81 protein-coding genes, 1 tRNA gene, 1 other RNA gene and 3 pseudogenes are annotated in these 86,387 nt (G+C 46.2%); 51 read left to right on the forward strand and 35 right to left on the reverse strand.

The window, feature by feature from the left end; genetic code table 11:
• Window positions 1-215: 215 nt before the first annotated feature.
• The gene (locus U868_RS0110680; RefSeq protein WP_029991022.1) at window positions 216-827 is read left to right on the forward strand and encodes a TfoX/Sxy family DNA transformation protein; all 612 of its coding nucleotides are present in this window, start codon (window positions 216-218) and stop codon (window positions 825-827) included.
• A 47-nt stretch (window positions 828-874) separates the two neighbouring features.
• Here the strand turns inward: U868_RS0110680 and yccS are convergent, their stop codons facing one another.
• Entirely contained in the window at window positions 875-3,091 is a 2,217-nt protein-coding gene (gene yccS / locus U868_RS0110685; RefSeq protein ID WP_025153284.1) for a YccS family putative transporter, read from the reverse strand.
• A gap of 156 nt (window positions 3,092-3,247) precedes the next feature.
• Between yccS and helD the strand changes: the two genes are divergently transcribed.
• On the forward strand, window positions 3,248-5,302 hold the full coding sequence (gene helD, locus U868_RS0110690; RefSeq protein WP_025153285.1) for a DNA helicase IV: 2,055 nt from the start codon (window positions 3,248-3,250) through the stop codon (window positions 5,300-5,302).
• Between the two features lie 44 nt (window positions 5,303-5,346).
• Here the strand turns inward: helD and U868_RS0110695 are convergent, their stop codons facing one another.
• Window positions 5,347-5,805 (reverse strand): methylglyoxal synthase, encoded by a 459-nt coding sequence (locus U868_RS0110695; RefSeq protein WP_025153286.1) that lies wholly within the window; start codon window positions 5,803-5,805, stop codon window positions 5,347-5,349.
• A gap of 130 nt (window positions 5,806-5,935) precedes the next feature.
• On the opposite strand from U868_RS0110695, the gene U868_RS0110700 reads away from it, so the two are divergent.
• Complete coding sequence (locus U868_RS0110700; protein ID WP_025153287.1) at window positions 5,936-6,349, forward strand: CoA-binding protein; 414 nt, start codon at window positions 5,936-5,938, stop codon at window positions 6,347-6,349.
• A gap of 45 nt (window positions 6,350-6,394) precedes the next feature.
• Here U868_RS0110700 and hspQ read toward each other — a convergent pair whose 3' ends face one another.
• Window positions 6,395-6,715 (reverse strand): heat shock protein HspQ, encoded by a 321-nt coding sequence (gene hspQ, locus U868_RS0110705; protein ID WP_025153288.1) that lies wholly within the window; start codon window positions 6,713-6,715, stop codon window positions 6,395-6,397.
• Between the two features lie 202 nt (window positions 6,716-6,917).
• Between hspQ and U868_RS0110710 the strand changes: the two genes are divergently transcribed.
• Window positions 6,918-7,196: an acylphosphatase gene (locus U868_RS0110710; RefSeq protein ID WP_025153289.1), complete on the forward strand. Its 279-nt coding sequence runs from the start codon at window positions 6,918-6,920 to the stop codon at window positions 7,194-7,196.
• A 7-nt stretch (window positions 7,197-7,203) separates the two neighbouring features.
• Here the strand turns inward: U868_RS0110710 and tusE are convergent, their stop codons facing one another.
• Window positions 7,204-7,533 carry a sulfurtransferase TusE gene (gene tusE / locus U868_RS0110715; protein ID WP_004241806.1) on the reverse strand — a complete coding sequence of 110 codons (330 nt, stop codon included), beginning with the start codon at window positions 7,531-7,533 and terminating at the stop codon, window positions 7,204-7,206.
• Window positions 7,534-7,724: 191 nt separating this feature from the next.
• Here tusE and U868_RS0110720 point away from each other — a divergent pair.
• Window positions 7,725-7,812, forward strand: a tRNA-Ser gene (locus U868_RS0110720).
• An 808-nt stretch (window positions 7,813-8,620) separates the two neighbouring features.
• Window positions 8,621-8,914, forward strand: coding sequence for a helix-turn-helix domain-containing protein (locus U868_RS24090; RefSeq protein WP_051583045.1), 294 nt, complete (start codon window positions 8,621-8,623; stop codon window positions 8,912-8,914).
• A 352-nt stretch (window positions 8,915-9,266) separates the two neighbouring features.
• On the opposite strand, the gene U868_RS0110730 is transcribed toward U868_RS24090, so the two are convergent.
• Together U868_RS0110730 and U868_RS0110735 are read right to left on the reverse strand one after the other, a co-directional pair.
• Window positions 9,267-10,409 (reverse strand): glycosyltransferase, encoded by a 1,143-nt coding sequence (locus U868_RS0110730; protein ID WP_025153291.1) that lies wholly within the window; start codon window positions 10,407-10,409, stop codon window positions 9,267-9,269.
• 176 nt (window positions 10,410-10,585) lie between these two features.
• On the reverse strand, window positions 10,586-10,984 hold the full coding sequence (locus tag U868_RS0110735) for a DUF805 domain-containing protein (RefSeq protein WP_025153292.1): 399 nt from the start codon (window positions 10,982-10,984) through the stop codon (window positions 10,586-10,588).
• A gap of 910 nt (window positions 10,985-11,894) precedes the next feature.
• Here U868_RS0110735 and U868_RS23600 point away from each other — a divergent pair.
• From U868_RS23600 to U868_RS0110785, 7 genes and pseudogenes are all read left to right on the forward strand, one after another.
• Window positions 11,895-13,917: pseudogene (locus tag U868_RS23600) on the forward strand (type VI secretion system Vgr family protein).
• Window positions 13,918-15,138 (forward strand): DUF4123 domain-containing protein, encoded by a 1,221-nt coding sequence (locus tag U868_RS0110755; protein ID WP_025153294.1) that lies wholly within the window; start codon window positions 13,918-13,920, stop codon window positions 15,136-15,138.
• Entirely contained in the window at window positions 15,120-18,308 is a 3,189-nt protein-coding gene (locus tag U868_RS0110760; RefSeq protein ID WP_162817226.1) for a toxin VasX, read from the forward strand. Before U868_RS0110755 ends, U868_RS0110760 begins: the two co-directional genes overlap by 19 nt.
• Window positions 18,299-19,240 (forward strand): hypothetical protein, encoded by a 942-nt coding sequence (locus U868_RS0110765; RefSeq protein WP_025153296.1) that lies wholly within the window; start codon window positions 18,299-18,301, stop codon window positions 19,238-19,240. Before U868_RS0110760 ends, U868_RS0110765 begins: the two co-directional genes overlap by 10 nt.
• A 46-nt stretch (window positions 19,241-19,286) precedes the next feature.
• Window positions 19,287-19,556, forward strand: a complete 270-nt coding sequence (locus U868_RS0110770) for a PAAR domain-containing protein (protein WP_025153297.1) — start codon at window positions 19,287-19,289, stop codon at window positions 19,554-19,556.
• 114 nt (window positions 19,557-19,670) lie between these two features.
• Window positions 19,671-20,597 carry a hypothetical protein gene (locus tag U868_RS0110780; RefSeq protein WP_025153298.1) on the forward strand — a complete coding sequence of 309 codons (927 nt, stop codon included), beginning with the start codon at window positions 19,671-19,673 and terminating at the stop codon, window positions 20,595-20,597.
• Between the two features lie 8 nt (window positions 20,598-20,605).
• Window positions 20,606-21,667: a hypothetical protein gene (locus U868_RS0110785; RefSeq protein WP_025153299.1), complete on the forward strand. Its 1,062-nt coding sequence runs from the start codon at window positions 20,606-20,608 to the stop codon at window positions 21,665-21,667.
• A gap of 53 nt (window positions 21,668-21,720) precedes the next feature.
• On the opposite strand, the gene U868_RS0110790 is transcribed toward U868_RS0110785, so the two are convergent.
• A complete protein-coding gene (locus U868_RS0110790; protein WP_025153300.1) occupies window positions 21,721-23,655 on the reverse strand; it encodes a methyl-accepting chemotaxis protein in 1,935 nt (644 codons plus the stop codon).
• Between the two features lie 568 nt (window positions 23,656-24,223).
• On the opposite strand from U868_RS0110790, the gene U868_RS0110800 reads away from it, so the two are divergent.
• Both U868_RS0110800 and U868_RS0110805 read left to right on the forward strand, forming a co-directional pair.
• Window positions 24,224-24,919, forward strand: a complete 696-nt coding sequence (locus U868_RS0110800) for a DUF554 domain-containing protein (RefSeq protein ID WP_025153301.1) — start codon at window positions 24,224-24,226, stop codon at window positions 24,917-24,919.
• A 226-nt stretch (window positions 24,920-25,145) separates the two neighbouring features.
• Window positions 25,146-26,078, forward strand: a complete 933-nt coding sequence (locus U868_RS0110805) for a nucleoside recognition domain-containing protein (protein WP_025153302.1) — start codon at window positions 25,146-25,148, stop codon at window positions 26,076-26,078.
• Between the two features lie 45 nt (window positions 26,079-26,123).
• On the opposite strand, the gene U868_RS0110810 is transcribed toward U868_RS0110805, so the two are convergent.
• From U868_RS0110810 to U868_RS0110850, 9 genes are all read right to left on the reverse strand, one after another.
• Window positions 26,124-26,465: a DUF1869 domain-containing protein gene (locus U868_RS0110810; protein WP_025153303.1), complete on the reverse strand. Its 342-nt coding sequence runs from the start codon at window positions 26,463-26,465 to the stop codon at window positions 26,124-26,126.
• Between the two features lie 7 nt (window positions 26,466-26,472).
• Entirely contained in the window at window positions 26,473-26,805 is a 333-nt protein-coding gene (locus tag U868_RS0110815; protein ID WP_025153304.1) for a DUF1971 domain-containing protein, read from the reverse strand.
• Window positions 26,806-26,966: 161 nt separating this feature from the next.
• Window positions 26,967-27,500 carry a fimbria assembly protein gene (gene sfmF / locus U868_RS0110820; protein ID WP_025153305.1) on the reverse strand — a complete coding sequence of 178 codons (534 nt, stop codon included), beginning with the start codon at window positions 27,498-27,500 and terminating at the stop codon, window positions 26,967-26,969.
• Window positions 27,501-27,511: 11 nt separating this feature from the next.
• A complete protein-coding gene (locus U868_RS0110825; protein ID WP_025153306.1) occupies window positions 27,512-28,516 on the reverse strand; it encodes a fimbrial protein in 1,005 nt (334 codons plus the stop codon).
• Window positions 28,517-28,523: 7 nt separating this feature from the next.
• Window positions 28,524-31,112: an outer membrane usher protein FimD gene (gene fimD, locus U868_RS0110830; RefSeq protein WP_025153307.1), complete on the reverse strand. Its 2,589-nt coding sequence runs from the start codon at window positions 31,110-31,112 to the stop codon at window positions 28,524-28,526.
• A 43-nt stretch (window positions 31,113-31,155) separates the two neighbouring features.
• Complete coding sequence (locus U868_RS0110835) at window positions 31,156-31,851, reverse strand: fimbria/pilus periplasmic chaperone (protein ID WP_205275505.1); 696 nt, start codon at window positions 31,849-31,851, stop codon at window positions 31,156-31,158.
• A 206-nt stretch (window positions 31,852-32,057) separates the two neighbouring features.
• Window positions 32,058-32,606, reverse strand: coding sequence for a type 1 fimbrial major subunit FimA (gene fimA, locus U868_RS0110840; RefSeq protein WP_025153309.1), 549 nt, complete (start codon window positions 32,604-32,606; stop codon window positions 32,058-32,060).
• A 144-nt stretch (window positions 32,607-32,750) separates the two neighbouring features.
• A complete protein-coding gene (locus tag U868_RS23605) occupies window positions 32,751-32,987 on the reverse strand; it encodes a helix-turn-helix domain-containing protein (protein ID WP_051583046.1) in 237 nt (78 codons plus the stop codon).
• A gap of 1,106 nt (window positions 32,988-34,093) precedes the next feature.
• A complete protein-coding gene (locus tag U868_RS0110850) occupies window positions 34,094-35,008 on the reverse strand; it encodes an effector binding domain-containing protein (RefSeq protein ID WP_025153311.1) in 915 nt (304 codons plus the stop codon).
• 346 nt (window positions 35,009-35,354) lie between these two features.
• On the opposite strand from U868_RS0110850, the gene U868_RS0110855 reads away from it, so the two are divergent.
• Window positions 35,355-36,914 carry a methyl-accepting chemotaxis protein gene (locus U868_RS0110855; protein ID WP_025153312.1) on the forward strand — a complete coding sequence of 520 codons (1,560 nt, stop codon included), beginning with the start codon at window positions 35,355-35,357 and terminating at the stop codon, window positions 36,912-36,914.
• Window positions 36,915-36,920: 6 nt separating this feature from the next.
• On the opposite strand, the gene U868_RS0110860 is transcribed toward U868_RS0110855, so the two are convergent.
• Window positions 36,921-37,289 (reverse strand): MerR family transcriptional regulator, encoded by a 369-nt coding sequence (locus tag U868_RS0110860; protein WP_025153313.1) that lies wholly within the window; start codon window positions 37,287-37,289, stop codon window positions 36,921-36,923.
• 70 nt (window positions 37,290-37,359) lie between these two features.
• On the opposite strand from U868_RS0110860, the gene U868_RS0110865 reads away from it, so the two are divergent.
• The 3 genes from U868_RS0110865 to U868_RS0110875 all read left to right on the forward strand — a co-directional run bounded on the left by U868_RS0110865 (window position 37,360) and on the right by U868_RS0110875 (window position 40,016).
• On the forward strand, window positions 37,360-38,148 hold the full coding sequence (locus U868_RS0110865) for an SDR family NAD(P)-dependent oxidoreductase (RefSeq protein WP_025153314.1): 789 nt from the start codon (window positions 37,360-37,362) through the stop codon (window positions 38,146-38,148).
• A gap of 86 nt (window positions 38,149-38,234) precedes the next feature.
• Window positions 38,235-38,768, forward strand: coding sequence for a GNAT family N-acetyltransferase (locus U868_RS0110870; protein WP_025153315.1), 534 nt, complete (start codon window positions 38,235-38,237; stop codon window positions 38,766-38,768).
• A gap of 237 nt (window positions 38,769-39,005) precedes the next feature.
• Window positions 39,006-40,016: an ElaD/SseL family deubiquitinase gene (locus U868_RS0110875; RefSeq protein ID WP_025153316.1), complete on the forward strand. Its 1,011-nt coding sequence runs from the start codon at window positions 39,006-39,008 to the stop codon at window positions 40,014-40,016.
• Between the two features lie 37 nt (window positions 40,017-40,053).
• Here the strand turns inward: U868_RS0110875 and U868_RS0110880 are convergent, their stop codons facing one another.
• The gene (locus U868_RS0110880; protein WP_025153317.1) at window positions 40,054-40,956 is read right to left on the reverse strand and encodes a LysR substrate-binding domain-containing protein; all 903 of its coding nucleotides are present in this window, start codon (window positions 40,954-40,956) and stop codon (window positions 40,054-40,056) included.
• A gap of 98 nt (window positions 40,957-41,054) precedes the next feature.
• On the opposite strand from U868_RS0110880, the gene U868_RS0110885 reads away from it, so the two are divergent.
• Window positions 41,055-41,969 carry a DMT family transporter gene (locus U868_RS0110885; protein ID WP_025153318.1) on the forward strand — a complete coding sequence of 305 codons (915 nt, stop codon included), beginning with the start codon at window positions 41,055-41,057 and terminating at the stop codon, window positions 41,967-41,969.
• Between the two features lie 18 nt (window positions 41,970-41,987).
• Here the strand turns inward: U868_RS0110885 and U868_RS0110890 are convergent, their stop codons facing one another.
• Window positions 41,988-42,524 (reverse strand): DMT family transporter, encoded by a 537-nt coding sequence (locus tag U868_RS0110890; protein ID WP_025153319.1) that lies wholly within the window; start codon window positions 42,522-42,524, stop codon window positions 41,988-41,990.
• Between the two features lie 94 nt (window positions 42,525-42,618).
• Here U868_RS0110890 and U868_RS0110895 point away from each other — a divergent pair, with 94 nt between their 5' ends.
• Window positions 42,619-43,512 carry a LysR family transcriptional regulator gene (locus tag U868_RS0110895; protein WP_025153320.1) on the forward strand — a complete coding sequence of 298 codons (894 nt, stop codon included), beginning with the start codon at window positions 42,619-42,621 and terminating at the stop codon, window positions 43,510-43,512.
• Between the two features lie 3 nt (window positions 43,513-43,515).
• Here U868_RS0110895 and U868_RS0110900 read toward each other — a convergent pair whose 3' ends face one another.
• Window positions 43,516-43,956, reverse strand: coding sequence for a hypothetical protein (locus U868_RS0110900; protein ID WP_025153321.1), 441 nt, complete (start codon window positions 43,954-43,956; stop codon window positions 43,516-43,518).
• A gap of 244 nt (window positions 43,957-44,200) precedes the next feature.
• Between U868_RS0110900 and U868_RS0110905 the strand changes: the two genes are divergently transcribed.
• A complete protein-coding gene (locus U868_RS0110905) occupies window positions 44,201-44,545 on the forward strand; it encodes a DMT family protein (protein WP_025153322.1) in 345 nt (114 codons plus the stop codon).
• A 143-nt stretch (window positions 44,546-44,688) separates the two neighbouring features.
• Complete coding sequence (locus U868_RS0110910) at window positions 44,689-45,120, forward strand: carboxymuconolactone decarboxylase family protein (RefSeq protein ID WP_025153323.1); 432 nt, start codon at window positions 44,689-44,691, stop codon at window positions 45,118-45,120.
• Between the two features lie 27 nt (window positions 45,121-45,147).
• On the opposite strand, the gene U868_RS0110915 is transcribed toward U868_RS0110910, so the two are convergent.
• Window positions 45,148-45,573 (reverse strand): VOC family protein, encoded by a 426-nt coding sequence (locus tag U868_RS0110915; protein WP_025153324.1) that lies wholly within the window; start codon window positions 45,571-45,573, stop codon window positions 45,148-45,150.
• Between the two features lie 247 nt (window positions 45,574-45,820).
• Here U868_RS0110915 and U868_RS0110920 point away from each other — a divergent pair, with 247 nt between their 5' ends.
• The 6 genes from U868_RS0110920 to U868_RS0110945 all read left to right on the forward strand — a co-directional run bounded on the left by U868_RS0110920 (window position 45,821) and on the right by U868_RS0110945 (window position 52,601).
• Window positions 45,821-46,978: a double-cubane-cluster-containing anaerobic reductase gene (locus U868_RS0110920; protein WP_025153325.1), complete on the forward strand. Its 1,158-nt coding sequence runs from the start codon at window positions 45,821-45,823 to the stop codon at window positions 46,976-46,978.
• Window positions 46,979-46,987: 9 nt separating this feature from the next.
• The gene (locus U868_RS0110925; RefSeq protein WP_025153326.1) at window positions 46,988-47,791 is read left to right on the forward strand and encodes an acyl-CoA dehydratase activase; all 804 of its coding nucleotides are present in this window, start codon (window positions 46,988-46,990) and stop codon (window positions 47,789-47,791) included.
• Window positions 47,788-48,030, forward strand: coding sequence for a putative Se/S carrier-like protein (locus U868_RS0110930; RefSeq protein WP_025153327.1), 243 nt, complete (start codon window positions 47,788-47,790; stop codon window positions 48,028-48,030). The genes U868_RS0110925 and U868_RS0110930 overlap by 4 nt, the downstream gene beginning before the upstream one ends.
• Window positions 48,031-48,147: 117 nt before the next feature.
• The gene (gene nifJ, locus U868_RS0110935) at window positions 48,148-51,702 is read left to right on the forward strand and encodes a pyruvate:ferredoxin (flavodoxin) oxidoreductase (RefSeq protein WP_025153328.1); all 3,555 of its coding nucleotides are present in this window, start codon (window positions 48,148-48,150) and stop codon (window positions 51,700-51,702) included.
• A gap of 5 nt (window positions 51,703-51,707) precedes the next feature.
• Complete coding sequence (locus U868_RS0110940; protein ID WP_240182711.1) at window positions 51,708-52,163, forward strand: GNAT family N-acetyltransferase; 456 nt, start codon at window positions 51,708-51,710, stop codon at window positions 52,161-52,163.
• A 147-nt stretch (window positions 52,164-52,310) separates the two neighbouring features.
• The gene (locus tag U868_RS0110945; RefSeq protein WP_025153330.1) at window positions 52,311-52,601 is read left to right on the forward strand and encodes a DUF5339 domain-containing protein; all 291 of its coding nucleotides are present in this window, start codon (window positions 52,311-52,313) and stop codon (window positions 52,599-52,601) included.
• Window positions 52,602-52,650: 49 nt separating this feature from the next.
• Here U868_RS0110945 and U868_RS0110950 read toward each other — a convergent pair whose 3' ends face one another.
• A complete protein-coding gene (locus U868_RS0110950; protein ID WP_025153331.1) occupies window positions 52,651-53,313 on the reverse strand; it encodes an HAD family hydrolase in 663 nt (220 codons plus the stop codon).
• Window positions 53,314-53,570: 257 nt separating this feature from the next.
• Between U868_RS0110950 and U868_RS0110955 the strand changes: the two genes are divergently transcribed.
• Window positions 53,571-54,308, forward strand: a complete 738-nt coding sequence (locus U868_RS0110955; RefSeq protein WP_025153332.1) for a phosphatase — start codon at window positions 53,571-53,573, stop codon at window positions 54,306-54,308.
• A gap of 32 nt (window positions 54,309-54,340) precedes the next feature.
• On the opposite strand, the gene U868_RS0110960 is transcribed toward U868_RS0110955, so the two are convergent.
• The 6 genes from U868_RS0110960 to U868_RS0110990 all read right to left on the reverse strand — a co-directional run bounded on the left by U868_RS0110960 (window position 54,341) and on the right by U868_RS0110990 (window position 59,096).
• Window positions 54,341-55,120 (reverse strand): creatininase family protein, encoded by a 780-nt coding sequence (locus tag U868_RS0110960; RefSeq protein ID WP_025153333.1) that lies wholly within the window; start codon window positions 55,118-55,120, stop codon window positions 54,341-54,343.
• Entirely contained in the window at window positions 55,120-56,526 is a 1,407-nt protein-coding gene (locus U868_RS0110965) for a purine-cytosine permease family protein (protein WP_025153334.1), read from the reverse strand. The genes U868_RS0110960 and U868_RS0110965 overlap by 1 nt, the downstream gene beginning before the upstream one ends.
• A gap of 249 nt (window positions 56,527-56,775) precedes the next feature.
• Complete coding sequence (locus tag U868_RS0110975; protein ID WP_025153335.1) at window positions 56,776-57,588, reverse strand: DUF2145 domain-containing protein; 813 nt, start codon at window positions 57,586-57,588, stop codon at window positions 56,776-56,778.
• A 1-nt stretch (window position 57,589) separates the two neighbouring features.
• Window positions 57,590-58,030, reverse strand: a complete 441-nt coding sequence (locus U868_RS0110980; protein ID WP_025153336.1) for an STM0539 family protein — start codon at window positions 58,028-58,030, stop codon at window positions 57,590-57,592.
• 15 nt (window positions 58,031-58,045) lie between these two features.
• On the reverse strand, window positions 58,046-58,555 hold the full coding sequence (locus U868_RS0110985; protein WP_025153337.1) for a DUF2569 domain-containing protein: 510 nt from the start codon (window positions 58,553-58,555) through the stop codon (window positions 58,046-58,048).
• Between the two features lie 37 nt (window positions 58,556-58,592).
• On the reverse strand, window positions 58,593-59,096 hold the full coding sequence (locus U868_RS0110990) for a GNAT family N-acetyltransferase (protein WP_025153338.1): 504 nt from the start codon (window positions 59,094-59,096) through the stop codon (window positions 58,593-58,595).
• Window positions 59,097-59,452: 356 nt separating this feature from the next.
• On the opposite strand from U868_RS0110990, the gene U868_RS0111000 reads away from it, so the two are divergent.
• From U868_RS0111000 to U868_RS0111020, 5 genes are all read left to right on the forward strand, one after another.
• The gene (locus U868_RS0111000; RefSeq protein WP_240182712.1) at window positions 59,453-59,980 is read left to right on the forward strand and encodes a histidine phosphatase family protein; all 528 of its coding nucleotides are present in this window, start codon (window positions 59,453-59,455) and stop codon (window positions 59,978-59,980) included.
• Window positions 59,981-60,741: 761 nt separating this feature from the next.
• Complete coding sequence (locus U868_RS24095; RefSeq protein ID WP_025153340.1) at window positions 60,742-61,266, forward strand: fimbrial protein; 525 nt, start codon at window positions 60,742-60,744, stop codon at window positions 61,264-61,266.
• Window positions 61,267-61,324: 58 nt separating this feature from the next.
• Complete coding sequence (locus U868_RS0111010; protein ID WP_025153341.1) at window positions 61,325-61,999, forward strand: fimbrial biogenesis chaperone; 675 nt, start codon at window positions 61,325-61,327, stop codon at window positions 61,997-61,999.
• Window positions 62,000-62,051: 52 nt separating this feature from the next.
• Window positions 62,052-64,604 carry a fimbria/pilus outer membrane usher protein gene (locus U868_RS0111015; protein ID WP_025153342.1) on the forward strand — a complete coding sequence of 851 codons (2,553 nt, stop codon included), beginning with the start codon at window positions 62,052-62,054 and terminating at the stop codon, window positions 64,602-64,604.
• A gap of 57 nt (window positions 64,605-64,661) precedes the next feature.
• Window positions 64,662-65,606 carry a fimbrial protein gene (locus U868_RS0111020; RefSeq protein ID WP_080694349.1) on the forward strand — a complete coding sequence of 315 codons (945 nt, stop codon included), beginning with the start codon at window positions 64,662-64,664 and terminating at the stop codon, window positions 65,604-65,606.
• Between the two features lie 59 nt (window positions 65,607-65,665).
• Here the strand turns inward: U868_RS0111020 and U868_RS0111025 are convergent, their stop codons facing one another.
• Window positions 65,666-65,965, reverse strand: coding sequence for an RnfH family protein (locus tag U868_RS0111025; RefSeq protein ID WP_025153344.1), 300 nt, complete (start codon window positions 65,963-65,965; stop codon window positions 65,666-65,668).
• A complete protein-coding gene (locus U868_RS0111030; RefSeq protein ID WP_025153345.1) occupies window positions 65,958-66,392 on the reverse strand; it encodes a type II toxin-antitoxin system RatA family toxin in 435 nt (144 codons plus the stop codon). The genes U868_RS0111025 and U868_RS0111030 overlap by 8 nt, the downstream gene beginning before the upstream one ends.
• Before the next feature lie 300 nt (window positions 66,393-66,692).
• Between U868_RS0111030 and smpB the strand changes: the two genes are divergently transcribed.
• From smpB to U868_RS0111060, 6 genes are all read left to right on the forward strand, one after another.
• A complete protein-coding gene (gene smpB, locus U868_RS0111040; protein ID WP_025153347.1) occupies window positions 66,693-67,175 on the forward strand; it encodes an SsrA-binding protein SmpB in 483 nt (160 codons plus the stop codon).
• A gap of 48 nt (window positions 67,176-67,223) precedes the next feature.
• Window positions 67,224-67,587, forward strand: a transfer-messenger RNA (tmRNA) gene (ssrA, locus tag U868_RS24540).
• A gap of 181 nt (window positions 67,588-67,768) precedes the next feature.
• A complete protein-coding gene (locus tag U868_RS0111045; RefSeq protein WP_025153348.1) occupies window positions 67,769-69,010 on the forward strand; it encodes an integrase in 1,242 nt (413 codons plus the stop codon).
• A gap of 319 nt (window positions 69,011-69,329) precedes the next feature.
• On the forward strand, window positions 69,330-70,610 hold the full coding sequence (locus U868_RS0111050; protein WP_025153349.1) for a DUF4062 domain-containing protein: 1,281 nt from the start codon (window positions 69,330-69,332) through the stop codon (window positions 70,608-70,610).
• A gap of 100 nt (window positions 70,611-70,710) precedes the next feature.
• Window positions 70,711-71,502, forward strand: coding sequence for a DUF4393 domain-containing protein (locus U868_RS0111055; protein ID WP_025153350.1), 792 nt, complete (start codon window positions 70,711-70,713; stop codon window positions 71,500-71,502).
• A gap of 219 nt (window positions 71,503-71,721) precedes the next feature.
• Entirely contained in the window at window positions 71,722-72,540 is an 819-nt protein-coding gene (locus tag U868_RS0111060; protein ID WP_025153351.1) for an abortive infection family protein, read from the forward strand.
• A 158-nt stretch (window positions 72,541-72,698) separates the two neighbouring features.
• On the opposite strand, the gene U868_RS0111065 is transcribed toward U868_RS0111060, so the two are convergent.
• From U868_RS0111065 to U868_RS24545, 3 genes are all read right to left on the reverse strand, one after another.
• On the reverse strand, window positions 72,699-73,373 hold the full coding sequence (locus U868_RS0111065; RefSeq protein ID WP_025153352.1) for an inovirus Gp2 family protein: 675 nt from the start codon (window positions 73,371-73,373) through the stop codon (window positions 72,699-72,701).
• A 249-nt stretch (window positions 73,374-73,622) separates the two neighbouring features.
• Window positions 73,623-75,122, reverse strand: coding sequence for a YfjI family protein (locus tag U868_RS0111070; protein WP_025153353.1), 1,500 nt, complete (start codon window positions 75,120-75,122; stop codon window positions 73,623-73,625).
• A 23-nt stretch (window positions 75,123-75,145) separates the two neighbouring features.
• Entirely contained in the window at window positions 75,146-75,376 is a 231-nt protein-coding gene (locus tag U868_RS24545; protein ID WP_071997708.1) for an AlpA family phage regulatory protein, read from the reverse strand.
• Window positions 75,377-75,474: 98 nt separating this feature from the next.
• Between U868_RS24545 and U868_RS0111075 the strand changes: the two genes are divergently transcribed.
• The gene (locus U868_RS0111075) at window positions 75,475-77,466 is read left to right on the forward strand and encodes a hypothetical protein (protein WP_029991039.1); all 1,992 of its coding nucleotides are present in this window, start codon (window positions 75,475-75,477) and stop codon (window positions 77,464-77,466) included.
• A gap of 197 nt (window positions 77,467-77,663) precedes the next feature.
• Here U868_RS0111075 and U868_RS0111080 read toward each other — a convergent pair whose 3' ends face one another.
• Together U868_RS0111080 and U868_RS0111085 are read right to left on the reverse strand one after the other, a co-directional pair.
• Window positions 77,664-78,233, reverse strand: a complete 570-nt coding sequence (locus U868_RS0111080; RefSeq protein ID WP_025153355.1) for a hypothetical protein — start codon at window positions 78,231-78,233, stop codon at window positions 77,664-77,666.
• 137 nt (window positions 78,234-78,370) lie between these two features.
• Window positions 78,371-79,021: a hypothetical protein gene (locus U868_RS0111085; protein ID WP_025153356.1), complete on the reverse strand. Its 651-nt coding sequence runs from the start codon at window positions 79,019-79,021 to the stop codon at window positions 78,371-78,373.
• Between the two features lie 174 nt (window positions 79,022-79,195).
• On the opposite strand from U868_RS0111085, the gene U868_RS0111090 reads away from it, so the two are divergent.
• From U868_RS0111090 to U868_RS0111130, 9 genes and pseudogenes are all read left to right on the forward strand, one after another.
• A complete protein-coding gene (locus U868_RS0111090; protein ID WP_025153357.1) occupies window positions 79,196-80,068 on the forward strand; it encodes a GTPase family protein in 873 nt (290 codons plus the stop codon).
• Window positions 80,069-80,159: 91 nt separating this feature from the next.
• Window positions 80,160-80,585, forward strand: coding sequence for an antirestriction protein (locus U868_RS0111095; protein WP_025153358.1), 426 nt, complete (start codon window positions 80,160-80,162; stop codon window positions 80,583-80,585).
• A 13-nt stretch (window positions 80,586-80,598) separates the two neighbouring features.
• A pseudogene (locus U868_RS24550) lies at window positions 80,599-80,979 on the forward strand (DUF932 domain-containing protein); the annotation flags it as partial.
• Between the two features lie 511 nt (window positions 80,980-81,490).
• Window positions 81,491-83,266 (forward strand): reverse transcriptase/maturase family protein, encoded by a 1,776-nt coding sequence (locus U868_RS0111105; RefSeq protein WP_025153359.1) that lies wholly within the window; start codon window positions 81,491-81,493, stop codon window positions 83,264-83,266.
• Window positions 83,267-83,384: 118 nt separating this feature from the next.
• A pseudogene (locus U868_RS0111110) lies at window positions 83,385-83,840 on the forward strand (DUF932 domain-containing protein); the annotation flags it as partial.
• 212 nt (window positions 83,841-84,052) lie between these two features.
• Window positions 84,053-84,760, forward strand: coding sequence for a helix-turn-helix transcriptional regulator (locus U868_RS0111115; RefSeq protein WP_025153361.1), 708 nt, complete (start codon window positions 84,053-84,055; stop codon window positions 84,758-84,760).
• A 177-nt stretch (window positions 84,761-84,937) separates the two neighbouring features.
• A complete protein-coding gene (locus U868_RS0111120) occupies window positions 84,938-85,399 on the forward strand; it encodes a hypothetical protein (RefSeq protein WP_025153362.1) in 462 nt (153 codons plus the stop codon).
• Window positions 85,400-85,554: 155 nt separating this feature from the next.
• Window positions 85,555-86,049: a hypothetical protein gene (locus U868_RS0111125; protein WP_025153363.1), complete on the forward strand. Its 495-nt coding sequence runs from the start codon at window positions 85,555-85,557 to the stop codon at window positions 86,047-86,049.
• A 64-nt stretch (window positions 86,050-86,113) separates the two neighbouring features.
• On the forward strand, window positions 86,114-86,374 hold the full coding sequence (locus U868_RS0111130; protein WP_025153364.1) for a hypothetical protein: 261 nt from the start codon (window positions 86,114-86,116) through the stop codon (window positions 86,372-86,374).
• Window positions 86,375-86,387: the final 13 nt, after the last annotated feature.

Genomic DNA, 86,387 nt, shown 5'->3' on the forward strand with positions numbered 1-86,387 from the left:
TGATCGGGGAAGACCCATATGTATACAGTATAATCCAATTCTACTCAGATCAAGTAAATTTTTTCCATACAACTCGCAAAATTCAGGTTTGCCGGATACAAATACGAATTTATCGTTGGCAATCGGAGAAACATTCCTTATTTTGTGGCGACAGCTGAGCTCAGTCAGGGAATGACACAACGATACGTTTAACCTGCTTTCAAAGGACTGATAATATGAAGGATTATTTGAAATTGTCAGATGTTCAGTTTGATCGTCTTCAACACAGCACACAGCCGTTCGGCCGGATCCGCCTGAAATCACAGTTCGGGTGTATGGGATTATCCATTGACCGCGTCACGTTCGCACTGATAGCCAACAGCCAGCTCTGGCTGAAAAGCACAGAAGCCACCCGCGAATTATTCTGCCGGCTGGAACTGAGTGACCGGTTCACGTATCCCAAACGGATCCTGCCGATGCGGATTAACTACTACCGCGTACCGGACGCGGTATGGCAGTGCCCTCAGCAGTGTGAGTTTCTTTTTTACCAGACCTACCTGCATGCGCGGGAACATGCACAGTCACGTCAGCAGCTGCCGTCGCGGATTAAAGATCTGCCGAATGTGGACAGGGCACTGGAACGTCGTTTATGGCAGGCAGGGATCCGCAGGGTGGATGATCTCTATTTACTGGGCGCCAAAGCGAGTTTTCTGAAGGTCAAAGCGCGGCCGCAGAATGAGCTGAAATTACTGTTTGCCATCGCGGGAGCCATTGAGGGGTGCCACAGTGCAGTATTACCGAAAGCACTGCGGGAGGATCTTATTCACTGGCACGGCAGGCTGAACTAAACAGCACGGCCATCCCGGGGAAATGAATTTTTCCCCGGGAGCAGAAGTCAGCTGTGCGGTGTTTCTTCCGCCGCAGTCTGTTTTTTGCGGCGGAACCGTCCGGCGGAAGGCTGCCGGCTGTGCTCTTTATCATTGATCTGCCGGATAAGCCCGGTAATGTCCGGTGTCAGGCTGAGTAACAGACGGATTTGCTCCAGTACCAGCTGCTCGGTGCTGTTATTGTCACAGGCACATTTATCCAGGCGCTGTGCGAGTGCATCCGCAATAGCCTGAATCTGCAAATCTTCCCGGTGTCCTTTTTGCAGGGCGGTCTCAATATAGCGGATAGCATCATTCAGCAGACGCAGAATAGTGTCATCCGTGAGTTTGGTGCGGTGGGCCCCGAGCGCGGAAATATAACTGAGCAGCGTGTGATTGAGACAAAGCAGGCGGAACGCCTCATCCTGCGATGTGCGGTAACTGCTCGGCTCTGAGGATATATTCGCCACCACCGAGGCAAATTCCCCGTCGCTGATATGGGCATCACGGCGGGCAACCCGGTACTCCAGGCTGTCAGTTTTACCGTTGTAATACTGCTGCAGGATTTGTTCCAGATAACGGCCGTTTGCCTGCATCGTGCGGTCAATCACCAGCGGCAGCTGGCGGTATTTCCAGTCCGGCCAGATATAACTGACGGCAAACCAGGCAAGTCCGCAGCCGATAAGGGTATCAATAATGCGGTGAATGGCGATATCAAACCCTTCACCCAGCAGGTTAAAACTGAACAGCACCAGCAGAGTGATAAAAATGGTGGCCTGGGCATACTGACTGGTACGGAACACAAAGAACATCAGCCCGGACAGCACCATCAGAATAAGCTGTCCTTCATAAGACGGCACAAAATACATGATCGGCAGGCCGATAAGGATCCCTGCCAGTGTCCCCGTGATACGCAGCATCAGGCGGCGCCGTGTGGCACTGTAGTTCGGCTGACAAACAAACAGGCTGGTCAGCATAATCCAGTAACCGCGGGTTAAATCAAAGGTCAGGATGATGGCATAACCGGCACACAGTAACAGCGACATCCGGATAGCATGGCGGAACAGGGCGGATCGCGGCGTCAGGTTCTGCCGGACCCGTGCCCAGATATCACGCAGTCCCTGTAAGTTTTCGTTGGACAGGCGCGCATCTTCCTGCATTTTTTCTGCCGGAAGTTGCGTCTGCTCTGCGGTCAGCCCTTTCAGCTGGGCATCAACCCCGCGCAGGTTGGTCAGCAGATGGCGCAGTGCCATGACACTGCTGTTGCCGGGTTTTTGCTGCTCCAGCAGGTTGAGGGAGTTTTCCAGATACGAAAACGTCCGCTCAAAACGCGGGTTATGGTGATATTTGCGGCGCTGCAAAATGGCCTGTGCAACAGCGGCGCAGGCGTGTCCCTGCATGGTCATCAGCCGCTGAAAGCGGAACATAATGTCGCTGTAACGCAGTTCATTACTTAAATTCTGATACTGAATATGGGATGAGCTTGCCCGCTCATGAATATCCTGGGCGACAAAGTAATAATGAAGGGCATGGCGGGTACTGCGTTGTCCGCGATCGCCTTTCAGGCGGGAAAACAGGGTCATTTTTGCCTGATGCATCGCTTCCGTCAGCGCGCTGTTCGCCATCGCCAGTTCAAAGACGGATTGCTGATAATCTTCTTCTATGTCCGGATCAAACAGGTTCGCTTTTGCCTCCAGATAATTGGAGAGCTGCATATAATAGCGGGCGAGATTATCCTGAAGAGGACGGACAGGGAAAAACAGGTGCCCGGTCAGGGTCAGCAGGTTGTACCAGACCGCCCCGGTCAGCAGTAACAGCGGCTGCTGATACCAGTCATCAAACAGGTTTTTTCCCAGCATGGTGTAAATCGCGATCAGCAGTGCCCCGAAGGCAATCGTGGCGTAACGCTGCCCGAGCGCACCCAGCAGAATAAACCCGCTGGTTGATACGGCAAGACCTGCCATAAACAGGAGGTGGTGGTCATACAGCAGTTCAATTGACGCAGACGCGACAAAAAAAGAGATCAGCGTGATAAACAGATTACGCAGACGCCCGGCGAGCCGATCATCCAGATCTGTCAGTGCGGCGGCCACCATCCCGAGCGTCAGGGCAATGGTTACCTTCGGCGGCATGTGCAGCAGCCACGGCACCAGTGTGGTCCCTGTCAGCGCAATCAGAATGCGGAAATAATAAAGAAAATGGCTGTTATAAATATACCGGCTGAAGCCGAGAAACGCTGCAAGCACAATAACCTCAGTGAGTCAGAAATACCCTTAACGGGAATTTGGCAGTAAACTAATTGTGTCTTTCCTGTAATATGGCAATGGTATGGCGCTGGCATACGTTTTACCACATCTGGTTTTATCACATATTGATTTCAATCTTGTAACGGTGCGGAACACATGGAATTAAAATCAACACAAATGGGGCAGACACTGGCCCGGCATCCTTACAACCGCGTGCGGTTACTCAACGCAGGTATCGAAGTCAGCGGGGCAAAACACCGGTATGTTATTCCTTTCAATGAGTTAATCAATATTCAATGTAAACGCGGTATCGTCTGGGGCGAACTGGAGTTTGAACTGCCGGATGAGCAGGTTGTGCGTCTGCACGGTACCCAGTGGCAGGAAACTCAGGCGTTTTATCAGTATGTTACTGATATCTGGTCACGCTGGAGTGATGAAATGAGCGTGGTCAGCGCGGGGGTGCTGGATAAACAGGTCAGTGACATTAAGGCGATGATTCAGGCCGATCGCTGGCTGACACAGCCGGAAAGTCAGAAACTCCGTGACAACATTCTGCATGCTTTTGCGGCACTGCCGCTGCCCCGTGCGCGTCTGGTCAATTTTGATAACTGCGCGCAGTCATATCAGTTTTGTCTGGACTGGCTTAGTCACACCGGGGAAAAACGCCGTCAGCGCAACCGTGAATGGACAGAACAATGCCTTGAAACCTATGCGGATTTCTTTGCCAATGTGGAATCCTCCCCGCTGAATACGTCGCAGAGTGAGGCGGTGGTCAATGGTGAGCCTTCTGTGCTGGTACTGGCGGGAGCCGGAAGCGGTAAAACCTCGGTACTGGTGGCGCGGGCAGGCTGGCTGCTGCGCCGTCAGCAGGCGCTGCCGGATCAGATCCTGATGCTGGCCTTCGGGCGGCAGGCGGCGGACGAAATGAATGAACGGATCCGCACCTGTCTGCACACAGAAGAGATCCGCAGTAAAACCTTTCATGCCCTCGCACTGCATATTATCCGCGAGGCATCCGCCAAATCGCCGGTTATCAGTACGCTGGAAAGCGACACAGCCGCCCGTCATGAACTGATTAAATCGGTCTGGCAGACGCAGTGCCGTGAGAAAAAAGCGCAGGCAAAAGGCTGGCGCGAACTTATCAGCGGCAGTATGAACTGGCTGGTGGATGAAGGGGAATACTGGGAAGATGAAACTCTGTGCCGCCGGATGGTGCCGAGGATTGACCGCTGGCTCAGCCTGATGCGCATGAACGGCGGCAGCCAGAAAGTGATGATCGAATCCGCCCCGGCGGATATCGCACCGGAATTCACAAAACAAATCAAACTGATGGCCCCGTTTTTAAAAGCCTGGAAAAGTGCTCTGAAAGACGAGGGGGCGACAGATTTTTCCGGGCTCATTCATCAGGCGGTGAACCTGATTGAAAAAGGGCGCTTTATCTCGCCGTGGAAAGCGGTGCTGGTGGATGAATTCCAGGATATCTCACCGCTGCGGGCAAAACTGATCCATGCTTTACGGGCTCAGAATCCGCAGACCACACTGTTTGCTGTCGGTGATGACTGGCAGGCCATTTACCGTTTCAGCGGAGCGGAGCTGACGCTGACCACGGATTTCAGCGCGGTCTTCGGTGAGGGCGGGCAGTGTGCGCTGGATACCACATACCGTTTTAACAGCCGTATCGGGGAAATTGCCAACGGCTTTATTCAGCGTAACCCGCAGCAGCTGACCAAACCGCTGAACAGCCTGATGAAAGGGGATAAAAAAGCGGTTCTGTTACTGCCGGACAACCAGCTGGAAGCATTACTGAATAAAATGAGCGGTTATGTGACCGAAGCAGAGACGATTCTGATCCTGGCACGTTATCACCACCTTAAACCGGAGATTCTGTCGGTGGCGGCCACCCGCTGGCCGCATCTCAATATCCGTTTTATGACCATGCATGCCTCAAAAGGTCAGCAGGCGGATTACGTGATTATTACCGGACTGACCGATGAACGGGACGGTTTCCCGGCGGCGGCGCGGGAATCGGTTATTGAGCAGGGATTACTGCCGCGGGAAGAGGAATTTATGCATGCGGAAGAGCGCCGCCTGATGTATGTGGCGCTGACCCGGGCAAAAAAGCAGGTCTGGCTGTTGTATGACAAAAATTCTCCGTCCTGCTTCGCGGAAGAACTGGCGGATATGGGCGTCAGCCGGGTGAAAAAGCCCTGAACAGGAAAGCGGCGGCGGTCAGTCACCACCGCCGCAAAACGCCGTTACTGAGTGCGCTCACTTAAATAGCGGTGGTAATCCGGAATAACAATATCCACATCATTGTCGAAATCCGGCGAGTGAATAATAAAATCGGCGGTGGACATATTGGTCGCCACCGGAATATTCCAGACGGTCGCCAGACGCAGCAGGGCTTTCACATCCGGATCATGAGGAACGGCATTGAGCGGATCCCAGAAGAAAATCAGCACATCAATTTTCCCTTCCGCAATCATTGCCCCGATCTGCTGATCCCCGCCCATCGGGCCGCTCAGCATACCGGTGATCTCCAGCCCTGTTTCACGGCTGATAAGCTTACCGGTGGTACCGGTGGCGAACAGTTCGTGGCTTTCTAATTTGGCCAGATTGCGCTGAACCCAGCCCAGTAATTTGGTTTTATAGTGATCGTGAGCCACAAGGGCGATTTTTTTATGCCTGGTCAGTACTCGGGTGGTCGATTCCATAACGCTCTCTTTTCCGGCGAATAAATGTTATTCAATAACATAAGCGAAAAAAAGCGTTCCGCCAACAGGTGATTTTCAATTCAGTATGCTATAACTCAGATTGTCGCGCAGGATCATAAAAGAGGCTTCTATGAATGACACATTTCTGACCGGTATTCTTCAGCAGGTAAAAACAATTGCTGTCGCCGGTGCGAGCGATAAACCGGATCGCCCTGTTTATCATGTGATGGAATATTTGCTGGGACAGGGATACCGGGTGATTCCGGTGAACCCGAAACTGGCGGGAAAAACCCTGATCGGGCAGCTGGTGTATGGTTCGCTGGCTGATATTCCTGAGCCGGTGGATATGGTGGATGTTTTCCGGAATGCGGATGCCGCGCCGGGTATTGCACAGGAGGCGATAGCCATAAAAGCGAAAGTGTTGTGGCTGCAGCAGGGAATTATCAGCAGCGGGGCGAAAGCACTGGCGGAAAACGCCGGGATGCTGTTTGTTGAGGATCGCTGTCCGAAAATTGAAATCCCGCGTCTGGGGCTGGAAAAGTAAGCAAAAATAAAGCCCCGGCATGTGAGTGGCGGGGCTCTTCGTGTATTAATTGCGCAACCGGGGAGACAGTAACTGGTTACGGATGGACTCAGCCAGCTCATCCATTGTGATGTTATCGGGGTGGTCTTCATCCATCTCATAGGTGATCTGGGCTTCTGCCAGATAGCTATGGATAGGTTCACCGTTATCGTCTTCCATCACGACGTGGTACCAGGGCGAAGAGCGCAGGTTCATATTGGATGCGATATCGTCCTCTTCCGGCTGATCCAGTGAGTATTCAGCATCAATATCGACAATCACGCCCAGGTAGCCAAGCAGCTTATGGCGGACTTGTTGTCCGATACCGAACTTACTTGAAATCATCATAATCACCTCCGAAGAAACTTTGCTCTGTTACTAATATGGGGGGTACTGATGACAGATTCAATCCCTTAACAGATAGTTGTTTCCTATCACTGCAATCAGCAACAGCTGACAATTTCAGGTTATCGGGGAGTGGATAAAATTACAACCTGCGGACAGTGATACAGATAAAAATAGTGATATTTTCAGAAAAAGGAGCGACATAATGAAGAACGGACGACATTTTACCGTATACGGACGTGTTCAGGGCGTCGGTTTCCGTTATCAAACATTTTATTGGGCAAAACGCCACAATGTGACCGGTTTTGTCCGCAATCGTCATGACGGCAGCGTGGAAATTGAGGCGTATGGTGATGAAAGTGTGCTGGACGCCATGACCGCATGGCTGGAAGCGGGCGGGCCGCCGGGGGCGAAAGTGACTGAGGTTATCGCAACGCCCTGCGATTACAGGGACGTTACCGTATTCCGTGTCCGTCACGAATAAACGGCGGTCAGATACACTTCACCGGTTTCGGCAGCCCAGCCAGTTTTGTTGCCTGTTTGGCGGGGCCTTTCGGAAACAGGCGATACAGATAACGGCTGTTCCCGCGCTCTTCGCCATACTTCTGAGTGATGGCTTTCACCAGCATACGGATAGCCGGTGAGGTGTTAAATTCCAGATAAAAATCCCGTACAAAGCGGATAACTTCCCAGTGCTGTTCTGTCAGGGTAATCTCTTCCTGTTCAGCCAGCAGCGGCACCATGGCCTCCTGCCAGTCCTGCACATTGAGTAAATAACCGTGGGGATCTGTGGCGATTTCACGCCCTTCAAACACAAACATAATCGGAACCTGCTGAAAATGAGAATGAAAATGTAGCAAAGATTTGCCGTTATCCCAAGCATCAGAAGAAAGAAAGCGGTGATTGTGATGATAAAATCAGCTAACACATTGAGAAATGGCTAAATTTCCGGCATTCAGACAATCCGGGACTTTACAAGGGACGGGGAGGGGACTATAGTGCTCGTCATTGCGGAGGGGTGGCCGAGCGGCTTAAGGCAGCGGTCTTGAAAACCGCCGACGGGAAACCGTCCGAGAGTTCGAATCTCTCCTCCTCCGCCATCTTCACTTCTATCAACGTCTTCTGAAGTCTCCCAAACCCCGATAAATCAGGCTTTAATCCGAAAAAATCCGAAGGTACGATGCGGGTTCTCCGGAATACCCGGCAGCAGAAAGTTTTTGTACTTTTGCACGCTGCTATATCGCTATTTCCCTCAGTAACACGTATTCCCGTCAAATTCAGAATTAATTTTATATAACGCCATATCACCCTGCACATCAGTCCGCAGTGACAGTGCTCCGTCAGGTATGGTGCAGCAACGTGATGTATATCGGGACAGGTAAGCGCCGGGTTCTGGTGCGGAAACGAAAGCGGAACGGTTTGAACAAACTAAGACGGGGATAACTCAGCTCTCCGGGATGTCCGGATAGCTCATATGTTTGGTTCTTCTGAACAACAGAAACCACAGACATAAAAAAGCCGGTTAAACGCAACCGGCATGAAAACATAAGCTTTTAAGTAAAATGGTCGCACTAAATAATGCAATTACAAATATACAGAGTATTTACGCTAAAATCTAACATAAAATGCGTGTTCTGAATTTAAAAATAGCCATATGCGTTTTTCCCTGCCGTGTTTTCATCATGGTGACGCACGGTACCATTTCGCGGTAAATGGTTCATCTGAACGGGCGGTGCTGACATCAGAAGCAGGCGGCAGGTAAAGCATGCAGGATGAAACAGTAAGAAAATGTAACCTTAAATTAAATAAAAGCTAAACAAAAACGATATTTTGATCAATTTCTGGTCGTTTTGTTTGTTGTCAATCACGGCATGGATTACTCTTAATATGTGTTGATTAGGAGACATTGTGAAAGATATAAATTTTATTGTAGGTCAGAATATCCGCAGCTTAAGACACCGTAACGGTATGACAACGAAAGCATTAGCAAATCAGCTGGGAATATCCCCGCAACAGATATCAAGGTATGAGCGGGGAATCAATAAAATAGATGCCAGTATTGTATTTAAGATAATAAATATATTTGGTGTTCCTTATGAGGCTTTATTCCCGGAACCGGAAACTGAGGATTTTTCTCAGACAAAATCATCACTTATGTATATGGATCCCATGCTATTCCATAATGGGTATCAGTCTTATTAGTTTAAGGTAATCAAATCCCGGCATGCAGAGACTCTCAGTGCTGAGTTCATGTTATAAAAAAATAGCCCGGAACCGTGGGGGGAACGGGCTGAAAGAGTTGGTATAAATTGGAATAATAGTAAGAAAAGTGATTGAATCTGATATAAGAACAATCTTAGTGATAGTAACGGGATAAACTTAAACAAAGGTTAAATACCCTGGAAAATACCAGGGTTTTATCCATGCCTGTAAAACCGGAGGTACGGGTCATACAAGATCATTACAGGAGAATTGATATTTTGCTGTAACAAGTAACGTAATGTCAGATTTTGTGAATGACTGGCTGATATAAAGGTACACTATTTTATCTTTCTCAACCGGCGATTACTGATTCAAACTCATTAATAAAAAAAGGAAAATCCATCGTATTTTTTGACCATACAAGAGCGTTTTTACTCAGGTCATGATAGTTATTAATGATATGGTGAATCGCATCCATACAATCAGAAGGTGATATAAGTTTAATTGATGTTAATTTATCATCAGTCGGATCATAGACATCATATGGAAAGTCAATATTGATATTTGTTTTTTCTTTATATTCATCCGGTAAGAGAGTCGGTTTTATGGCTATACCACTATATTCATTTTTAATAGCTTCCGGCTGCCCGTCAATCAACGGATATATAACAGGGATCCCATGAGACATTGCTTCGATGCAGGAAAGGCCAAAAGCTTCAGTCACCGGCGTGCTGAGGTATATGTCGATTTTATCATAAAAATCTGTTAAATCAGACTGATAACCAATAAATTCGACATTTTCTTGTAGTGAAAGACGTTCTGTGAGTCTCTCAAGTTCTTTCCTGTTGTCACCGTCACCAGCAATAATCAGGAATGCATTAACGCCATTATCTAACAGCTCTTTTACTGTAAGTATGGATATCCCTATACCTTTGATCCCAACCAGTCTTGATGCTGTCCCGAGAACAATTCTTTCACCAGATATATCTCTTGGCTCCGGTGATATTGGCATATTCAGCCTATTGAGCACAACGTTGATATCTTTATTGAAATTATATCGCAACTGAATGATTCTTTTAGAAGCGTTGCTGTTGGATATAACGCTGTCGATATTTTTGAAAAAGTCATCTGTTTTTTTATTTTGCGGATGTCGCCACCCGCATCCGCAATCATAATATATTTTCTTACATTTTATTTCACTCAGGTCTATACGTGGCATGAAATCCCATATGATTAAGACATCAGGCTGTAACATCTTTATCTTGGCAATAAGTATTTTCTTTCTTAAGGCTGTCGGGTATTTTATGTTAAAATTGTTAAAAATTCTGTTGGCGAAGATGATTTTTTTATCGTCAAATAAGTCAGATATTTTGTCATCAATTGTGTTACTACAGCATATGATTGTATTATCAAATTGACTATTTTCCATAAACATGGAAAACCGTTTTTCGACACCACCAAAACCGGAGAGGTTAATCAGATGGGCAACTTTCATTTTCACTCCAGATATACTTTAATGACATTGCGTTAATAGTCTGCCATATCTAAATATTTTATTTAACTCAGGAATTGCTACATTTTGTTAATTCGTGCTGTTTTCTTAAGTTTATACACAGACTATTGCCGGACGGTCAGTTTTATACAGAGCCTGTTTAATACGCCATCCGGTTTTTACGGTGCAACAGGATGATTATTTTTGGGGTTCGGGCCAAATTTGTTGTCCCCGGGATGGCTATCCAGGCAAGAAAATACAAAAATAATAATACCACCAAAGGGTATTAATAAGGCCAATAACCACCAGCCTGATCTGCCGGTATCATGTAAACGACGGACTGTTACTGAAAGAGAGGGAATAAACGTCACAATGATATAAATCACAAAAAATACCGTTAATACAAAACCAATGGCATTAAAATCCCGGGAGTAAAGATCTGCGGAATAAAGTATAGCAAGATAAAGAGAAACTATAATTGCAGTATCAATCAGGACAAACATCCAATACTCTTTTCGTCTGGCTCTGCCTTTAAAGTTAAAATAGTTAATATTAATAGCGTCTGAATACCAATCCATATATTTACCATTACCTGAAATTATAAGGGGCGGGAATATATATAATGAGTAATCAGATGTAAATTATTTTAATGTAAGATTGTATTAATACTAATTGTATTGGTAAAAAAGGAAAATATCAGCACACCTCAGATGTAAGACCCGCATTAAAACTGCACCATTTCCGGGTTTATTGCAAAAATGGCCAGAGTGAAAAATACGCATATTATTGATTGCTTCCTCATGAGAAGCGATATCTGCAAATAAGTTCAAAGGGAAACGACCCGCAGATGCACAGATGCAGAGACTGGTGGTATCGCCGTGGCTGATTCAGGAATGGCATAACATAATGAAATAAAAACAAAACAGCAGAATATAATGTTTTTATCCGGTTATGTCGCCTGCGGCAGAGCGGAAAGCACGGGGTTTTTGCATGGTTTTTATGATTTTTTATTTTTATTGTTATTATTCAAATTGTTATACCGATTTTTTATTTTGTTACATATTTTATTTCTGTGATCACCAAAGAAAAGTTTATTTTATTTATTATTTACAGTGAGTTATCGCGTTATCTTAAAAAACAGGATGGTTTGTCTTTTTTATATCCGGGATTATTAAGTCACCAACGTCATAATTGGATTAACAAATGGTCTGATGTTCTGTTTTTTTGGATTACATTGACCTGAGTCACTCATTCTGTGAGGTTCGGACTTTCCTCCGGATCTTTACAGAACGATAAGTGAAATTTATTATCCCGCGGCTCAGCACCATGTGTATTGACTGATAACAACATGCAGTTGCAGGCATGTCCGGTGTGCACCAATTGAAGCACTGTCAATATAATCCGGCCATTATCCGGACGGATCGTTTTTGTTTTCTCTGCGGACATCCGGGTAACTGCTGTCCGTGACTGTTACTGTACGGAGTTGTTGTGGTTCCTTCTCTTTCTGATCTGCTGCCGGGCAATTCCGGACTGGTCTTTACCTGTAAAATCGGGCGGCTGCCGGAAAACACCTTCCGGGTGACCACGTTCACCCTGGATGAAACGCTTTCTGCCTTATTTTCCTTATCTGTTTCTGCCGTCAGTCGATTTTCAGGCCTGTCTCGGTTCTGCAGCCTCACTGACGGTCACCCGCAACGGTGTTAAGGTCCGTACCGTGCAGGGGCTGCTGGCTTCCGCCGAACAGGGTAATACCGACGGCAACAAAACCTGGTATCAGTTTGTTATCCGCCCGGAAATGTGGATCATGACGCTCAACCAGGACAGCCGCATTTTCCGTCAGCAATCCGTACCGGAAGTTCTCGCAACCCTGCTGAATGAGGCGCATGTTAAAAATGACCTGAAATTTTACGATGGCGAACTGCACGGTAAGCGGGATTACATCACCCAGAAACGGGAATCCGCTTATGATTTCTGGTGTCGTCTGGCTTTTGAGGAAGGGATTAATTTCTGGTCCGAGGAAGGCCCGAAACTGTTTTACAGTGACAGTCATCTCGGCATGACAGCGGGTATTCACCTGACCTACAACCCGCAGGCGGATACAGACACCCGCGACAGCACGGCATTCTCCTGGCGCTATGCTGAACAGTTATGCGGTGATATTCAGATCCACAAAGATTACAACCCGCAGAATCCCTCCTATCCCCTTGAACATCAGCTGACCGGGGATGTTCACCGGCAACACACCACCTTTGAAAGCTACGGCCGTTTTCAGCAGGATGAGCAGGGCGGTTACTTTACGATGCTGCGCTATGAGCAATCCCAGAATGAACGTCAGACCGGGAGTGCGGGCACCAACTGCTTTGCGCTGAGGCCGGGTAAGCTCTTTACCCTGAAAAACCACCCGTCAGCAGCCATGAATCAGTCATGGCAGGTAATCAGTGTCAGTCACCGGGGTGTGCAGCCCCTGGCAGACAACAGCGGCGGTGAGGGGACCACCTTCAGTAATACCGTGCAGTTTATCCCGGGCGCTCAGGAATGGCGTCCGCCGTTCCGCTATAAACCGACCGCTGACGGTAACGAGCTGGCAACGGTCGTCGGGCCTCCGGGGGAGGAAATCTATACCAACGCTGATGGCGCTGTCACGGTCCGTTTTCACTGGGACCGGCGCGGCAGACCGGATCACAGCGCCTCCTGCTGGGTACGGGTGGCCCACGGCTGGAACGGGGACGGTTTCGGGTTTATGTCGATCCCGCGTATCGGGCAGGAAGTGATTATTTCTTACCTTAACGGGGATATCGATTGCCCGATCATCACCGGCTGCACGTATAACGGGCGCAACAGTCCGCCGCTGACGCTGCCGGTCGAGAAAACCCGCACCACGTTCCGTACCAAAACCCATAAGGGGGAGGGGTTTAACGAGCTGCGGTTTGAGGATAAAGACGGGAGTGAAGAGATTTACCTCCATGCCCAGCGGGACAATAACATCCATATTAACCACAACAAAATCCAGCATATCGGACATGATGAAGTGCATACCGTGGTGAATGACCGTAAGCACGAGGTATGTCATGACGAATTTATTCATGTTACGAATGAGCAGACGCTGAACATCGGTGTGAATCAGTTTGAGCAGATAGGTAAAGACCGTATCACCCGGATTGATAACAGCTGGAAAGAAGTGATCCGGGCCGGGCATTTTCAGGAAGTGGGTGAAAACAAACAGAGTGTTGTGCAGGGCGATTATACATTAACCGCCGGAGGCGGCATTCACACACACACCAGGGTGCATACGCTGCAGGCAGGCGACACTGTTCTTATCAGAGGAAAAGCCGGTTCTATTCAGCTGGACGGGCAGGGCGTGACGATCACCGGAAATATTACCCTGAAAGGCCCGGTGTCAATCGCAGCAGGTGCGCCGGGAACGGTTGCCTCGCTAAATGCGGCCACACATGAAGGGGTTCCTCTGGCGGAAGACTGCAGGGCAAAAGCGATGAAAGCGGAAGGTCAGTAAATGTTAATATCATCACATAATCTGCACCAATACTGGGTCCTGGCATACTATAAGGAAAAAGACGGTAATGCCAGCCGGGGAAAAATGCTGGTGCATGCAGAGAGCGAGTTCTCTGCTGCTGGCGTCTTTCAGGCCTGTTTCAGGGCTCAGGGATTTTCTTCGTTTTATTACGAATCGCTTATTGCGGCAACGGTGTATCTTGAACAAAGCCGGGAAGCGGAGTGGTTATGTATCCGCGCCCTGCACTCCATGGCCGGACGGACGGCGCTGATTTTCGAAGAACGGAAAATTACCTGTCCTCCGGCCATTGAACAGGACTGGTTCACGCTGAATGCTGACAGCTCACCGGAATGCATACCGGAGGAGGGCCGGGTTTATCTGCTGATCGACGGCGCCCTGTATCATACCTGCAGCGGAAAGTTTATTTTACCTGTCCTGTATTCCCTTAATTGCCGGTGGGGATGCCTGCTGCAGGGAGATGCACTGGCTGCATCAGAAGATTATGCTCCTTACCTGATTGAAATTCCTTCTGTTCCGGAACGGACATTAACCCAGCAACAGTTTCTGACATGGTGTTGTGAGAATCCGGCGGGCATTTTGTTACATTCCTCACGGGATTTCGCCGCATTATCCCATCATTTCCGGAAGTTTACTTACCTCCCGGTTGCGGATAACACCACCTGGTACTTTTTTCGTTTTTATGACCCCGGTATTTTTTATTTGCTGGTATCACATCTGAATACCGCAGAAGTCAGACATTTTTTTCAGGGAATTACCGGCTGCCGGTTTTTACATGAGGGGAATGCCTGTGTGCTTTCTTATGACCCTGAGCAGAACAATAAGGTTACTCCTGAGCGTGTCACTATTACGCCGTATTTACAGCAGGTATTTCAGCAGGCCCGTCAGGCGGCACTGATAACCAAAATAGAGGAGAGTCTCCCGGCCCCGGCGGATTCATCAGGTGCAGGCTTACCGGCAGATGAGAGGAAGAACCTGATTATCCGGACACTGAATCAGGCGTATCTGCTCGGGCTGACACACCCGAAAGCCCTTTATTACTTCCTGACCGCTGAAATCTGTTTTCCGGATGAAAACCGGGCTTCCCGCTGGGAGGCGGCGGAGGCGTATTCATCGTCACAGATCGTGCGCGCACTACATTATCTTGAATTAATACTCAAATGCCGGATTCCGGGAGACAGCGAATGCCTTCACACAGTATGACAATGTTGACTGATATCGTTGACAGAGCCAACAAACTTTTTTCTGACAGCGATGATGCCACCAGCATTATTGCACCCTGTAACCGTAATATACGACCTGTTTACCCGGTTCGCTATGCGTATATGAATTATTTCACAACAGAGCTGCTGAAACCTCAGTTGCCTCCCCCGGTCGGGACCCTGCTCCGGGCTGAATCCCATCAGGAAACCGGCGGTTATGCCGCCCGTGTGCTGCGGGAGGGGTGGGTGTATGTCAAAGAAGAAGAGCCGCTGATAGCCCGGGGGTCTCAGGCTCCGGCCGGTATTCTGATTTTCAGGCATATCCTGAATGAAACAGAAGGTCATAATGATATTACCGGTGTGACGGAAATATTCTCTGAGTATGTGTGGGATGACGGTGAACAGGAATACCGGGAAAAAATTCAGAGCTGCCCGCCGCAGGGATTTTTGCCTGTTAAAAAAGACATTAAAAAAATCAGTCTGCTGTTCAGCGATGTGCCGTTGTCACCGGTTATGTTCATGAAGCTCAACGATGACATCGCGCTCAGACAGAGCGTAATGCAACCTATTGATTTGGATAGCGAAGATAAATATACACTGGAGCTCAGTGCCGATAATTTATCAGCGCTTGTCGAAGACTATAAACCTGCGGATAAACAGTTTTCCCGCTACCATGAGGATGTGGATTTAGAAGACGGTTACAGTTGCATACTCAGCAAGGCAACCACGCAGAACGGGTATGTTATCGACCCTGTCAAAAAGGAAAATACGTTCCGGGCGTGTTACGGTGAGGGGGAAAAAGGGACTCTGGTTATCCTGCATGACCCGGTCGGGCGTCAGAAAGATATCATTGAAATCTACCGTTTCCTCGTGACCTATCTGAAATCCTTTTTCTACAATTACGATTACCCGATTACCATCGGTAATTATATTGAGGCGTTACTGAAAAACGATTCTGAGGAGATCCGGAAGACCGTTTCTGACAGTCTGAATCAGGCCGAATGGGACAGGGACTGGACGGGAATTAAAAATATCATTACAGGCATTAATGCCCGTAAAGCCGATATTTTGTCGTTGTATAACTCGTTTGCATTTAATAAAAAACTGACCAATGCCCCCTGTGACGGTCTTAAAAGACATCTGGGAAGTCTTTTTGTGTTTTTTACCGCGCCAGCTGATGAAAGCGGGGTGCGGGAAATCGGTTATCTTGCGGATTTACTTTATGATATAACCAACGCATTACAGTTTACGGAGCTGGGAGCAGCTGTGCTCGAACGCTTCTTTTGTCAGGAGCTGACCTCATCAGAGACAGTAAAAAAATTACAGGATAAGGAACTGCTGAAACACTACGTGCAGAAATATACCCTGTCCGAGAAATACGACCTTCTGCCGGTTGTTGCGACGATGATGCTGGATACCGAGAGCGGTGAAAAAGCTTTTAAAACCTACTCGGAAACCCTACCGGCAGAGAAAAGCAGCCTAACCGAAGACTGGAAAGATATTCTCACCCCGCTGCACACGTTCCTGAATAACAAGATAACCGAACGACCTGATGTGAAAGACCACCTGATTAAAGCCTTAGATAAACTCTTTGTGGTTTTTGGTAAGGGATTCTCTGCATCATTACTGTATATGGGGACGTCCGGGAAAGATACGTCTGCCCTGAAAGGGCGGGTTTTAATGGCGGATGTTGCTAAAAAATACGCGGTACTGTCTGGCATTAACATCGATATTTACAACACCGATACCGTATCTGGGCAGGAGCTGGACGATGAGCTTAAAAAAATGAGTGGGAGCCGTGCGGCGGATAAACCCAGACCGGAAACAGCAGGTATGGGAACCAGACTGTTTGACTGGGATAAATTGACCGCTCGTTTAAAGGACGATAAGTGGATAAAGATCCCCCGGATCATAAAAACAGCGGACGCATTCAGCCGGATAGGGACGGCAGACAGCCCGGTTAACGGTCAGAGAGTCCTGAGTTATATCGACAAATCATTACCGGGTCTGAGTTTTTGCTTAAATACCCTGGTCATCTTCTCGCTCAGTAATCAGAGTGTGCATCAGCGTAATAATCCGCTTAAGTCGCGCTACTTAACGCTTTACGGCTTAAAAATGTCAGAAGCCTTTATTGCCGCTTTTGATAACACCCGGATAACGGTCAGTGGTGCCCGGCAGCTGAGAAAATTAAAGCTGTTTTCAGACAGCCGGATTATCAAAGCGGTTGCGCGCCTGCCGAAATCCCCGCTCCTTAACCAGCTGGGTGTGATGAAAAGTTTCCGCTACCTGGGATTGGCGGGTGCCGTTGTTTCGGCGGGTATCTCAGGTTATGAGGCGCATAACTCGTACCGCATTGGTAATGATCTCAATATGACCTTCAAACTTATCACGGGGGCCGGTTATGTGATGATGGCGTTGGGCATTGCCGGAGGCCTGTTTATGGCAGGCAGTACAGCTATTTCCTGGCCTGTATTATTGTTTGTCGGGACGATTACCATGCTGCTGGGTGTTACCGGCGATTTGGCTACGGAATGGAATGACCTGGAGACATTAATCAGGTGTTGTTTTTGGGGTAATTCTGAAAAATACCCTTTCTGGAGCGAAGAAAAGAAACCATATATTAAAAGATTAGAGTCTGCGCAAAGTGATAAAGATAAATATAAAGACGGTTTCCTGATAGAGAATCAGGAGTTTATCAATCTTTTTTATATGCCAAATTTAGAATGGACTTATACCAATAAGGTACTGACATTTAAAATGGAACTGAGTAATTTCATACCGTATGAGTCGCAGTTTTTTTATCAGTTTTGCAACACAATAAAAACAAAAAATAAAATTGTGGCGTCTCAGTATAAGAAAAGGGATGATTATTTTTTATATAACAGGACATCTTATATTAAGAAGTCATATGGAGAGTTGGAATTTACCTTATCTGACGATATAAAAGAACATTATATTTACAATGCGGACAGACAGAGTACGACCCTTGAGCTCACTATAAATACGCCGAAAGGTTTTTATTTTGATAATGAGATTTTTATTTATTACCGGCCATTTGACGATACGATTGCCCCGTTACGTTATGACTGGAATGGCAGCAGTATTGCCAGCCTGAATGTTACACACTACGGAAAAATGGTTGCCCGTTCAGGAGGACAGTCATGGAGCTAAAATACAAATTAAGTGATTATTATGAACCGTTATCACAGACGGAAACTACCCGGATGCCGCATAAGCAGATGGAGGTTCTTCAGTTTGTTGATAAAATTAATAATGTCCGTCTGGTCATCAGGCATGCCTCTGCAAATACCCGCACAATGTTGGCAATACCTCTGGCCATTATACTGTTTTTGTCAGCGGCGTTTACGTTTGATTATATTTATATTGATGAATGGAAAAGTACGGAATACAGTATCTTAGCTATGATGGAAAGCAAAGAGAAAAGAAAAAATAATGTAGCTATATTAAAATCCGATATCAGGACAGAGTGGCCGGAAGAAAAATATATCAAGGACGGCCGGTTATCATTCTGGGATTTTCTGCATTATTATTATTGTTATCGTAGCAGTTCATCGGTGATGGTGGGTTTATTTGCTATATTAAGCCCTCTTCTGTTTTCCATACCATTTTTTTACTGGGGCTTTATTATAAGAAACAGGCCGCCATTAATTTGCGACAGGGAGAAACAACTTTTCTATACCTGGGATATGAAAATGAACGTCTATGTTGCCAGGTACTCACAAATTGAGTTTGCGGATATTCGTCCCACACTGGCGTTATTTTTATACCGTGTTGATGATGAAGGCACATTAGTCCCGTATAAATACTTTCCCAACTTATCACTTTTCAGTTATTTAGGAACGGCAAGTGATAATGATAATGCCTGGGGACTGGGGTATATAACCAAATATATATTTAACGGGCTGGCGCCGTTAGCCGAATCCCCGTATACACGGAAGCGTTACCGTATTTTCCGGGATGCACCTGTTCCGGAGGATCTTGAACAGCAAATACAGGAGCAGGTGTGTAAGGTAGATGCGGTTTTACCCCCGGATGAAGACACTGAAGTTCGTCTGGCCGAGTCAATTAAGCGCTCAGTATGAATTACCTGCTGTTAAACAGAGTCGATGGTTTAAGGATATTAAAATAATGCGCAGTCAGGTTAATGGCCGTAAGATCATTTTAAAAAATGATACCACCAATACCGGAGGCACCGTTCTCCGGGGCTCTTCTGTTGCGAAACAAACGGAAGGAATTGCCTGTGTGGGGGACCCGGTATATTGCCCGTCGTGTGAACAGACGGGGACAATCGCGGAAGGTGACAGTTTGATGAAAATAAACGGCATACCGGTTGCCCTCGAAGGCCATAAAGTGACATGCGGATGTTCCGGTGGGTGCCTGCTGGTTGCAGCAGGTTAAATACAGAGATATGAACGAAAAATATTCTGTTCCGTCTGTGTACGGTGATGACTGGGTTAACGGGGATATTTCCCCGTTTAACCTCGATGGTTGTATTGATGAAGAGGGCACCGCATGACCAGTTTATATACCGCAACCAGGCATCCTGAGCAGCTGGAGACAACATTATTAACCGGGGAAAGTCACACCTATGATGACCCTTTAGCCCCCCGTAAACTGGTGTTTTTGGATGCTGTGAATGAGCAGCATTGTGTGATTAACTCACCGCAGCGTAACAGTCAGTTAACCAACATAATTCCTTTTTTTATCGCTATCCTGATTATGGCGTGTTATACACTATTTGGTTTTATTGATAATCATATTGATAATAAATTATCAATTGAAATTATGGCTAAGCATGTGGAAGAAAAATATAGTAATAATAGATATCAAAATGAGCTTTCTTTAAAATTAATAGAGCTGTATAAACCTTATTTTGGAAAGGAAGGTATTGGGGTTTTGGAATACATAAAAGCATATGATTCAGGTGATTTTATTATGAATGGACAATATGGAAAATATATTGTTATAGGCTGGCTTATTCTCTTCCCTGGGGCGTTATGGATATTTGGGTATCTGGCTTTCTTTGTTCCTCCGGCACACCTTATTGCCGACAGGCAACGGGGTATTCTGTACAGCTACGGTATGGGAAAAGTATATGTAACCCGTTATGAAGAGGCGCAAATCGGGTTAGCCGGTAAAATGCCCGCTATCAAACTTTATGGTCTTGACCAGAAATCCGGTGAACTGAAAACAATTCTCTTCCGGCCGAATGTCTCGCATTATTCGGCTTTTCTGACCAGTACGGACAGCGAAAACCACCGTTTTATGACATTCCTCAATGCCTATATGCAGCAGGGACGGGATGCTGTTTCAGCCTCGGATTATCAGGCGCGTAAACCATTCCTGTCATTTGGTAAAAATCCGCTTCCCGACGATTTTGAACAACAGGTTACACAAATTCTGGCAAAGCGGGATACAAGGAAGCAACGTCATGCGTAGTCAGGTGAATGCCTGTAAAGCGATTTGCGGATGTTCCGGCGGATGAGTGCTGGTCGCAGCGGGGTAAGTCGCCGGAGGTAACACCGGATTCTTTTTTTATCGTCATATTTATTATGACTGATTATTTATCAGATTTTATTGAACAAGAGACATTTGTAATGTTTGAATTTTTTATGGGAACAATGTTTCCTGATAAACTAAAAACGCAAAAAATCACGTCTTACCAGGAAGACTGTCGTTTTACGGGTTCTCTGGAAGACAGCCCGTATTTGCTGAAGATAAATCAGGAACAATGTCAAATAAAGTCCACTAACTTTAAGCATCGAAAGGTTGTCTCAATTCCTTTATTTTTAGTTGTCTTTGCTACTTTTATTTTTTTGATGAATTCTTTTTTCGAGAGTCATTATTCAAATTATGAGTCATTTATTTCAGATGTTGAAATATATAAAGAGTATGATGAAAACTCAAGAGATCCACTTGAGGGTACAGAACGATATCGTCCTTTTTTTGATAAAGAACCCGGTGTATTTGATTATGTAATATCGTACTACTCCGGGAGTTTTTATGCGGGAACAAAGTATTCAATATATTTAACGATACTACTGGTATTCGGAATTGGTTATTGCCTGTATATTACAGGTAAATCGGCTTTTTTTGGACCTTACCCCATCTTGGTCTTAGACAGAACACGTCAAATTTTGTATACATGGGAAAATAACAAAGTCTATATGGCCCGCTATAAAGATGCCGGATATGCAACACCAAATAATAATGTATTTATAAAATTGTTTTCATTTAATACCGAAAAAAACAGACTGGACACGATTTTGTTTCAACCGAATGCATCCGATCACAGTAGCTTATTTCTCAGTGAGAAATATGAAAATAATGCATTTATTAATTTTATTAACACGTATATGCAAAAAGGGCGTGATGCTATTACAGATCATGATTTCGAATGTGAGCCATTGACGCTGTATTTTGGCAGCTATAATCCCCCGGCGGATGCTGACAGCCAAATAGCGAATACATTAGGCATGCTGGATAAAGAGACGGTTTCTGATGCGTAGTCAGAATATATTTACCGGCAGGGTGTTCTCTGCCGGTAAATATATTCATAACATCAGTGTGTTTCCGGTAATTTAAAAACGGAGACCATCTGTGCGAGCTGTTCTGCTTCACTTTTCAGAAGCTGTGTCCGTGAGACAGCATTATCAATTAAAGTGGCATTCTGCTGCACGGTGGTATCCATTTCGGTGACTGCCATGGTAACCTCAGCCAGCCCTTTACTCTGTTCCTCTCCCGCAACCCGGAGATCACTCATCAGCTGTCTGACTTTCAGGACATCCTCCACCAACTGACTCAGTGTTTCACCGGATTCATGCACCTGGCTGCTGCCTGTTTTAATATTCTGAACAGACTCGTCAATCAGAACTTTAATCTCACGGGCTGCCCGGGCACTGCGCTGAGCCAGAGACCTGACTTCAGTCGCAACAACGGCAAAACCCCGGCCTGAATTACCCGCCCTCGCAGCCTCTACCGCCGCATTCAGGGCCAAAATATTGGTCTGAAATGCGATACTGTCGATGACTGACACAATTTCAAACATCCGCCCGGATGATGTACTGACATTGCTCATTGTTGATATAACATTATGCATCATATCCCCGCAGCGGCTTGCGGTTTGTGCGGTGGTTTCTGCCAGTTTATCGGCCATGTGTGTGTTGTCACTGTTCTGACGCACGGTGACATTCAGCTCCTCCATTGCCGCCGCACTTTGCTCCAGGGCTGCGGCCTGTTGTGTAACCCGTACTGATAACTCGTTATTATTATCGGCCAGGCTGACGGTATTTTCCGCGACAACAGCGCTGCTGCTGCGTACGGTCAGCAGCATCGATGATATTTTGTCCGCAAACAGATTGAATGCCCGTGAAATATCCGATATTTCATCATTACCGGCTATCGCCATACGCTTCGTCAGGTCGCCTTCTCCGCGGGCAATATCATCGAGTGCGTTATATGTCTCATTCAGGCGGGTGATCAGACGACGGATTGCTAACCAGGAGCCCAGCAATAACAGCGTCATAACCGGCAGCAGGACTTCCAGCACATCCTGCATCATGATGTTCGCCAGACCGGTTACCCGGCTTTCCGGCGTGGCAAGGCCGATAACCCATCCGGTATCTGCCATCGGGAACAGCATCACCTGTGACGATGTATTCAGTTGTCCGTCGTGATCAATGCGGATGCTGCCGGGAGCGGTTTGCTCAGAATCCTGCAGCTTCAGGCCGGCAGCCACCGGTGCCAGCCAGCCGGATTGGGCGGCCAGCTCATCAAAGGTTTTAAATTTTTTACTGTCATCACCGGGAAAATAAATCAGCTGCCCGTGACGGTCTGTCACAAAGGCGTAACCGCCGGTGCTGTTACCGTATTGCTGCATAATGGCGGCAATATTATCCAGACGGATATCTGTTGTGACGACACCGGAAAATTTCCCGCCCGTTTTATACGGCACACTGCAGGTTACCATATTCACACCGGAAACAGTGTCGCTGTAAACATCTGACCATAAACAGCGTTCTGTTGATTCATCCTGTGCATTTTGGTACCAGCTTTCATTATGATAATTATCGGTACTGTCTTTATTATACTCATCAGAAAAGACCAGTTCCCCGGCCGGATTTCGTGCCCAGAAAAAGCTGCGTTTCTCAATTCCGGGCGTGAATGCCCCCGGTTCCGGCCAGATCCCGCCACCGGTGATCAGGCTGTTACTTTCAATCAGGTTAGGCGGGATATAACGGTACAGCGCCTCATCATTGGGCAGAACCTCTGCCATGCGCGCCAGGCTGACAGTGTTTCCGCCGGTGTGAGATAAAATGGTACTGACTCTGGAGGTCAGGCCGTGTCCGGTTTCTTCAATTAATGCGGTATTAATTTCCACCACACGGGGCTGCCCGCGCCACAGCATAACAATAATAATAATAGCCGTGGTGACAGCAAGGAGCAGAATGCCACCGATCGTCAGACGAGTTGAAATACGGGACGGATACCAACGCATAAAAAACTCCGGAAATAATAAAATTTACATATACTATAAATTTGGCTGGTCTGAGCAGAGTCCTGCTATATTTTAACGGTTACCCGGTTATTGGCTGAGCTGCCCCGGGTTTACTATTGCAGAGACTCTCTGAATAAAAAACGGAACTGAATCTGTCAGTCAGAATAGGGTACTTTGCTGAGAATTATTTCCTTATGGTGTTTTTTAAATAAAAGATAAGATGATTTCTTTTTATAACAGGAATATACAACACATGAAATTGCTTGTTTTATGTTACTGTTATTATTCATTCCTGTTATCAGAAATATATTTTTTTATTTTTCATATTGTTATTATTTTTTTAAATATTCATTTAGTGATTTTTACAGAATTAACAGCAAAAATGAGGGGTTATTCATGATTTGAGGTGGTCTTCAGCCGGGTTTTTCCGGAGTGCGGCCTGACGTAACATCCGCGTTAATACCCGCTTTTTATTTTTATTACGCCTGTTTTGCGGACAGGTACACGTACAGGATGGTACCGGTTCCGTATAATCATAAGATCCGGATAAAAAAAGCAGGAGTAACGTTTGGTTACCGGACCATTTATTAATGCCGCCGCAGTATTGATTGGCGGAATTGCCGGGGCAGGGCTGAGCCACCGGTTGCCGGAACGTATCCGGACATCCATGCCGTCCGTATTCGGGCTGGCATCACTCGCTATCGGGGTGTTGCTGATTATAAAATGCGCCAATATGCCGGTGATGGTGTTGTCGGTGCTGCTCGGGGCGGTTATCGGTGAACTGTGTTGCCTGGAAAATAAAATCAATGCGGTGGCCGGTAAAATAAAAAACCGGCTTCCGGTACGGAGCGGGGCACAGGAAAGTTTTATTGAAAACTATGTGGTGCTGATATTCCTGTTCTGTGTCAGCGGTACCGGGATTTTCGGGGCGATGCATGAAGGCATGACCGGAGATCCGACCGTTCTGCTGACCAAGGCTTTTATGGATTTTTTCACCGCGATGATATTTGCCTGTTCACTGGGTATTGCGGTGTCGGTTATTGCCGCGCCGATGCTGATTATTCAGCTGGCACTGGCGGGCAGCGGTGCGTTATTGATGCCGTTTACCACAGCGGCTATGATGGCGGATTTTACCGCTGCGGGCGGGGTATTATTGATCGCGACCGGGCTTCGGATCTGCGGTATTAAAATGTTTGCGGTGATTAACCTGCTGCCTGCGCTGATACTGGTGATGCCGCTGTCACTGCTCTGGTCATATTTATGATTTAAATCATCAGGATAGCGGTGAGCGGTAACAACGAATGATCATGCGGGGTTATTTTTTGGTTATTGATCCCGCAAAATAACATCCGGTTGAATAAATTACCGGAAAATACAGGATTGGCTGTTGTTATCTGCTGTATTTGAGCCACTTCAAAAAATTGAATTACTTCTGAAATCTCAGGGTTATAATCCGGAAAACCGATTCAGTTACTTTCCGTATTTATTCCATGGATGTCATCAGTATTATCATTTCAGCGGGGAAATCCTCCGTTGATGTCGCGCTTTATACCTTATTACCGATTATGGTCGTGATGCTGATCATAATGAAATACCTCTCTGTCAGAGGCGTACTGGATGTGATCGTCCGCTGGCTGGCACCTTTACTCAAACCGTTCGGCTTAACCGGGATGAGTGCATTTGCGCTGATCCAGATAAACTTTGTCAGTTTTGCCGCACCGCTGGCGACACTCGCGATTATGGATAAGCGGGGGGTGTCTGACCGCCATATGGCTGCAACCCTGGCAATGTGCTTTGCCATGGGGCAGGGGAATGTGTTTTATCCGCTGATGCCGTTCGGGCTGCACTGGACAACCGCCATTATTGTTTCTGTTGCCGGAGGATTGTGTGCGGCGGCTTTTACCTGGTATGTCACCGGCCGCCGGTTATCGGCGACAGAGACCGTGAACTCAGAGCCGCTGCCGGATGCGGAGCAGAATAATCAGGGGATTTTGTCGGTTATCAACAGCGCGGGGGCGGATGCTATCCGCCTGGCACTCGGGGCTATCCCGATGCTGATCCTGTCATTATCCATTGTCGGATTAATGCAGGCCGCCGGGGTGATTGAATGGCTGCACCATATTCTGATGCCGGTACTGAATGTTATGCATATTCCGGATAGTTTTGTACTGCCCGCCCTGGTGAAATGCGTGGCCGGCGGGACGGCGTATTTCGGGGTGATTTCTGATCTGGTACAGCAGGGCGCGGTAACCGCCAATCAGATTAATGCATCTGCCGGGTTACTGATCCAGACATTTGATTTACCGGGGATCGGCATTTTTCTCGGTATCAGTTCGCGGTTTGTCCGTCTGTTCCGTTATGTGATCCCGGCAGCACTGGCCGGTATTCTCATCCGCACGGTTTTGCATATAGTATTATTTTAATCCGGAGGGGAAACCGGTTTTCCCCTCACGGTACAGACAGAACTGTTACCATCCGCAGATATTGGTTTCTTCATCCATATCATAGCCGCGGATAATATTAATCAGATCTTTGACGATTTGCGCCGCATTTTCCGCATCGGCTAATTCAGCGGCGGAACCGACGTCTTTATCCACTGACACACCATTATTCTTATTGGTCATGGTGACCATCAGTGCCGCATCATTAATTTTTTCTTTGCCGTCTAATTCGCTGACCAGCAAAGCGATTTCTTCTGCAGCAATCTCAGGAATATATAACTTTTTCGGATTCAGAAAGTGTTTCTCCGCTTTCTGGCCGTTACCTTCATTGATCAGCGTTAATAAAAAGCCTTTGTTTTCGTCGTTCATGATTGTGTTATTCCTCGGTCAGGATCTCTGGGGCGACATAAAAATCAACATTAAACACCGTATCGTCAGTAACAGCTTCTATCCGGTGCCAGGTTTCCGGCGGAAAAACACCGAACTGCCCGGCCTCTATTACCAGGGTATCAGTTGGTTCAGGGCTGGTTTCATCCGCATAGGAATAGTAGATAATGGTGCCCTGCATAACAGACAATTTAGGATAAACGCCCTGACGGGTGCCTTTATCCAGATGCCTTTGCCAGATAGATTCCGGTGCCGTTTCTTTGGTCCAGAGCGGCGTGCTCCGGATATGAATGTAGTTTGTCGGAATGATGATGCGTTCCATCTGTGTTCTCCTGAAGTCAAACAGATGATTAAGATTCAATCTTAAAATACTTTTCAAAATTTAAAAAGTATTTCAGATGCAACTTCAGGGGAAACAGCACGATTTACCCGCTGACAGCCGGAGGCTGTCAGCGGGGCTGGCGCAGGTAAGGAGAGGCGGGATTAGTCGTAAGTAATCATAAAGGTGGCATCCGCGTCAGCAATGCCGGGTGTCGGGCGGTTGCCGGTGGCGATATAGTTGGCATAAAACTGTGCCTGACCGTTGCCGTTAATATCCATGGCAATTTTCGGACTTTTGGTTTCCATCGGCAGCCGGTTTTTCTGACTGTCGAGGATCTCCACCGCCACAGAGCCCGCCGCACTTGCCCCTTCATTGATTGCCAGCAGTGAGCTGTCCTGTTTATCTTTCTTACCGCTGAAGACAAAGGTGACGGCAGAAGAAGGCGGGCAGTTCCGGACCTGAAAACTGAACGGCATGGCTTGTGTTTTATCACCGGCGGCGCGGAAATTCTTCAGAGCCCAGCGCCCCAGCTCAACTTTTTTATTTGCCTGGGAAACTTCGACCCCGCAGCTGTAAGCGACAATCTCACCGGACAACTCAATATTCACCCGGCCGAGTTCATAGGCGGCGGCTGACTGTATCAGCAGACCACCGCACAGCAGGGGGAGCAGAACTTGTTTAATGTGTTTCTTCATTGCCGTGCCTGTTATTCGTAGTCAACGCGTAAATAACCGCGGGATTGGAAAACACCTTCTTTCGGTTTATTACCGGTCACGCTGACAGGCCAGGCGGTAATGGCGGTCCGGGCAGAACCGGCACCGTCAAGCCGGAACGGAATCACACTGCCGATATTATTCGGCGTTAGTGCATTACCGTCTTTATCACCGACCATAAAACCGACGTCCGGGTTATCGGAGACAATCATATTGCCGTTTACTTTTTCCGCTTCGATACGCAGTGTCAGATACGCTTTCGCTTCCACGTTGGTACACTGAATCGCGATATTTTCGAGTTTTTTATTCACTGTGGCAGGTTTATTACCGGCACCGGCCTGGCTGAATAACTGCGAACCGATTTTACCGAAGTTAATCACCACAATATCATTAACGCCGACTTTGCATTGCTGCGGCACATTAATCACGCCGCTGTAGCTGATGGTATAGACCGGTACGCTCAGCGGATCTGAATTACCGGTGGTGACATACACCGTGAATAATGTTTTTTTCGGAATAACCACCTGGTCAACAAAACGCCGGGTCACTTTCAGCCGGAAAATAAAGTTACGATCCAGCACTTCAAACGGATTTCCCAGAGCCACGTTGGGGTGCATCCCCATTTGTACATATTCCTGCGGCGGATAGAATGTACCGGCATAGCTGTCAGTGATGCTCATGGCGCCGATAAGGTAATCATTGAGCTTCAGGTATTTATAGCGGCCTTCGGTTTCGACCACGGGAATATTGGCCACATAACTGCGCATTGTGGTGCTTTTGCTGCCGACACTTCTCGGACAAACCGCCATTACCCGTGCGCTGAACTCTTTGTTTAAGGTTTTTATCTCCCCGACCTGGTTATTGGCTGAGGTAAAGCTGTTTGTCAGGTCATAAAAAACCTCACTGGTTCCGCCCGCCGCATTACTGCATACCACAGCCAGCGCCGGAAGAGGTAAAAATGCCATTAATAACGGGATTGCATATCTCTTTTTCATCATTAACTCTCTATTTACATTCAAGCGCGGTCCGCAGTAACGGCCCTTTGATTTCCTGACGGGTAAAATCATAATCCGCAGTACACTGGTCACCCGGCTGATTCCCCCACTGCACCAGTAATTTCCCGGTCAGCGGCAGGCCGGTTAAATACACACGTCCGTCATCATCAGCGATGCTGCTGATCTGAGAGCCTGTTTCCTGCACCATACTGCCGAAGCGGATGGGTTTGCCGTTATGGGTCAGCGAGAGCAGTGCCCGGATCCCGATACTGGTATCAAATGTGGCACGGACAACCGCACCGCTGATCGGTACCACGTTCTGCACGTTATTTTTGATTTCCGTATTGTCATTAAATGAATCCGGATTCAGCGCAATACGGTTGTTCCGGTAAGCAGAGGCATAAGGAATGATGGCGTAACCGCGCCAGTCCGTTTTCACCCCGGTGTAGTTTTCCACAGCCACACCGGCAGCCCCCGGTGCTTTGACCAGCACGGTGGTATCATTAATTGACTGGCCGAATGTCAATCCGTTTTCATGCAGCAGCACGGCACCGGAAGCCCGGTAGTTGAGCTGATTCTGATCCGGGTCGTAGTTGTAACTGATCCCGAAATCGCCGTAGGTACCCTGATAATCCAGACCGGCCGAGCCGTTATAACCCTGCTGGCTGACATGCCCCTGCGAGACGGAATAGCTCAGGTTTCTGCCTTCCAGCAGCGTGCCGTTTACACCGGCGCGGTAAGCGTTCCGTCCGCCGGAGTTATTGGTGGCCGAGAAGGTGGCGTAAGCGTTATTAAAGGCATCATTACTGCGCGCGTTACGCGACGAGAATGAGGAGAACGGCACGGACACATTCACCGACAGCATGTTATCGCGCTCATTGAGTTCCAGCGCTTTGGTGGTGCTCAGGGACACGGAATAATTTATCCCGTTCCAGCTGTTGGAATACCCGGCCTGATACCACTCATCCTTACCGCTGCGGTTCCAGTAAGATTGCTGGTTACCGGATATATAGAGTGAGCCGTACTGATCAAATGACTGCGAAATATTGACCTGAAAACGCCCTTTTTTGTTATAGAGCAGGTTGTGATAATTAATAATGATCGGCTTGCCGGTATCACCATCCTCGCCGTCCGGCGCATATTCATACCCGGACATCTGTTTATACGCGACATCGTTTAAGGTATAGAAGCCCTTGGTGGAATAGCGGTAGCCCAATAACTGGAACGTGGTGCCGGTGGTGTTCAGGGATTTCGCGTACAGGAAACGGAATGACTGCCCGCTGTGGTTTGAGCCGTCCGCCAGTTCACTGTTTGCATGGGTGACATCAAAGGAGAAGGCACCAAAACGGCCGATATTCTGACCGACTCCGATCAGTACTGATTTATATTTGTCCGCCAGCTGGGTCCCGGTATAAACAGAAATATCCCGTGTCAGACCGGCGAGCAGTGTCGCCTGGACAAACTTCGGTTTATCCTGGTTGCTGTTACCGCTGCGGAACTCCCCGGCCATCACATCATATTTCACGCGGCCTTCACGCTGAAGCACCGGCAGTGTGGAGTAGGGCACAACATACTGCTGCTGAGTGCCGTCTTTTTCCTCAACGGTCACCTGTAAGTCACCACTGGAGGTTGCCGGGTTTAAGTCATTAATGACAAACGGGCCCGGCGGGACATACACCTGATAAATAACATAACCGTTCTGGCGGATAACCACCTTGGCATCGGTTTTTGCCATACCGCGCACGGTCGGGGCATAGCCCTGCTGGCTGTCCGGATACATATTATCGACAGAAAACAGCCGCACACCACGGAACCCGGCAGAGTCAAAGACACTGCCGTCCGAGTTTCCGTCACCGATAACCAGCTGGCTTTTCAGGGCAATGATCGGCCGCTGAACGTAGTTCATCAGGCTGCGCCACTGGCTGTTGCTGGCATTTTTACTTTTGTTGTAATTCCAGGAGCTGGACTGACGGAACTGCCATGCACCAAGGTTAAACCCCGAGTTCAGGTTCACGTAGTAGCTGCTGGTATTGTCCGAGTTATTATTCCCGGAGGCGAAATAGTTCATAAACAGCGCCGGAATACCGGATTCCCATCTGTCCGGCGGAATATAGCCGCGCGCCTGTCCGGAAAGACTGGCCTGCGGGAAGCTGAGCATCAGCCGCTGTTTCTGAAAATCAAAGTGGTATTCTGAGCCCGGAATTTTTTCGGTAAACGGAAAGCACTGCTTATCCTGTTCTGTTAATTCCTCCGGACGGGCGATATTTACCCCGAAACCCATAATGGTATCCGCACTGAAGCAGGGGAATAAATAAGGCTCACCCTCTTTATTTTTCAGTTCGGTAAACGTGATCTCAGAGGAGGAGACAAAATCATTATTAACGGACAATTCAACCAGGTAAGTACCGGGCGGCTGATAGCCGCCCGATTCAAAGCGGGATAAATCAGAGACATCCGCGTCAGACAGGTCATCGGTTAAAAACGCGGCGTTGAAGGAAGGCTTCGCACCGGCCGTTCCCGCAGGGAAAAAACACGTAACCGCCGCAAGCACAGCAAAATAAACCGGCGTATGTGTGAAAACCTTTTTGATGTTACTCATTTCACCCTGTTCCCTGCATGACAACAATAAAATAAAGAATGTCTTAATTAAGATTCACGTCGCGCTGCTTGCGCAGTCCGCCATAGTCATTAATGGTCTGATAAGTCAGTTTGCGACCGTTTTTACCGGCAATCTGATGGGCACTGAATGGTGCAACCATGACATTATCCAGCGGACGCCCGTCTAACATGATATTGACGAAGGTGGTGTAATACGGCGTCGGGTTATCAATCGTAATTGCGCCGTTTTTCTGTGTAATGGTGATTTTTTCCGCTGCATCTTCGGTCTGGATGGGTAAATTCACCGGTCTGACAAATAATTTGATCCGTGACAAAATAGCCAGCTGGAGTACGTTCTTTCCTTCCAGTGATTCTTTATCCACGGACGGAATCGCTTTTACGTTCAGCCAGAAAACAGATTCTCTGTCTTTCGGCAGATCCTGAGCCAGGTTAACAATCCGCAGAATATTTTCACTGGCAGGTTCCATCACAAATAATGGTGGCGTGATAACGAAATCTTTTTCTTTGCCATTTTCGTTATCAACCCATGAGTTGATCAAAAAACGTTCTTTCGGGCTGTGGTTAATCACAGAAAGGGACGTTTGTTTAGCATCCTGGGGATAAATAATCCGGGTTGCACCGAGTGCAATTCCTGAGTTCTGATTTGATGCTGAATAAGCAAATCCTGACATCAGAGTGAAAAACAATATCAATGCACTATTTTTTAAATAATTATAAATCACAGATGGACCTCTTAATATTCTCTGTCAGAAATAACGCATAGAGTATGGTATTTCATTATCCGGTGTGGTTTACGGCACAGCCGGTGATATATAAAACCCTCTCTGCTCCCTGTTACAGGCACAATCCATCGTCAGAATTAAGGAAATATAATTCTGTACAGAGAGAGTTTTTATTTACTTAATTAATTACGTTCAGTAATTGATTATTCGTATTTAACAACGAAAGTGGCATCAGCATTTGCCTGACCCGGTGTGGATACACCTTTGGCAACATAACGTGCAGAGAAGTCTAATACGTTAGTGCCTTCGTTCAGTGTTTTTGCTGCAGAGAACTTGCTGCCGTTTGGTGATAAAATGGCAGAGGTGCTGTCAGAAATCTGAATACCGACATTCTGAGCAGCAGGTGCGTTTGTACCTGAATTTACTGCTAATAATGTAGCATCACCATCCATGCTCTGACCGGCGAAAGCAACAGCCGCAGTGGCGGATACACTCGGGTCACAGTCAACCAGTTTGATTTTGAACGGAACCGGTGTCGTCATGTCGCCGGCCGCCGCTAATTTAGCTGTACGGTACTGACCTAATTCAACAGTCTGGTTGCTGCTTTCAGTGCTGACTGCACAGGCTGCGTTAACCAGTTCCCCGGTAAAATGAACGTTGCCGCCGTTTACAATAACCGGATCTGCAGCAGAAGCAGCAGCGGAGAATAATAAAGCGGATACAACAGATGCACCAATAATATTTAATTTCATAATACTGAATTCCTAAAAAATAAACGCCATCTTCAAATTTTACTATCTCAACAGAATAGTAAACCACTACATCTGAAGAGGTTAATCTTCAGATACAATTTGAGTGTTGTGTGTACCAGAAATGAAAAAAGTGAAATACTAAAATTAATACATATAATCCCGGCTGCTATCAAGATCACCAAACAGCTTGACAAAAGGCACTTCCAGAACCAGTGAAATAGTAAACAGCATATCAAGCGGAATATTGCATTCCCCGCGCTCATAGCGTGAAACCTGCTGCTGACTTAATTTTAATTTGTCACCTAATTCTGAACCGGATAATCCCTGTTCTTTTCTGTGTGCTCTGATCTGTTCTCCAACAACTTTATTTATATTCATCATGAGTCGTACTCAAAAATTACCGGGTTTCTTATGGGAATAATATGCAAGGTATTCTGAATAACTAATCAGATAATACAGACCCGATTTCCGTCATAATAAAATATGGCAGGAAAAGCGCAGTTGCATTTCGGGATTAAGTATTAGCGCTTACAGGTGCTAAGTAAAGTTAGTTATAACGATCAAAGGGCAATTATTGAAAGGTAAAAACTATCAATAACGATTCTTTGATCGTTGTAATCTTTTTTGGATGTTAACAATTTATGGGGTATTTAAAATTCGTGGTCTTTATTTTTTATCTATTCTGTAATGTCATGATAAATAAGTAAATATAAATTCTGTGTAAATGTTAATTATTTTGTAAATGCCGGTTACCTTTATTTATTCTCTGTTATGACTATTTATTTATAAAATATACGTTAATATATTGATTGTAAACAAATAAAAAATTTAATTAATATTTAATCAAAATTGCGGTTTGTTGATAAAATTTTTTAAATTAGCAACTAAAAAGAGTTAATATCTAAATAATACAATATAATCAGATAAATACACTATTTGTGTTTTTTGTAATTTTCCATAAATACATCACTAACTAAAATAATATATCGAAATGCCTAAAATTATGACTTTTTTCATATAGTCAAACATAAAATACACATAATAAAAACATATATTTCATAATGTAAAATTTAAAAAATCATTACACTTCATGGTGTTATATCTGTTTAAATGCAAAACACCTGAGATATTACAAATTATTACCACAATGTGCCTGTTCACAAGTTTAAAGCGTAAATGTAAAATAACACGTATCATGAGTAAATAAAGGTTCAATAATAGTTTATCTGATAAAAAAGACAGAATATGTTGCGTTATGCAGAAATATCATGCGAATCATGATGTTGGGTTGTACATTATAGCTGGGTTACAGCGTATTATCGGTATTTATCCGGAAGACTTTAGATTTTCCGGTAGGGCGCGATAAAAACAGAGGGACGAAATGTCACCATTTTTCATTCTGAAGGGGAAATAGCCGATGATACCGGGCTATACAGAAAGCAATGCTGCCGGTATCGGTATTCATCAGAACTGTCCGTAATGCGTTGTTACAGCATGACCGGGATGTAGTAATTAATCACTTCCACATACTGTAAGCCGTTGGCAATAAACTCATCATGCCGCTCTGCGGGCAGCAGTTTGTAGTGCTCAATATCCGGGCCCCGTCTGCGCAGCAGGTTCATTTCTGCCAGTGTGCCGGAATAAGCGGCATGAATAATCGTGTTGTAATCGCCGGGAAGATCCTTCAGCGTGGCCGGATCAATGGTAATTCTGAGATAATCCCCGCCGGGTAAGGTCACCGGAGAAAGTGATGCACGGCGGATACTGTCTGCTGACAATACCGACGGCATGACCGCCGTGGTATAGGCATAACTGATATTATCTGCGGTTGATTCATACGGGGCATGCATGGCATACAAATCCGCCGGAATAATATCCACTTCCTTAAAAAATGTTTCCCAGAATTCACGCCGGAATTTCCGGTTTTCTGTCTGCCAGTCTGACAGGTTTTTCCGGTGATAATGATGAGAGCCTGTTAACTGTATTTCCGGTAATCTGGTCAGCTCCGGCTGAAACGGAACAGGGCTCTTTGCCTGCAGCGGAAAACAAAAGCCGTTGCTGTCCCAGCCCGCTTTCTTGCGGTAAGCTGATGGGGTGGTATTAAACTGTGATTTAAAGGCGCGGCAGAAGGTTTGCTGTGAATCAAAGCGGTATTTTACCGAAATATCGAGAATACTGCTGCTGGTGATCCGCAATGCTCTGGCTGCACAGGATAAACGCCGGGCGCGGATATATTTTCCGATCACCACACCGGTATGCTCTTTAAATAAACGCTGTAAATGCCATTTGGAATATCCCGCCCGTGCGGCAATGATATCCAGCGATAAATCGGATTCCAGATTTTGCTCAATCCACAAAACCAGACTCTGAATAATACTTCCGCGAAGTCCGTCTATGTTCATTTTTTTATTACCGGCAGAGAGTGATATCGCTCAGTCAGTTATCGGGCGATAAAAAAAGTTAACCCTATAATATTAAATGAATTTATCTTTTATATCCGCAAGGAGTGTAAATATCTGTATGCCGCACGCCCGCCTTTGTATTTTTTTATCAGGAATTGTCTTTTTTTATGTGATTTTGTGACTGCTGGCCGGAGAATGATCTTGACCCGGCGAAAAGCGGGCAGCTATTAACCTGAAAAACAACAAAATTTTAAAAAATAACAAAAAATTATAACTTTTGAATTTTCTGCCGATAACAGTATCCGTATGGCGCCAGATTATTTTGTCACCCCTTAAAGGAAACTGTATGCAGTTACTTCGAAACTTATCCATCCGGTTCGTCATGCTGTCGATACTCGGTATTTTGTGTCTGACACTCGGATGTGTCAGTTTTTACAGTGACTGGTCTCTGTCGAGAGTGTCTGACGGCAATGCGACCGATCGTCAGCTCGTCCGGCAGCTGACCGTACTGAATCAGGGGAATGACCAGTATTTTCGCTTTATTTCCAGGCTGAACCGTGAAATGCAGAAAAAAGCGGAAGGGGAAATACCGGATTTAAAACCGTCTGCGGAAGCAATGAAAAATATGGGGCTGCACCTGGCGGAGATGAAACGGATTTCTCCGGGGCCGATGGATGTGCAGATGTCAGAAAGGGTCATTGCCCGCTGGCAGGTGCTCTATGATGAGGGAGTTAAAATCCAGATGCAGCTGGCGGAGCAGGGGGATCAGGCGGGTTACCGCAAACAGTCCCATGATGTCACCCCGCAGCTGAGCAAAGAATTCGGTACTGTCAGTGTTGAGTTCACGCAGGTGGCTGAGGCGCGGATCGAACAGACCCGTACCCTGGTGGACGGCCTGATGACCACCACACGGATTGTGATTATCAGCGGCACACTGTTTGGTCTGCTGATCCTGATTTTCGCTGACCGTTATCTGGTGAAGATGATGCAGCGCCCGCTGAACAATATCCGTCAGCATTTCCGCCGTATTGCCGGAGGTGATCTCAGCCGGCCGGTGGAAAGTGACGCCGCCGGACGCAACTGTGTCGGTAAATTATTCCCGCTGCTCAGCGAAATGCAGGACAGTCTGCGGGACGCTGTGAGTTCTATCCGCGAAGGCAGTGATACCCTGCGTGACAGTGCGTCTGAGATTGCGCGCGGTAATACCGATCTCTCCTCCCGTACCGAACAGCAGGCAGCGGCGCTGGAAGAAACGGCAGCGAGTATGGAAGAGATCACCGCGACAGTGAAACTGAATGCGGATCACGCGCATCATGCCAGCGCACTGGCGGAAGTCACGTCTTCAACGGCGCATCAGGGCCATGAAATGATCGCCGCTGTTATCCGCACAATGGACGAAATTTCTGAGAGTTCACGGAAAATTGCTGAAATCACCAATGTGATAAACAGTATTGCTTTCCAGACTAACATTCTGGCGCTGAATGCCTCGATTGAAGCAGCACGGGCCGGTGTCCACGGACGTGGTTTTATGGTGGTGGCCGGTGAGGTGCGGACACTGGCCAGTAATAGTGCGGATGCCGCCAAAGAGATTGAACGGCTGATAGCGAATGCGGTATCCCGCGTCGATCAGGGTATTACGCTGGTGGCCGGCGGCGGGGAGACCATGGAGGAAATTGTCCGCGCCTCCGGTGAAGTGACTGCGATCATGAAAGAAATTGCCATTGCGTCAGAGGAGCAGACCAAGGGGATCCTGCAGATCGGCACCGCAATCACCCAGATGGACACGGTGACCCAGCAGAATGCCTCGCTGGTCAGCAGCGTTTCTGAAACCGCCGCCGGTCTGGAATTACAGACGCAGGCGCTGCAAAACTCCGTACAGAAATTCCGCCTCCGTACCGCAGACTGACACGGTTCAGATTGCTGCCGTGGTCAGTAAATCACGGTAGTAATCTATCTTTCTTTCCAGGTGCTGAAAATGATCATTCAGCACCGCTATCTGCAGCTGTAATGCCCCGCTGTGTGCCAGCAGTAAATCCATACGCGCCTGTGCCGTCTCCTCTCCCTGAGCCCGTAAATCCGCATAATGTTTTATCGATTTCAGCGGCATGCCGGTTTCTTTCAGTCGTGTGATAAAAGTTACCCATTCCGCATCACGGGCGGAGTAACAGCGGTGATTATTTGCCCGGCGCAGCGGGATCAGAATGCCTTCTTTTTCATAAAACCGCAGGGTGTGGATGCTGAAACCGGTTAAGGCAGAAAACGCACTGATGGAATAATGCATACAGAAACCTCTTGACCTCGAGTGAACTCTATCTTTTACGCTCAGCGGACTAATGTCAAAGGAGGTTTGTATGAACAATCAGAATTATGTGGTGATCACCGGTGCCAGCGCCGGTATCGGGCGGGCAATAGCGGCCGCTTTTGCCCGCAGGGGAAATAATGTGGTGCTGGTGGCGCGGCGTGAGGATGCGCTGCTGACACTTAAGGCGGAGCTGATGCAGCAGAACCCGGACATCACGGCAGAAATCCGCGTGTGTGATTTGTCTGTGCCCGGTAATGCGGCGGCGCTGTATCACTCGTTGTCGGCACTGAATATTATTGTGTGGATTAATAATGCCGGTTTCGGCTATTACGGCACGGTGGCAGAGCAACCGGTGGCGGAAGCTGAGAAGATGCTGGCCCTCAATGTGAATGCCCTGATGGTGTTGTCGGCGCTGTATGTGCAGGATTATCAGCATACGGACGGTGCGCAGCTGATCAATATCAGTTCGGCGGGCGGATATACGATTGTCCCCTCAGCGGTAACCTATTGCGCCACGAAGTTTTTTGTCAGTGCTTATACCGAAGGGCTGGCACGTGAGCTTATCCGCAGCGGTGCAAAACTGCGGGCAAAAGTGCTGGCACCGGCAGCCACACAGACAGAATTTGGTCAGGTGGCAAATAATACGGATTCTTATGATTATGACCGTGCATTCGGGCGTTATCATACCAGTGATGAAATGGCGGCGTTTGCGCTTGAACTGTATGATGCGGACAGCATCACCGGCATGATTGATCGTGATGATTTCTGCTTTCAGCTGGCGGATACCCGGTTCCCGCATGCGGAAAACAGCCGGTCAAATCAGAACGTCTCTTCATAGGGCCCCGGGTGTACCGGGTGATTGCCGTCACCCGGTATTACTGATAGTGTGAGACAACTCTCACTTTTCAGGTTGGATACCTTTTTATGCTGCAATTACTTCCGGTTACTTCACCGGCTGATCCGGTGCTCGATGATATTCGTCCGTTGTATGAATCCGCTTTTCCGCTGCATGAACAGCGCACGCGGGCAGGGCGGGATAAACTGTTTGCACAGCCCGGCTATTATCTGTATCAGATAAGGGATAATGATCGCTTTGCCGGATTTACCGGCTGCTGGCAGATTGGCTCCCTGGTTTATATTGAGCACATTGCTATTGTGCCGCAGATGCGCGGCAGTGGTGTCGGTCAGCGGGCGTTGTCACTTTTTTGTCAGGAAAAACAGCGGGTTGTTCTGGAAATTGATCCGCTGACGGATGACGTGGCGCAACGCCGTCTGCGTTTTTATCAGCACTGCGGTTTTGCTGTTAATGACTATATTCACCACCACCCGGCTTACCGCCCGGAGTTTCCGCCGCATGAGCTGGTGATCCTGAGTTATCCGCAGGTCATTAATCCGGAAGAATATCAGCAATTTAAGCACTTTCTTATCCATCACATTATGCCGGGAAATCTGTTGTAGCACCCGCCTCAGCGCATATGATGATGACCGCTTTTCCGGCAGTCTGCCTGCCGGTTTCCGTACCGTACCCCGCTGCCATCCACCAACAGTGAGGCGATTGTCAGTAAAGCATTGTTCAGATGGCTGTCAAATCAATCTTCCGGAGTACAAAAAATGAAATACATTTATTACCGTATTGATTATAGGGAGAGAAAAGGCAAAAAATACTGAGTGTAAATTTTCTTATAAGGGTAAAAAATGATTACAGAGACTTACTCTCATTATCAGCTTAACGCAGAGCAATTTAATAATTTGTTTACTGACAATGTGGATATTAACACGCTTGATGTAATGGGTAAATCAGCAGCAGATGGCAACTTTGCTTGTATTGATATATCGAGTAACCTTGCTTTGCGTCATGATGATGCAGGAAAACGGGCTGAGAGTATCCTTTTTGATTTATTCAGCGGGAAAATCAAGGGTAAGACAGGAATAGACGAAGAAATTCAACAGGCCAGTTTAAAATTATACGACGTGGCGGTTGATGCGAAAGGTAAAAACAATGAAGATATGAATAAATTTTATTCACCATCCAAACTGCTTTATATAGCGGGTTCCGCTATGGAAAATATAACACAACAACAAGAGATATCCGCTATTTTCAGAGAAGGGAATATATCCCAGTCATCCCATGAGCAGCTTGATAATGTTGATTTGTGGAATAAGGGCCGCATGCTGACGACAGATGAGATAAACACAGCCATGAAAGGATTAGATTCAAATTTTCCTGTAGGTCTTATTGAACCTGTAAATAAATCAAATATGTTATCTGAACAAATTGCCGACAAAATACAGTGCGATCACGGCCTTGATAAGATGGAGATTTTCCCGGTAAATACGGGAGGACACTGGATATTGTTTGTTTTATATAATAATGAAACTGATAATAATCAAAAATGCGTTATCTTTAATTCTTTATGTGAGTTAAAGGATGAGACAAAAAATCATCTTATCGATTCGGCAAAAATAGCAGGGGTAATCGAAAATAATATCGAATTTATTAATGGCGATATGCAGGGAAATATGCCAAACGGATGCGGGATATTTGTCGTTAAGGCAGCTGAATTACTCTCAACGACCCCGGAGAGAAAACCGGGGAATATTATTAATGATTTTGTTGACGATTTTTCAACATTATCAGCAGAAGATCAAGGCTTATTTAACATACAGAATCGTCGTCAAATGGATGAACGGGTTTATTGCAAATAATAAATCAGCTTGTCTATTTTAATCATCACAAGATTCATTATGTATTCTCCGCAGTGTGAGCAAATGCGTGACAAAACCAGTTACTGACGGCACTGATCATCGCCTGATCGGCACTGTGGCGGTTATGCAGCAGATAAAATCCCTTGCCGGAATGCAGCGTCAGTGCCGGAAACAAAGGAATAAGCGTCTGCTGTGCCAGTTCATGCTCCAGCAGGAAATCATTGGCAATCAGTATCCCCTGCTGATGCACCGCCGCATCAATTGCCAGTAAAAACTGATCGAAATGCAGCCCGGCGGTAAACGGCGTGCCGCCGGACGGTATTCCGGCATAGTGTTCCAGCCAGCTATCCCAGTAAGGATAGAGTGTGGTGTGCAGCAGTACCACATTTTTCAGATCTGCGGGGCTGTGAAGTGACAGCCGCGCGGCATAAGCGGGATGGCAAAACAGACGGCAGGGCGCGTCAGACAACAGCACCCGCGCCGGTTGCGTGCGGGACAAATCGGTATAGCGGACAGCCAGGTCGACATTATCCTTTTCCAGCGAAACCAGGGCAGCCGTGGCGTTCAGATGCAGATCCAGCCCCGGAAAAGTACGGACAAAGTCACTCATCCGGGGGGAGAACCATTTGGAGGCCAGCCCGGGCGGCATGGACAGGGTCAGGGTATGATGCGCCGCATAGCGGATTGTCTCACCGGCGGCGCGGATCTGTTCCAGCGCAGGCTGAATTAAGCGATAGTATTTCTGCCCTGTCTCTGTCACCGTCAGCTTGCGGATCTCACGCAGAAACAGCATCACGCCCAGTTCTTCCTCCAGCTTTTTTATCTGCTGGCTGACCGCGCCCGGCGTGACATGCAGGAATTCTGCCGCTTTGATAAAGCTGCCGAGCCGGACACCGGCTTCAAAGGCCAGCAACGCTTTCATCGGCGGATAACGGTTCATGAAATAGTTTTTCTCTTTCATAAGGTAATTTAAATCGGTTGTAGCACAGCCCCGGATTCAGAACAATAGCCCCATCAGAAAAAAGGGGTAGCAATAGTATGAACAGTAAAACGGCAGCAGCCTTCGCGTTCCTCGGGATTATCTGGGGCACCAATTTTATTTTTATGCGTCAGGCGAGCGAGTGGATCTCGCCGGTACAGATTGTCTTTTTACGGGTGCTATGCGGTTTTGTGCCGATCGCGGTGATGGCGTGGATGCAGAAAGCGGTGCGCCGTGAGCACCTGAAATACACCGGACATTTCCTGGTGATGGCGTTGCTGGCCACGGTGATTTATTACTGGGCGTTTGCTTCCGGCACCTCATTACTGCTCTCCGGGGTCTCCGGCGTACTCAGCGGGGCAATTCCGCTGTTCTCGTTTATTGTCGCGGCGATTTTTCTGCGGCAGGAAAAAATCACGGTAATGCGTCTGTGCGGGCTGATGCTCGGCTTTGCCGGCGTGATTCTGATCGCCAAGCCGTGGCAGGTCAGCGGGGAGAGTATCAGTCTCGCCGGGGTGGGCTATATGATCCTGGGATCACTGAGTGTGGGGATTTCCTTTGTGTATGCGAAAAAATTCCTCGCGGATAAACAGATTGCCCCGCTGGCACTGACCACCTATCAGATTGGCCTTGCTTTGGTGCTCCTTGCCTGCATCACACCGTTTACCGGCATTACCGCGATTGCACAGGACAGCACCACCAGCCTCGGGCTGATTATCGGGCTGGGATTGCTCGGTACCGGGGTGGCGTATCTGACCTATTACTATCTGATCCTGAATCTGGGGGCGGTGGTGGCCTCATCCGTGACCTACATCCCGCCGGTGGTGGCACTGATTGTCGGGTTTCTGGCCGCCAATGAGCAGCTCGGCGTGACAGAGATTCTGTCGATGGTGCTGATTATGAGTGGTGTCTTCTTATTACAGCGTTCTTCGCGCCGCCCGGAAGCGGAGAAGGAAGCTGAAGTTGTGCAGTAATATTCCGGGAAACCAAACCTATCTTTTTATTGTCTGTCCGGCTTGAGTTGCATTTCCTGCCCCGCTGTCAGTATCGCGGGGATTTTTTTCACCCGCAAACTGCATCACCAGCACACCCGCCACCACCAGGCCGATACCGGCGAGTTTGGCTATCTGAACCGGCTGTTTCGGCATTCCGAACAGCCCGAAATGCTCAATCAGCGCGGAAATCACCAGCTGACCGGCAATCACCATCACGAAAAAGGTTATCCCGCCGATTTTCGGCACCAGGATCAGGGCGGAGGTCAGATACAGCATGCCGGCTATCCCGCCGATCCAGATCCAGAACGGCTGATGCAGTAAATCCGCACTCAGTACCGGCTTTGGCACTTTAAAAATAAATAATAACGGTGCTAAAACAATAATGCTGATTAATAATGATACAAGACTGGCCCATAACGGATGACCCAGATGGCGTGCTAACACTGCATTGCTGACCGCCTGTACCGGTACAATGGCACCGGCAAAAAAAGCACAAACAATCAAAGCAATAGCAGATAATGATAAGGTTGACATAGTGGCCTCCCCGGTTAACGTTTTATTAACATCAATCATAGGTGATCCCCGGCAGAACCGGAAATGATCAATTTTATAGGGCACTATTCGTATCATGAATAATATAAAGAAATTAGATTTAAATCAGCTGGTTACCCTGCATGCACTGCTGCGTGAACGCCATGTCAGCCGGGCGGCGGTGTCTCTGCACCGCAGTCAGCCTGCTGTCAGCCACACACTGAACCAGCTGCGGGATTTATTTCAGGATCCGCTGCTTATCCGCAGACAAGGCCGTTATCATCTGTCCGGTAAGGCGGAAGCACTGTATGCGCCGCTGACTCAGGCACTAAGCCAGCTTGATGACCTGATCGCACAGCAGGATTTCCGGCCGGAAAATTGTACACGGCGGTTTAACATCGCTATGTCTGATTACGGGGCGGCGATTTTCAGCGGAAAATTAATCCGTTATCTGCGGACTGCCGCGCCGCAGGTTGATTTGCAAATCTGGCAGGGCAGCCGCGAGGAGATGCAGGGAAAATTGCAGGAAGGCAGTCTCGACCTGGCATTCGGGGTATTTACGGCCACGGATTACACTCTCCGCACAAAAACGGTCTTTACGGACACCATGGTCAGTGTTGCCGACAAACAATACTGCACCAACGGCACGATGCCGATGGCGGACTGGCTCTCGCATCCGCATATTCTGGCGAGCATGAAGCCGTATGAAGCCAATGAAATTGACCGGCAGTTACAGCTGCTTAATTACCGGCGGCGCATTGCAGTTTCTGTCCCTTACTGGCAGATCGCCTCGCAGCTGCCGGAAGGCACGGATCTGATCCTGACGGTGGCGCAGCGGGCACTGCCGGAAATACTCAGCCCCTCACTGCAGGTGTTTGCGCCGCCGCTGACTATTGCTCCGCTCAGTTTTCAGATGTTATGGCACCAGCGCAGTGAAGGGGACGCGGCACTCGGCTGGCTGCGGGAGATAGTGATGCTGGTGTGTGACTGATACTCAGCGTGTCGTCCGGCGGCAGTTTTGCAGTTCCAGCAGAAACGAGCCGTTATTACCGCTGATGCGTTTATTTAAGCCGAAAACAAAGCGCCGCTGTGACGGTGTGAAATAAGCGAGCCCGCTGAAGGTGCCGGCATAAATCAGGGTATCTTCGCCGATCTCCTGTAAATCCTGCTTTGACATGGTGGCAAACTGTTTTATCGGCGTCAGTACCGGGGAGTGATACGGGGACGGTTGTGTATCCAGCACGGTAAAGCGGTCATTATGAAACAGAACGACGGATTCACGCTGTTTATCCGGAAAATAAAAATCGCGCATTGCGCCCTGTTTTCGCTGATAACTGGCGGATGAAATCTCACATTTGTAATAGCCGTTCAGTGATCCTCCGGCGGCATAACCGGATAAACAGACTGATAATAATAAGAAAGTTAATAGACGCATAAACACGATAATTGTTTTCACAAATATTAAGTGTAATGGGATGCGGTTATCCGCACAATCAGTTCAGTACAATTTTCCGGAAATCAGCGGAAAGAATAAAGGGCTGAATACGTGTAAAATACAAATTTTATAAGTAAAGGGCGGGAAAGTCAGTTTCTGAAACTATCATCCTGATGATATATCCGTTTATCAGAGATCGGCGTAACATAGCGGCTGATATCATTTTTTACTGACGGATCTCCCTATGCTGGCGAAGTTTCTCCCGGTTTTTCTGCTTGTTCTCTCAAATATTTTTATGATGTTTGCCTGGTACGGACACCTGAAGTTTGCCGGTAAACCTCTTATTGCGGTGATTTTCTTCAGCTGGCTGATTGCTCTGGCGGAATATTGTCTGGCAGTACCGGCTAACCGGATCGGACACCGGTATTACAGCGCCGCTGAGCTGAAAACCATGCAGGAAGTGATCACCCTGTGTGTCTTTATGGTGTTTTCTGTCGCCTATTTGGGTGAAAGCATCACGCTGAACCACCTTATCGGTTTCGGATTTATTGCCGCCGGCGCTTTCTTTATTTTTAAAGGGCCGTTTTAACCGCCACCACACAATGACGATAACGATACTGTAAATTTATCCATAATATAGCGGGATGACTGGTTATATCACCAGGTGTTATCACCGGGTGTGGTGCCCGGTCTCCCGGATACTTTTTTCATTCTGATCAAGGCAGGTTTATTATGTCATCACTACGGTTATCTTATCCGAAACTCAGTCCGGCAGCGTATGCGGGGCTGATTGCCTGTAAAAATGCACTGGAAACCAGCGCGTTATCTCCTGAACTGGTTGAGCTGGTGTATCTGCGGGTATCCCAGATTAACGGTTGTGCGTTTTGTCTGGAAATGCACACGGCGGCACTGCGTAAGCGGGGCATGGTTCAGGAGAAACTTGATGCACTCGCGGGCTGGCGTGTGAGTGAGCGTTTCAGTGATCGCGAGCGGGCGGCGCTGGAATGGACGGAAGCTGTCACACAGTTATCAGCTCAGAATACTGATGATGCAACCTGGCTGCGTGTGAAGGCTCATTTTTCTGATGCGGAAATGAGTGATCTGACAATTGCGGCCGGGTTGATGAATGCCTTTAACCGGATTGCTGTCAGTCTGCGTCAGTAGCGGATAACAGCAACCCGGCACCGGCGGTTATTCGCCGGTGTTATCCGGAAATATCATCTCTTCATACGGTGCTTCGCGGCAGGCATCCAGACGCTGCTGTATTCCGCCGGAATGCACCTCAAGCTGATGTCCGTCGGGGTCGAGAAAATAGACCGAATTCCCTTCACTGCGGTTGCGTTTCCAGAGCGTTATCTGATGAGCGGCGAGAAGCGAGCGGAAGGCCGGGAACTGTTCGGGAGGAAGGGTAAAAGCGTAATGGGTATAACCCTGATGAACAGGGCGGTGAATGATTTCAGGGTCTGCGGATAAACAGATCCACAGTTCCCCGCAGGTCAGGTAAGCCCCGTATTTCCAGCGGGCATGCAGTGTCATTTCCAGAATGTCCCGGTAAAAATGCAGGCTGCGATCCACATCGGCGACCGCCAGGGTCAGATGATTCATTCCTGTTAACATATATCCTCCGTCAGCAGCCGGCTGTTATAAACAGCACGCCTGAGTCAGGTTTATGATTACCCTGAAGCTTACTGACTGACAACACAAGGTGCCAGATAATTCCGTTGCCGGGCGTTGTGATTTAAGATCACGTTAATTTAGTTCCGTCAGGGATATTCACCCTGAATATGATTTACCTCAATTATCCTTATTATTAATAGGTCTACTCTGGCGCCACACTTTAATAATGATAATGGTAGGTCTACTTATGTCATTAGTCACAGAACTTCCGTCGATCTTTTCTGATTTCTCTGATGCCCGCCAACAGGGTTTTCTCACTGTCATGGAACTGAAAGAGCAGGGTATCCCGCTGGTGGGAACCTATTGCACTTTTATGCCGCAGGAAATTGCCATGGCCGCCGGTGCCGCGGTTGTCTCTCTCTGTTCAACCAGTGATGAAACCATTGAAGAATCAGAAAAAACCTTACCCCGCAACTTATGTCCGCTGATCAAAAGCAGCTACGGATTCGGTAAAACCGATAAATGCCCCTATTTCTATTTTTCTGATATCGTCGTCGGTGAAACCACCTGTGACGGCAAAAAGAAAATGTATGAATATATGGCGGAATTTAAACCTGTCCATGTGATGCAACTGCCGAATAACAGTGAAAGTGCGGAATCTGTCGCGCTCTGGCGCTCGGAAATCATCCGTTTTCAGAAACGGCTGGAAGCGCAGTTCGGCTGTGAAATTACGGAACAGGGGATCCGCGATGCTATCGATCTGCGCAACCGCGAACGCCGTGCATTAACTGAATTTTACCGCCTCGGGCAGCTCAATCCGCCTGCGATGACCGGCCGTGAGATTCTCAGTGTGGTCTATGGCGCCACCTTCAAATTTGATAAACGCGCTCTGATCGGTGAGCTGGAAACGCTGACCGCCAAAGTGCGTGCGGAATATGCCGCCGGTAAACGGCTGGATCCGCGCCCGCGCATTCTGATCACCGGCTGCCCGATTGGCGGGGCGGCGGAAAAAGTGGTGCGGATTATCGAAGAGAACGGCGGCTGGGTGGTTGGTTATGAAAACTGCACTGGCGCGAAAGCCACCGAGCAGTGTGTGGATGAAAATCCGCAGACCGATGTTTATGATGCCCTGACCGAAAAATACCTTGCTATCGGTTGTTCCTGTATTTCACCGAATACACAACGTCTGAATATGCTCAGTGAGATGGTGCAGGACTATCAGGTGGACGGGGTGATTGATGTGATCCTCCAGGCCTGTCATACCTATGCGGTGGAATCGCTGCTGATAAACCGGCATATCCGTGAAAAACACGATATTCCGTATATGGCGATTGAGACAGATTATTCCACCTCTGACACCGGTCAGCTTGCGACCCGCATTGCCGCCTTTATTGAGATGTTATAAGGAGGCGTCATGCTGAGTATCGGTATTGACTCGGGCTCGACCGCCACCAAAGGGATTTTGTTCAGTGATGAAAACGGCGGCGTGATCCTGCGCCGCTTCCTGATCCCGACCCCGTTCCGGCCGCAGTCAGCGATTCTGGAAGCCTGGGAAACCCTCTGCGGCGAATGCGACACCAGGCCGTATCTGACCCTCACCGGCTATGGCCGCAAGCTGGCGGACTTTGCGGACAAACAGGTCACGGAAATCTCCTGTCACGGGATCGGGGCACGCTGGCTGCATCCGCAGACCCGCACGGTCATTGATATCGGCGGCCAGGACAGTAAGGTGATCCGGCTTGATGAGCAGGGGCATCTCACGGATTTTCTGATGAACGACAAATGTGCCGCCGGAACCGGACGTTTTCTGGATGTGATCAGCCGGACACTCGGCACCGATATCACGGCGGTGGATGACACCATCCGCGGGATTGAGCCGCATGTTATCTCCAGCATGTGTACGGTCTTTGCCGAATCGGAAGTGATCAGTCTGCGATCTGCCGGGGTGGAACCGGAGTCGATTCTGTCGGGAATTGTCAATTCTATGGCGCAACGTACCGGCGGGTTTGCCAGGCGGCTGAGTATCGTGCCGTCAGTGCTGTTCAGCGGCGGGGTCAGCCGCAGTCAGGCGTTCTGTGAGCGTCTTTCACAGCACCTGGGGGCGGAGGTGATCACGCATCCGGACGGGCAGTTTGCCGGTGCCATCGGTGCTGCCATTTACGGCATCCGTCAGTTACAGAAACAGGCAGCCGTGACCTCCGGGGATCTATGTTCATGAATGACTATCTGATTTTATTTGAAAATATGCTCGGTGTGGTGGCGATGCGCAAGCATCTCACGGCGGCCGGGCAGCCTTTCACCGTGACGGACATCCCGCCGTCACTGGGCAAAGCCTGTGGTCTGGGGATCCGCCTCAGTATCAGTGATGATTCACTCCCTGCACTGCGTTCCCGTCCACAGGTCACGGAAATTTACCGCTGTGAAACAGCGGAATATGTACTGACGGCGGCGGAGTAAACTGTTCTTACAGACAGATAACAAACCACAATCACGATAATCCGGCATTTTTTATTCTGTTATGTTGTAAAAATAATAAAAATGAAGGGTCTTATTGTGAGCAACGAAATACATAGCATGATCACCACTGATGCCAATCAGGCGGTGGCGCGGATGGCGTATCAGCTGAATGAAGTGATCGCCATCTATCCTATTACCCCGAGTTCCACCATGGCCGAATATGCCGACCACTGGTCCGTGACCGGGGAACCCAATTTGTGGGGCGATGTCCCGCGCATGATGGAAATGCAGTCGGAGGGCGGAGCCATTGCCACCGTTCACGGCGCACTTCAGACCGGTGCACTGTCGACCACTTTCACGTCCTCCCAGGGATTGCTGCTGATGATCCCGTCCCTGTATAAAATTGCCGGACAGCTGATCCCGTTTGTTCTGCATGTGGCGGCGCGGACGGTTGCGACTCACGCGCTCTCTATTTTCGGTGATCACTCGGATGTGATGGCGGTACGCCAGACCGGCTGTGCACTGCTGTGCGCCAACAGCGTCCAGCAGGCTCAGGACTTTGCGGTGATTTCACAGATAGCCACGCTGAACAGCCGCGTGCCGTTTATTCATTTCTTTGATGGTTTCCGGACCTCTCATGAGATGAACAAAATTATTGCGGTCAGCCGTGCGGAGCTGAGCAAACTGATCCCGGCAGAGGCGATCCGCGCTCACCGCGACAGAGCACTATCGCCGGAACACCCGGTAATACGCGGCACGTCGGCCAATCCGGATACCTATTTCCAGGCCCGCGAAGCGACTAACACGTGGTATGACGCGGTTTATCAGCATGTGACGGATGCAATGGCCGCATTTGGTGAGGTGACAGGCCGTTATTATCAGCCGTTTACGTATTACGGACACCCGCAGGCAGAGCGCCTGATTATCCTGATGGGATCTGCCGCCGGTCCGGCGGAGGAAGTGGCGGACAAACTGATTGCGCAGGGCGAAAAAGTCGGCGTGCTGGAAGTGCACCTCTACCGGCCGTTCTCCGCACTGCATTTCCTCGATGCCATTCCGGACAGTGTGCAGCACATTGCCGTGCTCGACCGGACCAAGGAAGCGGGTGCCCAGGCAGAGCCGCTCTATCTGGATGTGATGACCGCTTTTGCCGAAGCATATCAGAACGGGGAACGGGCGCAGCTGCCGCGCATTATCGGCGGACGCTACGGGCTGTCATCCAAAGAGTTTGATCCGGATTGTGTGATGGCGATTTTCCGTGAACTGACACTAACCTCGCCGAAACGCCGCTTTACAGCCGGTATTATTGATGATGTCACCGGGCTGTCCCTGGCACCGGTTCCGGCGGAATTGCCGGTCACACACCGCCTCAGTGCGCTGTTTTACGGGCTGGGCAGTGACGGCACGGTTTCAGCCGCCAAAAATGCCATTCAGATCCTCGGCAGTCACACAGATAACTATGCGCAGGGCTTTTTTGTCTATGACTCGAAAAAGGCGGGCGGCCTTACCGTTTCTCATCTGCGCATCAGCGAACAGCCGATCCGCGCTACTTATCTGATCCGGCAGGCGGATTTTATTGCCTGCCATCAGTGGCAGTTCCTCGACAAATATGAAATGGCGGAGAAACTGGCACCGGGCGGGATTTTTCTGCTCAACAGCCCGTATCCGGCGGATGAGGTCTGGCACCATATCCCGCAGGATGTTCAGGCAATCCTGGCGGAGAAACAGGCGCAGCTGTATGTTATCAATGCCTACCGTATTGCCCGTGAATGCCGCCTCGGTGCGCGGATTAATACCGTTATGCAGATGGCGTTTTTCCATCTGACCGCTCTGTTACCGGCGGCGGAAATTCAGTCATATTTACAGCAGGCAATCATCCGCAGCTACAGCAAAAAAGGGGAAAGTGTGGTTCAGGATAACCTGATGGCGATAGCCCGCACCCCGGAAGCCCTGCACCGCGTGCCATTACAGCCCGTGGATATGAGCAGTCTGCCGCGTCCGCCGGTTGTGCCGGATAACGCACCGGAATTTGTCAAAACCGTCACTGCGATGATGCTGGCCGGGCGCGGTGATGCACTGCCGGTATCGGCATTCCCGCCGGATGGCACCTGGCCTTCCGGTACCACCCGCTGGGAAAAACGCAATATCGCGGAGATGATCCCCATCTGGAAACCGTCTCTCTGTACCCAGTGCAACTACTGTGTTGCGGCTTGTCCGCATGCGGCTATCCGCGCCAAAGTGGCCGATCCCGCAGATTTCAGCGGCGCACCGGATACATTGCAGCGTCTGCCGGTCAAATCCCGCGATATGAAAGGGATGGATTATGTCCTTCAGGTCGCACCGGAGGACTGCACCGGCTGTAATCTCTGTTATGAGGTCTGCCCGGCGAAAGACCGGGAGGATCCGTCCATCCGTGCCATTAATATGCAGCCGCGGCTGGCACATCTGGCAGAGGAAAAAGCTGACTTTGATTTCTTCCTGCAACTGCCGGACACCCCGGCATCGCGGCTTGAGCGCATTGATATCCGGACATCACAACTTATCACGCCGTTGTTTGAATTCTCCGGCGCCTGTGCCGGCTGCGGTGAAACACCGTATATCAAACTGCTGACCCAGTTGTACGGCGAACAGCTGCTGATCGCCAATGCCACCGGCTGCTCGTCTATTTACGGTGGCAACCTGCCGACCACGCCGTACACCACCAATAAAGAGGGACGCGGTCCTGCCTGGGCCAACTCGCTGTTTGAGGATAATGCCGAGTTCGGGCTGGGATTCCGTCTGACGGCTGACCAGCATAAAAAACGGGTGAAACGTCTGCTGATGACCTTTGCGGCACAATTGCCGGATGAGTTACAGCAGCGGCTGACGGATGAAACACTATCTGCGGATGAAAAACGTGATGCTATCACGGAACTGCGGACACTGCTGGCGGATAACCCGGATCCGCGTGCCCGTGAGCTGTCTGAGGATGCGCATTACCTTCTGCCCAAATCCGTCTGGCTGATCGGCGGTGACGGCTGGGCTTATGATATCGGCTTCGGCGGACTCGACCACGTACTGAGCAGCGGTGAGAATGTCAATGTGCTGGTGCTCGATACCCAGTGTTACTCCAACACCGGCGGCCAGCAATCAAAAGCCACACCGATGGGGGCAGTCACCAAATTCGGCGAGGAAGGTAAAGGTAAATCCCGCAAGGATCTGGGCGTGTCCATGATGATGTACGGCAATATATATGTGGCACAGATAGCCATCGGCGCGCAGATGAACCAGACCGTGAAGGCGATTCAGGAAGCGGAATCCTATCCCGGCCCGTCCCTGATTATTGCCTACAGCCCGTGTGAAGAGCATGGTTATGACCTGGCATTCAGTTACGACCAGATGAAAGCGCTGACAGCCAGCGGGTTCTGGCCGCTGTACCGGTTTGATCCGCGCCGTGAGGGCACCGGCAAAGCACCGCTGGTACTGGATTCCCGTCCGCCGTCACAATCCCCGGCGGAGGTGATGCATCAGGAGCAGCGTTTTAACCGCCTCAGCAGCAGTGATCCGGCGAGAGCCGCTGTTCTGGCAGAAGAAGCGGAACAACGGACGGTAAAACAGTATGCACTGCTGGAACTGTTAGCTTCACAGAAACCGGAACCGGCCGGAGCCGGTATTGTTCAGGAGGATGCCTGAACGTCATGATGATAAATGACCGGAGCGCCGGGGAAATATCCCCGGCAACGGAACAGGATCTCGCAGCGTTAATTGTCCTTGATACCGTTGCGGCACAGGAGCCGCAACGGTGTGAGGCGATCCGCCGCTGGATTGAGCAAAAAATTTGTTTTGTGCTGCGGCGTGAAGGAAAAACAGCCGGTTACGGCGTACTGCATTATCACTTTTTCGGCTGCGGATTTATTGAGTTACTGATGGTGGATCCGGCACTGCGCGGGCAGGGGGTCGGCAGTGCATTGCTGGTGGCATTACAGCAGCAGTGCCGGACAGAAAAACTGTTTACCTCCGTGAATACCTCAAATACCGGTATGCAGGCGTTGCTGCTGCGTCAGGGCTTTGTACTCAGCGGGCAGGTGGATAATCTGGATGACGGTGATCCGGAACTGTTTTATTTCCGCAGACTGAATTGTAAAAACGATTAACAATATTAATTATTAATCATATTGAAACTATTTTCCCGGATATATTTTCTGCTTCCGGGAGAGGGGGATTAAGAGCAAACTGATAGCGGAGTAAAATATTAACGATTACATTACAGGCTCAATAACAATGCATTAAAGGGATATTTAATGAAAAAGTTAATTTTAGCTGCCGGGTTGTTATCACTTTCTTCCGTTGCATTTTCTGCTCAGTTATCTGCCACCTGTGAAGATTACTTTAAACAGGTTGATGGATATATGGAATTGCTGGCCAAAAATGATGCAATGAAAGGTCAGGTTGATACCATGAAGCAGCAGTATGCTGATTCCAAAAAACAGTTTACGGAATTACCTGCCGATGCACAGGATGCAGCCTGTAAGCAGGGTATTGAGGCGTTAGCGCAGGCTAAAGCCATGATGGAACAGCAAATGCCGAAATAACGGTCGCTGTGATTATTGACGGGCTGTATGATACAGCCCGTTTTTGTTTTCAGCGGGATGAAAACTGTTTGCGGCGTTTTTCATATTTCGCCGGATTACGGTGAAAATGGCGCCAGTGAGGTTCGCCTGCGGCATAGAGCAGCTCATAATCCCCCCGTGAATCACCCCAGGCACGCATATGGTATGCGGATAAATCGCCGTAAACCTGTTGCAGCCGGGCAATTTTCTGGCCGCAGCGGCAGTTGTTGCCGTTGATTTTCCCGGTCAGAATGCCGTCTTTCTCTTCCAGCTGAGTGCCGATAAGTTTGATCCCCAGCCGCTCCGTAAACGGCTTCAGCACCAGCTCCGGGGATGCGGAACAGAGTGTGACTTCCGCACCTGATGCAATTTCCGCTGCCACTGCGTGCAGACCTTCCGGGCGCATCATCTTATGCCAGTAACGTGCGCAGAATTCCTGCGCTTTTTTCTCCACCCAGCGGGCATCGGTACCGGTCAGAAAGGTGGTGATCAGCACTTCTTTCAGTTCGTCGCGGGTCAGTTTGCGTGAAAAGCAGCGCAGTGTCGGCAGAACCAGACGCAGCATCCGCAGGGAAAAAACACGTTTACCGAAGGCAAAACGCAGGAAAGGAACAAAACTGTCACGGCGGGTCAGCGTGCCGTCAAAATCAAAAACGGATAACACCGGTTTTTCTGACGGGGTGGATGCGTGCATAAAGAGGTATACTCCGGTTAAATAGGTGATCGTGCAGAGTTTAGCATTTTTTCCGGCAAAAGGAGATATCTGCCCGGCTTGTCCCGCTGAAGACCATCCGGAACTGCCCGCGCGGATTGAACATCTGTTGCAGAACGGAAAAAGTGGATGATAACCCTGACACCCGCCAGTGTGTTAATTCGTGCGCCGGGTTGAAGACCCGTTTCAGAATCTGATAGGGTCAAGAGGTGCTTAACCGCAGAAAGGAGAGCAGAGTGATATATCCGGTTGATTTACATGCCCATACGGTTGCCAGTACCCATGCTTACAGTACCGTCCGTGAATATTTCACCGAAGCGGCGGAGAAAGGAATAACCCTGTTTGCGATCACCGACCACGGGCCGGACATGGCGGACAGCCCGCATCAGTGGCATTTTTCCAATATGCCGGTTCTGCCGCGCATGATTAACGGTGCCGGACTGCTGTACGGTATTGAGGCCAATATTAAAAATCAGGCCGGAGAAACGGACTGCACAGATAAAATGGCACAGCAGCTGGATATTATTCTCGCCGGTTTTCACGAACCGGTGTTGCAGCCGCAGGGACAGGCCGCCAATACCGAAGCCATGATCGCCACTATCCGCAGCGGAAAAGTGCAGATTATCACCCATCCCGGAAACCCGAAATACCCGCTGGATATTCAGGCGGTGGTGCAGGCGGCAAAGGAGTGCAATGTGGCGCTGGAGATGAATAACTCCTCATTCCTGCATTCACGGGCGGGCAGTGAGAAAAACTGTCGTGCGATTGCCGAAGCGGTGCGTGATCACGGCGGCTGGATCTCGCTGGGCTCAGATTCGCATTATGCCGGTTATCTGGGTAATTTTGAGCGGGTGGTGACCATGCTGCGGGAGATTGAGTTTCCTGAAACGCGCATCCTGAATGTGACACCGCGCCGGGTACTGGATTTTCTGGAATCACACGGACGGCCGCCAATCCCTGAATTTGCCGGACTCTGAAAAATGCCCCGCATTGCGGGGCTTTTTACTGTTTACCTGGCGCGTAAATCATAATTCCAGTTGGTTTTTTCCAGCGCTTCAATACTTTCCACCACCAGGTCAGTCAGGGCATCCAGCATTTTTTCGCCTTTCTCAATGCTGGCGTAAGTCGGATCGCCGGTGGCACCGGTCACTGAAACCTCGGTGATATCCCACATAATCTGCACATTATCACCGTGGCGGATGCTGTCTTCCGGCATCTGACGCACGGCTTTGCTCAGGTCGCACAGATCCGGACACACCGCAGCGGTAATGGAGGATTCCCCCTCACCGCCATGTCCCAGACCGCTCCACTCACGGAAGAAATTCTCCCCGAGACGGCCGCCGAGTACGGACCACCAGGCCGGCAGGAATGCAAAGACCACATCTTTATGACGCGCTTTGACATTTCGCTGCGCGATATCCAGCGACGGAATATTCCCATCGTGACCATTGAAGACAAAAATGTGTTTGATGCCGTACTGAATCAGGCTCTCAAACATGTCTTCCGCAATCGCAATGACGGTTTCAAAGCGGATGTTAATCGCCATCGGTGTGCCGTTATAGTGTGCGGAAGTACCGAACGGCACGCCCGGTACCACAATCGTGCGGGAAAGGCGCTGCGCCGCCCGGCGGGCAACGGCTTCCGGCACAAACAGATCCGGACCGAGCGGCAGATGCGGGCCGTGGCTCTCGCAACTGCCGAAAATGGTAATAGCACTGTCAATTTCGCCCTTATCGAACCGGTTTTTCAGTTCTTCAGTCGTAAATTCATTCAGGTAAACTTTTTTCATTATGATCTCCCTGTGGCCGGTGAGGTGGCTTTTGCCGCCAGCAGCGGATGCAATATCAGATAAATAATAACGGTAATAACTAATGCCAGCAGGCCGGTCGGCCAGTCAGACAGAATGTTGTTCAGTGCCATCACCAGACCGGAAGCCATGCCGGCCAGCGCACTGATCACCCCGGCATAATTGTATTTCGGCTGACTGTTAATCTGCGTGATGTCGTAGCGGCATTTGCGGGTGATGTAGTAATCCGCCAGCAGCGGCCCGGCCAGCGGTGGCGCCATAATGCCGAGATAGTTAATAAAATCAGCAAAGAAGATCTGGTAAAAACCGATAGCGCCCAGCACGGTGCCGATAATCCCGGTGGTCAGGATCAGCACGTTTTTATTGACCTTTATCCCGGCGGAATCCAGTACCGGCCCGGTATAGAGCGAGTTACAGTAGAGTTCCGCGTCATTGGTGGTCCACAGTGACAGTGTCCAGGTGATCACCCCGATCAGCGCCAGCAGGAAGCTTTTCTCGATCATCCAGGTAATGTAGTTCGGCATCCCGACTGTCATGGTGCCGATATAACCGACCACATTGAGCAGCGGGTTGGTGAAAATAAAACAGGCCGCCGATCCCCAGAATACCGCAGAAATACTCTTATTAAAGCGGAACAGATCCACACCCATCACCGCCCCGGCAATCCAGCTGCCGACGACCATGGTGATCGCGGTTGAGAGCATCAGTCCTTCATTACGGTTGGAATTCTCAATAAAGACCGATAACCCGCCGCCTTCCTGCAACATGGCATAACCGGTGATCACAGCAATAATCATAATAACCGGTGATACCGGAATGGCGATAATTTCCAGCCCTTTCATGCCATGCAGTGAGGTGTAGGTAAACAGCAGGCCGGCGACGACACAGGAAAGAAAGACTTCCAGGGTGATCGGCACACCGCTGTAGCCGTGCTCCGCCGGGTTAAAGACGATGATCCCGCTGGGATTGCCCAGGAACGTGCCCCAGATATCCCCGACCATGCCGGTGATCGCCGCAAACCAGCCGAGGGTCAGCAGTCCCATCGCAATCATCGGCAGGTTCGCACCGAAACGGCCATAGGAAAAACGGCTGATCAGTGCCAGGCTCAGCCCGGTGCGCTGCGCCATAATGCCGAGCAGTGAGGTGAGAATAAACAACAATCCCATCCCGATGGCGATAGCCAGCAGCGCCATCGGAAATGACATTCCCGGCCCGCCGTTGGCCCCGGCCAGTGCGCCGCCGATAAATAACCCGGTTGCCACATACCCGAAGCCTATCCAGACCAGTACCTGTTTCCAGGTCTCGCGGCGGTGTGTCATCGGTATGGGCGTAAACATAAAATCATGGTCATGCGCCGGAGGCGCGGATGACGTCTCGTGTTTGCTCATGGTGTTTCCCCTGTCTTGCGTGGTGTTGGCAGTTGCCATGCTCTTGTTATGATTTATTATTAGCCCGGTAAAGTTATTGTTTGCAACTAAATTAATGAAAATAAAAGGAAAAGAAAATTTAATATAACGGGCAGGTTGGCGGTAAAAGCGGGACGGGAAATCACATAAACGGGAAGGGGAACAAAAAAGCGACGAAAAATGCTGCCATCAGAAATAATGGCAGCAGGATATAAAATAACCGGGTGGTCATTATTCCGGCAGCGGCACCATACAGACGGCACTGCCGAAGCTGCCGTGACTGCACTCAACCCGGAATTTGCCGTAACGGCTGAGAAACCCGAGCAGGCTGTCGCCGGAGTTAAAGGTCACAATCCCGGTGACCGGCTGCCCGTCAGTGGACATATGCGGCATCAGGCTGTCTGCCAGTGCCCGTTTAACCAGCCCGGCCTCGGCTGAGGAGCCGATATAGAATTCTGATTTCAGCCAGTTTACCCCGGCAGAAACGGAATTCACACCCGGAGAGCGGGCTGCGGCAAATACCATCAGTACCCAGCCGTTGGAGTTCTGGCTGTCGGTCGCAAACGGATGTGCCACCATGTTGTAAGCCGGATTGTGCAGGGCTTTGCGCAGCTCCGGATCACGCAGCACTTTCAGCAGCTGAGACTGTAAGGCCGGCGGGAAGTGCAGGGTGGCAACGGTATTTCCCGCCAGTTCATCATCAATAAACTGATAAAGCCCCTGGATCCACAATTCAGACTGCGCAGTGCCGCAGGTGTTGAGATTGTGATACACCCGCCAGGTGCCGTTTCTTTCCCGCACGGCATAACCGGCATGGGAAAAGCTCAGCCCGTAGTCACTCAGCGCCTGACCCTGACGGACCAGCAGGACGACCCGGTCGCCCTGTTTCTCCAGCCAGTCATTCAGTACTTTGGCCTGTGCGGTGCGCTGTGCGGCTTCCTGCGGGGTGGGCGGGGATTTATCCGCACAGTTCTGACTGCTGCTGTATGCAAGGCCGGACGCAGTAAGCAGGGCAGCCGCAAAAACGGATTTCAGCAGTCGCATATTATGGCATCTTCTCCTGATGGGTTAATTCACGATCATCCTTGTTCACCATATGAGTGATAATTTTCCCGTCCTTTTTCAGGTACGCACCGGGGCCTTTTTCCGCCGGTTCCATTGCCAGTTTATCACCCGGGGTCACCGGTATTTTCTCCAGTTTTTCAGTGGCGACCAGCAGCACAACATCTTCATTTTTATCGGTTTTGCCGGTGATAGTGGTGACTTTTTCTTTTTTATTGTTTTCCACTGACTCCACACTCAGTTGTGCAGGCAAAATAACCGGCGATAAAATGGCAGCACTTATCATCACAGAGCTGTAGGCACTGAGCACACTACTGACTGCCGCTGTCGATAAATAAGGATTATCCGGCAGTTTATCTGCATTGGCAGGCAGTGTGACCAGTGTGGCGGCACATAATATTGCCGGAAAAATAAACTTATTCATGCTGTTTCCCTTAAATTAATGAACAAACGTTCTTTTTACCCGTTCAGACACCAGGAAATACGAAACCCAGATGATAGCGTAAATGACCAATCTTATCAGCGGATAATAAAGCGTGAAGTCCACATTAACATCCGGCAGATTAACCAGCACTATTTCCTGAATGGCTTCCGAGGCGATAGCAAAAAGAATAAAGGCAATAAACAGCTTCGGCAGATAACGGGAGAGCCTGAAGAAATAATACAGCGTTGTCAGTATCAGCAGCATGGTCAGTATGGTAAAAGCAATATTAATATACATGACCTGCAGTATGCGGTCAGGAATAAACCCCGCATTTTGCTGATATAAATCATACCACTCACTCAGCGAGTAACCACCGGCACCCAGTGACAGAAAAAGCGTAATTAACGGCAGCCACAGCCAGCCGCCGATCCGTGATATCTGTTTTTCCGCGCACTCATCACAATATTCCGCGTATTGCGGTATCTCTTTTTCCCCGCACTGAATACAGACCCATTTATGTTCCATACATTATTTTCCGTTTTCGTCTTTCCGGATTATCCGGTTATTGGGGTTGGTCGTTTATCCGGCTCATCAGAATCGCATCGACATAACGCCCGTCGCGGAACGCATAATCGCGGGCAATCCCTTCGCGCTGAAAACCGAATTTTTCATACAGAGCCAGACCGTCCGGATTATTGGCAAACACTTCCAGTTCAATACGGCGGATACCCAGCCAGTTATCACAATAATCGATCATGGCCTGCATTAATGCACTGCCGACACCCTGCCTGCGGTAGTTTTTATTGACCGTAATACCAAAATTAACCACATGGCGGCGGCGGGGATTACTGTTCTGATTAATGCCCAGCAGCCCGGCCACCACGCCCTCAACCACCGCGACCAGACGGGTGGCTGACTGATCACTCTGGCTCATCCTGTGTTCCCAGAATTTCCGCGAAGTGTACGGCATCTGTAACGTATTGGCGCAGGCGGTAAAGTCCTGATGCATGTCACACAAAGCTGCTGCATCCGAAGGATCGGCTAACCGGATGGTAATCTGACGCATAGATAATATCCTTTATGTAATATTGTTATATTCCCTTATTAATGGCACCGATACAGTGTATCCGTCAACGGGATGAAAAGCGTTATCCGGAACGTAAAAACGGTGCAGCCGTGTTTTTTCCTGTTATTTTATTTTTCACTGATCAAATTCTCCGGGAATGAAAGATGACGATAAAATAAGCGGAGTAACCTGCTGACATAAACCGGAAAATGCATTTTCTCTGAAAAATAAAAATTCATGTAAAAAGTAGGCTAACCGGCGGCGGGCGATTACACTTATTCTTTCCGGAAACAATAAGGATTGTCATGAACATCCGGTTTCTTAAATCCGTATTCTGCAAATCAGGTATCAGGCAGATGACTCATTCAGTACAGACACTGGTTTTTCTGCGCCACGGCGAAAAACCGGACAATGACAGTGGTCAGTTAACCGGCAAGGGATTAAACCGTGCGCTGGCACTGGCTGATCTTCTGATCGCCCGTTACGGAAGGGCGGATGCGCTGTATGCCGCCGCGCCGAAACAAAGCAAGCTCGGCAATTCGCTGCGCTCCCTTCAGACCATAACCCCGGTGGCAATCCGCTTATCTCTGCCGGTGCATCTGGAATTTCACGCCAAAGAAACCAAAGCGCTGCGGGATGCATTACTGGATAAAACCCACCACCGGCATACGGTCTTTGTGGTCTGGGAGCATGATAATCTGATTAAGGTCGTAAGGGATATTCTGAAACAGACCGGCGGGGGTTACGCCGGTATGCCGGCCTGGCCGCGTGAGGATTTTGACAGCCTGTGGGTGCTGACGATTACCAGAAAGAACGGGGAAATCAATATTGCATTTACTCAGGAGAAACAGGGACTGAACAATCTGAACGATTATTATTCCTGAATCGTATAAGTATGATGATGAAAATTACGTATTTATTATGAATTAATGACATCATGGTGGTTATTCTGATGGTGAGATTAATCTTAATAATGGGAGGCATTTTCTCTTAATTTACAATGTGTGAACCAGGCTTTCCTGCGCAGGGCATATCCGGGTAGCGATTATTCCGGAAAGCTAAAATGAAATGTAATGAATTAACTCCATGGGTATTAACCGGTATTTCAAGTTTATATATGGTTTTTGGTTGCCTTTTACATTTAAATCACAATCTCTGCATCGTTAAAAATCTTATAAAACAATATTTTTCTTTATAAATCAGTGCGTTGATGTTTATATCGTTATGGTAAGTGTATTTTATTGTCATTTATATTAATGAATGACATTTATTAATAATAAATCTCGTACTGTTTGTACTGTATATCCGTAACATTAGATTAATTTAATGTTAATGTAATAACAAAGTATGAATACTGATTTAATATTATCACTGAAATTACTCTGGACTGACACGGAAAATAGATGGTAGTGTTTGTTAAACCTGAATGGTTGGTATTTTTGTAAAATAGTTACATCCGGAGAGAAAAGTCAATAGCGTAAAATAAAGTTACTAATAAATATAATAGAGGTTATTTGATATCATCAGGTGATATATCTGATGTGAATATTTCTATGCGCATAGCTAATGATTAGTTTGCGGCGTCAGCCGGAATTAAAAATGGAGTTGTAAATTACTACTGTTAATTTCTATAAAAGGAAGTATTATGAAACTTAAATATGCTGTTTTACCAACTGCTCTTGCTTTGTTATTCAGTGCTGCATCATTTGCTGATGATACTGGTACTATTTACTTCGAAGGAAAGATTAATGCATCGACCTGTAAAGTGAATAATGGTGTGAGAAATGTTTATGTCGATATGGGGACTCACGATGCGAGTATATTTGCGAATCCCGGCGATTCAACCATAGGACCGGATGTCGAGCTGAAACTGACAGAATGTACCGGTAAGAATGCAAACGTGTCATTACTGGCTCAGAATCCTGTTGCTGGTGCTGAAGAGCAGATTGGCTTAAAAGCAACACCAACCTCTGCCACCGGCTTGGTTATTGTTTTAAATGACAAGTCATCAAATCAGGTTCGTAAGGTAAATGGTACGGAAATCTCAACACAACCGATTATCGGTGGTGAAACAACATTTAAATATGTACCACGTCTGCTCAGAACTGCAGAGCCGTTACAACCTGGTACGATTGATGCTGCAGTAGATTATACCATTACGTATAACTAATAACTATATGCATACAGGGCAGATTCGTCTGCCCTGTTAATTATTGTCAGGTGGAGTCATGATTAAATCTATTAAGATATTTATATTTATACTTTCATGTATTTTTATAAGTTACAGTGTTGCCGATACATACCTGGGAGCAACCCGGGTTGTTATCAGTGACGGTAAAAATGAAGGTAGTACAAGTATACATAATAAGGATAAAGTAAATTATCTTATCCAAAGCTGGGTACTGGATGAAAATGAACAGGAAACGAATGACATTGTAATAACTCCTCCGTTATTCAAGCTGGAGAGTAATACATCGAGCAGCCTCCGGGTGGTGATGGTCGGTGAACCACCTGCGGATCGTGAATCTCTGTATTGGCTGAATGTGAAATTTATTCCGTCAACGGATAGAAATCTGAAAATAAACAAGCTTACCTTTGCGGTTAACAACCGAGTTAAAATAATTTACAGACCAAAATCGTTATCTTTTACAGATCCTGTTGATGTATTTAAAAAAGTGAGTGTCCGCTATGTTGACGGGAAAATAGAGTTTAAAAATCCGACAAAATACTTCATTAATATTAGTGAAGTTAAGGTGAATGATGATGTTTTGAAATCTCCGAGCTATATAAAACCTGAATCATCGACATTAATTTTGTTAAAAAATAATAAAAAACCATCTGTGGTAAACTACGTATTTATTGATGATTTAGGGAAATTGAATCTATTTAAGGCTGATTTGTGATTTTTAAATAAAATTTTCTTTTCATGATAGGGATTTTCATGGAGATATTATTATGAAATCATCAGAAAGAACATGGCGTTACAGTTCAATTCTGATAGTTGCATTGTCAGGCATCAACCCGGCAGGAGCCGACGATTATTTTGACCCCGATTTTCTTACCAGCCCGTCGGGCAAAGCGCTTAATATCGATTTAACCGCATTTGAAAAATCATCTTTCATACCCGGCACTTACCGGGTTGATATCTATCTGAATGACAAGTATGTCAATACGCAGGAAATTCTGTTCTACAGCGACAAAAATACCCATAAACTGCGGCCTTGCTTTACAGATACAGAGTTAGCGGACTACGGCATAAAGCCGGAATATTATTCGTTACAGGATCAATCCGGGGATTGTGTTGACCTGAGTGGTATTCCGGGAGCGGAGGCTGAATTTAAAGGGAATATGGGCCGGCTGTATCTCAGTATGCCGCAGGTGATGTTTGATCAGAAAGCGCTGGATGCCCGGCAGGAGTTACTGTGGGATGACGGCATTCCTTCTGTTTTTACTGATTATAGTTTTTCCGGCCTGCATCTGGTTGACAGTAAAAATAATCATACCGACGATTCCTTTTATCTGAATCTGCGTTCCGGTGTGAATCTCGGCAGCTGGCGTTACCGCAACAACAGTACCTGGAGCAGAAGTTCGGATGGTAATCAAAAATGGGAGAGTCAGCTGAATTATATTGAACGTCCTCTGCGGTCAATAAAAAGTAACTTTTTAGTTGGCGATAATTTTTCGGATTCTGATATTTTTGATAACGTCGCATTTCGCGGAATAAAACTATGGTCAGATGACCAGATGTATCCGCAATATGCCAGTATATATGCCCCTGTTATCAGTGGTGTAGCCACAACAGACTCCACTATTGAGATATATCAGAACGGTTATGTTATTTACCGGACTAATGTCCCTGCGGGACCTTATGAATTAACCGATGTTATTCCTCTGAACAGCGGGGAAAATTTATACGTTGTCCGTAAAGGTATTGACGGCAGCGAATTCCGTTCTGTTGTTCCTTTTTCATCTCTTAATTTCATGCAGCGTAAGGATCGCTATAAATACAGTATTACAGCTGGTCAGTACAGAATGAATAATTACGTGACTTCAGAAAATACCGGTAATAAAACAAAATTTGTTCAGGCAGATACATTCTACGGACTAACCGGTAATACCACTATTTTCGGCGGTGTTCAGGTTGCCTCCCGTTATCAGGCCTATGACGCCGGTATCGGTATCAATATTCCGGTCGTGGGTGCGATAGCAACGGATATTATGTTCACCCGGGCGCAACCGGATTCTTTTGACGATATGAATGGCAGGGCATTTCGTGTCCGTTACTCCAAGTCGCTGGAAGAGACGGGCACGAGTATCAGTTTTGCCGGGTATCGCTATATGAGTGGTGATTATCTCACCATGACTGATATGTTTGATTATTACAGCGGACGGGCGGATACATCGGCTTATCTGATGCGTAAAGGTCAGTTTGATTTAACAATGACCCAAAGCTTACCGGATGAACTGGGAATATTAAATGCGTCGGTATCCCGTCAGACGTACAACACCTATTATAATAATGAAGAAAAAAGTACTGAGTCTTATAATATCGGTTATAGCAATGTATTTTACGGGGCAACGGTGAGTGTCAACTATGCCTATTATAAAAATTCACTCAACCGGAAAAAGAATTCGTCCAATCTTTTTGATACAGACCGTAATAATGACCATGTTGTTTCCCTGAATATCAGTATTCCCTTACAGGGTCGTTTTAACGATCAGTGGGTAACCTACGGAGCCTCTTATGATAAGGACGGTAACTTTGATAATTACGCCGGGATTGGCGGTCTCCTTCTGGATGAAAAAAACCTCGCGTGGAACGTTCAGCAGGGATATGGCAACAAGGGGAATGGCTACTACGGTAGTGCATACGGTAAATATAAAGGGCAATACGGCGATGTGAATGCCGGGTATTCTTATAAGAAAGATAACCACCAGTTTTCTTATGGTCTGAACGGTTCCCTGGTTGCCAGCGGTTATGGCGTTACACTGGCACGACCGCTCGGTAATACTAACGGACTGATATACACGCCGGGCGCTGAAGGTATCCATATTCTTAATAATCCCGGCGTGGCAACGGACGGTTCCGGCCTGGCCATCGTGTCTAATCTTATTCCTTACCGTAATAACAGTGTCCGGATTAATGACCTGACACTTCCGGAAAATGCGGAAATTGACGCCACGATAAAAGAAATATATCCGACCCGCGGCGCCATTGTTTTGCTTGATTATAAAACAACTCTCGGAACCAAAATTCTGGTCACACTGCGCGGAGAAGATAATCAGCTGATTCCGTTTGGTGCTTATGCAGAAACCGGCGGTGACGGTGAACAGGAACGTACATATGTCAGTAACCACGGGCGGCTTTATCTCACCGGGGCGAAAGATAAAGATACTATCAGGATCACCTGGGGAGACGAAAATCAATATCAGTGCAGTTTTTCTTACGATATTAACGGAAAACGGAAAGTAAACGGATTTTATCTTTTCGATGCAGTTTGTCACTGACAGGTATATTACCGTATCGGCAGTGGCAGTCGGTAAATAGCATTTAGTGGAGTTATAATGATACTGAAGAATCGAAATAAATGGCTGATGCTGACATTACTCATGTTTTCAATACCGGCAGCAGCGGATTGCGGCAAAAGTACAGCTGTGCTGAAAACAGCAGAATCACATCTGCTGGCACGTGTTGAGGGTAAAATCAGCGCCGGAACGTTAATGGCGACGGATATATTGCAGGTTGATGATATTTCAACCTGTAATAACAGCATGTACGAGGAGTTATTACTGGTAACAACGCAGCGGAACAGTGATGCATCCCCTGAGTTTTTCAGGATGATAAACGGGGCGCCTGCCTATTACCTTAACAAGGACTATGCTTATTCTGTCCGCCTGGACGGCGTCCAGCCTTCTTCATCAAAGGGTATTGCGTTTTCTGCGGAAAACCGGAATGGCGTGATGTACATTCCCCGGGTCACTATTTCGGTTTATGCGGCAAAAGATAATCCGGAGCCGCTGAGATTATCATCATCACAGGTCGGGTTGATAAAGGATGACCGGTACGAAACAATCGCAAGGCTTAAATTATCGGCCAATATTGATACTGTTGAAACCTGTGTCATTGATACCCCTCAGATAGTTTATAACTTCGGTAATCTGGATCTTGCTGATTTTCCCGAAGAAACGGGTAAAACAACCATTCACGCCGGGAATGTGCTTTCAGTCAGCTGCACGAATGAGCAAACCACCAAAAGCGTTTCGATTACACTGAGCGGGACAACCCGTTTCGCGCATGCAGATAAAGCGGTTATCGCCTCAACGAATCCGGCAATCGGTTTTGTGCTTTATCATGATAATGAACAGATTACCGCGAAAAATAAGATGTATATCGGCGATATGCAAAAACAGTTAAGTGCGTCTGTAACAGCCTATATTTATAAACTGAAAAATCAGGTTGAACCGGGGCAGTTCTCGGGAACAGCAGAATATATTATCCGCTTTGACTGATAAAGGGGCAGGGGATATTTGTATTGCCTCCCGGAGTGATTTGCCCGGGAGGTATGCAATCAGCTCTCTTTCTTTTTGCGGCTGGCTTCTTCCGCCCGTTTACGGCGCATTTCTTTCGGGTCCGCAATCAGCGGGCGGTATATTTCCACGCGGTCACCATCACTGACAATATCGGTCAGTTTTGCCGGGCGGCTGAAAATACCGACTTTATTCTTTGTTAAATCCACATCATCCCGTAATGATAAAATACCGGACGCGAGAATAACGGCCTCCACGGTGGCCCCTTCATTTATTTTCACCGGGATCAGAAATTGTTTATCCGGCAGGGCGTAGCAGACTTCAGCGGAAATATCAGACACGGTAAACCTCTTTTGCCCGTTTGGTAAATGCCATCACCATATTACCGGCCAGCTCTTTAAAGATACGGCCGAAAGCCAGCTCAACCAGTTTATTGGTAAACTCAAAATCCAGATTCAGCTCAACTTTGCACGCATCCTGGCTCAGCGGAATAAACGACCAGCCGCCCATCAGTTTGCGGAACGGGCCTTCCACTAACTGCATACGGATATACTCATTACTGGTCAGCTGATTGCGGGTCACAAAGGTTTTACTGATACCGGCTTTGGACACATCCACAGACGCGGTCATCTCATCCTGGTCATGGCTGATAATACGGCTTCCCACGCAACCCGGTAAAAATTCCGGATACGCACGGACATCATTCACAAGGTTGTACATCTGTTCCACACTGAACGGAACCAGTGCAGAGCGGCTAATTTGCGGCATAACATATCCTGCGGTCAAAAATCACGAAACGGCGGAAATTATCGCCGCCTGTCAAATCGTATTATACTGTGCTGCAGCGCGGAGATAAATGCACAATGCGGCACGTACTGATGACAGAATGTATCTTAATGACAACAAAGATGTTTGTCACAAAAAGCACTTGCCAAATCCCGCTGACATGTTAAAAACAGCGTACAGGGACAGAAAACCCGTAACGGCGCTTAAAATATCAGCATTTACCGTGCGACGGATAAATAAGCAATTTATTTCGGGTGTGCATAACGTATAATAGTGAACATTATGACAAAGAAAAAAGCTCACAAACCAGGCTCTGCCACCATCGCGCTGAATAAACGCGCCCGCCACGACTACTTTATCGAAGAAGAGATAGAAGCCGGTCTGGCGCTGCAGGGCTGGGAAGTCAAATCATTACGTGCAGGTAAAGCCAACCTGGGGGACAGCTACGTCATCCTCCGTGACGGCGAAGCTTTCCTGTTTGGTGCCAACTTCACACCGCTCAGCGTGGCATCATCCCACGTTGTCTGCGATCCGACCCGGACACGCAAACTGCTGCTCAACCAGCGTGAACTGGACAGCCTGTACGGCAAAATCAACCGTGACGGACACACCGTGGTCGCACTGTCGCTGTACTGGAAAAACGCCTGGTGCAAAGTCAAAATCGGCATTGCCAAAGGTAAGAAAGAACACGACAAACGCGATGACATCCGCGAACGTGAGTGGAAATTAGACAAAGCAAGAATTATGAAGCACGCAGGGCGTTAAGTACTGGTATTCCGTACTGATTTTCTGATATACTGTGTTTCACAACTTGGGGCTGATTCTGGATTCGACGGGATTTGCGAAACCCAAGGTGCATGCCGTGGGGCGGTTGGCCACGATAAAAGCCGCAAAAAAATAGTCGCAAACGACGAAAACTACGCTTTAGCAGCTTAATAACCTGCTCAGAGCCTTCTCTCCCTAGCCTCCGCTCTTAGGACGGGGATCAAGAGAGGTCAAACCCAAAAGAGATCGTGTGGACTTCCTGCCCGGGGAGAAAGCATTAAAACGAATCGGGCTAGTTTGTTAGTGGCGTGTCTGTCCGCAGCTGGCAAGCGAATGTAAAGACCAGACTAAGCATGTAGTACCGAAGGTGTAGAAATTTCGGACGCGGGTTCAACTCCCGCCAGCTCCACCAAATTATCTTCTAAGGACGTCCAAAGAAGACTGAAAAGCCCGCTAACTCAATGAGTTGCGGGCTTTTTTATGTCCTACGCTGTCCTATTTTATCCTACCCAAGCTAATTCCTTTAGGCCCATTGATAGGCCCAACGAAAAGAACTAACATCTTTGTTGGGCCTAAACGCATGGAGATTTTTCATGGCAAGAAAAACTAAGCCATTAACCGATACCGAAATCAAAGCAGCTAAACCACAGGACAAGGACTATCAGCTGTATGATGGTGATGGACTCACACTGCTAATCAAATCTAGCGGAAGCAAGTTATGGCAATTCCGTTACTACCGTCCTTATACAAAACAAAGGACCAAACAAAGTTTTGGGGCCTACCCTGCTGTCACACTTTCAGATGCTAGAAAACTTAGAGCAGAGTCTCGCTCATTACTGGCAAAAGATATTGACCCTCAAGAATATCAGAAAGATCAAATAAAAAACTCTCAAGAGGCTAAAACCAATACCTTTCAACTTGTCGCTGAACGTTGGTGGGAAGTGAAGAAGTCCACCGTAACCGAAGACTACGGTAATGATATTTGGCGCTCACTTGAACGAGATGTCTTTCCCGCTATAGGTGATATCAGCGTTACCGATATCAAAGCCCATATATTGGTTCAAGCAATACAGCCCGTTCAAGCTAGAGGTGCATTAGAAACCGTTCGCCGCCTTTGCCAGCGTATCAACGAAGTGATGATCTACGCTCAAAATACTGGCTTAATTGATGCCGTACCAAGTATCAACATTGGTAAAGCTTTTGAAAAACCCAAGAAAAAGAATATGCCAAGTATTCCCCCAGATCAGCTGCCAAAACTCATGCAGACAATGCGTACAGCTAGTATTAGCCTATCTACTCGATGCTTGTTTATGTGGCAGCTGCTTACCATCTCTCGCCCTGCCGAAGCCGCTGAAGCTCGTTGGGACGAAATCAACTTTGAAACCAAGGAATGGAAGATACCCGCTGCTAGAATGAAAATGAATCGCGAACATACCGTTCCGTTATCTGACGCTGCTTTAGCTATCTTAGAGCTAATGAAACCATTAAGTGGTAATCGTGAGTTTATCTTTCCTAGCCGTATCAAACCTACCCAGCCAATGAATAGCCAAACCGTCAATGCTGCACTAAAACGCGCTGGATTCGGAGGTGTACTTGTTTCACACGGTCTTCGCTCAATTGCGAGTACCGCTCTCAATGAGCAAGGCTTCCCACCAGATGTGATTGAAGCCGCCCTCGCCCACGTTGATAAAAATGAAGTTAGACGCGCCTACAATCGTAGTGACTACCTAGAGCAAAGACGCCCTCTGATGCAATGGTGGGCTGATTTTATTGAGGAGGCAGATAAGGGAAGTATTATTGAAGGCGGGATAAGAGGGATATCGCTAGTCGGGTAATTTGTGTACCAGCTCAAATCTGAGCTGGTACAACAACAACGCTGAGCTATACGCCATAAACATATCAGCTTTGTGCCAAATATAGCCACCCAAATGCCAAATTATTGGCGTTTAAATAATATCAATTATTATCTGGATACCACTGGCACTTGCTAAATAAATTAACCTGTATTAGTTACGATCACAAATACTAAATGAACCCACAACTTATTGTAAGCTTTACGAAAGTAATGTAATGTTCCGTATATTAAATTAACAAAGACAGAAAAATCTGTGTTTCAATATGGATCATTCCGTCGAATAAGTGTTGAGTATCAAAATGAGCCGTCCTACTTTTTTCATCTCCTCGACCATTTACGATTTCAGAGACCTGAGGTCCGCATTAAAGTATTGTCTCGAGGAGCAAGGGGCAACCGTCTTTGCATCTGAGTTCAACGACTTTCCTAAACCATTGGATCAGCATAGCTATGATGCATGTTTAACAGCCCTAAAAAAAGCCGACTATTTTATCCTTTTAATTGGCAGTCGTGTTGGTGGCTGGTTTGACGAAGCAAACAAAATTAGTATTACTCAAAAGGAATATCAGCTAGCGTACGAGCTTCATAAGCAAGGAAAAATGAAGATTCTTAGCTTTGTTAGGAGTGAAGTATGGCAATTCCGAGAGCAACGCAATGAGTTGAAAAAACTATTACAGGAAGAAGCTCTTGACATTACTGTTAGCCAGCGTTTACTTAATGCCCCGAACAAATTCGCTTCTGATGCACAAACACTTACTAATTTTATCAATGAAGTTGGTCGAAACGCAGAAACGAAAAAAGCACTTAGGGACGGTTCCCCACTTCCTACGGGTAATTGGATACATACGTTTTCCAACTTTCGTGACATTTGGGATGTTGTTCAGTCTCAAGTTTTAACTGGACTACCCGTTGATAATCTTGCATTTAGGCGGCTCTTGGTTCGTGAATTGACAGAGATTCTTAAGTCGGGACTAGTAAAAATCAAAGAGGATGCTATATATTCCCCAATGAATACTGTTGTGAGATTTCATGAAGAGAATAACATTATATTTGAAGACAGTAAAAATCAGCGAACAGTGATTTCCAGTAAGCTCTGGCAAAGAATATCAATATTTGGTTTACACCTATTGAATGCTCGGTTTCAGAGTCAAATAGTCGCCCGAGCACTAGAGACAGATTATTTCCTGCATTTCGATCAGAATGTTAATGGTTTCGTCGAAACACCTATATATCAATCACTGTTTATGCTTCAGGCTGAAATACGGTCCTTCAATCGAGCTAATACGACAGATGTACTATCGGTAATTATTGAGAATTCACCAGCTCGTAGGGGAAAAATGGGCGATACTATCGACATAGAAACAACTAAGCTCCTCATATTCCTCCATCTAATGGACCGATGGACAAACATTGTTCAGCTAAGCCAAGCTATTCTCTTGTATTTGCACGGTGGGCGCTTCGTGATGCCAAATCTTAGGCCTTGTTCCCCAATTGCAGATATGAATGAATCGATTGCAGCAGAATCTCTATCTGATGATGATATATCCAAATTCTTAGAGTTACAGTGCGTGGCGCCAAGCTAATCGTTGTGTAGGACATTTGACCTGCGGATCATTTTAGCTACAGTAAAAACAGACCACATATTAATACAGGCAAAATTAGATATTATGCATTGGAGGCAAGATGATAGATGATAATACGAAAGTAATAGTCGAAAAGCTCGCAGTTCCGGTTTATGAAGATGCACTGAGCCCTTTTGCTAAAGAATTATCAAAGGGATTAGTCTCTATTGCTAGAATGGTAAACTCGGGAGTTTTCCTATTAGAAGATAGCGTTCATGCTGTGACAAATGTTTTGCGAATGACAGCTCAGAATCTTGCATTATTACCACCCGAGCAAATTTCATTCAATCAACCAAGGGTCGCTCTTCAGGCTCTAGATGAAGCAAAATTTGCAATCAATGAAGATGAAATACAGCGCCTATTTTCTAACCTAATATCGGCAAGCCTAGACAAGAAAACTTCAGGAATTGCTCACCCTGCATACATCGAAATAATCAAGCAGCTCCAGCCAGATGAAGCTCGGATCCTTCGATTTATGTTTAATAAAGAAAACCATAGAAAAGGCCATGCACCAACTATTGATATAGTCCAACAAGATTCGGAAGGTAGTAACTTTAGTGTTAAATCAATAATATCGGAAGTAAACTTAATTTGTGAGGACGCTTGCTGTGCTACCCCCAAAAACTCCATTATGTATTTCTCCAACTTAAAACGGCTAGGTCTGTTAACACCAACATCAGGAACTTCTTTCTCAAAGGAAGAGCATGAAAGAATTTTCTTATCTGAGAAAACAAAAGAAATATGCAATCTTAATTCACATCTAGATAAAGTTTCTTATAACAGCGGGCAATATAGCTTTACAAGCTTTGGTCTAGGCTTTGTCAATTCATGTATCGGCAGACATAGTAATTAACAAGTTAATCGGCTGTATCTATTATTGCCCACTAACGTCCTTAATTCGACCAAACTAGCTACATCGTTATTACTTTCTAGTGTTACGTGCCGAAAACAGGCTTTATTCGCAATAATTGGATGCTAGTGTGGATGAAAGAGATAATAGGCTATCATCAACAGACTGTTTTACGATTTGGTTCGTAAATAACTATTCAAAATACCAGTTTAGAGAGGCTAAATGGAACTTCCTATAACAGATTCAATTATAATTGCTATAGCAAAACTTGTAGATGATGCTCAAGTCGTATCCCGCCAACCTACTCATAACGATCTAGAAGTTCAATTTATAAGGGCTGGATTGATCACTGCTGACCCTAAAAATCAAGGATTAGCAGTTGGAAAAGCTAAAAGGGTAACAGCCGTTTTAAACTGGGCTATTGAATATGACCAAAAATCTGGTAGTAAATTGATTTCGTTACTATTGTCTCAAATTAAAGCTGTTGGTGGATTTCGAGAGTCATCACCAAATTTCGTTGGTTCAGAGCAAATACAAAATGCAATGGATGCGTTTAAATCGGAACATTATATTCTTTCTGAAAGTGGAGATGTTTCTGCGGTAATCTTAGATACTCTAAGTGGTAAAAATCTTACAGTTGCATTACTGTCATATGCAAATAGAGCTAAGAAAGGGGTTGAAGATGCAGCATTATTATCTGGTACAGGTAAAGACCTTTTAGAGGCGACAGCTAAACATGTAATTTATTCCAAATTTGGTGCAAATATTCCAGTTAAGACCAATTTCCCAACACTGTTTGGCCAAGCTTATGCGGCCCTACAAATGGCTACCCCCCATAATTCAAAAGCCGCTAATGAACCAGCAATAAAGGATTACGAACGTGCTTTATTTGAACTTGCATTATCTATTAATAGGATTCGTAATAGAGAGGGGACAGGGCATGGTAGACTTTGCATTACATCATTATCTCAAAATGAATCGCTTAGTATTATTCAATCTGTTGGGTTAATTTCTGAGTATATGTTGAATAAACTTAACTAATATGATTCTTGTGAGCTTCTTAGATCTACTATCTCTATAGTATGCGTTATGAAAAAACAATTGGTTAACTTAAACTCATCGCTCAAACCAGACAGTCAGGTTTAGTTATGTTCTACCAACAAAGCCTGTCAATTCAAGTCTGAGCTAACACCTCTTAACTAAATCTGACTTGTTCCAAAGTTTCGATAGCCAGTATTGAATTCCTTGGTATTCACTTTAGCTAAGTACGCTATTCGTGATAAGAAATAAAGGTAATTGTAATTACGATTCTGAGCATCGTGCCTATTAAATCTAAATGAATGGTTTTCATGAAATTCAGCTAGTGGTGTATGATAAGGAAACTCAAGTCCTAATGCACTACACCATGCCTTCTGAATCCTTATAGCCATGTTATTAGCATCACTATTTGTATAATCACCTAAGTATCGATAAGCTTCGCCATTGAACAACAAAGCTACGTGATAGTGATAATGTTCACTTTCCTTGCGCTCCTTTGCCCAAATGTAGGCTGGTAGCGTCGGCTCACCAGCTCTACCTGAACGTTTATGGTCTGCACGAAGCTGACTTTTCAATGACTCTATAAACCGAGTAATCGCTTTTTCATCTACTCGCTGGAAACATAAAGGTAAATCGGGTTCATCTTGAACATGGTCTTGTGCAAACCTTAGATCTGTACGAATAGCGAATATTCGGTTATGTTTTTTTAAACTTTCATATATCACTGCTAACGATTTACATAAGATAGCACCATCAATTTCAGAGCCATATTTATTACTAGCTTCTAAAATCAGATTATTTAATTCAGTTTTAGTTAATTCATATAATGGCATCATAATATCTCCACCAATATCAATCTCGTATAACCCAATAACAGGTAATTCAAAAATTACTCATGCGTATAACTTACAGCTCTATTAAGAGTTATAATTAATTGATCTTGTTATAATTTAAATATGTAATGTATATTACATATACCAGTGTGAATAAATAATAAACTTACATAGCAATATTGCTTAAAGTCGCTATACGCCTAGGCTCCAATAAAATATTACTAAATGAAAATGTCTAAAATTACTCTGAAGTTATATCAATCTTTTTAACTTACTCAATCCAAAGCCTGCATATTGTTCTATAGGTAAATTAATTCTTTTTGCAAGCTCCATTGCTTCCATTTTTGCCCCTATAAATCTGATGTAGCTTTTCCCATCAAACTCAAATTGTTGAATCATATCGTTATCTTCAAGCTTTTTTAAAGCAGGTATTAAACGATCCGAACGTCTAAGACAAAATGGCCCTTTTTTAATAATATCATTTCGCCTAAAATCATAAGATTTATTGCCCACTAAATGTTCCTCTAGCCATAACACCAATTTTTCTGTATCGCTAAGCTCCCTAAAATAATCTACTTTTTCAATAAAGTGATTAAGATACCACTCAGTAATATGTAAAGCAGATACTAATACTTCCTTAGTCACTATTGTTGAATTCGGTGTTATAAATATTTGCATCACTGCGGCTATTCTTGATGCATGCTCCATAAACCGTGCGGCATAATCATCATATGAGTATAATTCCCCTCCTTTTTCCATCGCTTTTAGTATCTTTTTTTGATTTTCATCCCATATTTCTTGAGCTTCTGGTTCAAAAGTAATACAGATACGCTCTTCCTTTCGTTCTCTACGCTCAATTCCTGCTTTTAAATGTTTAACTAAAATGAATGAAAAGTCATTGAATACTAATTCATCCGGCTGAGCTAGAACACTGATATCTGCTAAATATGGAATGTTATCTAAATCAACTAATAAGCAGCGAGGTAAAAAGCCTGACGCCCGAGTTTTTTGTCCTTTAGCATCTAAATACTTGTCAAATAACATTGGTTGTAGCAATAGCACTATTCCAAAGCGAGCATCTTTAATTGTGAAACCGTCGCTAGATGCCCTAGTGACGTTTTTTGTCTCTCCACACCAAAGTGCATTTAACAGGGGTGTTTTTCGAAATAAACTTCCATCAAACAATTCCCCTGCCTCATCTGACATAAGCATCACTACTGGATATCCCAAACCTAATTCCTTTGCAAGCCCTTCACTCGTTGTATCGTTAATTATTAATCGTTTTCTAACTGGTTTTACTGGTCTTTTTGAGATGTGTTTATCCAATTCATTTTCAGCTGTATTAGCATCATCCCCTAACTTCAAGGCTGTTTGGTATTTTTTCTGGTATACACTAAGAGCACTTTCCCAGATCATATTCTCACGTTCATAGATGGCTTTTTCAGCATCAAACTCTTCCACTAATTTTTTATCTATTTGCCCTAACTCTTTCGTCAACAAGCGGTATACTGTTGTTTTTCTCATTCCAGACCTAGCAAGTACGATGCTAAAGATAGATACTGGATGCTGTATCCCACCTTTATATTTGACATCGAACAAATCCTGACAGGACTGAGCCATAACGCCCAACATTGTAGGAAAAATAACCTCAGCTACTGCGCCTGTTTTAGCATGGATCTCTACGATCAAATCTTGAAAATATTTTGGTAATACATCTAGCTTGAAGCACAGTTCTTTTTTTTGTTTAGACATTTCATAACCCTTTATTAATTTAACTAAGCAATTCGTGAAACTAACCATTTTTCAATAGATGCATACTGCCATCCCACCGATGCCGCACCAAGCTTGATAGGCTTAGGAAAATCTTGATCGTAGTATTTCGACCGAGGATTAAGCTTTTCATAGATACTTGATCTGGATATGCCAAGCATTACCGTTAACTCTGTCATTCGCAGGATACGTATAGGTGAGTTTGATTGATTTACATTTACTTTTGGATTCAACATTTCGTTCTCCACTGTTCAACGCTATTAAGTGTTTCTAATCTGCCATATCATCTGGCAGTATGTATCCGTAAAAAATTGGAAACCAACTGGAGGGGGCCATGCGTACCCATACTTTTGCTAATTTGATGTTAACTGCCTATGATATTTTAGTTTTAGATGGCGAAAAAATAGAAAACCAAGAAATAAAAAACAAAGAAAACAAAAATAAAAAGAATAATAGTCTGAATTTAGCAAATCAAAGAAGACTCGCTAATTTTTCGCTTCATCAGAAATTTTTTGCAAGAACTGACAATCTCAAAATGAAGACGAATGATGATGTCCACATTAATCCGAAAGATACTTATCTTAAACTGTTCAAAATAATAGATGAGGAAGAGCTATTTAGTCGGACTGAAAGGCAAGAGTTTTTCTATAAATATGAGCAATTATACAATGCGCTTATTGCAAAATACGTTATATCTAATTTGGAAAAAAAAGAAATTTTAAAAAAATATACTCAAGCAACAATACCAGCAATTATTGCATTAGATATGTATAAAACTCTTAACCATCCTAATAATAATAATCAATTACACTTTTATAGTCATATCCATGACTTTATATTGAGTAAACATTGCCCTAATAAAAAAAGCAATTTTGAGACTCTATCTAAGGGAGTAAGAAATTATCTACAACAGTATATTAAAAATTTAGACTTCAAAATAATTGTTAATGTAGATGAAATCGAAACATCTATTAATAACATAAAAAAAACATCAAGCTCTAAAATTTACAATATAAATAAAGTAATTAATGATTGTAAAAATGAAGCTAGGGAAATTGGAGTTCCAGAAGATGAAAAATTTGAAAAACTTAGAATGGCTTATACCTCTATCAGAGTAATATTATCATTTGAAAAACAAACAAATCTATTTTTCCTGCTTACCTTAAACTATAAAAAATTAATAGAAAATAAAGTATCTAATTCAGAACCTATATTTTTCCTAGATAAATATATTTATGAAAAAACAAACTTTATTGCTAATTTATTTACCAACGAGTCACTTTATGATTACGTATACACTTTGATTTTTCATGAAGAAATTAATATACCTGATTGTAACTGTGATTTTGATTGTGGTAAAAAAACAAAGTGTGAATGTGCTCCTGATTACTTATATGGAATATTTAACAATGTTGAGCAATTCATCTTTGAAAATCAGTCAGAAGTAAACTTCGAACCCAATGATTTTTCAGATGAATTTATTTACTTTGAAAGCGATGATAATAGCATATTAGATTTAAAAGAATATCTTGATGAATATAATATAATTCGTTCACTTGAACCATACTATCAGATTTACTCTATCTTTAGTAATTTAGAAAAAAACAAGTTAGATATAGTAAAAAAATCTATTGAACAGATTTCATTTGAAGATTTACCACTAGGTTATTTAGCTTCAACTATGGCTATTATCAATCTAGCATTGAAAATAAAACTTGAAAGAACTCAAATTAGAAATGGAACATTATTATCATATATTAATCCTATTCTAACAAATCAAGGCGTGTACAATGAAATACGTACAGTCATTCCAGCCCCGCAGGACCCTTCTCCCCCTAATAATTATACTGTTCAAAACCCCATTCTTAAGGACCCTAACAATCAAACTGTTTTGCATTCAATCATGATATATAATCGAATAATTAATAAGATTAACAACTATGGAGACTATGATTCAAGTGCTATTTACCCTCAATCAGTCCATGGACTTTTAGATAATCTTGAACAGGCATTAAAAAAATTAAACATCGCAATTCTCAATAATAAAAATAATCTTACCATTGAAGAGTTATCTGAGCTCATTATTAAGGATGACGTTTTAACCAAACAGGAAATAAATGATAATCTGATCGGAATTCTGAGTGAAGCGACACTATATAATTGTATTGATTGCCTTTCTGAATTGTATAAAAATTTAAAATGCTTTGGGGAACAACTTCCTAACATATTATCATTCGTAGTTACTTCAGAAAGTGGATATCAACGAAACGAAATTGTACGTGGCGCATTACTAATCGCAAGAGAAAAGATCATGAAAAATAAGTGATGATTTATCTTAGCTCCTATCAATCCCTATGCAACAGCTGCTACATGTAGCAGCTGTTGCATGTAGCATAGTATCGGTTATTTTTGAGCTAACTGCTAATGATGTATACATAACAGGCTTGAAAAAGGCTATCTCATAAAATCGAGTGGTTTTGAGCTGCTAAAGCTGAAATACTATTAACCTTTATAACCCAGCATTCATCGCTCAGGGTTAAAAGTAGAAAACTGGTAATCAACAATATATGCGCCCATAGGGCCTGTTTTTGTTGTAACCCATACCATACCTGTGTTTTCTTTGGTTTTCGATTTTGGATTGCTGATACACAGTAATTTCCACTGCTCTGTATAGGTTTCTTTTATCCATATGCCGTGGTCACATCGACTAAATCGGTTAGTTCTAGGTCCCGGTGATGTGATTTCATACTCTGTTTGGTAGCGAATGGTTTTGTTTGTTAGTAAATACGTCAGCACATCAAACACAGGAACGATTAACATAAAACCAGCGAACCCAGACCATAGAAAATTTTTAAATGCGCTTTTTAACGGACGACGTAAAATGCTCCAAATTCCACCAATTACACTTACAATAGCAGCAAACGCAATAGAAATAGTCCATTGAGAAAACCATTCAAACATAACTGTTCTATGGCCTAATATTATTGACCAATACATGAACGCTATCCAAATGACAACAAGAACAACGCCCCAGTAAACAGAAATTATTTTGCTCTTGTTGCCCCGACTGTATGATTTGAATTGGTATTCCATGTAAACCTTGCATCGCTAAAAAATGCGCCTTCATCGAAGCACTGATTCATTATGTATTTAAATCAAACTAATTATATCTATCACGATACTGCTGTTGAGTAGACTCAATATTTAAAAAATTATTTAATTTCAATTTTTTAAATAACGCACTGCTTATATATCTCAAAGTTCTTTATAATTCGTTGGTACACAACACGCTCTTTTTCTCCAAAGTATGCGGGGTGGCAAGATTTGATAAAATATATTCCTTCCGACCAAAACAGTTCGTCACTAATTTTCTCCATCGAGCAAAAAATGTGATTTTTAACCACACTAAATGTCCCACCACATATAACAATATTGGGCTTCAGTAACTCTATTTGTTGTTTAATTTCAGTTTTATGACTCTTAACAAACTCACGAAGCTTTTTATCAGATGTTCTATTTTTCCCTGACGACTTCATAATGTTAATGTACGCTATTTTTTCAAACACCAACCTTTCAAGTCTTTTCTTTCTTGCATTTTCATAGGTTATGTTATCACCATAATTTAATATGCCTTGTGACCACAACCCAACACGACGAAGAACTGAAGAATGCCCATGGGACCATTTCGACTTTTTATTATCCAACGAGTTTAAGATGCTTTCTCTGATATCGATGTTTTCTTTTGTTCCATTTGTTTCTTTCAGTAAAAAAAGAAGTCTCAGCGATGATGAAAAGTAGCTCGGTGTTAGTGGCCCATCAAGATTAAAATTACCCCCGAAATTATTTTTCCATTCAGTCAAAAATAAATCATGGCTCTTCAAATTAAATCTCTCCTGATTAGGACTGCGTATAAATTCAATGAAGTTTTAACAGTGAAATTATCACACAAATAGTTAAGATGAGATACCTCACCTTTAAACAGGTTATTTCAAAAAATCTCAGATATATATTATCTCTTTGAATAACTATAATTTTCTTTTATTTCAAGGAGTAACATGCCTCAGCTCTCTCATTTCAAACCGCTCCTATCAACTCTACCTCATTCATTCAAAACCTCTTTTTTCAATCGACTAAACCACCTAATAGACTACTCCCCCACCATAGGTCTGATGGGGAAAACCGGGGCCGGAAAATCCAGCCTGATCAACGCACTATTTCAGTCGCCATTATCCCCTGTTAGCGATGTTTCTGGCTGTACCCGCCAAGCCCAACGCTTCACCATGTCTATGGGCAGCCATACGATGACATTTATTGATTTACCCGGTGTGGGTGAAAGCCTTGAGCGTGATCGCGAATACCACTCGCTGTACCGTAACTTACTGCCAGAGCTGGATTTAATCATTTGGGTACTGAAAGCGGATGACAGAGCATGGTCTTCCGATGAGCAGTTCTATCGCTTTCTCACTGCGCAATGTGGTTATCAACCAAGCCGATTTCTATTTGTGCTGAACCAAGCCGACAAGATAGAGCCCTGTCGCCAGTGGGATGAAGTGTGCCAGCAACCATCCTCTGAGCAAGTAGCTAACTTGGAATTGAAGCAACAAGCTGTGATAACCGCATTCAAGCCGCACCACCCTGTGATGACAGTCTCTGCGGTAGAAGGTTTTCAACTCACTGAATTAGCAGAGCAATTAATACAGGCGTTACCAGCGCAGGCCAGTAGCGGGGTAGCCAGGCAACTGAACCTCCCTTATCGAACGCAATCTGTAGAAACTTCGGCACGTAATGATTTTGGGCAATGCGTCAGTGATATCGTCGATACGCTGATAGACATCCTTCCCCTACCTGCCTTGATGAAAAGTACGATTGGTACAGTCAAAAACAGCATTGTATCCGTTGCTAAATCCCTGTGGAGCCTGTTCTTTTAACTTCTTAAATTAACACAACATTGATGACATCAAGCGCCAGTCCTTAACGGGATTGGCGCTTTTTTATTTCTTTTTATTGGAGTATCAACTTATGAATAACACAACTGAATCTGCTATCACAATGGAATTAGTCCCTGATGAGCAACGTCTTGATTTTTGGTTCAACCATTTTGGTGCAGTAAAAGGTTGGGCCACCTTTGAAGTGGTGATCTTCACCACGATGGGCCAGTTCTGTGATGAGTATCATGGCGGTTACTGGGAGTATGGGATGCTCAGTAATGGTGGCGCCTTTATCTACCCCGATATCAACGTGGACAGCTTAACCCTATTCAACATGCACAATGGCAACGAAGCCACTGTGAGCCAAGAAGCGGCAGGGATTGCGGTGTGTCTGATCTTGTACAGCATCTGGTCATTCCAAACAAAAAGCGAAGTGATGTGCGACCGCTTTTATCAGCTGCGTGACTATGCGCTACAACATTCTGAATCCGCTGCCATTTTCCACTTAATTGATTAATCAGGAGTCTATCATGAGTTTATTAGCTTCGCGTTTTGGCTCTGCTAACAGTATTCGTCGAGACCGTCCACTGACCATTGAAGAGTTATTCCGTACTGTACCGAGTGTGTTTTCTGAAGAAAAACACGATTCTCGTAGTGAACGCTATACGTATATCCCGACCATCACCTTGTTAGATAGCCTGCAAAAAGAAGGCTTCTACCCGTTCTTTGCCTGCCAAACTCGGGTACGCGATGTTAGCCGTCGAGAGCACACCAAGCATCTATTACGCCTGCGTCGTCATGACCAAATTACAGGCGTACAAGTCCCTGAAATTATTTTGTTGAATAGCCATGATGGCTCCAGCAGCTACCAAATGTTGCCGGGACTCTTTAGAGCCGTGTGCTCTAACGGGTGCGCCGTGTCGGCGCGGTAAGAAATCCCTGATTTAATCAGGAGTGGTCGGAATGAAATACCACTGGATCAACGCCTTACCTGAAGTCGAAAGACTAAGGGAACAATAGCATGGTGATAAACCGGAGAGAGCCAGAAAACGTGTATGGCTGAGCTGCTCTGGGAGATCCGCACAATATGGTGAAAGCTAAACTGCCTGAACCCTAATAACCAAGCGGGATAAGGCACTCCCCATCGCTACCACGTTCAAGAGCGATGATAACTGGATCGGACGAAATGCCGTTTGTCGTCTCAAGCATTCCCCAGTTAAGCCGTGCCCAATGAGAGCACCAAGGTTATGAGTAGGGCACCTAAGTTGTGCTAGTACGTTTCTTACCGTGTAAATACGGGATTGCCTAAGGGGCGCGAGCCCTAAGGTAACGGAGCCACCGTAGTAGTCCGAGTCTGGGAAAGCCAGATACATGGCGAAGGGTGGCAGGTAATAACGATGTTTAAATTGAGAGGTACGCGAGATGCGAAACGCCAAAACAATCTTAGGCATCATCCGCAAACGAGGTGCAGAAGGTAAGTCTTTAGACCAGATCTACCGGATGCTGTTTAATCCTGAGTTATACCTTGCTGCTTACGCTAAAATAGGCAGAAATAAAGGGGCAATGACAAAAGGCATCACCGAAGAAACTGTTGACGGTATGTCACTCAAAAAGATCAATGACATCATTGATCGTCTGCGCAATGAAAGGTATCAATTTTCACCTGCCAGAAGGGTGTATATCAAGAAAAAGAACGGGAAAATGCGCCCACTCGGTTTACCAACATGGAGTGACAAACTCTTACAAGAAGTGATGCGTATGATCCTTGAGGCTTATTACGAGCCTCAATTTAGCCCATATTCACATGGCTTTCGTTCTCAACGGGGATGTCAAACTGCACTGACAGTGATAGCTAAAACATGGACGGCATCGTCTTGGTTTATTGAAGGGGATATTAAAGGGTGTTTTGATAACATTGACCACAGCATTTTACTGAATTTGTTGCGCCGACGTATCAAAGATAATCGATTTATTCGACTGATTGAACGATTACTGCATGCCGGTTATATGGAAGAATGGACTTACCATAAAACGTGGAGCGGTACGCCTCAAGGTGGAATTATCAGCCCATTGCTGTCCAATATTTACCTTCATGAACTTGACTGTTATGTTGAGCAGGTCTTATTGCCAAAATATAACCAAGGAAAAAGACGAACCAGAAACCGAGAATATGAGGTTCAACATGGTATTGAACATTACAATCGTAAAATGGGGCGCTTAGATATTGCTCGTGCCGCACGTAAAAAGAAGCAAACGTTGCCAACAGGTGATCCCTTTGACCCTCATTATCGTCGATTACGTTATGTTCGCTATGCCGACGATTTTATTCTTGGTTTTTCTGGACCCAAGTCAGAAGCTGAAGAAATTAAACATGCATTAACACATTTCTTACATCGTGAGCTGAATCTTGAGGTCTCTCAAGAGAAAACGTTAATCACACATGCAAGAACGAGTAAAGCACGTTTTCTCGGCTATGATATTCAGGTAGGTATGTGTGACACTTATCGCCATAAGAAATATCGTAGCGTCAATGGACATATCCGGCTACTTGTACCGAAAGATGTCATGACAAAACAAAGCGCACGTTATCTTCTTAAAGGGCGAGTCAGAAGACGACCGGAATTATTGGAGGAGAGTGATTACACTATCGTTCATAATTACCAAACACGTTTTCGTGGTTTAGCTAACTATTATCAACTTGCTTGTGACCGAAGTATAAAGATGTCCCGTTTAAAAGGCATTATGGCGCATTCTTTAATGCTAACACTGGCTGACAAACATAAAACGTGGGTCAGCCGGCTTTATCAAAAGTATGGAACACGTTGTTTAATGCCCAATGGGAAATCTTACAAATGCCTTCAGGTCAGAGTTGAACGCATAGACAAACCACCATTGATTGCAACATGGGGTGGGATCTCCTTAGCCTATGACAATAACTACCGAAATATTACCCTCTCAGATGAAAAGGATCGCCTGTTTTATGGACGAGTTGAGCGACTAAAAGCGATGCTTGCTTCAACTTGTGAACTCTGTGGTGCAACGGATAACATCCAAGTTCATCATGTTCGCGCGTTGAAAGATCTGATTAAACGGGGCAGAACACCGTCAGCATCACAAAAAAGAATGGCAGCTCGACGACGTAAAACGCTCGTTGTCTGTCATTCCTGTCATGTTGCTATTCATCAGGGAACGCTCTGATTAGTTTGTGGAATGTTGTTACTGGAGAGCCGGATGCGATGAAAGTCGCACGTCCGGTTCGGAGGGGGGCTGACGAAAAAGTACCAATAATGGTAACTCGTCGGCAGCCTACCCTACTTTGGTGTGTGGTGATGTATTGGGTGAAGTGCGTGTACCCCATAAAGGGGATGTGGTGGGTAAAGTGATTGAAGGGGCGTATGAGGTACTCGATACGTTTGAGCAAGTGGCTGAAAAACGCGAAAGTATGCAGTCGTTATTGTTACCTCCACCCGCCCAGCAAGCCTTTGCTGAAGCGGCGTTGACCTACCGCTTTGGCGAAGAACATCAGCCCGTAACACGGGAACAGATTCTGCAACCGCGCCGTTTTGAGGACAAAAAAGAAGACCTGTGGACGGTGTACCAACGTCTACAAGAAAACCTGATTAAGGGCGGGTTATCAGGTCGTAGTGTAAAAGGTAAACGCGCCCGTACTCGTGCCGTCAATGGCATTGATGGCGATATCAAGCTCAATAAAGCCCTGTGGGTGATGGCGGATACCTTATCTAACCAACTCGCCCCTCGCCAGCCCAACTAATTTTCCTGCCCTGACAGGTTGTGTCGTTATGCCTTGCTTTCTTATCGTTCAAATAAAAAGCATAAGCTTATTTATCAATTAATTACTTATAGTGATTTTTCATTAAAATGCCTAATGAGAATTTTTCCCAACAGACATAACCTGTCAATCCCCTAAGTTAAACTCCCTCACTCCTGTAATTTCTAACTGTCTGTTATTGAGAGCAATACGTTATGTTTCAGACCAACCGAAAATATGACCGCATGGCTGTGCGACTCTCTGCATTGATTGCCCGCTTAATGGCAGGAGAAAGCCTTGTGCTCTCATGTTTAGCCCAAGAATTCAATGTTTCTGAACGCACGTTACAACGGGATTTACGTGAACGCTTGGCTTATCTAGGTGTAGAAGGTCGGCAAGGTTGCTATCGCTTGCCCATCAATACGCTAAAAGCATACCGAGACAAAGATATTCTTACCTTTGTGAAACAGATTGGAATGACTCGATTGTTTCCGGGGCTAGACAGCCGCTTACTGGGATTACTGTTAACCCAACAACCCCATGCACCCTGTTTGATTTGGCACCACGCCCATAAGATTTCGGCTTTACATGCCGACCATTTCTATCAATTGGTGTATGCCATTACCAGTAAGCAATCTATTAGCTTACTTACACCTGAGCGTCGTTTTAATCCACTACAACCCTATCAACTGATTTACCGTGAAGGCCAGTGGTATTTACTGGCTGAATATCATCAGAAAGTGCATGTTTTGCTGTTGGAGGATATCCAACAAGTTCAGCTGCTCAATACCTCCTTCACACCGAAACATACAGTGATGCAATTGTCACAACAAAACAGTTTTATCGCAGCCTTACCGCATTTTCGATTGATATCACAAGTACTTACCTCTCTTCCATCACACAAAGAAAGGAGCCGACCATGACGTTATTAACCCCACCAGCATCACATCCTACACATTGCCCCCACTGTTCTTCTGAGCAAGACATCATTGCATGGGGTACGGGCTGGATGTGCCGCGATTGCGGCCACGAATGGGCCATGCCTATTCAAAATAACCACCATACCGTGAATTCATCATCACATAAGGAAGCTTAAAAATATGAACACCGTTTCACACTTACAACTGGGTTTAGAGAGAATAGCTATCGTTATCAGTATCTTGTTATGTCTTTGGATCACAGGGGTATTGCTAACACATTTCCAGCTTATCGCCCTCATCATGAACCCATATGGGATCACATTGATGTACTTCGCTTTATATCTCTTGGCTTTGGTTATCCCACAACTCTTGGCGCAATTAGGCTTGTGGATTTTAAGTGCCTTTAAGGGGATTGATTATAGAATCCATTTCAACCCCAAATTAATTGCCATTATCTCGTCCATCATTATCGGATTAGCCTTCTCTAGCCTACTGATTATCATGTCATCCGGTTGGCTATACGGTTTTACTGAAAATATAGCCACCACGATATTGCTGGTTGATTTGCTTATCGCCAGTGGTATTGCCTTTTATCTTCATCGACGAATTCGTCACTGGGTTTCAATGCGATTAAACCGCTAGCCATAACATTAACCATGATCAGCAATTTTTGTTGTGAATGCCTTATTCACCAGATAACCACCGAATACGCCATATCAGGGAAAACCAAGCACACATTAGACGGTGTTCATCAAGCGTCAATCTGACGTTTCTATTTATGTTGATAGGAATTTATAATGAAAAGATATGTAGTTGTAACTGTAACTGTATTGGCCTCACTGTGGTTGATGACATCACCCGCCTCTGCCACCAGCCACCCCCCTAAAAATACCATTTGGGAATATAAAGGCGATGGCGGTAAAACCTTATGGCAAGTGTGTGGAAACCAAAACAGTACCTGTAGGATTGTGGGCTCAACCAAGCATTATGTTGCTGTACTGAATCATAAATCCGCGTCAGGTTGCGCATTTGGTGATTTTTATATCGTGGCAAGAACTGACGGAAACTGGCAACAACGCGATACGGGCACTTGTAGCCCTAACGCTTATGTCCAAAAAGGAACCTTTAATAATGGCCAGTACTCTTCGGTCGATATTGGTGTTGGTGGGACGATTGTAGCCCGTTACCCCATTGGATATTGGAGTATGCAAAAAGAGTTCTCAGGCAAGAACCGACCGCGCTGGAAAGAAAAAGACCGTACTAAAGGTGGATTGCAAACCAACCAACAATAAATAACATTCTCGCTACCGTCACTTGCGGTAGCGAGGACGATATAAGATAACAAAAGGTAATGTAATGAATAAGATAAAAAGCCTATTTGCGATAGGGCTATTGGCAGTTAGTGCATTTAGTTTGGCTGAAGAGCAACATCGTTATGCGAGCATCACACATACCAGCTCAAACTTTATTAACCAAGGCTACTGTGGTTATTCATTTACCCTCGATAATGGCGGTAACCATATGGTTCTAGACCATGCGGAGTTTGGTGCACTTGAACTAACGCTGCGAATGAAAGATGGACAAGGAAAAGTATTAGGGGATACGGTACTGGGGTAATCCCCCCATTTTT

The sequence above is a fragment of the Morganella morganii H1r genome (genome assembly GCF_000633515.1).
GTDB lineage: Bacteria > Pseudomonadota > Gammaproteobacteria > Enterobacterales > Enterobacteriaceae > Morganella > Morganella morganii_B.

Coding starts and splice junctions, on each gene's coding strand:
- U868_RS0110755 (WP_025153294.1), top strand. CDS start 13,918: ATGTTAATATCATCACATAATCTGCACCAATACTGGGTCCTGGCATAC.
- helD (WP_025153285.1), top strand. CDS start 3,248: ATGGAATTAAAATCAACACAAATGGGGCAGACACTGGCCCGGCATCCT.
- U868_RS0110920 (WP_025153325.1), top strand. CDS start 45,821: ATGTCATTAGTCACAGAACTTCCGTCGATCTTTTCTGATTTCTCTGAT.
- U868_RS0110710 (WP_025153289.1), top strand. CDS start 6,918: ATGAAGAACGGACGACATTTTACCGTATACGGACGTGTTCAGGGCGTC.
- nifJ (WP_025153328.1), top strand. CDS start 48,148: ATGATCACCACTGATGCCAATCAGGCGGTGGCGCGGATGGCGTATCAG.
- U868_RS0110870 (WP_025153315.1), top strand. CDS start 38,235: ATGCTGCAATTACTTCCGGTTACTTCACCGGCTGATCCGGTGCTCGAT.
- U868_RS0110885 (WP_025153318.1), top strand. CDS start 41,055: ATGAACAGTAAAACGGCAGCAGCCTTCGCGTTCCTCGGGATTATCTGG.
- U868_RS0110760 (WP_162817226.1), top strand. CDS start 15,120: ATGCCTTCACACAGTATGACAATGTTGACTGATATCGTTGACAGAGCC.
- U868_RS0111000 (WP_240182712.1), top strand. CDS start 59,453: ATGACTCATTCAGTACAGACACTGGTTTTTCTGCGCCACGGCGAAAAA.
- U868_RS0110930 (WP_025153327.1), top strand. CDS start 47,788: ATGAATGACTATCTGATTTTATTTGAAAATATGCTCGGTGTGGTGGCG.
- U868_RS0110815 (WP_025153304.1), bottom strand. CDS start 26,805: ATGGAACGCATCATCATTCCGACAAACTACATTCATATCCGGAGCACG.
- U868_RS23605 (WP_051583046.1), bottom strand. CDS start 32,987: ATGATGAATATAAATAAAGTTGTTGGAGAACAGATCAGAGCACACAGA.
- U868_RS0111095 (WP_025153358.1), top strand. CDS start 80,160: ATGAATAACACAACTGAATCTGCTATCACAATGGAATTAGTCCCTGAT.
- U868_RS0111010 (WP_025153341.1), top strand. CDS start 61,325: ATGATTAAATCTATTAAGATATTTATATTTATACTTTCATGTATTTTT.
- U868_RS0110695 (WP_025153286.1), bottom strand. CDS start 5,805: ATGGAATCGACCACCCGAGTACTGACCAGGCATAAAAAAATCGCCCTT.
- U868_RS0111020 (WP_080694349.1), top strand. CDS start 64,662: ATGATACTGAAGAATCGAAATAAATGGCTGATGCTGACATTACTCATG.
- U868_RS0110860 (WP_025153313.1), bottom strand. CDS start 37,289: ATGCATTATTCCATCAGTGCGTTTTCTGCCTTAACCGGTTTCAGCATC.
- U868_RS0110910 (WP_025153323.1), top strand. CDS start 44,689: ATGTCATCACTACGGTTATCTTATCCGAAACTCAGTCCGGCAGCGTAT.
- U868_RS0111130 (WP_025153364.1), top strand. CDS start 86,114: ATGAATAAGATAAAAAGCCTATTTGCGATAGGGCTATTGGCAGTTAGT.
- U868_RS0111080 (WP_025153355.1), bottom strand. CDS start 78,233: ATGGAATACCAATTCAAATCATACAGTCGGGGCAACAAGAGCAAAATA.
- U868_RS0111075 (WP_029991039.1), top strand. CDS start 75,475: ATGCGTACCCATACTTTTGCTAATTTGATGTTAACTGCCTATGATATT.
- U868_RS0110940 (WP_240182711.1), top strand. CDS start 51,708: ATGATGATAAATGACCGGAGCGCCGGGGAAATATCCCCGGCAACGGAA.
- U868_RS0110890 (WP_025153319.1), bottom strand. CDS start 42,524: ATGTCAACCTTATCATTATCTGCTATTGCTTTGATTGTTTGTGCTTTT.
- U868_RS0111105 (WP_025153359.1), top strand. CDS start 81,491: ATGCGAAACGCCAAAACAATCTTAGGCATCATCCGCAAACGAGGTGCA.
- U868_RS0110875 (WP_025153316.1), top strand. CDS start 39,006: ATGATTACAGAGACTTACTCTCATTATCAGCTTAACGCAGAGCAATTT.
- U868_RS0111065 (WP_025153352.1), bottom strand. CDS start 73,373: ATGATGCCATTATATGAATTAACTAAAACTGAATTAAATAATCTGATT.
- U868_RS0110730 (WP_025153291.1), bottom strand. CDS start 10,409: ATGAAAGTTGCCCATCTGATTAACCTCTCCGGTTTTGGTGGTGTCGAA.
- U868_RS0110905 (WP_025153322.1), top strand. CDS start 44,201: ATGCTGGCGAAGTTTCTCCCGGTTTTTCTGCTTGTTCTCTCAAATATT.
- U868_RS0111120 (WP_025153362.1), top strand. CDS start 84,938: ATGAACACCGTTTCACACTTACAACTGGGTTTAGAGAGAATAGCTATC.
- U868_RS0110880 (WP_025153317.1), bottom strand. CDS start 40,956: ATGAACCGTTATCCGCCGATGAAAGCGTTGCTGGCCTTTGAAGCCGGT.
- hspQ (WP_025153288.1), bottom strand. CDS start 6,715: ATGATGATTTCAAGTAAGTTCGGTATCGGACAACAAGTCCGCCATAAG.
- tusE (WP_004241806.1), bottom strand. CDS start 7,533: ATGTTTGTGTTTGAAGGGCGTGAAATCGCCACAGATCCCCACGGTTAT.
- U868_RS0111070 (WP_025153353.1), bottom strand. CDS start 75,122: ATGTCTAAACAAAAAAAAGAACTGTGCTTCAAGCTAGATGTATTACCA.
- U868_RS0110850 (WP_025153311.1), bottom strand. CDS start 35,008: ATGAACATAGACGGACTTCGCGGAAGTATTATTCAGAGTCTGGTTTTG.
- U868_RS0110680 (WP_029991022.1), top strand. CDS start 216: ATGAAGGATTATTTGAAATTGTCAGATGTTCAGTTTGATCGTCTTCAA.
- U868_RS0110985 (WP_025153337.1), bottom strand. CDS start 58,555: ATGGAACATAAATGGGTCTGTATTCAGTGCGGGGAAAAAGAGATACCG.
- U868_RS24095 (WP_025153340.1), top strand. CDS start 60,742: ATGAAACTTAAATATGCTGTTTTACCAACTGCTCTTGCTTTGTTATTC.
- U868_RS0110960 (WP_025153333.1), bottom strand. CDS start 55,120: ATGAAAAAAGTTTACCTGAATGAATTTACGACTGAAGAACTGAAAAAC.
- U868_RS0110700 (WP_025153287.1), top strand. CDS start 5,936: ATGAATGACACATTTCTGACCGGTATTCTTCAGCAGGTAAAAACAATT.
- U868_RS0110790 (WP_025153300.1), bottom strand. CDS start 23,655: ATGCGTTGGTATCCGTCCCGTATTTCAACTCGTCTGACGATCGGTGGC.
- U868_RS0111055 (WP_025153350.1), top strand. CDS start 70,711: ATGATAGATGATAATACGAAAGTAATAGTCGAAAAGCTCGCAGTTCCG.
- U868_RS0110925 (WP_025153326.1), top strand. CDS start 46,988: ATGCTGAGTATCGGTATTGACTCGGGCTCGACCGCCACCAAAGGGATT.
- sfmF (WP_025153305.1), bottom strand. CDS start 27,500: ATGAAGAAACACATTAAACAAGTTCTGCTCCCCCTGCTGTGCGGTGGT.
- U868_RS0111125 (WP_025153363.1), top strand. CDS start 85,555: ATGAAAAGATATGTAGTTGTAACTGTAACTGTATTGGCCTCACTGTGG.
- U868_RS0111050 (WP_025153349.1), top strand. CDS start 69,330: ATGAGCCGTCCTACTTTTTTCATCTCCTCGACCATTTACGATTTCAGA.
- U868_RS0110990 (WP_025153338.1), bottom strand. CDS start 59,096: ATGCGTCAGATTACCATCCGGTTAGCCGATCCTTCGGATGCAGCAGCT.
- fimA (WP_025153309.1), bottom strand. CDS start 32,606: ATGAAATTAAATATTATTGGTGCATCTGTTGTATCCGCTTTATTATTC.
- U868_RS0111045 (WP_025153348.1), top strand. CDS start 67,769: ATGGCAAGAAAAACTAAGCCATTAACCGATACCGAAATCAAAGCAGCT.
- smpB (WP_025153347.1), top strand. CDS start 66,693: ATGACAAAGAAAAAAGCTCACAAACCAGGCTCTGCCACCATCGCGCTG.
- U868_RS0110975 (WP_025153335.1), bottom strand. CDS start 57,588: ATGCGACTGCTGAAATCCGTTTTTGCGGCTGCCCTGCTTACTGCGTCC.
- U868_RS0110895 (WP_025153320.1), top strand. CDS start 42,619: ATGAATAATATAAAGAAATTAGATTTAAATCAGCTGGTTACCCTGCAT.
- U868_RS0110735 (WP_025153292.1), bottom strand. CDS start 10,984: ATGGATTGGTATTCAGACGCTATTAATATTAACTATTTTAACTTTAAA.
- U868_RS0110855 (WP_025153312.1), top strand. CDS start 35,355: ATGCAGTTACTTCGAAACTTATCCATCCGGTTCGTCATGCTGTCGATA.
- U868_RS0110865 (WP_025153314.1), top strand. CDS start 37,360: ATGAACAATCAGAATTATGTGGTGATCACCGGTGCCAGCGCCGGTATC.
- U868_RS0110915 (WP_025153324.1), bottom strand. CDS start 45,573: ATGTTAACAGGAATGAATCATCTGACCCTGGCGGTCGCCGATGTGGAT.
- U868_RS0110900 (WP_025153321.1), bottom strand. CDS start 43,956: ATGCGTCTATTAACTTTCTTATTATTATCAGTCTGTTTATCCGGTTAT.
- U868_RS0111090 (WP_025153357.1), top strand. CDS start 79,196: ATGCCTCAGCTCTCTCATTTCAAACCGCTCCTATCAACTCTACCTCAT.
- U868_RS0110765 (WP_025153296.1), top strand. CDS start 18,299: ATGGAGCTAAAATACAAATTAAGTGATTATTATGAACCGTTATCACAG.
- U868_RS0110980 (WP_025153336.1), bottom strand. CDS start 58,030: ATGAATAAGTTTATTTTTCCGGCAATATTATGTGCCGCCACACTGGTC.
- U868_RS0111030 (WP_025153345.1), bottom strand. CDS start 66,392: ATGCCGCAAATTAGCCGCTCTGCACTGGTTCCGTTCAGTGTGGAACAG.
- fimD (WP_025153307.1), bottom strand. CDS start 31,112: ATGAGTAACATCAAAAAGGTTTTCACACATACGCCGGTTTATTTTGCT.
- U868_RS0110965 (WP_025153334.1), bottom strand. CDS start 56,526: ATGAGCAAACACGAGACGTCATCCGCGCCTCCGGCGCATGACCATGAT.
- U868_RS0110785 (WP_025153299.1), top strand. CDS start 20,606: ATGCCTGTAAAGCGATTTGCGGATGTTCCGGCGGATGAGTGCTGGTCG.
- U868_RS24545 (WP_071997708.1), bottom strand. CDS start 75,376: ATGTTGAATCCAAAAGTAAATGTAAATCAATCAAACTCACCTATACGT.
- U868_RS0111060 (WP_025153351.1), top strand. CDS start 71,722: ATGGAACTTCCTATAACAGATTCAATTATAATTGCTATAGCAAAACTT.
- U868_RS0110825 (WP_025153306.1), bottom strand. CDS start 28,516: ATGATGAAAAAGAGATATGCAATCCCGTTATTAATGGCATTTTTACCT.
- U868_RS0111115 (WP_025153361.1), top strand. CDS start 84,053: ATGTTTCAGACCAACCGAAAATATGACCGCATGGCTGTGCGACTCTCT.
- U868_RS0110810 (WP_025153303.1), bottom strand. CDS start 26,465: ATGAACGACGAAAACAAAGGCTTTTTATTAACGCTGATCAATGAAGGT.
- U868_RS0110770 (WP_025153297.1), top strand. CDS start 19,287: ATGCGCAGTCAGGTTAATGGCCGTAAGATCATTTTAAAAAATGATACC.
- U868_RS0110805 (WP_025153302.1), top strand. CDS start 25,146: ATGGATGTCATCAGTATTATCATTTCAGCGGGGAAATCCTCCGTTGAT.
- U868_RS0110950 (WP_025153331.1), bottom strand. CDS start 53,313: ATGCACGCATCCACCCCGTCAGAAAAACCGGTGTTATCCGTTTTTGAT.
- U868_RS0110945 (WP_025153330.1), top strand. CDS start 52,311: ATGAAAAAGTTAATTTTAGCTGCCGGGTTGTTATCACTTTCTTCCGTT.
- U868_RS0110780 (WP_025153298.1), top strand. CDS start 19,671: ATGACCAGTTTATATACCGCAACCAGGCATCCTGAGCAGCTGGAGACA.
- U868_RS0111015 (WP_025153342.1), top strand. CDS start 62,052: ATGAAATCATCAGAAAGAACATGGCGTTACAGTTCAATTCTGATAGTT.